Source organism: Stenotrophomonas sp. YJH_SMC_20, assembly GCF_059367845.1.
On the sequence record NZ_JCAFRG010000015.1, the window covers coordinates 1 to 94,979 of the forward strand.

The window sequence follows — 94,979 nt, forward strand, 5'->3', positions numbered from 1 at the left end:
GCTGTGGCGACGAGCAACGGCTTTGACTGATGTGGACGTCTTGCAGGCCTCTTTGGCGACCTGCAGTTTGAAACGAGCGTCGTATCTGTTCATGTATCCCTCGGGGTTGGATCTGGCGTCCAACTCCCGGGGGGCACTTCACCTTGGGGGCTTGGGCGCGCCATCCATGGCGCTTACACCCCCGCAAACCCACCTCGCCCGGCCTCTGACAGGCTATAGGCGTGCCAGCCGCGCGATGAAAGAATGAAAAAGCGAAGCCCGCGCTGCGCGCGTGAGTCGAGCGTGGCTCGACTCTGCAAGGGCTGCGTGCGGGTATGGGTCTACGCTGCGGCTGTCAGGTCCGCCTTGTAGCGAGCCGAGCACCGCAGGTCCGGCGAGGGCGAAGAGGCGCGGGTGTCTGAGCGCAGCGAGTTCCGCGCCGCCCCTCGGCGGACCGAGGAGCGCAGGGTACCGGCGCGCAGCGCCGGCTCGCGGATGGCGGCGTGTTTCTTTGGTTACTTTCTTTGCACGAGCAAAGAAAGTGACGAGCCCACTCATCGCAGGAAAGCGACGGCGCCGACCAAGCACCCGGCGCCGCCGAACCGCCGTCAGCGCAGGCGGTCCAGCGCCTCAACCAGCTCATCGGCCAGCGGCGCGTTCAGCACGTATGGGCTCTTGCCGTCATCCAGCGCGAACTCCAGCGAAGCCGCGTGCAGAAACAGGCGCTTCAGCCCGATCTGCTCACGAAGCCGCTTGTTCACCGCCGGATCGCCGTACTTGTCGTCACCGGCCACCGGGTGGCCCAGATGCTGGGCGTGCACGCGGATCTGATGGGTGCGGCCAGTCTCGATGCGCACCTCGCAGTACGAATGGCCGCCGCGGCGCTCCAGCACCCGGAAGTGGCTGATCGATTCCTTGCCGATCGCGTTGACCTGCACATGGCGCTCGCCGCCCTGGCGCAGGCCCACGTGCAGCGGCGCGTCCACCGTCATCACGCCATCGGGCATGCGCCCGGCCAGCAGGGTCAGGTAGCGCTTGCGGATGCCAGCGCCATGGTCTTCACGCAGCAGGGCCTGCAGTTCACTCAGCGCCGAGCGCTTCTTGGCCACGATCAGCAGGCCGGAGGTGTCGCGATCCAGCCGATGGACCAGCTCCAGGGTCTGCCCCGGGCGCAGCGCACGCAGGGTCTCGATCGCCCCGAAGCTGATGCCGCTGCCGCCATGACTGGCCACGCCAGAGGGCTTGTTCAGGGCCAGCAGGCGGGCATCCTCGAACACGATGGCCTGCTCCAGGCGGCGCATGAACGCCTCAGGTGGACCGGCCTTGTCTCCCTCCTCGCTGAGACGCACGGGTGGTACACGCACCTCATCGCCCGCCTCCAGCTTGCGCTCGGCCTTGGCGCGACCGCCGTTGACCCGCACCTGGCCACTGCGCACCAGCTTGTAGACCAGGCTGCGCGGGGCCCCCTTCAGCTGGCCGAGCAGGAAGTTGTCCAGGCGCTGGCCGGCGCGGTCGGCGGGAACGGTGATCATGCGCACGGAAGGCTTGTCGCCTGCGGGCTTGGTGGGGTCTTGGGCGGTCATCAGGCTGTTTATTCTGTTACACTCGGGGGGCGAGATAAGGGATTGATTTCGTTGGAAGTTACTCAGGGCCAGAAGCCCAGCTTCCGACGAATCCGGCACAGTGCGCGACCACCGCCCGCGGGGCGGCCATGTTAGCGGCTCACCGGCCTTCCCGGCCATCGCCGGATGCCTGACACGCAACCGTGCTGAACATGTCCCGCGTGGCGCTCCAGCCTGGCTGACAGCTGCCTGCGGCCCTGCAACACCCAAAACCCATAAGAGTGAAGCGCTCCCGCGGCCTGCCGTGGTGTCGTAGCGCTGGAAACCCAAGCCGCCCTCCCCGCGCTTGCGCGAATGGGCGGCGAGCCGTGTCCAGAGGCGAAACCCCATGGCGTTCCGCGCGGTAGCCGCTTGCGAGGAACGCAACAATGAAGCGAATGCTGATCAACGCAACGCAGGCTGAAGAGCTGCGTGTTGCCATCGTGGATGGCCAGTCGTTGTATGACATCGACATCGAGCAGCCGTCGAAGGAACAGAAGAAGTCCAACATCTACAAGGGCCGGATCTTCCGCATCGAGCCCTCGCTGGAAGCGGCCTTCGTCGAATACGGCGGTGGCCGCCATGGCTTCCTGCCGTTGAAGGAAATCTCCCGCGACTACTTCCAGGCCGGCGTCGACCACAACAAGGCCGGCATCCGCGAACTGCTGAAGGAAGGCCAGGAGATCGTCGTCCAGGTCGACAAGGAAGAGCGTGGCAACAAGGGCGCCGCCCTGACCACGTTCATCTCGCTGGCCGGCCGCTACATGGTGCTGATGCCGAACTCGCCCAGCGCCGGTGGTGTGTCCCGCCGCATCGAGGGCGAAGACCGGGCCGCGCTGAAGGACGCGCTGGACAAGCTGAACATTCCCGACGACATGGGCGTGATCATCCGTACCGCCGGCGTCGGCCGCGATGCGGAAGAACTGCAGTGGGACCTGGACTACCTGCTCAACGTCTGGCGCGCCATCGCCGAAGCCGCGCTGAGCAAGCCCGCTCCGTTCCTGATCTACCAGGAGTCGCGCCTGATCGTGCGCGCCCTGCGTGACTACCTGCGCGCCGACATCGGCGAGATCCTGGTGGACACCGAGGAGATGTACGAGCACGCCCGCGAGTTCATGCAGCAGGTGATGCCGCAGACCCTGCGCAAGCTCAAGCACTACAAGGACGACATCCCGCTGTTCAACCGCTTCCAGATCGAGTCGCAGATCGAAGGTGCATACGAGCGCAACGTGCGCCTGCCGTCGGGCGGCTCGATCGTGGTCGACCAGACCGAAGCACTGACCGCGGTCGACGTGAACTCCTCGCGCGCCACCAAGGGCAGCGACATCGAGGACACCGCGTTCCAGACGAACCTGGAAGCGGCTGAGGAAGTGGCCCGCCAGCTGCGCCTGCGCGACCTGGGTGGCCTGGTGGTCATCGATTTCATCGACATGGCCTCCAACAAGCACCAGCGCGAGGTCGAGAACCGCTTGGCCAACGCGCTGAAGTACGACCGGGCCCGCGTCCAGGTCGGCCGCATCTCGCGCTTCGGCCTGCTGGAAATGAGCCGCCAGCGCCTGCGCCCGAGCCTGGGCGAGTCCAGCCAGATCGTCTGCCCGCGCTGTGACGGCCACGGCCGCATGCGCAGCGTCGAGTCGCTGTCGCTGTCGATCATCCGCGTCGCCGAAGAGCATGCGATGAAGGAGAACACCGGGCAGGTGCTGGTGCAGGCCCCCGTGGAGATCGCCAATTACCTGCTGAACGAGAAGCGCAGCGCCCTGCGCGAGATCGAGCAGCGCCACGAGGCGCCGATCGTGATCGTGGCCGACGAGCAGCTGCATACCCCGCACTACACCGTCACCCGCCTGCGCGAGAACGAGTTGGGTGAAGAAAGCAGCAAGCCCAGCTACCAGCGGGGCACCCCGCGCAAGCTGCCGGTGCACGCGCTGACCAAGGGCCAGCTGAACATCCCGCCGCCGGCGGTGACCCAGGTCAAACACACCTCGCCCGCCCCGGTTCGCGAGGAAGTTGAGCCGGCCAAGGCAGCCCCGGCCCCGGTCGCGGTCGCACCGACGGCCCCGGCCCCCAGCGGCGGCGTGATCGGCTGGCTCAAGCGCGTGTTCGGTGGCGAGCCGGCCCCGGCGCCGGCGCCGGCCGCTCCGGCGGCGCGTCAGTCGCAGGACGGTGGCCGCAAGGACCGCAACAAGGATCGCAACAAGGACCGCAAGGACCGTCGCGACGACAGTCGTGGCAATGGCAACGCGCAGCAGCAGAAGGATGGCGGCAACCGCAAGGACCGCGGCGAGCAGCGCAAGGACGGCCGCAACGGCAACAACGGCAATGCGCAGCAGCAGCCGCAGCAGGGCAAGCAGAAGGAGCCGCAGCACAAGGATGGCCAGCAGCAGCCGCAGCAGCAGAACAAGCCGCGCAACGAGCAGCAGGGCCAGAACCAGAACCAGCAGCCGAAGCTGAAGCAGCCCAAGCAGCCGCGCCCGCAGCAGCAGGACGGTGACAAGCCGGCCGAGAAGCCGCAGCGCAATGCCGCCGAAGCAGCTGCCGAAGCCGTGACCGCAGCGGCAGCCGTAGCCGCTACGGCCGTCGCCGCCAACGGGGTGAACGCGCTGGAAGCCACCGCGCCGGTGACGCCGGTTGCTCCGGCACCCGCCGCTCCGGTGGAAGCCGCTGCGTCGGCCGACACCGCTGCCAACGCTGGCAGCGCGGCCGAGGTGACTGCGGTTGCCGGCGAGGAGGCTGCAACCGACACCAATGGCGAGCAGGCAGGCGAAGGCGCAACCCGCCGTCGTCGTGGCCGTCGTGGTGGCCGTCGCCGTCGTCGCGGTGGCACCGAGAATGCCGTCGGCAGCGACGCCCTGGGCGATGACCAGGACGATGGTGATGACGGTGAAGACACCGACGGCGCCGAGCCGAGCGTCAACAACACCGCCGGAACCGCTCCGGTTGCTGCGGTGCAGCCGGTCCGTTCGCAGCCGGAGTTCGACTTCGATGACGAAGTCGAGCCGATCGCCATCGAAGCCGGGAAGCCGGCCCGCGCTGCCGCCGCTGCGGTTTCCGCACCGGTTGCGGTGGTGAGCAGCGCCGTGGTCGAAGTCGCCGCCCCCGTCGCGGCTGAAGCGCAGGCGCCGGCCGAGGCTGCTGCGAAAACTGAAACGGTGTCCTCGCCGGTGCAGACCAGCATGCTCGATGCCATCGACGCTGCGACCCCGGTTCAGCCGGTCGCCGACGCCACTCCGGTGGTGGACGCTGCCGCGCCGGTGATCGAAGCAAAGCCGGTTGTGGCTGAAACGACCGCAGAGGCTGAAGCCGCTCCGGTGATCGAAACGAAGCCGGTCGCGGTCGAGGCCGCGCCGGTCGTGGAATCGAAGCCGCAGGTGGTTGAAGCAACCCCGGTGGTTGAAACCAAGCCGGTGGCCAGTGAGAGTGGCCCGGTGGTGGAGGCCGCCCCGGCCGTTGAAGCCACGCCGGTCGTCGAGACTGCGCCGATCGTGGAACAGCCGGTCGCGCCGGTGGCGGTGGAAGCCGCGCCGATCGAGGCCGCTGCCCCGGTCGCCGAAGCCGTGGTGACGCCGTCGATCGATCCGGTCGCCGATGGCCATGCCGACGCCGCAGCGCAGGCTGCAGAAGCCAGGGCCGATGAAGAAGACGAAGAGGCCGCCAAGCGCACGCCTCCGTCGAACTGATCGCGCCTTGATAGCGTGAAAACGAAACGGCGGGGATCAATGATCCCCGCCGTTTTTGTTTGTGCGTCGGGCCAAACCGTGCCCACCAAGGTTGGCACCTACCCAAGCGTGCCTGCGTCAGGGTTTCGGCGCGAACTGCAGGCGGGTCCACACGCCGTAGTGGTCCGAGGCCCAGCGACCGCTGTCATCGGGCTGGTCGAACAGGATCTTCGCCTCGCGTGCGACCATCTCGTCCTGCTGGAAGAAGATGTGGTCGATCCGCGACGGCGCCTGGTAATAGTGACGGTTGAGCGTACTGACCGCGGACAGATCGGTGTTGACATGCACGCTGCCGTAGCTGTCGCCGTAGTGGCTGCGCAGCTCGCTCAGGTCGCCGGCATCCACCAGTGCATTGAAGTCGCCGGCGATCACCACCGGTGCACCGGCCGAGGTTGCAGTGATGAAGCGCAGCAGGTCTTCGACCTGGGTGCGACGGATGCGCTGCCCGTTCTCGTCGCTGCGCTCGTTCAGATGCGTGGCGTAGATGTTTACCGGCGTGCCGTCGACGTCGATGCGCAGGTGGGCCACGGTGCGGTAGTCGTCCAGCGGCTGCAGCAGATGATCGCCCTGAGCGAGGATCGGCCGCCGGGTCAGCAGCGCATTGCCGTAGCGCTTGGGTGCCGCGACCGGATCGGTGGACACGAACACATACCTGTAGCCGAGTTGGCCGGCCAGCCATTGCGCCTGGTTTCGCACGTTGCGGCGCTGGATCACTTCCTGCAGGGCAACCGCATCCGGCTGCAGGCGCTTGAGCTCGGCCAGGATGGTGCGGCGCCGGCTCGGCCAGTCTTCGCGGTCGTGGTGCAGGTTGAAGGTGACCATGCTCATGCCCGGCGCGCTGGCAACGTCGGGCGCCACAGTCGTGCCAGCCGGTTCAGCCGCCATCATCACGCCCGGCAATGCCATTGCAATGGCCAGCCCCAGGGCGCGCACCGACGTGCGCACCTTCGCCCGCTGCTGCTTCATCGTTACTGCCCCTTGCGTTCGGCGCGGCGCACTGCGCTCGGCACGTCGATCTCGATCCGCGCCGGCAGCTGGTGCACGTGCAGTTCTCTGTTGATCCACTGGGCCGCTTCACCGTTGATGCTCGCCTCGCCCGGGTCGCCAGCATACGGCCACGGCAGCACCACACCACCGACCGGCGGCACCAGGCCCGGTTGCACCTCCAGCACCAGCTGCTTGTCGCTGCGCTGCAGGCGGTAGTTCAACTTCCCCTGCGGCGTGCGCAGGCCCTGCACGGCAATGCCCTCGCCCTGCAGCCACGCGGTCGGCACGCCGGCGGCCAGTACCAGCGCATCGTCCAGATCACGGTTGTAAGCGAACATGTCCAACGCAGAGCGCACGAAGTCCGAAGCCACCCAGGCGTGCGGCAGGTCACCGACGAAGAACGGCTTGCGCGGCGTGCGCGAGACCACTTCGGCCCACTGGTTCCAGGCCTGTGGCGCGCGGTCCCTGAAGAAGAACTCGGTGGCCTGCCAGGCGCGGTCGCGCCAGCCCAGGCGCACGAACGCTGCCACGTTGCGCCATTCGTACGGGGTGTAATCCTTCCACTCGCGCTTGCCATCGCGACGGGCAACGAACTCGTTCCAGTAGCGCTCGAAGGTCGCCTCCAGCGCCTGCTGCGGCAGCCGGCCCTGCTCGCCGCCGGGGGCAAGCGCGATCGTGGTGGAGGTCGCGTCGAAGTCGCCCAGCTCGGCCGAGCCCGGCAGGTAATCGATCTTGTGCTGCTGCATCGCCGACAGCAGCGAGGCCTGCAGGTCAGCACGGAACTGGTCGCGCGATTCGGCGATCTGCATCGCCTCGACCTTGCCCAGCTGGGTCGCCAGCAGCGCCGCGTCCTTGTAGCCGCGCAGTGCCCAGAAGTTGTCCCAGTAGGAATGCATCGGCTTGGCCGAATAGCCTTCATGGCTGATCGAGGCCGGCATCATCCCGTAGAACGCCGGGTTGCGCGCGCGGTTTTCCTCGGTGCGCTCGCTGGCGCGCAGCTGCTCCATGTAGTTGTAGGCGCCCTGCACGTGCGGCCACATCAGCTCGGTGAACGTGCTGTCGCCGGTGTAGCGCCCATACTCGGCGATGCTGTAGATCAACTCGCCATGGCTGTCGTTCTCCGGCACCGGGTCGCTGCCGCGCGCGTCGACGCAGCACGGCACCTTGCCGTTTTCGAACTGGTACGGCGCATACCAGTTGATGTAATCGCGCACCGCATCACTGCGCCCCATGCGCAGCAGGCCCTCGGAGATCATCGCGCCGTCGCGGATCCAGCTGCGCGCATACGACCGCGTGCCCGGCTGCAGGCGCGGTCCGACACGCGAGATCAGCATGTGCGCCACCGCCGTGCGCAGGGTGTCGACCAGTGGCTGGCCTGCAGCAGGCACCTGCAGCGAAACCACGCCCAGCTTCTTCCGCCATTGCTCGGCCACCTGCGCCTGCGCCTTGGCCACATCCAGCGCCTGCGGCGCCCAGCCACCGGTCTGTGGCAGCACCACCGCCACCTCACGGTTCTGCCCGGGCTCCAGCCTGATCGTGTACACCAGCGCACCCGACGCCATGCCGGTGCTGTCCTTCACCGCCGTGGTCGCCGGGTACGTGCCGCTTTCCAGATGCATCGCATCGAGCTTGCCATCGAACGTACTGGCAAAGCGCGCGTCCGGTACCTGCAGCGGATAGATCCGCGGCTCACCGTTAACCCGAACCAGCTGCTCACCTACATCCAGGGCATCAATCCGGCTGAAGCCTCCGACGGTATTAAGGAACTGGGTGGGCGGATTGACCTGCCACGGCCGTATCGCCAGTGCCAGGGTGTATTCGTGCGCGACCTTGTCCGGATTGCTCAGCCGGTAGCGGCCGATCAGCTGCGCACGCTCGGGCGTGCCCTGCACGAAACCGGTCACCGAGAGTCCGGCCTTCTCATGCACCCAGTCGACGGTGGCGATCGGCAGGTAGTGATCCTGCAGCGACTGGGTGATAGCCACTTTCGACCAGTCCAGCAGCTTGCCGTCCAAACGGATGAACGGCTCGATGCTGAAGCTGCCCTTGGCCGGCTCCAGCGCGCCATCTTCGCTGATCAGCGCCTGCTCCTGGCCACCATCGAGGCCGAGCAGGGTCCAGTAGGGCTGTTCGCCCACATACGCGCGCGGCAACGAACCGCGCGGCAGATCGGCGGCTACCGAGGACAGGAAGGCATTGGGCGTGGCGGCGAACGCCAGCGGCTTGAGTGCGATGTCACGGATGCCATAGCGCCAGTTCGGGCCATCGCGCAGATCGAAACGCACGTAGCGCGCGTCGGTATCCGGCAGGGCAAGCCAGTCGCGGCCACCGGCACCGCTGGTCACTTCGCGCACGATGCGCCAATCCCGGCCATCCTCGGACGTCCGCACGGTGTAGCGATTGGCTTCCAGGTTCGGCAGCCAATCGATCACGACACCGCCGATCTCGCGGCTCTTGTGCAGGTCCAGGCTGATGGTCTGCTGCTTGACGCCACCGCTGATCCAGAACGTGTCGCTCTTGCCGTCGATCATGCGGTCCTGCAGCGCGGTGGCGGTATCGGCAATCACCGACGGCACCAGCGCCGAATCATCCTGCGGTGGCAGCCCCTGCAGGGTCAGCCTGTCGAAGCATACGGTGCCGCGGCCGCCGACCTTGCTGTAAATCGTGAACTCGACGGCGGCGCTGCGCGCCATCTCCTTCTCGGGCGAGGGGCCCCACGCCTTGTCGATCTGGCGGCGGCGGTACTCGACCGGCGTCCAGCCCTTGGGGAAACTGTAGCCGGGACGATTGACCCACCAGACGTTGTCACCGCTGGCATCGATCAACTTGAACTGCAGGTCGTTGCCCGGTGAATCACCGCGCAACTGGAAGCCGAAACGGTAATTGACCGGGTATTCGATGTTCAGCGCGCGGCGGATGCCGACGTAGCCGGAGACATCGTGGAAGTCATAGTCCAGGCACAGCGCGCGGCCGCCGCCAGCGCCACTGACCGGGCGCAGCGAACCGCTGACCTGGTCGGACAACACCAGCTTCCAGGCCGCGACGTCGTCGAAGTCGTCCAGCACCTTCGGTGCCGGCAGCGCCGGTGGCGCGGCGATCGCCAGGGAGGTCCACAGCAGGCCCAGTCCAACGGCGATCGCTCGCTTCATCCCTTGACGCTCCCCAGCAACAGACCTTGGATGTAGTACCGCTGCAGCACCAGGAACAGCGCCAGCACCGGGACCACGGTGACCACCGCGCCGGCCATCATCATTTCCACGTCCATGATGTGCTCGCGCGAGAGGGTGGCCAGCGCCACCGGCAAAGTGTAGTGCTCCTGATCGGTCAACACGATCAGCGGCCACATGAAATCGTTCCATGCGCCCATGAAGGTGAAGATCGCCAGGGTCACCAGCACCGGCTTGAGCATCGGCAGCACGATCTGGAAGAAGATGCGCAGCTCCCCTGCCCCGTCGATACGGGCCGCTTCCAGCAATTCGTCCGGAATCGAACGCGCGTACTGGCGCACCAGGAAGATGCCGAACACGCTGGCCAGCGCCGGCACGATCACGCCGCCGAAGCTGTTGACCAGGCCCAGCTGCTTCATCAGCAGGAACAGCGGCAGCATCGCCACCTGCGCTGGAATCACCAGCGCCGCCATCAGCACCTGGAACAGGCGCTCGCGCCCGACGAAGTTGAGCTTGGCGAACGCATAGCCGGCCATGGTGTTGAGCAACAGCGAGCCAAAGGTGATCGCCAGCGAGACGAGCAGGCTGTTGGCGAAGTTGCCACCCATGCCGGTACGCGCGAACAACTCATGGTAGTTGTGCGTGGTGATGCTCGAAGGCAGCAGCGGCGGCGGGAAATGGCTGGCCTCGCCCTGCGGCATGAACGAGACCGAGAGCATCCACAGCAGCGGTGCCAGGCTGACCAGGGCCAGCACCAGCAACGCGCCATTGATCATCCACGGGTACCAGCGCGACTGACCGATTTCACGACTCATACCAACTGCCTCTTGCGGCCGAAACGCAGCATCACGGTGGTCACCGCCAGGATGATCAGGAACAGCAGGAACGCCACCGCGGAGGCGCGTCCCAGGTTCCACCACTTGAAGCCTTCCTCGAACATGAAATACAGCACGCTGACGGTGCTCTGCAGCGGGTCGCCGCGGGTCATGACATACGGCTCGGCGAACAGCTGGAAGTAGCCGGACACGGTAATCACGCCGACCACCAGCAGCACCGGGCCGAGCATCGGCAGGGTGATGTGCAGGAACTGCTTCCAGCGCGAGGCACCGTCGATGCGCGCAGCCTCGTACAGGTCATGCGGGATCGCCTGCAGGCCGGCCAGGAAGATCACCATGTTGTAGCCGAAGTTCTTCCACACCGCGAACAGCATGATGGTCGGCATCGCCCAGTTGGGATCGCCCAGCCAGTCGATCGGGCTGATGCCCAGGTGGCCCAGGCCGTAGTTCACCAGGCCGTAGCTGGTGTGGAACAGGTAACGCCAGATCACCGCCACCGCCACCAGCGTGGTCACCACCGGCGCGAACAGCGCGGTGCGGAACAGCGCCTTGAAGCGCGCGGCCGGCGCGTTGAGCAGCATCGCCGCGCCCAGCGACACGCCGATCGACAATGGCACCCCGATCAGCACGAAGTAGGTGGTGTTCCACAGCGACTTCCAGAACATCGGTGTCTGCAGCAGGTCGATGTAGTTGCCGAGGCCGACAAACCGCAGGTTGCTGCTGTCAGCCAGGGCATACAGGTCGAAGTCGGTCACGCTCAGCGCCAGCGCCGAAGCCACCGGCAGGCCGAAGAACACGCCCAGCACGATCAACGAGGGCCCGGCGAAGATCCAGCCGGCAAGCGAAGTACGTTTCATTGCGCGCTCCCGGCGGCTACGGCACTGCTGGACTGCGACGACGGTGCGCGCTGCTGCAGGCGTTGTTGTTCATGCATCCAGCGGCGCTTGGCCAGCACCTTGTCCACGCGCTGGTCCAGTTCTTCCACGGCCTTGTCCTGCGGCAGGCCACCGCGCACCACCTTCTCGGTGACGATGCGCATTTCCTGCACGATGCGCTCCCATTCGAGCACCTTCGGCGTCGGCTTGACCCGCTCCAGCTGGTCACGGAATGCCGCTGCCAGCGGATCGTTGGCCAGCGACGGTGCGTTCCAGGTACTGCGGCGCGGCGGCAGGTCGCCGATGATCGAATGGAAACGCGCCTGGATCTGCGGCCGCGACAGGAACTCGATCAGCTTCCACGACGCTTCCTTCTGCTGCGACTTGCGGAAGATCACCAGGCTGGTGCCACCGGCGATGCCGGCGCCGGGGCCGTCCGGACCCGGTAGCGCCGCGGTGCCCCACTGCCCTTCCAGTTCCTTTGGCTGCAGCTTCTTGAACTCGCGGATGTTCCAGGGGCCGGAGATGTAGAACACGTTGAAGCCGCGGAAGAACTCGTCCCAGACGTTGGAGATCTGCGTCTCGGACATCTTCGGCGCCCAGCCCTGCTCGAACATGTTGGCGTAGAAGGCCAGCGTGCGGCGGAACCCCGGGCTGGCGAAATTGCCGCGGGTGTCATCGTCGCGCAGCAGCGGATCGGGTTGCTGCAGTGCCAAGGACAACTGCTGCTCGAACTCATTGATCGGCATCAGCACCGCATAGCGGTTCGGCCCCTGCATGCGCTTGATCGCCGCCATCTGCTCGTCCCACTCGGCCCAGGTACGCGGCGGGTGGTCGTAGCCGGCCTTGGCCAGCAGGTCCTTGCGGTAGTAGATCAGGCGTGTATCGACGTACCACGGCACGCCCACCAGCTCGCCGTGGATCACGTTGGTATCCCAGATGCCCTGGAAGTAATCTTTCGGATCGACCACAGTGGAGCGCTGCACGAACGGCTGCAGCGGGGTCAATGCATCGAGTTCGGCGAACTCCGGCACCCAGGTATTGCCGAGCTGGCACACGTCCGGCAGGCCATCGGCGGCGAACGCGGTCAGCAGCTTTTCGTGCGCTGCCGTCCACGGGATGTTCTGCACATCCACCTTGATGCCGGGATTTTCGGCCTCGAACTCGTGGATCAGCTCGCTGACCACCTCGGCTTCGCGACCCATCGCCCAGAAGCGCACGGTGGTGGTTCCAGGCTCGGTGCGGGCGCAGCCGGCCACGGCCAAAGCGGCCAGGGCGGGCAGCGCCCAGCGGCGCAGGCGGTCGATCCAGTTCGGCACCGGGTTACTTCCCCTGCCCTGTGTTGCGGTTGGCATTGTTTTTCTGTTCCTGCGCGGCAGCCGCGCGTGATTCGGCGATACCCACCGCGCGTGCCGCCGCGGCCTTTTCGTCCTTCTGCAGCTCCAGCGGCTGGAACGCGCCTTCCGGCGCCAGCCAGCCACCGCTGAACCCTGCCCGCTCCAGTCCCTTGCGGATGTAGGGGTTCTTCTTCATCACCTCCCACACGAAATCGTTGCGGTAGTTGGCGATCATGGTCAGGATCGGTCCCTGGTCGATGGCGATGTAATCGCTGGCGACCCAGCCGCGATCCGGCACCAGGCGGCCGGTCTTGATCGGGATGTCGTAGTTGAAGCTGGGGTTGAATGAATCCAGGAAGCCGTAGCTGGAATAGATGTAGTCGCCGTAGCGCTTGTGCATTTCCAGCGTGGCCGGGATCACCTGCTCCGGCGCAAACACCACCGAGGCGATCGCAGCAGTCGGGGCAATGGTGCCGTCATCGAAATTCTCGCGCAGCCCAGCGCCGCGCGAGGAGTAATGGCGGAACTGGCGCTGCTCGCCGCGGTACTCCTGCGTGGTGTTCTGCGGGCCATCGCTGGCGGTCAGGCCCCACACATTCTCGCCATACTCCTTCCACTGCATCGGGTTGGCGATGGCGTATTCGCGCTGGGCCAGCGCAGCCGAGCGGCTGTTGAGGAAATAAGTGCTGCCGCGCTCGCGCATGTATGCGTCCTGGATATCGCGGAAGTCGATCCAGACGTGGCTGTACTGGTGGCCGAACAGCGGGCCGAAGGACAGGTATTCCTGGCCCTGGTAAACGCCCCAGTCGTTGTCGTAGGTGCGCGTCCACACCGTCCACGCATCCGGGCTGACCGGGTGCGTGGGCGACCCCAGGGCAAGGATGTAGACCATCATCGCCTCGTTGTAGCCCATCCAGTCGTGGTCGATGAAGCCGCTCTCGGGGAACCAGCCCATCGAGATCAGCGGCGCACGCTGCTGCAGCCACGGCCAGTCCACCTTCTTGTACAAGGTGTCGGCGATCTGGCGGATCTCCTTCTCGCGCGGATCATCGCCGTCGTAGTACGACTGCGCGAACAGCACGCCCATCATCAGCAGTGCGGTATCCACCGAGGACAGCTCGACCCAGCTGTCGTAGCGACGGCCTTCCTGCATGTCCAGGAAGTGGTAGTAGAAGCCCTTGTAGCCGGCCTTGCCGGTGCGCTGCGGGCCCATCGGCACATCGCGGAAGAACTTCAGCGTGGTCAGCGTGCGGTCGATGGCCTGGTTGCGGCTGACCCAGCCGTTTTCTATGCCGATCGGATAGGCAGTCAACGCGAAACCGACCGAGGCGATGCTGGCGAACGGCCGTGACGGGTAGCGGTCCGGGGTCAGGCCGTTCACTTCGTTGGTGGTGTCCCAGAAGAACTGGAAGGTGCGGCGTTCGATGTCATCGAACAGCGGCGGAAGCTCCGGCTTCATCGGCCGCGGCGGTGCGTCGGCCTCGATCAGGATCACCGGCGGGCGGGGCTTGGCAGGTTCCTGCTGGGCCGGCTGGCAGGCGGCCACGGCCAGGCTCAGCGCTGCGGCGGACAACAGATGGCGTGCCTGCATGGCGCGGTTCCTCCGGTGGTCTGATCGATGGGAAAGCATAACGTCCAATGATCTGAAATCGTTTACAAGGTGCGTTCTTAAAAAACCACGAAAAACGTGGCTTGACACCGCGATCATTGCCCACGCCGCTGCCCCCTGGCCGGCAGCGGCGTGGGCAATGGACCGGCACAGGGCCGGCCATTGCCGTTTTGAACGATGCCGCCAGCGAGCCGGCGGCATCGGGTCATGCATCACCGCCCGGGCTTAGAAGCGGAAGCCCACTTCGGCCTTGACCTGGCGCGGAGTACCGATGATGTCGCCGGTCTCGTTGTAGCTGGCCTGCAGCTTGCCGTTGGTCTTGACGTAGTTGTAGGTGGAGAAGTTGTCGAAGTTGAACACGTTGATGATGTCCAGGCGGGCGTACAGCTCGGTGTTGCCCGCCAGCTTGAACGTCTTCGTCGCCTGCAGGTCGACCGAACGGTAGCCGAAGATCTTGCCACCCACCAGGAACTTGCCGGTGGCGTTGGGCACGGCCGCCTGCGGGGTCGGCAGGGTGTAGCCGCTGGCCTGCATCACCGGGTACCAGTCGTTGACGGCGGTCGGGGTGGCCAGGGTGATCTTGCCGCCGAAAGTGATGCCCCAGAAGCCCGCGTAGGAACCGGTCACCACCAGGCGGTGGCGCGGCGCGCCGTTGGAGCGGATGGTCGGGTAGTCACCGATCAGGCCGCGATCGAACGCATACTTCTCGTTGATGTCGCGGTTATGGCGCGCAGTGGTCCAGGTATAGGCGATCGAGGTGCCCCAGCCGCTTTCCTTGGTGAACGGCTTCTGTGCCGACAACAGGACCTGGGTGGCGCGGGTCTTGATGCCCTGCTGGCCGATGATCAGGCTGCCGAAGCCCGGCACGTTGCAGCTCCAGGCCTGGCTCAGGCCTGCGGAGGTGCCGCCGCACAGGCGCGGATCGTCGAAGAACTGGCCGGTCGGGTAGCGGTTGCCCAGGGTGAAGGCGAAGCCGTCGTAGCTCAGGGTACGAGCGATGGTGGCATCGGTCAGCCAGTCGCCGATCTGGTTGCTCATGCCCAGGCTGAACTGATCGGAGTACGGCGCCTTCAGCTTGTTGTTCAGCAGGTCAACCTCCAGCCCGGCATTGCTGGTCGCGCCGACCAGTGCCTGCAGGTTGCCGATGCCGTTGAGCAGGTTCGGGTTCCAGTCATAGCAGGCGGCCTGGCCGTTGATGCAGGTGTTGGTGGCCGGGTTGCGGAAGTAGATGGTCGGCTGCGGCAGGGCCAGCTTGGTGGTTTCCAGCTGCAGGTTGTCGAACAGGTCACGGTCGTAGGAACGGCCGGCACCACCGTGGATCACGTGCTGCTCGTCGGCATTGATGTCATACGAGAAGCCCAGGCGCGGCTGCCAGGCATCCTTGAATGCCTTGCGGTTGTGGCCGTTGCTGATGTAGTCGCTGATGTCCAGGCCGCCCAGTGCCAGCGAATCGGCATAGGTCTGGCCGGCGGGGGCGCGCGGATCCTGCGAATAGATGGCGTCGACCACCTGCTGCGGGGTCACGAAGTCCAGGTAGGACGGGGTCTTTTCGTAGTCCCAGCGCAGGCCGATGTTCAGCTGCAGGTGGTCGTTGACCTGCCAGTCGTCCTGGATGAACACGCCGTACTGCTTGGACTTCGAACGCACTTCGCCGGACACGCCGGACACGCCGGTCACCGGCTTGACGAACTGCGCCTTGTACGGAATCGAATCGGGGAAGTCCGGATCGCCCAGCGAGTAGGTGAAGGTCGGGTTGATCTGCGCCGCATCGGATGCGTACAGATCGATCGCCTTGTACTTCACGCCCATCTTGATGGTGTGGTCACCGGCCCACTGGATGCCATCCAGGGTCAGGTTGTCTTCGATCGACCAGCCCTTCTGGCCCTTCACCTGCGAATCCAGTGCCGAGGCGCCACCGATCTTCACGATGGTGCGGTCTTCGGGGCCGTCCGGTGCGGTGTAGGTGATGCCGTTGGCCAGCGTCAGCGGGGTCGGGTTGTTGAACGAGTCTTCGTGGGTGACCATCAACTCGTTGTAGTAGCGCTCACCGCTGTGGTTCCAGCGCAGGGCGTAACGACGGTCGGTGTTGACCACTTCACGGCCGGCTTCCGGCGAGGTCTGGCCACTGAACTGCGACTGGGTTTCGTCGCGGTCCTGGAAGGTCAGCTCGATGCGATCGTTGTCGGTCGGCTCGAAGTCGATCTTGCCGAAGATCAGGTCCTGCTGGAACGGCTGGCTGGCCGGGCCAAGGCCGGCGGCGCCGGCCGGCGGCAGCAGGCCGGCAGCGCCGGTGACCGCGCCATCCGGCGCGATGGTGACCGGCAGGTCGAAGCGCTTGGCTTCGTAGGTCACGAAGAAGTGCGCCTTGTCCTGGATGATCGGGCCGCCCAGGGCGAAGCCGTATTCCTTCTCGGCCGAGACCATCTTCTCCTTGCCACCCTGGCGCTCGGCCGGGGTCTTGGCACGCATGTCTTCATCGGTGTAGCGGTAGAACGCCTCACCCTTGAACTCATTGGTGCCGGACTTGGTTGCAGCCGTCACCGCGGCGCTCGACACCTGGCCATACTCGGCCTTGTAGTTGCCGCTGATGACCTTGTATTCGCCGATGGCCAGCTGCGGGAACGGGTTGCCGGCGCTGCCGGACTGGCCGGCCACGCCGCCGCCCTTGACGTAGCTCTTCTGGCCCACGCCGTCGATGTACACGTTGGTGCCATCGGCATTGGTGGCGCCGCCGCGCAGCGAGGTGTTGCCCTTGGCGTCGCGGGTGAAGATCAGGCCCGGCACCGCGTCGGCGAACTCCAGGAAGTTGCGCGACACCTGCGGGGTGGTCTGGATCTGCTGCAGGCTGACGGTCTTGCCGACTTCGGAGGTGCGCACTTCCTGCAGCAGGGTCGGCGCAACAACGTTGACGGTGTCCAGGTTGGTGGCCGCGGTCGAACCCTGGGTGCTGCTGGCGGCACCGGCAAAGTTCAGCGTCGCGGTCGAGGCCACGGTGACGGTGACCTTCTGGGTCTGGCCGTTGGCGACCACGTTGTAGGTGCCCGGATCCAGGCCCATCAGCGAGTAGCTGCCGTCGGCGCGGATGGTGCCACGGCGGACGGTACCGGTGGCCACGTTGGTGGCGGTCACTTCGGTGCCTGCCTGGGCGCCGGCAACCTGGCCGCGCAGGCTGGCGTTGGCCGACTGCGCCATGACGTTGGGGGCGGCAGCCAGCATCAGGCAGCTGACCAGTGCGGTGCTCAGCAGCCGGCGCGCCGGCATGCGGAAGGTGGTATGCATCATCAACTCAATCTCCGGGTGGCGGTAACCGCTTGCGCGGTCCCTGCGATCAATCAAAAAAGAAGGAACGCCTCTGGCTTCAACGGCCGGATGGCGGAGTGGTGGAATCGCGAACAATCAAGCGGGGAACCAGGGTCTGCTTGTCCCCTGCCCCATCCGTGGAGGTGCCGTCCATCAACTGCATCAGACGCGTCATGGCCCGGTCGCCGAGCTCGGCGATGCTGACCTGCATGGTGGTCAGCGACGGGTGGACGAAACGCGCCAGTGGAATGTCATCGAAACCCGCCAGGGCAACATCGGCGGGCACACGGACGCCGGCCTGGGTGAATGCATACAGGCACCCCAGGGCCATCATGTCGTTGGCGGCGAATACGGCATCGGGCAGCGCTCCGGCTGCCAGCAACTCCTGACCGGCACGATGGCCGGAAGCTTCGTCGAAATCACCGGGCAACTCGATGCCTTCGGCGCCACCGCCAAAAGCCACCAGCGCGTCACGGAAGCCGCGCAGGCGCTCGCGCGCGTCGAAGTTGAGATCCGGGCCAGAAATGAAAGCGATACGGCGGTGACCGGCGTCCAGCAGGTGGCGGGTCATCGCCATCGCACCTGCGTGGTCATCGATGCTCAGCACCGGGTGGTCCTGCCCGGGCAGATAGGTATTGATCAACACCGTCGGCAGCGACTGCGGCAGGTTGTCGGTCAGGAAGCCCGGGCTCTCGGCGTAGGGCGAGAGCACAAGCAGGCCGTCGACGCGGCCGCGCATGGCACGCAGGGCCGCGCCCTGCTGTTCCTGGTCGCCGTGGTAGCTGGACACCAGCAGGTGCTGGCGGCGGTTGCGGGCCACGCCGTCGATGCCGCGCATCAACTCGGAGAAGAATTCGCCGTACAGGTCAGGCAGCACCACGCCCACCGTATTGGTGCGGCGGCTGCTCAGGCTGCGGGCGGCGGCGTGCGGGGTGTAACGCAACCGTGCGGCCACCTCCAGCACAAGCTGGCGGACCGGTTCGGCGACATTTTCATGCCCGTTGAGCGCGCGGGAAACCGTGGCCACGGAGACCCGGGCTTCGCGTGCGACGTCTTTGATTGTGATAGCTGCCTTGTTCACGAAGCCGCCCTCCACGGCTTGGACCTACCAGCATTGGCGCGGAATGTAAGCGTTTCCATCTGGGCTTGTAAACAGTCCGTTAGGCGAATGTCCCGAAATGGACATGAAAACCTGTCCGTGGCGAGGCCCATGAAGGACCCGCCAGGACAGCGTGGGACAAGGGCTCAGCCCTGTTCTGACGGGGTCTGCGCGCGGATGGACAACGCGTGGATATCGGTCTCCATCATCGACCCCAGCGCGGCATAGACCGCGCGGTGCCGGGCCAGCGGACCCAGCCCGGCGAAGCGCTCACTGACCACATGCACGTTGAAATGGCCGCGGCCATCGCGTGCACCGGCATGACCGGCGTGACGATGGCTGTCGTCTTCGATTTCCAGCACGCTGGGGGCCAGCGCCTGCTGCAGTGCGTCACGCATCCGCTCGATCCGCTCCGCGTTCACGGCAGGACCTTGCGGAACGGCCGCACCTGCACATGGGTGTATACGCCGGCGGCGACGTACGGGTCGGCATCGGCCCAGGCCTGGGCCTGCGGCAGCGACTCGAACTGTGCAATCACCACCGAACCACTGAAGCCGGCCGGGCCCGGGTCCTCGCTGTCCACCACCGGGCACGGCCCGGCCAGCAGCAGGCGCCCCTCGTCGCGCAGCGCATGCAGGCGCGCCAGGTGTTCCGGCCGCGCCTGCAGCCGCTGCGCCAGCACATCCTGGCCGTCATACCCTTCGATCACATACCACACCGGCATTTCCTCGCTTGCTTTGTCGGGTGCGCAGATTCTAGCCAATGCGCCCCCTGCCCCGGCCCGGCTGGACACTGGCGCGACAAAGGCTTACCCTAGACTCCATTGCACGTGGTGGATGCAGCAGCCCGTCGGTTTTGCGGCCAACGCAGCCCCCGACGACCGTCCCGCTGCTTCAAACCGGACCATCCGGCCGGGCCACGTAGACGACCTCCCCGTAGTTCTGTCGCTGCCGTCTCCTGCGGCGCGTCCTGCTGTTTGATATGTGTGGAATCGCGCCGATCCCGGCGTGTCTGGTGCCCTGGGGCGCCGTGGCGTTGGCCCGGCGAACCCGGTGCCGCGACTGGTCCGTTGCAATCCTGATGTCCATTAGATGACTTCCGAACTCGCGCTTGACGCGAACCCGCCAACCCGGCCGCCCGCCCCCCAGCAGCAGGAAATGCCGCTGGCCGTGGTGCATGGGCAACCGGTCCTGCAGATCCCGCAGGACCTGTACATCCCGCCGGACGCGCTGGAAGTCATCCTGGACGCCTTCGAAGGCCCGCTGGACCTGCTGTTGTACCTGATCCGCCGCCAGAACCTCGATGTGCTGGACATCCCCGTCGCCGAGATCACCCGGCAGTACGTGGAATACATCACCGTGATGCGCGAGCTGCGCTTCGAGCTGGCGGCCGAGTACCTGGTGATGGCCGCGATCCTGGCCGAGGTGAAGTCGCGGATGCTGTTGCCGCGCCCGGTCAGCGAGGAAGGCGATGAGGCCGACCCGCGCGCCGAGCTGGTGCGCCGGCTGCAGGAGTACGAACGTTTCAAGCAGGCCGCCGAGGACATCGACGCCCTGCCCCGTCAGGACCGCGACACCACGGTGGCGCATGCCTTCATGCCCGAACGCGCCACGGTGAAGCTGCCGCCGCCGGTGGACCTGAAGGAAATGCTGCTGGCTTTGCACGACGTGCTCAAGCGCGCCGAGCTGTTCAGCGGCCACGCCATCAAGCGCGAGGCACTGAGCGTGCGGCAACGCATGGGCGAGGTACTCGGCCGCCTGGAAGACGGCAGGTTCTATCGCTTCGAAGGGCTGTTCACGGCCGAAGAAGGCAAGCTGGGCGTGCTGGTCACGTTCCTGGCGGTGCTGGAGCTGGCCAAGGAACAGCTGCTGGACATCGTCCAGGAAGAACCGCTGGCGCCGATCTACGTCAAGTCGCTGGCGGCCGGCAACACCAACGCCCCGCTGCAGTTCAGCAGCGAGTTTGACGACAACGACGCCGCCAATGCCAATGAGTGAGCGCTGAGTGCCGATGGACCAATCGCTGATCGACCGCATTGTCGAGGGTGCCCTGCTGGCCTCCAGCCAGCCGCTCACCCTGGCCCAGCTGAAGGACCTGTTCCCGGAAGATGAGCCCGCACCGCCGGGCAGCATCGAACGTGCGCTGGAACGGCTGCGCGAGGCCTGCGAAGGACGCGGCGTGGAACTGGTCGAGGTCGCTTCGGGCTTCCGCTACCAGGTCACCAGCGAAGTGCATGGCTGGATCAGCCGGCTGTGGACCGAACGCAAGACCCGCTACACCCGTGCCACCCTGGAAACCCTGGCGCTGATCGCCTACCGGCAGCCGATCACCCGCGGCGAGATCGAACAGGTGCGCGGCGTGGCGGTCAGCAGCAACATCATCCAGGCACTGGAAGAACGCGAATGGATCCGCGTGGTCGGCCACCGCGACGTGCCCGGCAAGCCGGCACTGTTCGGCACCACCAAGGGCTTCCTGGACTACTTCGGGCTGAAGCGGCTGGACGAACTGCCGCCGCTGTCGGAACTGAAGGACCTGGGCGAGCTGGAACCGCAGCTGGCGCTGGACCGCGATGCTCCGGCCGTTGCCGGCGCCGACGGTCCGGACGTCTCGGCCGACGGCGCTGCCGCCAACGACGACGCCGGCCTGGCCGGCAGTGACACCCCCGATTCCGCCGATGCAGCGCCTGCGTCGGCCACCGATGAGCAAGCACCTTCGCCCCTCGATGATGGGCACCCCGATTCCGCGCCGGGCGAGCGCGCGGTGCCCCTGAACGAACGCGAAGACAACGCCGTCGCGATGACGACCGTGGCTGTTGACCAAGCCGATTCCGAACCAGAGGCCGACCTCGAAACCGTCGGCCGGAGCAAAACTGATGAGTGACACCCCCCGTAACAAGCTCTCGCTGAAGCGCGAAGCCACCTCCGAACAGTTCAAGCTGGAAGAGCGCCTGCACAAGGTGCTGGCCCAGGCCGGCCTCGGCTCGCGCCGTGCGCTGGAACAGCGCATCGCCGAGGGCCTGGTCAAGGTCAACGGTGAAGTCGCGCAGACCGGCATGTCGGTCAAGAGCGGCGACAGGATCGAACTGGACGGTCGCGGCTTCGTCGCCACCGCCCTGTCCGAACCGTCGCGCGTGCTGGTCTACAACAAGCCTGAAGGCGAAGTGACCACCCGCGAAGATCCCGAAGGCCGCCCGACCGTGTTCGAATCGCTGCCGCCGCTGAAGGGCGCGCGCTGGATCGCCATCGGCCGCCTGGACATCAACACCACCGGCCTGCTGCTGGCCACCACCGACGGTGAACTGGCCAACGCCATGATGCACCCGTCGTTCGAGGTCGAGCGCGAGTACGTGGTGCGCGTGCGTGCACCGGAAGGCGAGGAAAAGGTCTCCGACGCCATCGTCGACCGCCTCAGCCGTGGCGTCGCGCTGGAGGACGGTCCGGCCAAGTTCGATGAGATCGAACGCATCGGCGGCACCGATTCGCACGACTGGTTCCGCGTCGTGGTTAAGGAAGGCCGCAACCGCGAAGTGCGCCGCCTGTGGGAATCGCAGGGCTGCCAGGTCAGCCGCCTGAAGCGCACCCGCTACGGCAAGGTTAGCCTGCCGCGCGAACTGGCCCGTGGCCATTCGGTGGAACTGGGTACCGCCCAGGTGGAAGCGCTGCGTGCGCAGCTGAAGCTGGAAGAAGGCGCACCGTCGGCGCTGACGCTGCAGCCGGTGATTGGCCAGCGCCGCGCCGCCAAGACCACCGTGCGCGTGCGCGAAGGTGGCCGCGGCAATGCCTACGTCAATGGCCACAACACCGCTGACGAAGGTCGCGAGCTGCGCCGTTTCGACAACGTCCGCGAAGACCGCGGCCGTGGTCGCGGCGGCAAGGGTGGCGGCTTCAAGGGCGGCCTGACGGTCAGCGGTGAAGCGGCAGCCAAGCAGTCGCAGAAGCCGTTCAAGCAGCGCGCCCCGAAGAATGATCGCTCGCTGCCGGAAGGCAATCCGGCGGCATTCCGCACCTGGTACGTGCCGGATGGCGTGAGCACCGGCCCGAGCGGCCATCGCAACGCCGGTCCGGGCGCGCGCGGCCCCGGTGCCCGTGGTCCGGGTGCAGGCGGCCAGGGCCGTCCGTATGGCAAGCCGAAGGGTCCGGGTGCAGGCGCCGGTGGCGGGCAGGGCCGTGGCGGTTTCGGCGGCGAAGGCCGTGGCGGCGCAGGCGGCCAGAGTCGTCCGGCCGGTGCCGGCAACCGCTCGCAGGGCCAGGGCAACAGGCACCCGTACGGCCATCCGGGCAATGCCCCGAGCTTCCCGTCCGACCACGCCACGCCGGGCTTCAACCCCTACGGCAGCCCGAAGCCGGCGCACGGTGCGCGTCCGGGCGGTCGTGGTCCGGGCGGCGGCAACCGTGGCCCGGGCGGCAATCGCGGCCCTGGCGGCCCGGGTGGGAACCGTGGTCCGGGCGGCCCCGGTGGCAACCGCGGACCGGGCGGCCCGCGCCGCAGCGGCCCGCGCGGCGGCTGATTACCGGCACGACTGAAATGAAAACCCCGGCTCCGGCCGGGGTTTTTCTTTGAAAAGGGGACGGAGGGGATTAAGTCGTTTTTGCCACGGCCTGTATCAAAGGGGCGAAAGCGACTTAATCCCCTCCGTCCCCTTTTGCGTGGCGCTGGAACGCGGCGGGCGTGGTGCCGGTCATGCCGCGGAAGAAGGCGATGAACGGGCTCTCGGCGGAGAAGCCGGTGTCCTGGGCCACATGCGCGACGCGATGACCGAGCAACAGCAGCTCCATGGCCCGCATCAGGCGCCATTGCTGGCGCCAGGCCTGATAGCCCATGCCTGTATCGTGTTGCATCAACCGGCCAACCGTACGCGCGCTCAGGCCGGTACGCGTGGCCAGTTCGTGCAGTTCGGGCGGCAGCTGTTCGGCCAACGGCAGGCAACGTGCAATGCGCGGATCACGCGGCAAAGGCAGGTCCATCGGCGCCACCGGTGCAGCAGCGATTTCCAGCACGCACAACGCCAGTTGGTGGTGCGCGCGCGGCGACTGCCAGTCATGGTCGAACGGCGCCTGCGCAATCGGCTCCAGCAAGGCCTGCAGCAGCGGCCCCACGCCGATGATCGCTGGTTGCCGGGGCAGCTGGGCTGACAGGGTGGCGTCGAAGTACAACGAACGGTAGTCGACCGCCTGGCGCATCTGCGCGCGATGGCGTAGCCCACCGGGAATCCACGCGGCGCGCGCGGGCGGCAGCAGGCTGATGCGATCACCGTAGGTGAGGCGCGTGCAGCCCTGCCGGGTGTAGAGCAGTTGCGCGCGTGCATGCTGGTGCCAACCCGAGTCGTGATCCGCCAGTGAGGCTGCGATCCCCAGCACCGGAGCGCTCCAGGCATCGGCGTCGAAGTGCGTGTGCGGCTGCAACCAGGCCATGTCTGATTTCATACATTCGATGACAGGATAGACAGGGTGCGTCATTGCAGTCGCGACCACAATGCGCAGCCCCGTTTCTGGAGCGCCCGCATGTCGCGCCGCCTGTTGTTGCTCACCATTGCACTGCTGATGTTTCCGCAGTTGGCACAGACCCTGTACAGCCCGGCCCTGGCCGATCTGGCCAAACGCTTCGCCCTGCCGCCGGGTACCGCCAGCCAGGCCATGAGCCTGTATCTGTTCGGCTTCGCTGCAGGCGTGCTGCTGTGGGGGCGCCTGGCCGATCGTATCGGTCGTCGCCCGGCCCTTCTATGTGGCTTGAGCGTCTTTGCCGTGGCTGCACTGGGCGGCCTGCTCGCTGGTAGCTTCGGCCAGGTGTTGCTGGCCCAAGCGCTGGCCGCGGTTGGCGCCGCCGCCGCTTCGGTGGTCACCCAGACCGTGCTGCGCGACCACCTGCAGGGACCCGCGTTGGCGCAGGCATTCTCCTGGATCGGCATGGCCCTGGCCCTGAGCCCGGCCATCGGCCTTGCACTGGGCACGCTGCTGGTCGCCGTCCATGGCTATGTCGGCGTACAGTCCGGCCTGCTGCTGACCGCTGCCGTGCTGGCAGTCGCATGCCTGGCTGGCCTGCGCGAAAGCCGCCCTGCACATATCCCGCACACGCCCATGCTGCCGCTGCTGCGGCAACTGCTGTGCGATCGCTGGATCTGGTCACACGCATTGCTGGTGATGGCTTTCAACGTAGCGATGTACAGCTGGTACGCGCTCGGTCCTTTCGTATTTGCGCGCCTGCACTGGCCCGCCGCCTGGTTCGGCGCCAGCGGCGCGTTGCTGGCACTGGGCTCGGCACTGGGTGCATGGGGCAATGGACGCCTGTTGCGTGCCGGCGTCGCCGCGGCCACGCGCATCCGCACCGCCGCAGGCCTGGTCCTGACGGGAGGCCTGCTGGCTGCGCTGCTGCATGATCACCCTGCCGTGGTCGCGGCGATGGTGCCGGTGGTGACGGGCTTCGGCCTTGCCATTCCCAATGTGCTGGGCCAGGCCCTGCGCGGCTACCCACATTGTCTTGGCAGCGCAGGCGCACTGTTCGGCCTGCTCTACTACCTGTTGATGGGTGCGGCAATGGCGTTGGTCGGTGCAGTGCAGCTGCTGGCCCCGACGCTCATCGTGTGTGGCCTGCTGGCCTTCTGGCTGCAGCGGCGGCGTCCCGCTGCGACCTAGGAATTGCTGCAAAAACAGCGCACTGTGCGCGGCTTCCGGGAACGGCTTTGATTCGCTGGCTATCGTGCGCGCTGTCCCACACAAGACCGATGCCCATGATCACCATCACCGCCGAACAGGCCCGCGCCAACGCTGACGCCGCCAAGCGCCCGATCGAACTGTTCTACCGCGACCTCGACAACGCCATCCAGGCCGGCTCGGAAAATGGCCGTCGCTACATCGTGTTCGGCTTCAGCCAGGTAATGGCCAGTGAGCAGCTCGTCGAAGACGCGGTCGCACAATTGCTGAAAAATGGTTTCGATGTCGAACGGCTGTTGAGCGATTCCGAACAGCACTACATCCGCATCAGCTGGGGAACTGCCCAGCCGACGCGCCTCAGCGCCGGCTGATGGTGAAGGCGGCGCCGTCCACGCCCAGGTCCCAGCCCTTGCCGGTACCGGACAGGGCCAGCGAGATGTCGCCCTTGGTCATCACCTGCGCGTTGCTGGATTTCACCGCACCCGCATGCGCACCCACCGACGCGTAGGTACCCAGCAGTTCGTTGACGCTGACCGCACCGGTGAAGCTGCCACGCCCATTGGTGATCTTCGACTTGCCCACGGTCAGGCCCCCGCCCTTCACTTCGATACGCACCGGCATGCTGGCGCCATTGCTGCAGCTGACCGTGCCGGTGCCGGAAGCGGTCTTGTAGATCAGCGACCAACCGGACAGGTTGTAGCGCAGCTGGCAATCGAGATTGCCGGCGGCGTGTGCAGCTGGGGCCAGCGTTGCAGCAGACAGGGCCAGCAGCAGGGCGAGAGGCTTGTTCATGGCGGCACTTCCAGTTCGGTCGGACTGCCGGCGAATCTAGCAGCGCGCGCGTGCAGATTGGATGCAGGCGCGCGCGCTGGTGCGGCGGTGTTCAGGCCGTGGCTCAGGCCTGTTCGTCCAGGCGAAAGGCATCGGCATCGAGCATCGCCGGGAAGCGCGCACGATGTGCGGCCAGTGCTTCGGCCGAAATGGTGGTGGTCACCACCTGTTCGCGTTCGCGGATCTCCACCTGCGGCTGGCCGAGGAAGTCGATCACCGCGCTGTCGCCGGCGTAGTGCAGCTGGTTGCCGTCCACGCCGACGCGGTTTACCGCCGCCACGAAGCACAGGTTCTCGATCGCGCGCGCACGCAGCAGGGTCTTCCACGCATAGGCGCGCGCCGACGGCCAGTTGGCCACGAAGATCTGCAGGTCGAAATCCAGCTGCTGCGGGCGTTCGACGTTGTAGCGGTTGCGGCAGAACACCGGGAAGCGCAGGTCGTAGCAGACCTGCGGATTGATCCGCCAGCCCTTCCATTCCACGCTCAGGCGCTCACGGCCAGCGGCATAGCGCTCGTGCTCGCCGCCGTAACGGAACAGGTGGCGCTTGTCGTAGTACTGCAGGTTGCCATCGGGGGTGGCGAACAGCAGGCGGTTGTACACGCCCTCGCCGTCGCGCAGCTGCACGCTGCCGATCACCGCCGCACCCAGGGCCCGGGCCTGTTCGCGCGCCCAGGCCACGGTCGGGCCGTCCATGCCTTCGGCCTGGGCAATGGCGTCATTGGAGAAGCCACTGGTGAAGGTCTCCGGCAGGATCACCAGGTCGGTGGTGCCGGCCAGCGGTGCGAGCAGCGCGCCGTAGTAGGCGCGGTTGCCGGCCGGATCGTGCCAGCGGGTGTCACCCTGGACGAGGGAAATGCGCAGGTCCTGCATGTTCACGCCTCCGCTCAGAGCAGGCGCAGGCGTTCGATCGCCGCGTCCATCGTTGCTTCATTCTTCGCAAAGCACAGGCGCACCAGGCGCTGGCCGGCCGGCGGGGACTCGTAGAACGGCGACAGCGGGATGGCGGTCACGCCCTTCTCGATGGTCAGCCACTTCACGAACTCATGGTCCGGCAGGTCGCTGATGGCCGAGTAGTCGACCAGCTGGAAGTAGCCGCCCGGGACCGGCAGCGCCTTCAGGCGGGTGCTGGCCAGCTGCTCGCGGAAGCGGTCGCGCTTGGCCTGGTAGAACGCGCCCAGTTCCAAGTGGTGTTCCGGCTCATCGCGGATCATCGCGGCGAAACCGTACTGCGCCGGGCCGAAGCTGGTGAACGTGTTGTACTGGTGCACCTTGCGGAACTCGGCGGTCAGCAATGGCGGCGCCACGGCGTAGCCGATCTTCCAGCCAGTGCAGTGGTAGGTCTTGCCGAAGCTGGAAATGACGAAGGTGCGCTCGCGCAGTTCGGGATAGCGCAGCGCCGACTCATGGCGGCGACCGTCGTAGATGATGTGCTCGTACACCTCATCGGAGACCAGGTAGATCTGCGTGCCGCGCAGCAGCTCGGCCAGCGCCTGCATGTCAGCCTCGTCCAGCATCGCACCGGACGGATTGTGCGGGGTGTTGACCATCAGCATGCGGGTGCGCGGGGTGATTGCCGCGCGCACGCGGTCCCAGTCCACAGCGAAGGTCTGCGGGTCCAGCGGCACGTGCACGGCCTTGGCACCGGCAAGCTCGATCGCCGGCTCGTAGCAGTCATAGGCCGGGTCGAGCACGATGACTTCCTCGCCGGCGCGCACCACCGCGTGGATGGCATTGAAGATGGCCTCGGTGGCGCCACTGGTGACGGTGATTTCGGTGTCCGGATCAATGGTGGCGCCGTACAGGTCCAGCGACTTCTGTGCGATGGCCTGGCGCAGCGGCGCCACGCCGGTCATCGGCGGGTACTGGTTGAGGCCGGCAGCCATCGCCTTGGCCGTTTCATCAATCAGGCGCTGCGGCGCGGAAAAGTCCGGGAACCCCTGGCCCAGGTTGACCGCGCCATGTTCGGCAGCGAGCTGGGACATCACGGTGAAGATCGTGGTACCGACCTTGGGCAGCTTGGTGGTGGGTTGCATCGGCCTGGACTGTGGAGAACAAGGGCCCCCGAGTTTACGCAATCCGCGCGTCGGTAGTGCCGGCCGCTGACCGGCAACCTCGGCTGGCAGATGGCGAAATTGCCGGCCAGCGGCCGGCACTACCATGTGAATTCACCGCTACAATTGCCATCGCACTCCGGCATGAAGACCCCTGCCCCTTGAACACCCCTGCATTGCTGGCCGCCAGCGGCCTGAGCTTCTCCCGCAATGACGAGCCGGTGTTCGGCCCGCTGGACTTCCATGTGGACGCCGGCGAGGCACTGCTGGTGCAGGGTGGCAATGGCGCCGGCAAGACCACCCTGCTGCGCGTGCTGGCCGGCCTGGCCCGGCCCGGCGCCGGCCAGGTGCGGATCGACGGCAAGCCCGCCAGCAACGCCGAGCGTGCGCGCTATGTCGCCTATCTCAGCCACCTGCCGGCGCTGAAGCCGGACCTCGGCACGCTGGAGAACCTGCACTTCCTGTGCGGCCTGCATGGCCGGCGTGCCCGGCAGATGCCCGGCAACGCACTGGCGATCGTCGGCCTGGCCGGCTACGAGGACACCCTGGTGCGGCATCTGTCGGCCGGGCAGAAGCGGCGGCTGGCACTGGCGCGCATCTGGCTGTCGCCGGCGCCGCTGTGGCTGCTGGACGAGCCCTATGCCAACCTCGACCTGGAGGGCATCACCCTGGTCAACCGGATGATTTCGGCGCACCTGCGCGCCGGTGGCGCTGCGCTGGTCACCACCCACGGCGCCTATGCCGCACCGCCGGTGCGCACCCGCCAGCTCGACCTCGGCGGTGCCGCATGATCGCGCCGGGCACCGAACCGGGCCTGTGGCAGACCGCAGGCGCCCTGCTCAAGCGCGACCTGCGCCTGCTCTGGCGCCGCCGCGGCGACGCGCTGCAACCGCTGCTGTTCGCGGTGCTGGTGGTGGTGCTGTTCGCGCTGGCCCAGGGCCGCGAGCCACAGCTGTTGGCCGCCACCGCCGGCGCGGTGCTGTGGCTGGCCGTGCTGCTGGCGGGACAGCTGTCGCTGGATTCGCTGTTCCGTTCCGATGCCGAAGACGGCTCGTTGGAACAATGGCTGCTGGCGCCGGTGCCGCTGGCCTGGCTGGTGCTGGTACGCGTGCTGCTGCACTGGGCCACCACCGCCCTGCCGTTGATCGTGGTCAGCCCGCTGCTGGCCGAAATGCTGCATCTGCCGCATGACCGGCTGCCGATGTTGCTGGCATCGTTGCTGCTGGGAACGCCGCTGCTGAGCCTGATCGGTGGCGTGGTCGCTGCACTGACCGTCGGCATCCGGCGCTCTGGTATTCTCGTGGCGTTGCTGTCGTTGCCGCTGTACGTGCCCGTGCTGGTGTTCGGCGCAGGCAGCCTGGCGGCAGCCGGGCGCGGGCAGGATCCGGTCGGTGCGCTGCTGATGCTGGGCGCCGGCCTGCTGGTCGCGCTGGTGCTGGCTCCGCTGGCCACTGCTGCTGCAATACGTATTTCTCTGAGTTGACCGAGCTGAGAGCCAATCCACCCCTGCTGGATAGCCGCCACGCATGAATCCGATTGTCCGCTGGTTCCACCAACTCGGTTCGCCTCCCACGTTCGACCGTTTCGCCGCCCGCTGGTCGCGGGTGTTCTACCTCGCCGCAGTGCCGGTGCTGCTGGTCGGCATGTGGCAGGCGCTGCTGGTGGTTCCGCCGGAAGCCAAGCAGCTGGACAGTTTCCGCATCCTCTACATCCACGTCCCCAGTGCCTGGATGAGCCTGTTCGTGTTCGCACTGATGGCGCTGTACGCGGCCATCGCGCTGATCTGGCGGATCAAGGTCTGCGAGATCCTGGCCATGGCCTGCGCGCCGATGGGCGCCGGTTTCACCCTGATCACCCTGCTGACCGGCAGCATCTGGGGCAAGGGCACCTGGGGCACCTGGTGGGACTGGGACCCGCGCATGACCAGCGAGCTGGTGCTGCTGTTCCTGTACCTGGGCGTGATCGGCCTGTACCACGCCATCGAGGACCGCCGCAGCGCCGCACGCGCGGCCGGCCTGCTGGCCATCGTCGGTGTCAGCCTGCTGCCAGTGATCCGCTATTCGGTGGACTGGTGGGGCGGCCTGCACCAGCGCCAGTCCATCAACGTGTTCGGTGAATCGGCGATCAGCAGCGCGATGATCGCGCCGCTGTGGTGGATGGTGATCGGCACCAAGTTCTGGTTTGCCGGTTCGGTGCTGGCCAAGGCGCGCTCTGACAATCTCGACCGCGAGGCCGGCAAGGCCTGGGTCGGTGGACGTGTCGGTGCCGAACGCCCTGTCCCGGAGGCCCAGCCATGACCCACCTTCCCTATGTGATCGGCGCCTACGCCGTGTTCGTACTGGTGCTCGGCGCCGATGCCATCGGTTCGTGGCTGCGACTGCGCGTGGCACGCCGGCTGGCACTGGCCCGCCAGCAACGCCAGCAGACCCGGGCGGGCAGGCAGGACGCAGCGACGCCGCTGTCGACGGAGCTGGAACGATGACGCCGGTACAACGCCGCCGCCTGGCCTGGGTACTGCTGGCACTGCTCGCCTCCGGCGTGGCCACCGCGCTGGTGGCGATGGCACTGGAGCGCAACATCTCCTACCTGTACACCCCTTCGGAAGTGCTGCGCGGCGATGTCGATGCGCAGTCGCGCTTCCGCTTGGGCGGCATGGTGGTGAAGGGCTCCTTCAACCGCCCGGTCGGCTCGCTGGAGGCGCGCTTCGAAGTGACCGACGGCGATGCACAGCTGGCGGTGGCCACCTCGCGGATCCTGCCGGACATGTTCGCCGAAGGCACCGCGGTGGTCGCCAGTGGCCGCCTGCAGGACGGTGTCTTCGTCGCCGACGAAGTGCTGGCCAAGCACGATGAGAAGTACGTGCCGAAGGAAGTGGCCGACAAGATGGGCGATGCCCATCGCAAGCACGACGTGCCGGTGACGGCCCCCGAGGTGCGCTGAGTGCTGCCCGAACTGGGTCAGATCCTGCTGTTGTGTGCGTTGCTGGCCTCGCTGCTGCAGGCCGGCCTGCCGCTGGTCGGTGCGCATCGCAACAACGCGGCATGGATGGCAGTGGCGCGGCCTGCCGCCTTCGCGCAGCTGCTGCTGTTGGCCGGCGCGTTCGCGGCGCTGACCGCCGCGTTCGTGCAGCAGGATTTCTCGGTGCGCTACGTGGCCGAGAACTCCAATTCGCTGCTGCCGATGATCTACCGCTATTCGGCGGTGTGGGGTGCGCATGAGGGCTCGCTGCTGATGTGGGCGCTGGTGCTGGCATTGTGGACCGGCGCGGTGGCTCTGTTCTCGCGGCACCTGCCAGCACCGGTGCAGGCGCGCGTACTGGCGGTGATGGGCATTGTCAGCGTCGGCTTTCTCGCCTTCCTGATCTTCACCTCCAATCCGTTCCTGCGCCTGAACCCGGCACCACTGGAAGGCCGCGACCTCAACCCGCTGCTGCAGGACCCGGGGCTGATCATCCATCCGCCGATGCTGTACATCGGTTACGTGGGTTTCGCGGTGCCGTTCGCGTTCGCGGTGGCCGCGCTTCTGGAAGGCCGCGTCGACGCCCGCTGGCTGCGCTGGACGCGGCCGTGGACCAACGTCGCCTGGGGCTTCCTGACTCTTGGCATAGCGCTGGGCAGCTGGTGGGCCTACTACGAGCTGGGCTGGGGTGGCTGGTGGTTCTGGGACCCGGTGGAGAACGCCAGCTTCATGCCATGGCTGGTCGGTGCGGCACTGATCCATTCGCAGGCCGTCACTGAAAAGCGCGGCACGTTCGGCAGTTGGACCCTGCTGCTGGCGATCGCGGCCTTCGCGCTTTCGCTGCTGGGCACCTTCCTGGTGCGCTCCGGTGTGCTGACCAGCGTGCATTCGTTCGCCGCCGATCCGTCGCGTGGCCTGTTCATCCTGGTGTTCCTGTCGGTGCTGGTCGGCGGCAGCCTGCTGCTGTACGCGCTGCGCGCCAGCCAGCTGAGCGTGGACGCCGACGATCCGCGCCGTGGCTTCACCGCCGCCTCGCGCGAGACCCTGCTGCTGGCCAACAACCTGCTGCTGGCCACCGCCTGCGCGATGGTCCTGCTGGGCACGCTGTACCCGCTGCTGGCCGATGCGCTGTCGCTGGGCAAGATCTCGGTCGGCCCGCCCTACTTCGGCAGTCTGTTCCTGCTGCTGATGGCGCCGATGATCCTGCTGCTGCCGTTCGGCCCGCTGGTGAAGTGGCAGCGCGACCAAACTTCGCGTGCATTCGCGCTGCTGGCGCCATGGCTGGGGCTGGCCGTGCTGCTGGGCGCGCTGGCCTGGTGGCAGGCGCCGCAGAACGGCTGGAAGGCCGGCATCGGCGTCGCCGCTGCGGCCTGGGTCGCACTCGGCACCGCACGCTTCGTCTGGCAGCGCCTGCGTGGCAATGGCCGCTTCACCGCCGAGATGCTCGGCATGATCGTCGCCCACGCCGGCATCGCCGTGTTCCTGGCTGGCGCGCTGCTGGTCGAAGCGCTGAACGTGCAGCGTGAAGTGGCGCTGGCACCGGGCCAGCATCTGGTGGTCGGTCGCTACGAAGTGCGCTTCGAGGGCGTGGACCATCGCGAAGGCCCCAATTTCATCGCCGACCGCGGTCACCTGCGGGTGTTCCGCGACGGCCGCGAACTGGCCCTGCTGCACCCGGAGAAGCGCCAGTACGCCAGCGGCGGCCAGGTGATGACCGAGGCCGGCATCGATGCACGCTTCGACGGCGATGTCTACGTGGCATTGGGCGAGCCGCTGGGCAACAATGCATGGGCGGTACGGGCGCACATCAAGCCGTTCGTGCGCTGGATCTGGCTGGGCGCGCTGTTGATGGCCCTGGGCGGATTCATCGCCGCCGCCGACCGCCGTTTCCGTCGTCCGTAGGAGTTTCCATGTCCGAGTCCCCTGCCCCGCGCCCCTCCCGCCCGCTGCCGCCGGTAGCCATCGTGATCGGCGTGCTGTTCTTCTTCGGCCTGCTCGGGCTGATGATCTACGGGGTGATGAAATCGGGTGACCCGCAGCGCGACGTGCTGCCGTCTGCGCTGATCGACAAGCCGGCACCCGCGTTCGCGCTCCCGGTGCTGCACGATCCGGAGATGATCGTGCACAGCGACGACCTGCGCGGTGCGCCCTACCTGCTGAACGTATGGGGCAGCTGGTGCGCGGCCTGCCGCGAGGAACACCCGGTGCTGACCCGCTTCGCGGAAAGCAAGCGCGTGCGCGTGATCGGCTACAACTGGAAGGATGATCCGAAGGACGCGCTGCACTGGCTGGAGCAGCTGGGCAACCCGTTCATGGTGGTGCTCAGCGATGTTGAGGGCCGCACCGCGATCGACTGGGGCGTGACCGCTGCGCCAGAAACCTTCCTGGTTGATGGCAGTGGCATCGTACGCTGGAAGTACAGCGGAGCGATGACCCAGCGCGTGGTCGACGAGAAGCTGATCCCGGCACTGGAGAAGATCGAGAAGGCCCAGGGCAGTGCCGGCAACACCCTGCATACGGCGCCCTGAGCCGATGCGCTGGCTGCTGGCGCTGCTGCTCCTGATGCTGCCGCTGGCCGCGCTGGCCCAGCAGCCGCTGCACGATCCGCAGCCGCTGCAGTTCCGCGATGGTGCCGAGGAACGCCGCTTCCATGACCTGGCCGCGCAGCTGCGCTGCGTGCAGTGCCAGAACCAGTCGCTGGCCGACTCCAACGCGCAGATCGCCCAGGACCTGCGCCGGGAGGTGCTGCAGTTGATGCAGCAGGGCCACGACGACGCACAGATCAAGCAGTTCCTAGTCGCCCGCTACGGTGAGTTCGTGCTCTATCAACCACCGTTGCAGCCGGGCACCTGGCTGCTGTGGGGTGGCCCCCTGCTGGTGCTCGGCGCCGGTGCACTGGTGGTGCTGGGCATCGTCCGCCGACGTGGACGCACCGTCGGCGCGGCGCCGGCCGGCAAGGCCGATGAAGGAGACGAATGGTGAACCATTGGCTGCCGGTGCTGGCCGGCCTGGTTGCTGCGCTGATGGCAGCACTGGTGCTGTGGCCGTTGCGCCACCACGGTCGTCGCGGTTTCGTGGTCGGCGTGTTCGCACTGGGCGTGGCCGGTGCCTGCCTGTACCTGCTGGTCGGTGATCCGCGTGCAGCACAGCTGCAGCCGACGCCGTCGGTAGCCACCCTGCGCGATGGCGTGCAGGCCCTGCAGGATGCACTGAAGCGCGACCCTCAGCGTGCCGATGGCTGGGCATTGCTCGGGCGTTCGCAGGCAGAACTGGGCAATGCCTCAGCTGCGGCAGACGCCTTCGCGAAGGCCGCCGAATTGGCACCGGATGATCCTGGCGTGCTGGTGGAAGCCGCGCAGGCGCGCGCGCAGGCTGATGCCGGCAAGCAGTTCGATGACACCGCGATGGCCTGGTTGCAGCAGGCACGTACACAGGCCCCTGACGCCGAGCGCGCCAGCTGGCTGCTGGGCATCGCCCTGCGCCAACGCGGAAAGAATGCCGAGGCCGCGGATGTGTGGAGCGGCCTGCTGCCGCGACTGGAACCGGGTGCCGCGCAGGCGCTGCAGGCGCAGATCGCGATTGCCCGCGAGGCCGCAGGCCAGGCACCGGACGCGACGGCAGTCGCTGCACCGGCGCTGTTGCAGGTGCGTGTGCAGCTGCCTGCGTTGAAGCGCACCGAGTGGCCGGCCAGCACCCAGGTATTCGTGCTGGCCCGCGCCGTGGGTGGACCGCCGATGCCGGTGGCCGCACGCAAGCTGCCGCTGAGCGGATTCCCGGACACGGTCGGGCTGGGCGACGGTGACAGTCCGATGCCAACCGCACCGCTGTCGGCCCATCGCGAAGTGGAAGTGCTGGCACGCATCTCACGCACCGGCAGCGCCAACCGCAGCGAGGACGACCTGCAGAGCGTTCCGGTGAAGGTAAGCCTGCCGCATGAAGGCGTGGTGGAACTGCGGTTTCCCTGACTTGTAGAGCCGAGCCCACGCTCGGCTGCGATTGGCTTGCCGGCGCCCGCCAGCCGAGCATCGGCTCGGCTCTACAGCAGATCCACGCCATGCGTGGATACGACGGTCCGGTCCGCGTCCACCCGCTGCTGGAATCCAGCGTGTCGCCAGCTGCACATGCGGCCCCGCTAGAATGGCTGCATGACCGAATTCATCCCGCCCGGCACCCGCTTCCACGCCCTGCCTTCGCCCTTCCCGTTCAAGCGCGGTGGCGCCCTGTACGGCGCGCGCGTGGCCTACGAGACCTGGGGAACGCTGGCGACTGACGCCAGCAATGCGATCCTGATCGTGACCGGCCTGTCCCCAGACGCGCATGCAGCGGCCAACGAGGCCAACCCGGCACCGGGCTGGTGGGAAGCGATGGTTGGCCCCGACAAACCCATCGATACCAACCGCTGGTTCGTGGTGTGCGTGAATTCGCTGGGCAGCTGCAAGGGCTCGACCGGTCCTGCCTCGCTCAACCCGGCCACCGGCCAGCCGTATCGTCTCGACTTCCCCGAGCTGTCGATCGAAGACGGCGCGCGCGCCGCGATCGAAGTCGTGCGTGCGCTGGGCATCGAGCAGCTGGCCTGCGTGGTCGGCAACTCGATGGGCGGCATGACCGCGTTGGCCGTGCTGATGCTGCACCCGGGCATTGCGCGCAGCCACGTCAACATTTCCGGCAGCGCGCAGGCGCTGCCGTTCTCCATCGCGATCCGCTCGCTGCAGCGCGAGGCAATCCGCCTTGACCCGCGCTGGAATGGCGGCCACTACGACGACGACGCGTATCCCGAGTCCGGCATGCGCATGGCGCGCAAGCTGGGCGTGATCACCTACCGCTCGGCGCTGGAGTGGGATGGCCGCTTCGGCCGCGTGCGGCTGGATTCGGACCAGACCGACGACGATCCGTTCGGCCTCGAATTCCAGGTGGAAAGCTATCTGGAAGGCCATGCACGACGCTTCGTGCGTTTCTTCGATCCCAACTGCTACCTGTACCTGAGCCGCTCGATGGACTGGTTCGACCTGGCCGAGTATGCCAACGGCGACGTGCTGGCCGGGCTCGCGAAGATCCGTGTGGAGAAGGCGCTGGCGATCGGCGCCAACACCGATATCCTGTTCCCCGTGCAGCAGCAGCAACAGGTTGCCGATGGCCTGCGAGCCGGCGGCGCCGATGCGCACTTCATCGGCCTGGAATCGCCGCAGGGCCATGACGCCTTCCTCGTCGATTTCGAGCGTTTCGGCCCGGCCGTGCGCGGCTTCCTCGACGCGCTGTAGTGGCTTGGCAGCGCAACCTGGCGCTCGCCGCGTTCGGTGCGTTGATCGCGCTGATGGTCAGCGGTGTGCTGCCGCTGTGGCTGGGTGGCTGGTGCATGCTGGCCAGCGCGGTGTCGTTCGCGCTGTACGGCCAGGACAAGCGCGCGGCGCAGCGAAAGCAGTGGCGCATTCCCGAACGCACCCTGCAGCTGCTGGCCTTTGCCGGTGGCTGGCCGGGCGCGCTGCTGGGCCAGGCGCTGTTCCGCCACAAGCACCGCAAGGCCGCATTCCAGTGGGTGTTCTGGCTGTGCGTGCTGGCCAACGTGGCCTCGATCGCGGTGATGCTGCGCGAGTTCTCGCGGTAACCGTTCGAATGGGTAGTGCCGGCCGCTGGCCGGCAACGTCATGATGTTCGACGCGGATGCGTGGTTGCCGGCCAGCGGCCGGCACTACCGGGGTGTTCTCACGCTTCGCGCTCCAACACCCCATCACGCAACCGGTACTGCGCATCGACCACGCCTTGAGGCAGATCATCGTGGGTGATCATCAGCAGGCTGCGCCCGTCCAGCAACCCGGAAAGGTCCTGCAACAGCGCGCGTGCGGTATCCACGTCGAGGCCTTCGGTCGGTTCGTCCAGCAGCAGGATCGGCGCATTGCGCAGCAGCGCACGCGCCAGTGCCAACCGCCGCGCCTGGCCGGCTGACATCGTCGCGCCGTTCTCGCCCACCCAGGCCTGCAGACCGCCGTTGCGCTCGGCCCATTCGCCCAGACGCACGCGGCGCAGCACCGCCCACAACGCGGCGTCGCTGGCATCGGGATCACCAAGGCGCAGGTTTTCTGCCACGCTGCCGGCAAACACCGGCGCGTTCTGCGGCAGCCACGCAAGTTGCCGGTGCCAGTCAGCCTGGGCGAAATCACGCAGATCGCGGCCACCGTAGGTCAGCCGTCCCTGCTGCGGATCCCACAGCCGCAGCAGCAGGCTGGACAGCGTGGTCTTGCCGCTGCCGCTGTCGCCGCGAATCGCGATGCGTTCGCCTGGCGCCAGGGTCAGATGCAGGCCGGACAGCACCGGCCGCGCCGCACCGGGCCACTGGAAATGCACGTCATCCCACTGTACGCGCGCGGCCTGCGGTACCGGCTGCGGCGCCTGCGGATCGTCCACCGTCGGCGGTTGCTCGACGATGGCCTGCAACCGATCGGCGGCAATGCGCCCGGACTGCAGCGACTGCCAGGCCAGGCCCATGCCGGCCCACAGCTCGATCAACGCCACGGTCAGGAACACCAGGCCCGCGGCCATCTCCGGCGCGATGCGCTGCTGTTCGGCCGCATGCAGGGCCAATGCCAGCATCGCCACCAGCCCCAGCCCGGCGACCAGACCGTGCAGCGTCGAGGCCGCGATCAGGCGCCAGCGGCGGCGGCGATCACGCGAGGCCAGCTGCTTGGCAGCTACGCGTACCTTGAGCTGCCAGGCCGCATCGGCGTGCAGCGCGGCCAGGTCACCCGCACCTTCCAGCCCTTCGAATGCAGCGGTACGCAATGCGGCACGATGCGCGGCACGGTCGGCCTCCTCGTCGTCATGGCCACGCACGCCCAGCCAGGGCACGCCGAAGGCGATCAGCAGCGCCAGCACCGCCATCAGCACCGCAGCCGACGGCAGGATCAGTGCCGCCGAAACGATCGCGACCAGCGACAATCCGCCCAACGCCACCAGCGGCCCGATCGCACGCACCAGCAGGCCGTCCACTTCACCGATATCGCCGAGCAGGCGCGCCAGAAGGTCGCCGGTGCGCGTAGCCCCCAACCGTGCGGGTGCCAGCGGCGACGCGCGGCGGAAGAACCACACGCGCAGGTCGCGGGCGATGCGCAGCGTGGCGTCGTGGCCGACCAGCTTCTCGAAATAGCGCGACACGATGCGCGCCATCGTCAGCCCGCGTATGCCAGCGGACGGTGAAAAGAAGTTGAAGCCTTGGCCGAGGCCGGCCGCGCCAGCCAACGCGGCGGCGGTGAGGAAGCCACCGGACAGACCCAGCAGAGCGGTGCCGGCCAGCATGGTGGTCCACAGCAGCAGCACGGTGAGCAGCAGGCGCGGCCGATGGCGCAGGAACACCGCGCGCAGCGAATCAGGCGAACGGCTCATGCGCGCACCGCCTGTGCCGGCTCGACCAGGCGGCCTTCCGGCAACAGCAGGCAACGGTCGGCCCAGGCGATCACCGCCGGGCTGTGGGTGGCGACCACCACGCTGCGGCCACGTGCATAGGCGGCCAGGCTGCGCAAAAGCGCCGCTTCGGTATCGGCATCGAGGAACGCGGTGGGTTCGTCCAGCAGCAGCACCTGCGGATCGCGCAGCAACAACCGGGCCAGGCCGATACGACGGGCTTCGCCGCCGGACAGGCCGAAGCCACGTTCGCCGATCACCGTGTCCAGGCCCAGTGGCAGGCGCTGTGCGAACTGCAGCACCTGCGCGGCCTCGGCCACCGCACGAAGACGCGCATCGCTGGCACCCGGATCGGCCAGGCGCAGGTTGTCGGCAATGCTGCCGTGGAACAGGTAGGGGCGCTGGCTGGCATAGGCCACCTGCACACCGGGACGCAGCTGCAGCTTGCCGGCGCGCGGCGGCAGCCAGCCGGCCAGCGCTTCCAGCAGGGTGCTTTTACCGGAGCCGCTGGGACCAACCAGGGCCAGGCGCTGGCCCGGCTCCAGCCGCAGGTCCAGATCCTGCAGCACATCCTGCGGCGCGCCCAGCGGGCGCAGCACCAGCCCTTGTGCCTGCAGCGGCGGCAAGGCGGCCTCGGCCGGCTCCACCGCCAAAGGTGCAACCTCGTTCTCGATCAGGCCCTGCTCATCGGGCAGCGACTGCAGCAGGCGCTCCACTTCGGCGGCGGCGGCCAGTGCATTGGCGCGATCATGGTAATGCGCGGCCAGCCGTCGCAGCGGCGCATAGAATTCCGGTGCCAGCAGCAGGCAGAACAGCCCCGCACCCAGCGTCGGCACCGCTGCATGCAGCGACATCATGCCCAGATAGCTCAGGCCCAGGTACAGCGCCACCATCGCCACGCTCACCGAGGCGAAGAATTCCAGCACCGTGGACGAGAGGAAAGCGATGCGCAGAACCTTCAGGGTGCGCACGCGCACGCCTTCGGCAGCCGCCTCGATCCCCTCCAGCTCAGCTTCGCCGCGGCCATACAGGCGTAGCAGGCCCAGGCCCTTGATCCGGTCGGCGAAATGGCCGCTCATGCGTGCCAGCTCACCCAGCTGCGCACGGCCGGCCGCTTCGGCGCCCCAGCCCACCAGCATCATGAAAAATGGCACCAGCGGCGCAGTGAACAGCAGGATCAGCGCCACCACCCAGTCGACCCAGGCGACAGCGGCCAGGATCAGCAGCGGCACCACCACCACTTCAGTGCGCACCGGCAGGAAGCCGCTGTAATAGCTCTCGATCGCATCACCGTGATGCAGCATCAGTTCGCCCAGTTCGCCGGTGCGGCGCTGCCGCAGCCACAGTGGGCCGTGGCCCAGCAGGCGTGCGAACACGCGTTCGCGCAATGCCAGGCGTGCGGCGTCGGCCACGTCACCGGCAGCCGCCTGGGTGGCGCTGCCCAGCAGCGTGCGCAGCACCAGGATCACCGCCAGCCCACCCAGCGCTGGCAGTCCCGAGGCCAGCGGCACGCGCTCCACCAGCACCTGCTGCACCAGCCAGGCGATGGCGGCAGCCTGGCCGATCAACAGCGCGCCGGACAGGCTGATGCACAGCGCGGCCAAGCGCTGGCGGCCCCGGGCGGAGCGTGCCAGGTCGGCCAGCCAGGCCGTGCGCACACGCCGCTGGCGGGCGGTTTCAGCTTCCGGGGACAGGCCGTCAGGGGTCGTTTCGGCAGCGCTCAAGAGGTCTTCACGGGCAACGGGGGAGACACGGCATTGTAGGCGCAGGCAATAGCCCGCCCCTGCGGCCGGCGGTCGCAGTCTTCATCAGGTTGGCATACGATCAACCGGGGCACCTGTTCATACATTGATCTGGATCAAGGCTGTTTGAAGTAGTCGGTCACATCATTCACGTCGTAGACCACCCTTCCCGCCACCTGCAACGGCACTATCCAACGAGGTAGCCAGGCCATGATTGATCAGACAGTCGTAGAACTGTCGCGGCTGCAATTCGCGCTGACCGCGATGTACCACTTCCTATTCGTACCGCTCACCCTCGGCCTGTCCTTCATGGTGGCCATCATGGAGAGCGTGTACGTGATGACCGGCAAGGAGATCTGGCGCAGGATGACCCTGTTCTGGGGCGTCCTGTTCGGCATCAACTTCGCCATGGGCGTCGCCACTGGCATCGTCATGGAGTTCCAGTTCGGCATGAACTGGTCCTACTACAGCCACTACGTGGGTGACATCTTCGGTGCGCCGCTGGCCATCGAAGGCCTGATGGCCTTCTTCCTGGAAGCCACCTTCGTCGGCCTGTTCTTCTTCGGCTGGAATCGCCTGAGCAAGGTCAAGCACCTGATGGTGACCTGGCTGATGGCACTGGGCACCAACCTGTCGGCGATCTGGATCCTGGTCGCCAATGGCTGGATGCAGAACCCGACCGGTGCGGTGTTCAACCCGGAAACCATGCGCATGGAAGTGGTCGACTTCATGGCGGTGGTGTTCAACCCGGTGGCGCAGGCCAAGTTCGTGCACACCGTCAGCGCCGGCTACGTGACCGGTGCGGTGTTCGTGATGGCGATCAGTGCCCTGTTCCTGCTGCGCAACAAGCACAAGGACCTGGCCCGTCGTTCATTCGCGGTGGCCGCGGCGTTCGGCCTGCTGTCCTCGCTGTCGGTGGTGGTGCTGGGTGACGAAAGTGGCTACGCCGCCAGCGAACACCAGAAGATGAAGCTGGCCGCGATCGAAGCGATGTGGGAGACCGAGCGTGCGCCGGCCGACTTCACCGCCTTCGGCATCCCGAACCAGGACACCCACCAGAACGACTACGCGGTGAAGATCCCCTACCTGATGGGCCTGATCGCCACCCGTTCGTTGAACCAGCCGATTCCAGGCATCCTGGAACTGGTCGAGCGCGCCGAACACCGCGTGCGTGGCGGCCAGCTGGCCTACGGCGCGCTGGAACGCCTGCGTGCGAACAAGAACGACGTCGAAGCACGCGAGATGTTCGACCGCCACTGGCAGGACCTGGGCCACGGCCTGCTGCTCAAGCGCTATCGCGATGACATCCTCAACGCCACCCCGCAGGAGATCTCGCAGGCGGCGATGGACACGGTGCCGCGCGTGATGCCACTGTTCTGGACCTTCCGCGTGATGGCCGGCCTGGGCTTCTACCTCATCGCCTTCTTCGCACTGGCCTTCTACTACTCCTGCCGCAACAACTTCCAGGACAAGCGCTGGTTCCTCAAGCTGGCCCTGTGGACGCTGCCGGCACCGTGGATCGCGATCGAGTGCGGCTGGTTCGTGGCCGAGTATGGTCGCCAGCCGTGGGCGGTCGATGGCGTGCTGCCAACCTTCTATGCGGCATCGGGGCTGGCCCTGCATGAAATCGTGCTGACCCTGGCCGGCTTCACCGCCATCTACACCGCGCTGATCGTGGTCGAGATCAAGCTGATGCTCAAGGCGATCCGCAAGGGTCCGGACGAGCTGCTGCCATCGCTGCAGTCGCCCCAGCCGCATGCTTCCCACAATGCCTCGGCGCCGGTCGCCGGCCAGGCCTGAGGCAGGAGAACCAAGATGGATTTCATTCTTCTGGACTACACCACGCTGCGCGTGATCTGGTGGCTGCTGCTCGGCATCCTGCTGATCGGTTTTGCCGTGATGGATGGTTTCGACCTGGGCGTGGGCACCCTGCTGCCCTTCGTCGCCCGCACTGACGCCGAACGCCGCCGGGTGATCAACACCATCGGCCCGGTCTGGGAAGGCAACCAGGTGTGGCTGATCCTGGGTGGCGGCGCCATCTTCGCCGCCTGGCCGCCGCTGTACGCGGTCAGCTTCTCTGGCTTCTACCTGGCGATGTTCGTGATCCTGTTCGCCCTGATCCTGCGCCCGGTCGGCTTCAAGTTCCGCAGCAAGATGCCCAGCGAACGCTGGCGCAACACCTGGGACTGGGCGCTGTTCATCGGTGGCTTCATCCCGGCGCTGATCATGGGCGTGGCAGTGGGCAACGTGCTGCTGGGCGTGCCGTTCCATTTCGATGACAGCATGCGCATCTTCTACACCGGCTCGTTCTTCGGCCTGCTGATGCCCTTCGCGCTGCTGGCCGGCCTGCTGAGCGTCTCGATGCTGGTCGCCCACGGTGCCGCCATGCTGGTGATCAAGACCGACGGCGCGGTGGCCGAGCGTGCCGCCCGATTCGGCAGCATCGCGGCGATCATCGCCTTCGTGCTGTTCGCGGTGGGCGGCGCCTGGGTGGCCTTCGGCCTGCCGGGTTACCAGATCACCTCGCAGGTGGTTACCGATGGCGCCACCAATCCGCTGCTGAAGACCGCCGAACTCGGCGCCGCCGGTGGCTGGATGCGCAACTACAGCGCGATGCCGGCCACGATCCTGGCCCCCCTGCTCGGCCTGGCCGGCCTGCTGGCCAGTGCGGTGCTGCTGCGGGCCCGTCGTGGTGGCCTGGCCTTCATCGCCTCCGGTGCGGCCATCGCCGGCATCATCCTGACCGTCGGCTTCGCCATCTTCCCGTTCCTGCTGCCGTCCTCGAGCCAGCCCACCTCCAGCCTGACCGTGTGGGATGCCTCGTCCAGCCACCTGACCCTGTGGATCATGCTGCTGGCCACGGCGGTGTTCCTGCCGATCATCCTCGCCTACACCACCTGGGTGTACCGCGTGCTGAAGGGCAAGACCACCTCCGAAGAGATGGGCAACAACCCCAACGCGTATTGATTGCTTGCACGTGTGCCGACCAACGGTCGGCACCTACCCGGAATGAAGGAGACTGATCATGTGGTATTTCGCCTGGATTCTCGGTGCCGGCCTCGCCTCGACGGTGGCCATCCTCAACGGCATGTGGTTCGAAGCCCGCGAGCAGAACCGCATCGAGAACGAAAATCGTCGCTGAGATGTAAAAAGACCTTGCCGCCTTGGCCTTCACACGGTATCTTAGGCGGCTCCTTCGGGGTGTAGCTCAGTCTGGTAGAGCGCTACGTTCGGGACGTAGAGGTCGCAGGTTCGAATCCTGTCTCCCCGACCACTTCGGTGGTCGCATTGAAGCCTGGTGATGTCGCCCAGGCTTTTTTGTTCCCTGAAGTGGCACCGCTTTTGCGGTGTGAAGAAAACAGCGTTCACCCCTTGCCGCCATCGGGATGAATCGCTAGAATAGGCGGCTCCCTTCGGGGTGTAGCTCAGTCTGGTAGAGCGCTACGTTCGGGACGTAGAGGTCGCAGGTTCGAATCCTGTCTCCCCGACCACTTCGGTGGTCACCAAGAAGCCTGGAAGACATCACTGTCCTCCGGGTTTTTTTGTACCAGGCGCCAGGCCACCCGCATGACGGGACCTTGCCAGGCAGCGCACGTACAATGGCCGCGCTGCCGGCCCGCCAGCAGCCCCTCCCCCACCTGCCGCTTCGGCGTAGACCGATGCCGGCGCTGCATGCCATTTCTGCGGCATGCGACACCTGCAAGGACCACCGATGAGTTCCTCCACTTCCGATTCGCCGTCGCTGCTGCACGGTCGTGTCCTCGCGTTTGCCGCGATCCTGCTGGCAGCGGTCAACCTGCGCACTGCGGTCACCTCAATCACCCCGCTGCTGGACGTACTCGGCCAGCAGTTCGGCTTCGGTACCACCATGACCGGCGTGCTGGGCATGCTGCCGACCGCCTCGTTCGCGCTGTTCGGCGTGGCCACGCCGACGCTGGCGCGGCGCCTGGGCCTGGAGCGCACCACCCTGCTGGCGATGGTGATGGCGATGGCCGGCCTGCTGCTGCGCTCCAGCGCCGGCAACGTCGGCACGCTGCTGCTCGGTTCGGTGCTGGCACTGGCCGGCATGGGCATCGGCAACGTGGTGGTGCCGCCGCTGGTGAAGCGCTACTTCGCCAACAAGGTCGGCACCATGAGCACGCTCTACATCAGCGTGCTGCAGCTGGGCACCATGCTGCCCGCATTGCTGGCGGTGCCGGTGGCCAATGCCGCAGGCTGGCGCGTGTCGCTGGGCATGTGGGCACTGCTGGCGCTGGCCGCCGCATTGCCGTGGCTGCTGCTGGCCAGGCGCGCGCCGAAACCGCTGACCGGCGCCACCGATCCGACCGCACAGCCGCACGGAAAGGTCTGGCGCACGTCGCTGGGCTGGAGCATGACGCTGATGTTCGGCATGACCTCGCTGATGACCTACTCGATGTTCACCTGGCTGCCCCGCATCGTGGTCGAGGCCGGTGGCACGCCAGCGTTCGGTGGCGTGATGGTGGCAGTGTTCTCGGCGCTGGGCCTGCTGCCGTCGCTGGTCATCCCGTCGTTGGCGGTGCGCATGCAGAATCCGTTCCCACTGGTGCTGATCGGCTTCTTCTCGTTCGTGATCGCCTTCACCGGCCTGCTGCTGGCGCCGATGAAGGCCCCCCTGCTGTGGGCCTGCCTGCTCGGCGTCGGCCCGTCCACCTTCCCGCTGGCGCTGACCCTGATCAACCTGCGCACGCGCACCCCCACCGGCTCGGCGGCACTGTCCGGCTTCATGCAGGGCGTGGGTTACAGCTTCAGCTGCCTGGGGCCGTTCCTGGTCGGCTGGCTGCATACGGTCAGCAACGGCTGGACGCTCCCGTTCAGCTTCCTGTTCGGCTGCGCCACCCTGATGCTGTGCGCCTCGTGGGTGGCCTGCAAGCCGCGCAAGCTGGAAGACCTCTGGTAAGCACGGGGCCTTGTGACCGGCCCCACCTACCGCTCGTCAGTCCGCGTGCTGATTTTGACGCCGGGCTGACAATTCCGGGCGGATAGTGCCCACGAATGCCCATCCTTGCCGCGTGCCGGCATCGGGCATGGGGGCGGCAGCGCCGCCCAGGCCACCACTCGGTGTGCGGGGGACTCTCGTTTCAGACAAGACATTGCAGGTCGCTGTCCGGGTTGTATCCGTCCTTGCTGGACGGGAATGCACGAAGGGAGTGACGCGGGCCACGGCCACGCCAAAAACTGGCATGTGATATGCGTCACATTTTCACCGGTTGTCTGGTCAGGAAGCCAAGGGGGTCCCCAATGGTCGTCCACCGCCGGCTGGCGCTCTGCGTCGGCCTTGCCTGCACCGCCCTGGCCTGGGCCAGCGGCGCCGCCCCGCCTGACCGCGAGGCGGCCCTGGCCGAGATCGGCCGTTACCGCGACCAGGCCCGCTGGCTGGATGCCCTCGGCGCGATCGAGCGCGCCAGCCAAGAGCAACCCAACGACGACCTGCTGTTCAAGCTGCGCGTACTGACCCTGGGCGACATCGGCAACGCCTGGCGCGCCTGGGAGCTGTACCAGCAGCGCCCGCAGCTGTTCGACGCTGCACAGAAGCAGCGCATCGAAGGCGACTACCTGGCCAAGCGGGTGGTGTGGAGCCTGGCCTACAGCAGCAGCGAAGACAGCCGCCTGGAAGAAGCCGAATCGACCCTGGCGCGCATGCAGCGCTACCTGGGCAGCGAAGGCACCCCGCCCGCGCAGGCGCCGCTTCGCGTCCGCATGGACCGGCTGATCCTGCTCAACCGGCTGGGCCGCCATGCGCAGGTGCGCGATGAAGCCCGCGCACTGCAGGCCGAAGGCCATGCCCTGCCCGACTATGTGCTGCCTGCGGTCGGCGATTCGCTGATGGGCACCCTGCATCCGGAAGAAGCCATCCCGGTGCTGCAGGCGGCCGTCGCTGGCGATCCGGCGCGCGACGCCTCGCATTCGGAACTGGCCTACGCCTACCTGGAAAGCGAGCAGCAGGAAAAGGCGATCGACCTGCTGCAGGCATGGCGTGACAAGGAACCAGCGTGGCGCTGGAGCAATGGCAAATCCCCATACGCGAACTGGTCGCGCTACGAAGCTGACCTCAACCTGGCGATGGTACGCGCCTACAGCGGTGACCTGCCCACCGCGCAGCGCGACCTGGAATCAATGGTGGAGATCGCACCGGGCAACGGTGGACTGCAGAGCGCGCTGGGCAGCGTGTACATGATGCGCGGATGGCCACGCATGGCACTGCAGCGCCAGCAGATGGCACATGCGCTGGACCCTCGCGACATCGAGCCGCGGCTGGGCATGGAGGAGGCCTACGTCGCCCTGCAGCGCGATGACCTGGCAAGGCCACTGCACGACGATCTTGTCGCACGCTACCCGACCCAACCCGCCGTCGAACGCATGGACCAGGCCTGGCGGGCGCATCGCGGTTGGCAGCTGAAGGCATGGACCGACATTGGTCGCAGCTCCGGCGGTGGCGGCACCTCGCCGCTGGGCAACAACGACCGTCACTACGGGGTCGAAGTGCAGACACCGGTACTCGACGACCGCTGGCGGTTGTTCGCCTTGGCCGACAGGCGCTCGGTCGACTTCCAGGACCAGCGCATCGACCCGCTGTGGCTGGGCGCGGGCGTACGCTACCGCTTCGGCCAGCTGGATGCGGAAGCGGCGGTACTGCGCGCCAACGACCACATTGGCGATACCGGCCTGCGCATCGGCGTGGGTTGGCAGTTCAACGATTACTGGCATGCCGGGCTGGTGGCCGCACGCAATGACCCGGAAGCCTCGATGCAGGCGCGCGTGGCGGGCATCACCGCTGACAGCGTGAGCGCGCAGGTCGACTACCGGCGCAGCGAGCTGACCCACTGGATGTTCGGCGCCAGCCGCTTCCGCTACGACGACGGCAACCACCGCGAGCTGTTCAGCACCAGCATCGAACAGCGCCTGCTGACCCGCCCGCGCTGGTTGATCGACGGCCTGGCCAGTGCCTACACCAGCCGGGGCAGCCGCGACGACGCGCCCTACTTCAACCCGAAGCGCGACCGCATGGTCGAGATCGGGCTGCGCATCGACCAGCAGCTGTGGCGGCACTACGAGCGCCACTTCCGGCACCGCCTGACGGTCTCGCTGGGTGACTACTGGCAGGACGGCTTCGGCAGCGCTCTGGTCCCTTCGGTGTCCTACATGCACGAATGGCAGCTGGGCCAGGGCCGCGTGTTCGAGTACGGCGTGCGCTGGTCGCGGCCGGTCTACGACGGCCACCGCGAGCGTCATATCGGCTTCGAAGCCGCACTGCGCTGGGGAGAGTGACATGGCCCGCATCCTGCGACTGATCGTGCTCCTGCTGCTGGCCGCCACGCCGCCGGCGTTCGCGCAGCAGGCCCTGCATCTCGATGCCACTGACAACGGCCTGCTGATCCTCAGCTACCACGACATCCGCGACCGGGTCGCGGCCAAGGGCGATGCCGATACCTATGCGGTGAGCACGCAGAACTTCGCCGCACACCTGGACTGGCTCGGCGCGCATGGTTATCACCCGGTCTCGCTGTCGCAGGTGATCGACGCCTCCCAGGGACGCGCCACGCTGCCACCGAAACCCGTACTGCTGACCTTCGATGATGGCCTGCGCAGCGTCTACGACAAGGCGTTCCCGCTGCTGCAGGCGTACCGCTACCCGGCGCTGGTGGCAGTGATCACCGATTACGTGGACATGGCACCCGGGCGCACGATCGACTATGGCTACCGGCCGTTCGGCCACGATGACTTCGTTACCTGGGCGCAGCTGAAGCAGATGCACGACAGCGGCCTGATCGAAGTGGCCAGCCATACCGACGACCTGCACCACGGAGTGCTTGCCAATCCGCAGGGCAATTCGACGCCAGCGGTGGTCACCCGCATCTACCGGCCGGCCACGCGCAGCTACGAGAGCGAGGCGCAGTACGAGCAGCGCCTGCGCGCCGATCTCGGCCGCAGCGTGCAGCGCATCCAGCAGCATCTGGGCGTGCGCCCGCGCGCCATTGTCTGGCCGTACGCGGCCTACAACCAGTTGAGCAACGACATCGCCGAACAGCTGGGCATGCCGGTGTCCTTCGATCTGGAAGGCCGCAGCACGCCAGTGGCCAGCGACCTGCATGGGCTGGCGCGCTTCCTGGTCAGCGACAACCCGACCGTGGAGGGCCTCGCCTACGAGCTGCGGCGCGACGTTGCGCTCGACGGCATCCGCGCGTTGCAGGTCGACCTGGATGATGTGTACGACCCGGACCCGGCGCAGCAGGGGCGCAACCTCGATGCGCTGATCGAGCGGGTCAAGCGCATCTCGCCCACCCACGTCTACCTGCAGGCGTTCGCCGATCCGGACGGCAACAACACCGCCGATGCACTGTACTTCCCCAACCGGCACATGCCGATGCGCGCGGACCTGTTCAGCCGGGTCGCCTGGCAGCTGAAGTCGCGCGCGGGGGTGAAGGTTTACGCATGGCTGCCGGTGCTCGGCTTCGAGCTGCCCGACCCCGTGCAGCGCAAGGCACTGGCGATCCACAACGGTGATGCCGACGGCATGTACCGGCTGGACTTCACCAATCCGAAGGCACGCCAGATCATGCTCGACATCTACGAGGATCTGGCCGTCAATTCGTATTTCGAAGGCCTGCTCTTCCATGATGATGGCTACCTGCGCGACACCGAGCTGCCCACCTTGTCGGCCGGTACGGACGGCAGCGCACGCACACAGGCGCTGATCGACTTCACCCTGGCCCTGCGCGACAGTGCGCAGCGTTGGCGGCCGAAGCTGGCCACGGTGCGCAACCTGTACGCGGAGCCGGTGCTGCGTCCGCAGAGCGAGGCCTGGTTCGCGCAGCGCCTGGACCTGTTCAACAAGGCCTACGACCAGACCGCACTGATGGCGATGCCGTGGATGGAAGGCAGCAGGCATCCGGAACGCTGGCTCGACCAGCTGCTGGCCGCGGTGCGCGCGCACGATCCCCAGTTGCAGCACACCCTGTTCGAACTGCAGACCGTCGATTGGCGCAGCGGGCAACCGATCCCCGCCGAGCGGCTGCGCGCGCAGATCCGCCAACTGCAGGCGCAGGGCGTGCACCACTACGCCTGGTACCCGGATGACTTCATCGCCGGCCAGCCTTCCACCCATGATGCCCGCGCGGCGATGTCCGCCGGCAACTTCCCGTACCCGGAGAAGTGACATGGACATGCATCCGCTGCTGCAGGTCCTGTTCCAGTTCGCCTTCTACTACCCGATGGTGATGGCGTTCTTCTGGATGTCGGGCGGCCTGTATTACTACTTCCGGCGCGAACGCCATTCGCGCCCACGCAACGACCCGCCGCTGATGGTCGATCCACCGTTCGCGAGCCTGTTGATTCCCTGCCACAACGAGTCCGCGAACCTCGACGACACGCTCGGCGCGGCGCTGGCACAGCGCTATCCGGCCGACTACGAGGTGATCGCCATCGACGATGGCAGCAGTGATGACACCGGCGCCCGGCTCGACGTGCTGGCGGCGAAGCATCCGCGGCTGCGCGTGCTGCACCTTGACCGCAACCTCGGCAAGGCCAACGCGCTGCGCATGGGTGCGCTAGCGGCCCGCTCGGAGTACCTGGTGTGCATCGATGGCGACGCGATGCTGGAGGAGCACGCGCTGCACTGGATGATCTGGCACCTGGTGAGCGGCAACCGGGTCGGCGCGGTGACCGGCAATCCGCGCATCCGCAACCGCTCCACCCTGCTCGGACGCCTGCAGGTGGCCGAGTTCTCGTCGATCATCGGCATGATCAAGCGCGCGCAGCGCGTGTACGGGCGCATCTTCACCATCTCCGGAGTGATCGCAGGCTTTCGCCGCACCGCCCTGCACCAGGTCGGCTGGTGGTCGGACGACATGGTGACCGAGGACATCGACATCAGCTGGCGCCTGCAGCGGGCGCATTGGGACATCCGCTACGAACCCAACGCGCTGTGCTTCATCCTGATGCCGGAAACGCTGAAGGGCCTGTGGCGGCAACGGCTGCGCTGGGCGCAGGGTGGCGTGGAAGTGATGCTGCGGCATGCGCGTTCACTGCTGCACTGGAAGGAGCGGCGCATGTGGGGCGTACTGCTGGAGTACGTGCTGAGCGTGATCTGGGCCTACACCATGTTGTTCATCGTTGTGCTGTGGGTGCTGGGCAAGCTCATCGACATGCCGCCGCAGCTGTACATCGCCAGCCTGCTGCCGCAATGGCATGGCGTGATCCTGGCCCTGGTCTGCCTGATGCAGTTCGCCAGCAGCCTGATCATCGACCGTCGTTACGAAACACAGATTGGACGCAACTACTTCTGGGTCATCTGGTACCCGATGGCGTACTGGCTGATCAGTCTTTCCACCACCCTGGTGGCGTTGCCGAAGACCCTGCTGCGCCGTCGCAGCAAGCGCGCCACCTGGACCAGTCCCGATCGGGGGATCCGATGAACGCACAACGCCCGTCCAACCGCTTCGACTCGCGGATGATCCGCAAGCCGCATCGCCAACCACGCTTCCAGCGCACCGCCTGGGGCTTCGTCACCCTCGCGTTCTGGGGGTTCTACTTCTACCTGTGGGCACCGTTGGTGACCCTGTTCTCGTGGCTGATCGGCGGCCAGCTGGCCTGGCAGCAGCTGTACGAACGGCAAAGCCACTTCGACCCCTATGTGGTGGTGGCACTGCCGCTGATGCTGCTGTGTGCCAGCGTGCTGCTGATCGGCTGGGCCGAGTACAACCGCGCGCGCTTCCGTGGCCACGAGCGACGCCTGCCGCGGCCACTGGCCAGCCTCAATGAAGTCGCGGCCGATCTGGGTGCCAGCACCGGCCTTGCCGAGCGCCTGCTGGGCTGCAAGGCCGCCACGCTGCACATGGACGATCACGCGCGGCCGATCGGTATCCGCCGCGAGGTGGTGTAACCCGACAACCCGGTGGGTGCCGACCCTGGTCGGCACTTGCTTTGGTAGATGCCGACCTTGGTCGGCACCGGGGTCTACCGCGAAGAGCATCCACGCACGGCGTGGATCTACTTGCGCGTCTGCCCTTCACCGCGCACGACAAATCGTTCGACGGTGAGTGCTTCCAGGCCCATCGGGCCGTAGGCGTGCAGGCGCGTGGTGGAAATACCGATCTCGCTGCCCAGGCCCAACTGCCCACCATCGGAAAAGCGCGATGAGGCATTCACCATCACCACCGCCGAACGCAGCGCGTTGACGAAGCGCTCGGCGTGGACCGCGTCTTCGGTGGCGATCACTTCGGTATGGTCGGAGGTATAGGCACGGATGTGCGCGATGGCCGCCTCGAGGTCATCAACCACGCGCACGGCCAGCACCAGGTCGAGGAACTCGGCAGCGTAGTCGTCTTCGCTGGCGGCGGTGCTGCCTGGCAGCAGCGGCTGCGCGTTCGTGTCGGCGCGCAGCTCCACGCCACGCTCACCGAGCGCCTGCGCCACGCGCGGCAGGAAGGCTTCGGCCACATCACGATGCACCAGCAGGGTTTCCAGCGAGTTGCAGGCCGACGGACGGCTGCATTTGCCGTCCACCAGAAGGTCGATGGCTTTGCCGAGGTCGGCGCTGGCATCCACGAACAGGTGGCAGACACCCTTGTAGTGCTTGATCACCGGCACCCGCGCATGCTCGGCAACGAAGCGGATCAGGCCTTCGCCGCCGCGCGGAATCGCCAGATCGATCAGTTCATGCAGCTGCAGCAGTTGCAGCATTGCTTCGCGGCGCAGGTCGGTCAGCACGGTCACTGCCGCCGCCGGTACGCCATTGGCCTGCAGGGCGCCGGCCAGCGCCTGGGCGATGGCGGTGTTGGAGTGGATCGCTTCGGAACCACCGCGCAGGATCACACCATTGCCGGCCTTCAGGCACAGCGCGGCCGCTTCGGCGGTCACGTTCGGGCGCGCCTCGTAGATCATCGCGATCACGCCCAGCGGCACGCGCACCTTCTGCACGCGGATGCCGTTTGGACGCACATCGTCGCGGGTGATCTGGCCGACGGGATCGGGCAGCGCGGCGACCTCTCGCACGGCTTCGGCCATCGCGAACAGGCGTGCCGGGTCCAGCGCCAGGCGGTCGAGCATGGCACTGCCAATGCCTTTCTCGCGCGCAGCGGCAAGGTCGCGCGCATTACCGGCCAGGATCAGCCCGGCATTCACTTCCAGTGCCTGGGCCATCGCCAGCAGCAGCGTGCGGCGCGTCGCACTGTCGAGGCCGGCAACGGTCTGGGCCGCGTCACGGCAGGCACGCGCCTGCGCTTCGATTTCGCTCATCGGCGAGTCCTTCAATCCGGTCATGGCAGCACCAGGTCGTCGCGATGGACGACGCTACCGCCGTAGTTGTAGCCCAGCACGGCCTCGATGTCGCGCGAATGGCGGCCGGCGATCCGGCGCACATCATCGGCCGCGTACTGGCTGACTCCGCGCGCCACGCAGACGCGGCCCTGTGGCGCGTTCCAGCACACCTGCACCATGTCGCCACGGCGGAACATGCCCTCCGCGCCGGTGATGCCGCCGGGCAGCAGCGAGGCGCCCTTCTCGCGCATCGCCTGCGCCGCGCCGGCATCGATCACGATAGCACCCTCGACCAGCGGCGCGTGCCGCAGCCAGTGCTTGCGGGCCGCCTCACGGCTGCGCGCGGCGTGGATACGGGTACCGAACAGGCGGTCCTGGGCCAGCGCGCGTACCACGTCACCGCTGCGGCCATTGAACAGATAGGTTTCGATGCCGAGACGCCCCGCCTTCGCTGCCGCTTCCAGCTTGGTCCGCATGCCGCCGGTACCGGCGCGCGAGCCGGCGCCGCCGGCCATCGCCAGCACCTCGTCACTCAGTTCCGGCACGTCGTGCAACGGCCGCGCATCGGCCACGGTGCGCGGGTCGGCGCTGTACAGTCCGTCGATGTCGGTGGCAATGAACAGCGCATCGGCATCAACCAGCGCGGCCACGGTGGCGGCCAGGTTGTCGTTGTCGCCGAGCTTGAGTTCGTCCACCGACACAGTGTCGTTCTCGTTGACCACCGGCAACGCGCCCAGCCGCAGCAGTTCGTTGAGCGTGGCGCGTGCGTTGAGGTAGCGGCGGCGGTTGCGCAGGTCGTCATGGGTCAGCAGCACCTGCGCCACCGGGCGCTCGAAGAAGCGCTGCCAGAGCCCGATCAGCTGGGCCTGGCCAAGCGCGGCCAGCGCCTGCCGCGCCGCCATCGCCGCGCCGGGCTCATCGGCCCGCGGCAGGATCGCCCGCCCGGCCGCAACCGCACCGGACGACACGATCACCACCTCACGTCCGGCCAGTACATTGGCAGAAACGAACTGTGCCAGGCCCAGCGCGTGGCGGGGCGACAGGCCGCCGCCATCGGCGGCGAGCAGGCTGCTGCCCACTTTCAGCACCGCACGCCGCCACGGCGGCAGCGCCTGTTCCGGGAACGGCGAAGCGACGTGGCTGGCATGCAGAGTCATCAGTCAGGGCCTCAGCGGGTGTTCCATTCGTGCACGGTCAGGTCGGAGGCATGCATCGTCACCAGCGGATCGGTGGCGACGATGGCCTGCGCCTGCGCCAGGCTGTCCACGTTGCACAGCACATAGGCGCCACCACTGCCGTCGGCGAAACCACCAGTCAGCTGCAGCTTGCCCTGCGCCTGCAACGCATCGAGGAAATCGCGGTGCGGCTGCACCGCTGCATCGTTGAAGTCCGGCCGGCGCATCGCCATCACCAGGTAGACAGTGCCCGCCATCAGGACAGCGCCTGCCAGCGCGCGCGCAGTTCGTCCAGGCGCAGGTCGGCGGCCGAACCCGGCGACACGCGCGCGGCGAGGCTGCCTTCCGGGGTACGCCCCTGCCCTGCACTGTCGGCACCGGCAGCTGCGGCCTTGTAGGCCTCGCGGAACGGCACGCCAGCCACCGCCGCTTCCACCGCAACGTCGGTGGCATACATGCCCGAATCAATCGCCGCGCGCAGCTTGTCGTCACGCCATTCCAGATTGGCCAGCAGCGCCGGCAGCAGTTCCAGCGCGGCCAGGCCACGGCCGAAGCCGTGGAAGATGGCCCCCTTGGACGACTGCAGGTCGCGATGGTAGCCGGACGGCAGCGACAGCAGCTGCTCGATCTCGGTGCGCGCAGCGGCGACGCTGGCGTGGGTGGCACGCATCAGCTCGATCACATCCGGATTGCGTTTGTTGGGCATGATCGAACTGCCGGTGGTGTACTGCGCCGGCAGCGCGACGAAGCCGAACTCGGCGCTGGTGAACAGTGACAGGTCCCAGGCAATGCGACGCAGGTCCAGCGTGGCGCCACCGAGCGCTTCCAGTGCAGCCAGCTCGAACTTGCCACGCGACAGCTGCGCATAGATCGGCGAGATCTGCATGCGCGCGAAGCCGAGCGCCGCCGTGGTGTGCTCGCGGTCCAGCGGCAGGTTCACGCCGTAGCCGGCAGCGGTACCCAACGGATTGGCGTCGACCAGCGCATGGGTATCGCGGGCGCGGATGGAGTTGTCGATGAAGGCCTCGGCCCAGCCCGCCCACCACATGCCGGCCGAGGACACTACGGCGCGCTGGATGTGGGTGTAGCCGGGAATCGGCAGGTCCTTCTCGGCCTGTGCGCGGTCCAGCGCAACCTTGGCCGCTTCGGCGCTGAGCTGTGCCACGCGCTGCAGCTTCTCCTTCAGCCAGAGGCGGGTGGCGACCAGGATCTGGTCGTTGCGGCTGCGGCCGGTGTGGATCTTGCGGCCGGCATCGCCGAGGCGTTCGGTCAGGCGCGCTTCGATCGCCGAGTGACCATCCTCGTACTGGGTATCGAGCACGAAGCGGCCTTCGCGGAAGTCCTGCGCCAGGATCTCCAGTTCGCGCAGCAGTTCTGCCAGTTCATCGGCGCTGAGGATGCCGATGTGCTGCAGGCCCTGCGCATGCGCGGCGCTGGCAGTGATGTCATGCAGGAAGAACTCGCGGTCGAGGATCACGTCGTCGCCGGCGAGGAAGGTCTGGATCTGGGCGTCGACGGCGACGCCGGGCTTCTGCCAAAGAAGGTCTGCCATGGGGGCTCCGGAATGCGTATTCAGTGCGGGATCGACGTCAGTTCGTCGATGCCAAGCGCGAGGTTGAGGTTCTGCATGGCCTGGGTGGCCGCGCCCTTCAGCAGGTTGTCCAGGGTCGCCACCACGACGACCCGCTTGCCGCCCGGCGCGAGCGTGAAGCCACCGACCTGGGCACCGTGTCGGCCGGCGATACGGCTGACCCACGGCGCTTCATCCACCACGTCGATCAGGGGTTCGCCGGCATAGGCCTGCTGGAAGCGCTCGACGATCTGTTCGCGGGTCTGCACGCGGTTCAGCCACAGGTTGGCGGTAAGCGTGATGCCCCGGAAATGCGGCGCGACATGTGGCATGAATTCAACAGCCACACCCAGCTGCACCGACACCTCCCGCTCATGCACGTGGTTGGTCAGCGCGTAGGGCATCAGGTTGTCGGCCAGCAGTTCGACGTTGTTCTTGTCCGACGGCGTGGTACCGGCGCCGGAGTAGCCGGAGACACCGAAGCACTGCGGCGGACCGGCCAGCAGGTCCAGCAGCGGATGCACCGCCAGCTGCATCGCCGTGGCATAGCAGCCCGGGTTGCTGATGTGCTTCTGGCCGTTGTAGCGGCCGCGGGTCAGCTCCGGCAGGCCGTAATACCAGCTGTTGTCGAAGCGGTAGTCGGCCGAGAGGTCGACGATGACGGTGTCCGCCTTCGCCGCCTCCAGCGCGGCCACGAACGGCGCGGCCAAGCCGTTGGGCAGGGCCAGGATCACCGCATCCACGCCCTTGGCCGCCACTGCGTCGGCGTCCAGGTTTTCGTACTGCAGCTCGCCCTGGAATTCCGGGTGGTGGTCGGACAGGCGCTGCCCGGCGCGCTCGCGCGAGGAGACGAAAGCCAGTTCCAGCCGCGGATGGGCGGCCACCAGCTTGATCAGCTCGGCGCCGGTATGGCCGCGGGCACCGACGATGCCCAGGGTAAAGGTCGAATCGTTCATGCGTGACTGTCCAGGCGGTACTGCAGGTGGCGCTTCACGCCCTGCCATTCCGCATCGATGATGGAGAAGATGACGGTATCGCGCGGCGTGCCATCGGCATGCCGCTTGTGGTTGCGCAGCACGCCATCCTGCTTGGCGCCCAAGCGCGCGATGGCGGTGCGCGAGGTGACGTTGAACCAGCTGGTTTCCAGTACCACGCTGATGCAGCCCATGGCCTCGAAGGCGTGCTGCAGCAGCAACAGCTTGGCTTCGGTGTTGGCGCCGGTGCGCTGCACGCGCGGCGTGTACCAGGTGTAGCCGAGGCTGAGCCTGGGCACGCTGGCATCCATGTCGTAGAAGCGCGTGCTGCCGATGATGTCACCCGCCGCATCACGGATCACGAACGGCAGCACCTTGCCTTCGCTCTGCGCCTGCAACGCGGCCCGCACATAGGCCTCGGCCTGTTCCGGCGATGGCACCTGGGTGTACCAGAGCTGGTCCAGGCCGCTGCCTTCAAGCGCATCGCGCAGGCCGGGCACGTGCTCCATCTGCAGCGGCTGCAGGGTTACGTGCTGGCCGCGCAGGGTAGGAACCGTGTTCCAGGCATCGAGGTTGCTCATTGCTCAGCCCTGCAGGCTCGGGGTGCGCTGCGCGCAATGATCGACATAGGTCTTGATCCGGTCGATGCCATCGGCACCGAACCAGAATACCTTCCACTGATCCTGCTTGTAGCAGCCATCGGACTCGGCGTAGTAGAAGTGATTGATCGGGTTGCCATGGCGCGAGCGCCAGAACAGCTGCGGCGTTTCTTCCAGCATCACGTTCCAGACCGCACGGCCGAGGCCTTCGCCCTGTGCGTCGTCGAGCACGGCGAACTTGTCCAGGTACACGCCTTCGGCCTCGTCGGTGAGGATGACCGCGGTGCGGTAGTTCTCGCTGACGTAGGCGCGCAGCAGCCTGGTCTTCTGGAAATAGTCCGGCACCAGGGTGCGGCCGAAGCTGGATTCGATCAGGCCCTTCAGGCGCGGCAGGTCCAGTTCGTCCCAGGCGGTGGCGCGCAGCACTTTTTCGCCCTTGCGCACCAGCGTGCCCGAGCCCTTGTGGGTGAACAGTTCCTTGGCCAGGTCGGCCGGGCGGGTGATCGACACCGACGATTCCAGCGGCAGGCGATCGAGCAGATCCTTGATCTGTTCGATCTTCACCTTCATGCCGCCGTGGATCCACGGCTGCGCGATCAAGTGGTCGTACTCGGTGGACAGGTTGATCGAATCGATCACGTTGCCCGCCTCGTCCAGCAGGCCGCCGGTGCCGGTCAGGAAGATGATCTTGTACGGCTGCAGTTCCTGCACCAGCTCGTTGGCGGCGAAGTCGGCGTTGACGTTGAGGATCTGGCCACCGGCGGTTTCACCCAGGCTGGTGATGACCGGGATCGAGCCCGCACGCAGGCTGGCCTCGATCGGCGCCAGGTTGACCTTCTTCACCTCGCCGACCAGGCCGTAGGTATCCACGTCCAGGTACTCGGCCTCGAACACGCCACCGGTGATGGAGGTGGCGCGCGCGCCGTTCTGCTGCAGCGCCTCGACCAGGCGCAGGTTGGACTGCTGGAACACCCGGCGCACGATCGCCAGTGCTTCCGGCGAAGTCACGCGCAGGCCGTTCACGGTCTGCTTGTCGATGCCGGCCGCCGACAGCTCGGCATCCAGCTGCGGGCCGGCGCCGTGCAGCACGATCGGGGTCAGCCCGACTTCCTGCAGGAACGACAGCGAAGAGGTCAGCGCGTCGAGATCGTCGCGCAGCACCGCGCCGCCGACCTTGACCACGGCGAAGCGCTTGGCATCCAGCTGCGAAAAGCGCTTGAGGTACTGGCTGATCTCCTTCGCGCTGGCCATGCTGGAAAGCAGGCGCACGATGGTCTGGCGGGTCTGGCGGTGGGGCTGGAGGGCAGGAGACATTTCGGTTTCGTCGGAAAGGGAAGAATCAGGCGCCGGCGGCGATGATGCGGTGCACGGCGTCGGTGTAGCGCTGCAGCTGGTCCAGCGTCACGAACTCATCGGCGGTGTGGGCCTGGGCAATATCGCCCGGGCCAAACACCAGGGTGGTGTAACCGGCGGCGGAGAACAGCGAGGCCTCGGTCCAGAAGTCCACGGCGTTGCCGATCGGCAGCTCAAGCGCGTCGGCCACGTCACGTGCCAGCAGGCGGCGGTTCTCGGCTTCGGCGATGTCGCCGGCCGGCAGGCTGGGGCCACGGAAGGTCTCGGTGAATACCGCCGCTTCCGGCTCGGCGAACCCGGCGAAGGTGGCCAGCAACGCGTCGATGTTCATCGACGGCAGCGGCCGGAAACCGAAGCGCACTTCGGCAGCGGGCGCGATCATGTTGGCCTTGATCCCGCCTTCGACGCGACCGATGTTGAAGCGCAGGCCCGTCAGCCCACCGAAGCGCGCCGAAGCCAGCGATTCCACATGGTCCAGCGCGCGGTTGCCCCAGCGCATCGCCTGGTGCAGCGCGCTGGCAGCCGCATCCTGCTTGCCCGAGGCGTGCCCGGCACGACCGGCGAACTGCATCAGCACCGAGCTGATGCCGCGATGCGCCAGCACCGCTTCGCTCATGGTCGGCTCGGCCACCAGCACCGCTTCATACGGCAGGCCACGGGCCAGGAACGCGGCGATGCAGCGCGGATCGTTGGCTTCTTCATCGCTGGAGAACAGGAAGGCCGCGTCACCGTCGCTGGCATTGGCTGCGGCCACCAGTGCGGCGGCCGCGCCCTTGATGTCACACACGCCCAGACCGACCACGCGGTCGTCCAGGCGGCGCATCACGTGCGGGTCGGCGCTCCAGTGCGGCGAATCGGGCACGGTATCAAGATGTACGTTGAACAGGTACTTCGGCGTCCCGCGCACGGCGTACAGGCTGACCGCACCGGCGCCGTGGTCGATCACCTCGACGTTGAAGCCGGGCAGGTTCGCGCGCAGGTAATCGAAGATGCCACCGGTGGTGATCGCGCGCGGAGGGTTGCGGGTGTCGAAGGACACCAGGACCTGCAGGTGATCGAGCGTCTGTTCAAGCATGAAACAAAGATCCTGTGGAATTCCGCCGGGCATGGCCCGGCGCTACCGTGATGCGTCTGGTGGAGAGCCCCCTTCTTGTTGAAGGGGGCGCGCCAACGGCGCAGGGTTAAGGTGGAATGCGCGGGAGACGCGCGCGCAATTCAATCGCTCAGCGATTGACTTGCGCGTAAAGCGTCGAGCTCATACCGAACAGCTTGATGAAGCCTTCAGCCTCCTCCACGCCCCAGTCGGCCGACTGCGCGTAGGTGGCACCCTTGGTGTTGAGCAGGTGCGGCGACTTCACGGCCACCGCATCGACGCGGCCACCACGGGTTTCCAGCACCACTTCACCGTTGACCTTGGCCTGCGAGGACTTCAGGAAGGCTTCGATGTCGGTCTTCAGCGGGTCGTGGTAGAAGCCTTCGTACACCAGCTCCACCCACTTGCGTGCCACGTCCGGCTTGAAGCGGTTCTGCTGCTTGGTCAGCACCGCATCTTCCAGCGCGCGGTGTGCGGCCAGCAGCGAGACCAGGCCCGGGGCCTCGAACACGATGCGGCCCTTCAGGCCGATCACGGTGTCGCCGGTGTAGACGCCGCGACCCACGCCATACGGGGCGAACAGCTTGTTGAGCTGGGCCAGGATCTGGTCGCCCGGCAGCGCCTTGCCGTTCAGTTCAACCGCTTCGCCTTCAATGAACTTCAGGGTGACGGTCAGCGCTTGTTCCGGCCATTCGCTGCGCGGCGAGCACCAGCCACGCGCACCTTCGCCCGGGGTTTCCCAACGGTCGATCTCGCCACCGGACATGGTCACGCCCAGCAGGTTCTCGTTGATGGTGTAGGCCTGCTGCTTGGCGCGCACGCCGAAGCCGCGCTCTTCCAGGTATTTCTGCTCGTAGGCACGGGTCTGGGTGTGTTCCTTCTGGATCTCGCGGATCGGCGCGATGATCTGGTAGTCACCCAGCGCCTTCACGGCCAGGTCGAAGCGGACCTGGTCATTGCCCATGCCGGTGCAGCCGTGGGCGATGATGTTGGTGCCCAGTTCGGCGGCACGCTTCAGCGCGGCATCCACGATCAGGTAGCGGTCCGACACCAGCAGCGGGTACTGGCCCTGGTAGCCTTCGCCGGCCCACACGAACGGCTTGACGAAGCCTTCCCAGATCGCCGGGCCACCGTTCACAGTGGCATGGCTGGTCACGCCCAGCTCGGCGGCACGCTTCTCGATGAAATCGCGCTCTTCATCATCCACGCCGCCGGTGTCGGCGAACACGGTGTGCACGTTGTAGCCACGCTCCTGCAGGTAGGGCACGCAGAAGCTGGTATCCAGGCCGCCGGAGAAGGCGAGAACGACGTCTTTATTGCTCATGGGGAGGGTATGTCCTGGTAGCGCCGGGCCGTGCCCGGCGGAAATGATTGAATCGGAAAAAATCAGCGCCCGGCAACCGCGGCCATGATCGCCTTCTGCACGTGCAGGCGGTTCTCGGCTTCGTTGATGGCGATGCACTGCGGCGAATCCATCACCGCATCGGTGGCCTTCACGTTGCGACGCAGCGGCAGGCAGTGGCTGAACACACCGTTGTTGGTCAGCGCCATCTTGCGTTCGTCGACGATGAAGTGCTTGAACTGGTCGCGGATCGGCTTTTCCGGTTCCCAGTTGCCGAAGAACGGCAGCGCTCCCCAGCTCTTGGCGTAAACCACGTCGGCGCCGGCGTAGGCGCTGTCGACATCATGGCTGATCTTCAGCGAACCACCGCTCTCGGCCACGTTCTGCTCGGCCCAGCCCATGTAGCGCTCGTCGAGGATGTAGTCGGCGGTCGGGCAAAGCAGTGTCACGTCCATGCCCATGCGGGTGGCGATGGTCAGCGCCGAGTTGGCCACGGCGGTGTTGAGCGGCTTGGGGTGGTAGGTCCAGGTCAGCACGTACTTCTTGCCACGCAGGTCCTGGGTGCCGAAGTGCTCCTGCAGCGCCATGATGTGGGCCAGCTCCTGGCACGGGTGGGTGATGGTCTCCATGTTGATGACCGGCACCGGCGAATACCTGGCGAAGCTGTTGAGGACGATGTCCTGGCGGTCGTACGCCCAGTCCTGGAACTTCGGGAACGCACGCACGGCGATGATGTCGCAGTAACGGCCCAGCACCTTGGCCACTTCCGCGATGTGTTCCTCGGTATCGCCGTCCATCACCGTGCCGAGGTTGAACTCGATCGGCCACGCATCCTTGCCCGGCTGCAGCACCACCGCATGTGCGCCGAGCTGGAACGCGCCCAGTTCGAAGCTGGTGCGGGTGCGCATGGACGGGTTGAAGAACACCAGCGCGATCGACTTGCCCTTGAGCTGGTCGCCGAGCTTGTTGCGCTTGAACAGCGCGGCCTGGGTCAGCAATGCGTCGAGATCGCTGCGGCTCCAGTCCTGGGTGTTCAGGAAGTGCTTGGGGGACATCTTCTTTCCTTGCGTGGCGGCGCCGGGTTCGACGCGGTGGAAGGGAAAACAGGAAGCAAAGGTGAAACGAAAAGGTTGCAGTTGCAGCTTTCAGAACGCGGAAACGAAAAAACCCAGCCGGCGGGCTGGGTTTTTTTTCGGACGAACAGCAAAAAGCTCCGGTTACCCAGCGAGAATGTGGGGTTCCGGTCGACGCGCACGCGAGGTCATGCCCGACGCCTGTCGGGCTGCGCTGCTGTCGTGCTGGAAGTCGGTGAGCTTCATGGCCGAATATCTTTGCATGCGGCCGTGACCGGCGCAAGGGGCAGGGGTCGCAGAATCAGGGATTGCCGGCGGCGCCCTGCTCAGGACCGACCCAGGGGGTGATCGACACCCGGATCTTGAGCCGGTTGCCCGGGTCTTCCGGCAGCCGCGACCGATACTTGGTGCCCTTGTAGACGTAGTCCACGTCGTAGGCGATGGGCCGGCGGAATTCACGCCCCACCGGCACGATGCGGCAGTCACGGGTCAGCATCGGGCCATTGTTGGCAGGCGCCGGGGCCGGCGTTTCGGGGCCGGCCTCTTCGGAGGGCTCCTCGTCGCTGCGCTTGAATATCGAGCGCACCGAGTCCCAGAAACGGCTGATCCGGCCCTTGTCCTCGACCGGCTCCTCGCCGGTCACGTTGACCGGGGCCAGGGTGCGGGTCGACACCGGCTCGCAATGCTCCTCGGTACGGGTCGCGCGCAGGGTCTGGAATACCGGCTCGACGTTAAGTACCTGGGCGTAGTCGAACTTCACGTTCTCCACGATCACCACCCGGTTGCGGGGCTCGGCCTCCTGCGCCAGCACCACGACGGGCAGCGCCGACAGGCAGGCCAGGGTCAGCAATGCGGTGGATTTCAGTGGCGACGGGAGCAAGGACACGGCGATAGTGTAGGCAGTGGCGAGCGCAAGGGGCTGAACATTACCCGTCCACGCCGCTCCTGCCCACCCCACCCTGGCTCCCTCCGGCGTCCACCGGTGGCAACCAGCGCCCCCAAAGGGAGCGACACGTTCTAAAATCACAGACTTGTCCCCCAGCCACAGCCCCATGACCCTGCGCCTGCACAACAACCTGACTCGCCAGCTCGAACCGTTCACCCCGCTCGACCCGGCCTGTCCGACCCTGTATGTGTGCGGCCCCACGGTCTACAACTACGTGCACATCGGCAACGCCCGTGGCCCGGTGGTGTTCGGGGTGCTGGCCGACCTGCTGCGGCGGCGTTTCGGCGCACTGCGCTACGCCCGCAACATCACCGACGTGGACGACAAGATCAACACCGCCGCGCGAGAGCAGGGGGTGCCGATCAGCACCATCACCGACAGGTTCGCCGCCGCCTACCGTGAAGACATGGCCGCGCTGGGCGTGGTGCCGCCTGACATCGAACCGGAAGTGACCGCGCACATGCCGCAGATCATCACCATGATCGAGCAGTTGATCGCCAGTGGTCATGCCTATGCCGCCGAAGGCCACGTGCTGTTTGCGGTGGCCAGCTTTGAAGGCTACGGCAAGCTCTCGCGCCGTGATCCGGAAGAGATGCTGGCTGGCGCACGCGTCGATGTCGCCCCCTACAAGCGTGATCCGGGCGATTTCGTGCTGTGGAAGCCATCCAGCGACGACCTGCCCGGCTGGGAATCGCCCTGGGGCCGTGGCCGCCCGGGCTGGCACATCGAATGCTCGGCGATGGCCGCCGCCCACCTGGGCGAGACCATCGACATCCATGCCGGCGGCGTCGACCTGCAGTTCCCGCACCATGAAAACGAGATCGCGCAGAGCGAATGCGCGCATGGCGGCAGGATCTTCGCCCGCTACTGGCTGCACAACGGCATGCTCAACTTCGGCGGCGCCAAGATGAGCAAGTCACTGGGCAACATCGAGCGCGTGCATGACCTGGTTCGCCAGCATCCGCCGGAGGCACTGCGCCTGGCCCTGCTGTCGGCCCACTACCGTCAACCGCTGGACTGGTCCGATGCGCTGATCGAACAGTCGGTGCGTACGCTGGACCGCCTGTACGGCACCCTGCGCGAACTGGCCTCGGTCGAGGCCAGCGCGGTGATTCCGGCCACGGTCGAAGCGACCCTCGACGACGACCTCAACACCCCGCAGGCGCTGGCCGAAGTGGCCCGCATCGCGGCCGAGGCGCGTCGTGCCACGGACCCCGCCGAACAGTCGCGCCTGAAGGCCGAGCTGCTCGGTGCCGGCCTGGCCCTGGGCCTGCTGCAGGCCGACCCGGCGCAATGGTTCGGTACCGCTGCGGGCGATGACGGCGACGATGCCCGTATCCAGAGCCTGATCGACGAGCGCGCTGCGGCCAAGAAGGCCCGCGACTTCGCCCGTTCCGACGCCATCCGCGACCAGCTGGCCGCCGAAGGCATCGTGCTGGAAGACACCCCGCAGGGCGTGCGCTGGTCGCGCAAGCGCGGCTGACCTGCCCTGCCCCGTGGCCGGTACGCCGGCCACGCCCCACCGTAGAGACTGTTGTGACCGACTCCCCGTTCCCGCTTGAACCCACCGCCGCCGAGGCCCAGACCGCCATCGCCGAGGAATTCGGCTTCTTCGGCGACTGGTCCGAGCGCTACCAGTACCTGATCGACCTCGGCCGCAAGCTGCCGGCCTTCCCGGAAGAATGGAAGACCGAAGAGCATCGCCTGCTCGGCTGCCAGTCGATGGTCTGGATCGTGCCGGAAGGCAATGCGCAGTCGCTGCGCTTCCATGCCATCAGTGATTCGGCCATCGTCTCCGGCCTGATCTTCCTGGCCCTGCGCGTGTACTCCGGGCGCTCGGCGCAGGAGATCCTGGCCACCGAACCGAGCTATATCCAGGACATCGGCCTGGCCCGCCACCTGTCTCCGACCCGCAGCAATGGTGTGGCAGCGATGCTGGCCTTCATCCGCGAGACCGCGCAGGCCCAGCTGCAGCGCGATCCGTCGTGAGCGAGCCTGCCACAGCCGAGGACACCGCGCTGGGCCTGCTGTCCCGACCCGGCTTCGCCAAGCTGCTGGCCTACCGCATCTTCGCGATGCTGTCCTACCAGGTGGTGGCAGTCACCGTCGGCTGGCACATCTACGAAGTCACCCGCAATCCGTTCTCGCTGGGCCTGATCGGCCTGGCCGAGGTGCTGCCGTTCTTCTGCGTGGCGCCATTCGCCGGCTACCTGGTCGACCATCTGCCGCGGCGCCGGTTGGGCATGGCGGCCTGTTCCGGGCTGATCGCCACCGCGCTGGTACTGACCAGCGTGGCCAAGGGCTGGCTGCCGTTTGAAGGCGTGTGGCCCATCTATGCAGCCATCGCCCTGACCGGCATGGTCCGCGCCTTCCTGTCGCCGATCTACAACGCGCTGTTCGCCCGCGTGCTGGCCCGCGATCAGTTCGCGCGCGGCGCAGGCCTCGGCGCGGTGGTGTTCCAGGCCGGCATGGTGGCTGGTCCGGCACTGGGTGGCGTGCTGGTCGGCTTCGGCGGCAAGGGCCTCTCCTACGCGGTGGCTACGGCCTTTGCGCTGGTGGCGATGGCCTGCCTGGCTACATTGAAGGTGGAAGAACCGGTGCACACCGGTCCCGCCGCGCCGATCTTCAAGAGCATCGCCGAAGGCGCGCGCTTCGTGGTCGGCAACCGGATCATGGTCGGGGCGATGGCGCTGGACATGTTCTCGGTGCTGCTGGGCGGCGTGGTGGCGATGCTGCCGGCCTTCCTGCACGAGATCCTGCACCACGGCCCGGAAGGCCTGGGCATCCTGCGCGCGATGCCGGCGCTCGGCTCGGTGTGCGTGGGCCTGTGGCTGGCCCGCCACCCGCTGCACCGCAATGCCGGCCGCGTGTTGCTGTTCGCGGTGGCCGGTTTCGGCCTGTGCGTGATCGGCTTCGGCCTGTCGCAGCACTTCTGGCTGTCGGCGCTGATCCTGCTGTTCTACGGGGCCTTCGATGGCATCTCGGTGGTGATCCGATCGACCATCCTGCAGTTGGCCACGCCGGAAGAGATGCGCGGCCGGGTGTCGTCGATCAACGGCATCTTCATCAGTTCGTCCAACGAGCTGGGCGCGTTCTATGCAGGCACGATGGCGAAGCTGCTCGGCCTGGTGCCGGCCGTGGTACTGGGTGGGTTTGCGGTGCTGAGCGTGGCCGGGATCACCGCGTGGAAGAACCCGACGCTGCGGAAACTGAATTTGCGTGATCTGCAGTGACCCTGCGGAGAGCGCGTTCGGCGGCGCCGGGCGTTTGACTGGCCACGTCACTTTCCCTCGATGAATGGGTTTGTCACTTTCTTTGCGCGCGCAAAGAAAGTAACCAAAGAAACGCGCCGCCATCCGCGAGCCGGTGCTGCGCACCGGTGCCCTGCGCTCCTCGGTGAATCAGGGGACGGCGCCGAACTCGCTGCGCTCAAACAGCGGCGCCTCTTCGCCCCCGATTCCCCTGCGGTGCTCGGCTCGCTACAAGGCGGACCCAAGTCAACGGCCACAACTGCCCGTGCCAGCCACGGTCGCTTACCAACGATCCCCAACAAAAAACCCGGCCAAGGCCGGGTTTTCTGCATGACCAGACAACGATCAGGAATCAGTCGCCCTGCTGCTTCTGCAGGTGCTCCCAACGCTCCTGGGCGTCGATGGTGCGTTCAGCCGTGAGGCGCGCTTCGAGGCGCTCCAGGCCGATTTCTTCACCGGTGTCGACGCAGTAACCGTAGTCGCCCGCTTCCAGGCGCTTCAGGGTGCTGTCGATCTTGCCGATCAGCTTGCGGTAGCGGTCGCGGGTACGCAGTTCCAGCGAGTTCTCGGTCTCGCGGGTCGCGCGCTCGGCTTCATCGCCGATGTCACGCACTTCCTCACGAAGATTCTCGATGGTCTGCTTGGACTCTTCCACCAGGTCCGCGCGCCAGTTCTGCAGACGCTGACGGAAGTACTCCTGCTGCAGCGGGCTCATGTATTCCTCTTCCGAGGACGGCTTGTAGCCAGCCGGCAGGATCGGGCGGCCGGTGGCCTCGTCGGTCTTGTACTCGACCACCTTGTACTTGCTGCGCGGGGCCGGTGCAGCCGAGCGGGCGGCGACGGCCACGGCAACCTTGCCGACAGGGCGCGACACGGTCTTCGGGGCGGAATCGGATTTCACGGCGGTTTTGGCAGGCGATTTCGAAACGGGCACGGGATTCTTGGATTGCGGGGCCTTCGAAGCGGCAGGAGCGGCGGCCGGGGCCGGCTTGGAAGCCGGCTGGGCTGCTGCCACTGCCACGGTCTTGGCCGGGACAGGCTTGGCCGGAGCCGGCTTGGCAGCAGGCTTCGGTGCGGACTTCACTACTGGGGCCGGGGCCGGCTTTACGGCCGGTGCGGCAACATTCTTGGCACCCTTCTTTACAGCGGCAGGCGTGGCGACCGGCTTGGCCGCAGCGACCTTCTTTGCTACGGGCTTGGCGACCGGCTTGGCTGCAGCCTTCTTCACCACCGCCTTCGGCGCCGGCTTGGCGGCGGCCTTCTTGGCCACCGGCTTGGCGGCAGCTTTCTTCACCGGCGCAGCCTTGCTGACGGTCTTCTTCACCGGCGCCTTCTTGCTGGCAGCGGCTGGCTTGGCCTTGGCGGGCGCAGCGGCTTTCTTCGCCACCGGCTTGGTTGCCTTGACCGGCGTTTTCTTTGCGGTGGCCTTCCTGGCCGCCGGTTGCGAGGACGCTGCCTTGGTCGCCGGCTTGCTGGCCGGCTTCTTGGCAACGGGCTTTGCCGCCAACTTCTTCACAACAGGCTTGGCGGTTTTCTTGGCGGCCGTTGCGGCCTTCTTTGCAGTTTTTTTAGCAGCCACGAAACGCTCTTCCTTGGATTCCCCGGGGCCCGGGAAAGCGGGCCTTTATAGCCTACCCGACCCGCAGCAGCAACCTCGGCACCCTGCCCCATTCAGTCCTGGAGCCAAGGCGCCCAATGGGCAGTCCGACGAACACGGACCGCCTTGCGCGGTACGGAACCTGGCCAGCACCCGACGGTGCTGGTACCGGTCGCAGGCCATCGGCGACATGCGACCAACGGCCCATCCTGCACAAATGCGGCCTTCATGCCAACTGGCATAAGATGACTGGGTGATCTCGCGCCTGCTCATCGCCCTGCTGCGCTTCTACAAGCGCTTCATCAGCCCCCTGCTGGGGCCACGCTGCCGTTTCGTGCCGAGCTGTTCTGAATACGCGATGGAAGCCATCTCGCGGCACGGCCCGCTGCGCGGCAGCTGGCTGGCTGCGCGCCGGCTGGGCCGCTGCCACCCGTTCCACCCCGGCGGCTTCGACCCGGTGCCCGAATCCAACCACGCCCCCTCTTGCCGTTGCACAGGAAAACATTGACATGTCCTCCACCCTCATCACCAATGCCCGCATGGTCAACGAAGGCCGCACCTTCGACGGCGACCTGCGCATCGAGAACGGCCGCATCGCGCAGATCGGCAACGGGCTGGCGCCGCGCGACGGCGAGCAGGTGGTGGACGCGGCCGGGCGCTGGCTGCTGCCCGGCATGATCGATGACCAGGTGCACTTCCGCGAACCGGGCCTGACCCACAAGGGCGACATCGCCAGCGAATCGGCGGCGGCCGTGGCCGGTGGCCTGACCAGCTTCATGGACATGCCCAACACCAACCCGCCGACGCTGGATTCGACCATCCTGGAAGCCAAGTACGAACTCGCGCGCGGCCGCGCCTGGGCCAACTACGGCTTCTACCATGGCGCCAGCAATGACAACCTGGACGCGATCCGTGCGCTGGACCCGAAGAAGGCCCCGGGCGTGAAGGTGTTCATGGGCGCCTCTACCGGCAACATGCTGGTGGACAACCCGGAAACGCTGGATGCGATCTTCCGCGAATGCCCCACCCCGATCATCACGCACTGCGAAGACACGCCGATGATCGATGCCAACCTGAAGGCCTTCCAGGAAAAGTACGGCGACGCGCTGACCCCGGACATGCATCCGGATATCCGTTCGCGCGAGGCCTGCATCAAGTCGACCCGCCTGGCGATGTCGCTGGCACGCAAGCACGGCACCCGCCTGCATGTGCTGCACATCTCCACCGCCGACGAACTGGCGCTGTTCGAGAAGGGCCCGCTGATCCGCGCCGATGGCAGCCGCAAGCAGATCACCGCTGAAACCTGCGTGCACTTCCTGCACTTCGCGCGCCCGGATTACGCGACCAAGGGCAACCTGATCAAGTGCAACCCGGCGATCAAGGAAGTGTCCGACCGCGAGGCGATCACCGCTGCGCTGGCCGACGACGTGCTGGACGTGCTGGCCACCGACCATGCGCCGCACACCTGGGAAGAGAAGCAGAAGCCCTACGCGCAGGCGCCGTCGGGCCTGCCGCTGGTGCAGTACGCACTGGTGGCCGCGCTGGAGCGCGTGCACGAAGGCAAGCTGACCCGCGAGCAGGTGGTGCAGAAGTTCGCACACGCACCGGCACAACTGTTCGACGTGGAAGAGCGCGGCTTCCTGCGCGAAGGCTACTTCGCCGACCTGGTGCTGGTCGAAGACGTGCCGTTCACGGTCAAGCGCGAGGACGTGCTGTCCAAGTGCGGCTGGTCGCCATTCGAAGGCACCACCTTCCGTTCGCGCGTGGCCTCGACCTGGGTCAACGGCCAGCTGGTGTGGGACGGCAGCAACCTGGTGGGTGAACCGGCCGGCCAGCGCATGACCTACGACCGCTGATGCGCAAGGTATTTCTGTTCGGGGCGCTGCTGCTGGCCGCGCCCCTGTTCACCGCACCGTCGGCGCAGGCACAGGACGGCATCGGCAGCCTGATCGACAGCCGCGTGGTGTTGCCGGCCAGTGCGTCGCAGGGCGCGCTGGTGATCGGCAAGGTGCCCGCTGGCAGCCGCGTGCAGTACGCCGGCCGCCAGCTGCGGGTGAGCGGCTATGGCAGCGTCGTGTTCGGCATCGGCCGCGACGAGAAGGGTCCGCTGCACGTGCAGGTGCAACGCCCCGATGGTGGCACCGAGACCGCAACCATCGCGGTGACGCCGCGCGACTGGCCCACCGAGCGGGTCAATGGGGTGCCACCGAAGACGGTGAATCCGCCGGCGGCGATCGCCGAGCGGATCAAGCGCGAACAGGCGCAGGTAACCGCTGCACGTTCGCGCGACGACGACCGTACCGACTTCACCCAGACCTTCATCTGGCCGGTCCAGGGCCGCATCAGCGGCCGCTTCGGCAATGCGAGGGTGTACAACGGCCAGCCCGGTGCCGGTCATTCCGGCATGGACATCGCGGTGCCGACCGGCACGCCGGTAAAGGCACCGGCCGCCGGCATCGTCACCTTCGCCGGCCCCGACCTGTACCTGACCGGTGGCACGCTGCTGCTCGACCACGGTTTCGGGGTCAGCTCCAACTTCCTGCACCTGTCGCGCATCGACGTAAAAGTCGGCGACCGTGTGGAGCAGGGCCAGGTGATCGCTGCCGTCGGCGCCACCGGCCGTGCCACCGGCCCGCACCTGCACTGGGGCATGAACTGGTTCGAGACCCGTATCGACCCGCTGCTGGTGCTGGAGCGCAAATAACGCCCATCGCCCGGTGCAGCGGTGAGCCACTGTTGTAGAGCCGAGCCCACGCTCGGCTGCTGTCGCGCAGAGATGAGCCGAGCATGGGCTCGGCTCTGCAGACAGCATTCAATCAACCGCGCGAGGTAGCGCCGGGCCATGCCCGGCGGAGCGCGGGATCAACCGCGCGCCGCCCACCACACGCGCAGCAACGTGCGCACCGGGGTGGCTTCGATTGGCTTGCCTGCGGCCTGCGCGGCCACACGGGCACGTGCCAGGCTGGACCACACGCGGCGCGGGCGCGGTCCGGGCACGCGGGTGCCCCACCCCTTCAACAGATGCTGCGCCCAGCGCTGCGCAGCGGTGCTGGCATCACCGTCCAGCAGGCTGCGCGGCACACCGGCCACGCCGGCATCCTGCAGGCGCTGGGCCAGGGTCTGCAGCTGCACCGCACGACCGGCGCCGGTGCGCGGCTTGTCCGCGAACAAGGTTGCCTCCACTGCGGCTACGGCCTCGGCGTAGTTGGCCAGCGCGCGCTCGGCGCCGGCTGCATCGGGCGCGACGGTGCGTGCTTCAACCAGATCCGGCAGCGCTTCGGCCAACTGCGCCCACGGCGCACGCACCGGCTCCAGCAGCCGGCCCAGCGGATGGCGCGAACGATGCCCGGCCCAACTGCGCAGCTCCTCGCCCCACCACGCCAGCTTGGCGTCGGCGGGCAGCGGATCGCCGCTGGTGTTGAGCATGTCGTCGAACTCCTGCAGCAGCGCAAACCACGCCACTGCGAGCTCGCGTTGCGGTTCGGCCACGAACGGGGCGGCCACCGACCATTCCGGCCAACGGCTGCGCCACTTGTCGAGGAAACTGTCCAGCGCGGTACTGCTCACTACGGGATTCCTTACGGCTGGGCCGGGGCTGCCGGCCGGGTCGGCCAGAGACTGGCCAGTTGCAGAAGTTCAGCGTTCTCGACCAGCACGTCGGCCTGCCAGGCCAGCGGATCGTCGCTGTGCAGGCGGTAGCCCCACAGCGCCGCCACCGACGGCATGGCCGCGGCCCGCGCGGCGATGATGTCGCGCTCGTCGTCACCCACGTACACGCAGTCTTCGGCAGCAACGCCAATGGCCTGCGCAGCGTGCAGCAGTGGAAGCGGGTGCGGCTTGCGCTCGGCCAGGCTGTCACCGCCGACCAGCACCGCGCAGCGCTGCTGCCAACCATGCTGCGGCAGGATCAGGCGCGCCAGGTACTCCGGCTTGTTGGTGACGATGCCCCATACCGTACCGGCCTCATCCAGCGCGGCGAGCATGCCGGCCACGCCGTCGAACAGCACTGCGTGCTGGCCGATCAGCGCTTCGTAGCGCTGCAGGAATTCCGGGATCAGCGCGTCACGTGCGGCGACGTCCAGTTCCGGGAAGGCAGCCGAGACCATCGCCCGCGAGCCCTTCGACACCACCGGGCGCAGTGCGGCCGGATCGATGGGTGCACGACCACGTTCGGCCAGCATCGCGTTGCAGGTAGCGACGAAGTCCGGCGCGCTGTCCAGCAAGGTGCCATCCAGATCGAACAGCACCGCGCGCGGGAAGCGTGCAGCGGTCATGCCGGCTTGACCGCGTAGGCCAGATAGTTGATGTCGGTGCGGCTGCTCAGGCGGGCATGGTTGCGCCACGGCTCGTAGGCCATGCCACTGACATCCACCAGCTGCACATCAGCCTCGCGCAGCCAGCGCGCCAGCTCGGCCGGCTTGATGAATTCCTGGTAGTGGTGGGTGCCCCTGGGCAGCAGGCGCGCCACGTACTCGGCGCCGACAATCGCCACCGCGAAGGCGGCCGCGGTGCGGTTGATGGTCGACAGGAACAGGTGGCCGCCCGGCTTCAGCAGGCGCTTGCAGGCGTCGATGATCGCGCCCGGGTCTGGCACGTGCTCGAGCATTTCCATGCAGGTGACCACATCGAAACTGCCCGGTTGCTCGGCGGCCAGATCCTCGGCGGCCTGCACGCGGTAGTCGACCTTGGCGCCGCTTTCCAGCGCATGCAGGCGCGCGACCTTCACCAGTTCCGGGGCCAGGTCGATGGCGGTGACGTCGGCGCCGGCCTGCGCCAGTGCTTCGCTCAGCAGCCCGCCACCGCAGCCGATGTCGAGCACGCGCGCGCCACGCAACGGCACGCGGTCGGCGACGTACTTCAGGCGCACCGGGTTCAGCGCATGCAGCGGCTTCTGCGGGCCGTCAGCATCCCACCAGCGGTTGGCCAGCGCGGCGAACTTGTCCAGCTCGGCCTGATCGAAATTGGAGGAAGCGTGGGGGGCAGTCATGAGGGGTCCTTGCGGCGCCAGGGATCAGGCGCGGATATGACGGATACGCTCGCGCCACTGGCGCGCGTTGGCGATGATGCCCGGCAGGTCCATGCCGACCAGCTCGCGCTGCACCAGCTTCGGCTTGCCGGCGATCCAGACGTCGCTGACCTGCTGGCGGCCGGTGGCATACACCAGCTGCGACAGCACGTTGTGCAGCGGCTGGGTTTCCAGCGCCGACAGGTCGACACAGACCAGGTCGGCCTGCTTGCCGACTTCGATCGAACCGATGCGGTCAGCGAAGCCCAGCGCGCGTGCGCCACCCAGCGTGGACGCGCGCAGCGTGGTTGCCGCATCCAGTGCAGTGGCGTCGTCGGCCACGGCCTTGGCCAGGATCGCCGCGGTGCGGTTCTCGCTGAACATGTCCAGGTCGTTGTTGCTGGCGCAGCCGTCGGTGCCGATCGCCAGGTTCACACCGGCGCGCTGCAGGGCGCAGGCCGGGCAGAAGCCGGAGGCCAGCTTCAGGTTCGATTCGGGGCAATGCACGACGCTGACGCCGCGTTCGGCGCACAGGTGGATTTCCGCATCGGTCAGCTGGGTCATGTGCACCGCGATCAGGCGGTCGTTGACCAGGCCAAGGCGATCCAGCCGCGCCAGCGGGCGCTGGCCGTGCAGCTTGATCGAATCGTTGATCTCCTGCGCGGTCTCGTGGGTGTGCAGGTGCACCTGCATGTCGAGCTGGTCGGACAGCATACGCACCCGCTCGAAGTTGGCATCGTTGACCGTGTAAGGCGCATGCGGCGCGAACGCGGTGGCGATCAGCGGATCGGTGCGCCACTGGTCGTGCAGTTCACCGGCCTTGGCGAAGTACTCGTCGTCGGTCTTGGCCCAGGCGGTGGGGAAATCGATGATGACCGCGCCCACCAGCGCGCGGAAACCGTGTTTCTTGTAGACCGCGGCCTGCACGTCGCCGAAGAAGTAGTTCTCGTTGGCGCAGGTGGTGCCGCCGCGCAGCATCTCGGCGATGGCCAGGGTGGTGCCGTCGGCAACGAATTCGGGGCCGATCACCGCCGCTTCCACCGGCCAGATGTGCTGCTGCAGCCAGGTCATCAGCGGCAGGTCGTCGGCGACGCCGCGCAGCAGGGTCATCGGGTTGTGCGTGTGGGCGTTGACCAGGCCCGGCATCAGCGCGGCCTCGGGGCGACTGACTACCTGGGCGGCACGGAAGCGCGCGCGCGCCTCGGCACGCGGCAGGATGGCCACGATCTCGCTGCCACGCACGGCGACGGCATGGTCTTCCAGCACCACCGCATGCGGCTCGATCGGAACGACGTAACCGGCTTCGATGAGCAGGTCGCAGGCTTCGGGGAGGTGCGGGCTATCGCTCATGCGGGCTCACTGGCTATTGGAGAAGGGCCTGGCGGGAGGCGGTAGCGCCGGGCCATGCCCGGCGGCTGTCCGCTGCGGCGCCATGGGCGCCAGCAACGGGTTCCGGGTTATGCCCGGAAAGCCGAGCATGGCTCGGCTCTACAGGTAATCCGGCTGCGCCGGATTACTTGACGCGTGCGGAGTACTCGCCCGAACGGGTGTCGACGCGGATCACTTCGTCCTGGTTGACAAACAGCGGCACGCGGACCACGGCGCCGGTTTCCAGGGTGGCCGGCTTGCCGCCGCCGCCCGAGGTGTCGCCACGGACGCCCGGATCGGTCTCGGTGATCTTCAGCTCGACGAAGTTCGGCGGCTGCACGAAGATCGGCTCACCGTTCCACAGGGTGACCACGCAGGACTCTTCGCCCTTCAGCCACTTCTCGGCGCCGCCCATGCCGGCCTTGGTGGCCTGGACCTGCTCGAAGGATTCCGGATCCATGAAGTGCCAGTACTCGCCATCGCTGTACATGAAGTTCATGTCGGTATCGACGACGTCGGCTGCATCCAGCGAGTCAGTCGACTTCATGGTGACTTCCTGGGTACGGCCGTCCTTGATCAGGCGGTACTTCACGCGGGTGAAGGCCTGGCCCTTGCCCGGCTTGACGTATTCGGTGTCGATGATGACGGCCGGTTGGTTGTTGACCAGGATCTTCATCCCGTTCTTGACGTCGTTCATGCCGTAGCTGGCCATGCGTAAACTCCTGAGTGGCAGAAACGCCGCGGGTGCGGCGAGCCGTTAGAATGGAAAGCCCACCGGATGCCGGTGGGCGACTGTTTTTCTGCCCCCATGATAACCGCAGGCCCCCTCTCCATGCAGCTTTCCGCCTTCCCCCGGCCCCAGTCGCCAGGCGCGCCCGCGCGCTGGCAGCAGCTCTGGCGCCAGGCACTGCGCGACCCACAGGCCCTGCTGGCCCGGCTGCAGCTGGACCCGGCCGCGCTGGGCGTCTCGGAAGCGGCAATGGCCCAGTTCGCGCTGCGCGTACCGGAGGGGTTCGTGGCCCGCATGCGCAAGGGTGATCCGGCCGATCCGCTGCTGCGCCAGGTGCTGCCGATCGACGAGGAAATGCGTCCCGCGCCCGGGTTCAGCTTCGATGCGGTGGGCGATGGCGCGGCCAAGAAGGCCACCGGCGTCATCCAGAAGTACCGTGGCCGCGCCCTGCTGGTCGCCACCGGCAGCTGCGCGATCAACTGCCGCTACTGCTTCCGCCGCCACTTCGACTATGGCGCGGAGAACGCCGCCAAGGGTGGCTGGCAGGAGGCCGTAGCCGCCATCGCCGCCGACCCGGACATCGACGAGGTGATCCTGTCCGGCGGTGACCCACTGTCGCTGGCCACGCACAAGCTGGTCGAACTGACCGATGCCCTGCGCGCCATCCCGCATATCCACCGCCTGCGCATCCACACCCGGCTGCCGATCGTGCTGCCCGAGCGCGTGGACGATGAGCTGGTCTCCTGGCTGGGCAGTCTGCCCTGGCCGCTGGCGATCGTGGTCCACGCCAACCATGCCAATGAATTCGACGCCAGCGTGGACGCGGCGATGGCCCGCCTGCGCGCTACCGGCGCCCAACTGCTGAACCAGGCGGTGTTGCTGCGCGGGGTCAATGACAGCGTGCAGGCCCTGCAGGACCTGAGCGAGCGCAGCTTCGACGCCGGCGTGCTTCCCTACTACCTGCATCAGTTGGACCGGGTCGAGGGCGTGGCCCACTTCGAAGTGGATGACGCCCAGGCCAAGGCGCTGATTGCCGGCCTGACCGCGCGCCTGTCCGGTTATCTGATCCCGAAACTGGTGCGCGAACTGCCCGGCGACCCGAGCAAGCGTCCGCTGTAGCCCCAAAAAAGGGGACGGAGGGGATTAAGTCGCAAATGCATAAGCGACTTAATCCCCTCCGTCCCTTTTTTTGTGTCGGTCAGAGGCCCGATTCGATCATCCGCACCACTTCGGTGGCGGTCACCGGATGACTCAGCCAGTAGCCCTGGCCAAGATCGCAGCCGCGCTGCACCAGCAGGTCGAACTGCGCCTGCTGCTCGATGCCCTCGGCCACCACGGTGATGCCCAGTGCGTGGGCCATGGCGATGATCGCCGTGGTCAGCGCCAGATCGTCGGGATCGCGCTGCATGTCGGCCACGAAGCTCTTGTCGATCTTCACCCCGTCCACCGGTACCTGGCGAAGATGGCTGAGACCGGAGAAGCCGGTGCCGAAATCGTCCAGCCAGACCTTCACGCCGGTGCGGTGCAGCTTGTCCAGCAGCTGTGCGGCCACCATCTCGTCGCCGATCACGGCGGTTTCGGTCAGCTCCAGATGCAGCCGCGAGGCCGGTAGCCCGGACTCATGCAGGCACTGCGCCACCAGTGCCGGCAGTTCGCCGCCGCGCAACTGCCGTGGCGACACGTTGACCGACACGAACAGGTCGTCCCCGGCCGTCCCGCGCGGCCATTGCGCGGCCTCCATGCAGGCCGCACGCAGCACCTTCGGGCCGATGACTTCGATAAGGCCACTCTGCTCGGCCACCTCGATGAACACCGAAGGCGGGATCGTGCCCAGGGTCGGGTGCTGCCAGCGCAGCAGCACTTCAACGCCGACCATGCGGCGGTCGCGCATGCGGAAGATCGGCTGGTAGGCCAGGCGCAGTTCGCCGCGCTCCCAGGCGCCGCGCAGCTCCTGTTCCATATGCACGCGACGCTCGACTGCATGGTCCATCGCCCGGCTGTAATAGCGATAGCAGTTCTTGCCCGCCATCTTTGCCTGGTACATGGCAATGTCGCCGTTCTTCAGCAGGGTGGTGGCATCGGCCGCATCGTCAGGGAACAGGGTCACGCCGATCGAGGTACCCAGGAACAGTTCCCGGCCCTGCACCACCAGCGGCTTGCCCAGCTCCCGCACCAGCACTTCAGCCAGCAGCCGCGCATTTGCGGCCACATCACCATCGCCCACCAGTATCACGAACTCATCTCCGCCGAAGCGCGCCAACAGGGCTTCATCGCCCCCGGCTTCGGTGACCGCGCGATCGATACGCTGTGCAAACTGCAGCAGTGCTTCATCGCCAGCTTCGTGGCCAAGGGTGTCATTGACTCGCTTGAAGTCGTCGATATCGGCGAACAACAGGCCCAGCCGGTGATTGGCGGCACGGGCAGCCATCAACCGATGATCAAGCGCCTCGCGGAATGCCAGCCGGTTGGTCAGCCCGGTCAACGCGTCGGTATAGGCCATGCGCCGCACTTCGCGGTCATGGCGGGCGATCGCATCACGCATGCGGGCAAAACCGCGCACCAGTTCACCCACCTCGTCGTCGCGGGTGTTCTCGGCCAGCGGCGTCTGGTAGTCGCCCGCCTCGATGCGACGGGCAGCGACGGCGAGATCACGGATCGGCGCAACCAGAGTACGCTGCACGTACAGGATCACGACCACGCCGATCACCACCAGTAGGCCCAGCATCAACAGCAGCCAGCCCAGGTGACGGCTGCCGACCTGCTGCAGGCGTTCGCCCAAGGTGGCGTTGGCTGCCTGCTCGCGCTGCTGCACCTCATCCAGCGCCATGCCGACGCGGACGCCGCCAATGCGCTGGTTGCCGACCATGATCGGCATGGTGTTGTCGAGCACCTTCGGCGACTCCTGCACGACCAGCGCCTGCGCAGCCGCGGCCCTGGGTGCAAGAGGATCAGCCATCGGCTGGCCGAAACCGGATACTTCGACCGAGCCGTCGTGAACCAGCCGGCCGCGTTCGTCGAACACCAGCACGTAGCGCACCACGGGCTGGCGCGCAGTACTGCGCACCAGTACGCCAACCTGGTCCAGGTCACGGTAGTACAACGGGTTGGCCAGGGCGTCGGACAGTTCACGCGCCATCGCCTCGCCGCGGCTGCGCACGCTGCGGTCGAACAATTCATGGATGACGCCACCACTGAGGTTGCGCACCTCGCCCTGCATCGCCGCTTGCCGCCCCAACAACACTGCCAGGATCGCGATCACCACGACCATTGCCCCGCCCATCGCGAGCAGGAACCGGGCCTGCATCCCCGAGCCAAGCCACTTCATTCCACTTCCATCCGCACGCGCGTCAATCCTTGTTTCAATTCATCCAGCCGCTGCTGCGCATGCGCATCGACACGGTGGAACCCGGAAGTGCCAAAAAACCGATGCAGCGCTCCCCGTGCCCGCGGGTCGCCGGCCGCCTGCAGCAGCACTTCCTGCAGGCGATCGCGCACGCGTGGATCAAGGTCGGCGCGGACCATCTCCACCGCACGCGGGTAGGGTTCGGTGCGCAACAGCTCGCGGAAGTCGCGCCGGAACGCTGCTGGTATCCGCCGTTCGTCATTCCAGTCCACGCTGCTCACCGCTCCCACGTCAACCACCCCCTTGTGCACGAACGTCGCGATGTTCAGCTCGCTGCGTGCAAATACGTAGCCCACGCTATCTGGACCCGGCATATCCCATGCACCGGCCAGGATCTGCGGCGACAGGCCTTCCTGCAGCAACGTCATCACCGGCACCAGGTAGGCACTGGTGGACGACGTGTTCTGCAGGGCCAGGCGATGGCCCCGCAGATCCTGCATGCGCTGGATCGGGCTGTCGCGGCGCACGAAGAAAACCGTCTGGTACTCCCGCACACCGTTGCGCTCGGTCAGCAGCAGCGGACGGGCGCCACTGCGCTGGCCCAGCGCCACCGCCGTACCCGAGGTTTCCGTGACCCAGTCGACACGACCGCGCCGCAGATAGCTGGCCATCTGCTGTGGATCGCGTGCCATCAGGATCCTCCCCTCCTTGATGCCAACGTCGTGCATGCGCGCCACCACGTAATCCAGCAAGGGCTGAAGCTGCTCGTAGTGGGCCTTGGGATCATCGCTGATCCGGCCCAGCACCAGCACGTGGTCCGGTGCTGCACGCACCGTCCCGGCCAGCAGGACCATGGCCAGGCTCAGCAGTCCCCCCTGCATTGCCTTTCGCAGACCCGACACAGGCTTCATCCCCCCCTGGGTATCCAGACAGACTACCCGAAAAAATGAGAACGTCGTCAGCTGTCCTTGTTGCCTGCTTGTGCCAGTCGCGCCATGCGCTGGGTGTCGGCGAGGATGCCGCGCAACAGGCGCACTTCCTGCTCGCTTGGCTCGCTACGCAGGAACAGGCGGCGCAGCTTGCGCATCGCCGATTCCGGCGCGCGGCCCTTGTGGAAATCGATCTCGTCCAGCGTGTCGCCGAGCTGGGCGAAGAAGCTCTCCATCTGCTCATGGCTGGCGGCCTGTTCGCGGAAGCCGGGCTCGGGATTGGGGGCCGGCTGCGCGCCCAGCAGCTGCATGCGCGTTTCATAGGCCAGCACCTGTACGGCGGCCGCCAGGTTGAGCGAGCTGAACTCAGGATCGGACGGGATGTGCACCGCCGCATGGCAGAGCTGCAGTTCCTCGTTGGTCAGGCCGGTGCGCTCACGACCGAACACCAGCGCCACCTCGGCGCCCTCGCCCGCCTTGGCCACCGCGCGGGCGGCGGCATCGGCCGGCAGGTACTCCTCCAGCTGCACGCGGCGGGCACGCGCGGTGCAGCCCAGCACCAGGCGGCAATCGGCCACGGCCTCGGCCAGGGTGGCGACCACCGGGGCGTCCCCCAGCACATCTTCGGCCCCGGCCGAGCGGCGGAAGGCCTCCTCGTCCAGAGGCTTTTCGGGAGCGACCAGCACCAGGCGGGCCAGGCCCATGGTCTTCAGGGCACGGGCGGCGGCCCCCATGTTGCCGGGATGCTGGGTACCGACCAGGACGAATCGGAGGCGGGTGGCGGCGGGAAACTGGGACATGAACAGGGAAAAGGTCGAGCTGGACGATGACCAATGGTAAACTGTGCGGCCGGCCACTGCGCCGGACCCGCTCTTTTCCCCCGCCAGTCCATCTCTTCTGCCTTTCCGGGAGCCCACGCCATGCAGAAACCCGCCGTCACCGTCATGGTCAAGGCCGCCCGCCTCGCCGGCAACGTCCTGTTGCGCAACATCAACAAGCTCGAGGCACTGAACGTGGTGCAGAAGGGCCGGATGGACTACGCCAGCGAAGTGGATGCGGACGCGGAAAAGGTCATCGTCAAGGAACTCAAGCGCGCTTACCCGGACTACGGCATCTTCGGTGAAGAAGGTGGCGTGCAGGGCGAGCGTCGCCAGATGTGGGTCATCGACCCGCTGGACGGCACCAGCAACTACCTGCGTGGCGTGCCGCACTACTGCGTGTCGATCGCGCTGGTCGAGAACGGCGAGCCGACCGACGCGGTCATCTTCGACCCGCTGCGCAATGAACTGTTCACCGCCAGCCGTGGTGCCGGCGCCGTGCTGAACGACCGCCGCATCCGCGTGGCCGACCGCAAGGATCTGGAAGGCACGATGATCCACACCGGTTTCGCCCCGCGCGAGCGCAGCCGCGCCAGCGCCCAGCTGAAGGCGGTCGACGCCCTGCTGGTGCACGGCGAGGACATCCGCCGCACCGGTTCGGCCGCATTGGACCTGGCCTACGTGGCCTGCGGCCGCGCCGACGCCTACTTCGAAGCCGGTGTGAAGGCGTGGGACATCGCCGCCGGCCTGCTGCTGGTCCGCGAGGCGGGCGGCAAGGTCTGTGACTTCAAGGGCGCGACCCTGGGCCGCATGGACAACCGTGGCCCGGAGACCCACCAGATCGTGGCCGGCAACCTGAAGGTGGCCGAGTCGCTGCAGAAGGTGCTGGTGAACACCGGCTACGCCGCCGAGTTCGACGCGAAGTTCTGAGGTTTCGCGTAAAGCGGTTCATGGGGACGGCATCTGCGAAGGTGCCGTTTTCGTTTGTGCGCACGGAGAGTCGTTTCCGCGACCGCGGAGGGGTGTCACTTTCTTTGCTCGTGCAAAGAAAGTAACCAAAGAAACACGCCGCCGGGGCGCGAGCCGACGTGCTGCGCACGCCGGTACCCTGCGCTCCTCGGACCGTCGAGGGACGGTGCGGGAACTCGCTGCGCTCAGACACCCGCACCTCTTCGCCCTCGCCGGACCTGCGGTGCTCGGCTCGCTCAAGGCGGACCCAACGTCAAATGCCACAGCTGCACCCAGTAGATCCGCGCCACGTGTGGATGCTGTCGATCTTGATCTTGATCTTCCAGTCCGCCTTGAGCGAGCCGAGCATCGCAGGGGAATCAGGGGCGAAGAGGCGCCGGTGTCTGAGCGCAGCGAGTTCGGCGCCGTCCCCTGATTCACCGAGAAGCGCAGGGTACCGGCGCGTAGCGACGGCTCGCGGCTGGCGGAGCGTTTCTTTGGTTACTTTCTTTGCGCGCAAAGAAAGTGACACCCCTCCGCGGTCGCGGAAATGATCCTAGGCATCGCCTGGTGCCACCAATGCGTGCGCGCGCAAAACAAAAACGCCCGGCGCGGGGCCAGGCGTTCCTGCACTAACAAGGAGCAGAGAGTTACGCCACCGTCGACGCCCGCAGCGCGGCGATGCGCTCTTCCAGCGGCGGGTGGCTCATGAACAGCTTCTTGGCCGTCGAACCGGAAATGCCGAAGGCGGCAATCTGGGTCGGCAGCGTGCTCTGGCCATGGTTGAGCTGCAGGCGCTCCAGCGCGGCGATCATCTTCTGGCGACCGGCCAGCGAGGCACCGCCGGCATCGGCGCGGAACTCGCGGTGGCGCGAGAACCACATGGCGATCATCGTCGCGAACAGGCCGAACACCATCTCCAGCACGAACACGATGATGTAGTAGGCGAAGCCGCGGCCGCCGCCTTCGCGGTTGCCCGACAGCGCGCTGTCGATGATGCCGCCGACCACGCGGGCCAGCACGATCACGAAGGTGTTCAACACGCCCTGCAGCAGTGCCATGGTGATCATGTCACCGTTGGCGACGTGGGCGATCTCGTGGCCCAGCACCGCTTCGGCCTCGTCTTCACTCATGTTGTGCAGCAGGCCGGTGGACACCGCCACCAGCGCGTTGTTGCGGTTGGCACCGGTGGCGAAGGCATTGATCTCCGGGCCGTCATAGACCGCCACCTCGGGCATGCCGATACCGGCCGCCTTGGCCTGGCGCTCGACGGTGGCCAGCAGCCAGCGTTCGGTCGGGTTGCGCGGCTCGGTGATCACCACCGCACCGGTGGAGCGCTTGGCCATCCACTTTGACAGCAGCAGCGAGATGAAGGAGCCACCAAAACCGAAGATGCCGGCCATGATCAGCAGACCGCTCATCTTGCTCGGGTCGGTTCCCGCCAGCGACATCACGATGCTGGCGAGGATCAGGACCGCGAAGTTGGTCGCCAGGAACAGGGCAATGCGGGTAAACATGGGAAAATCCGGCTCGGAAGGGGTCGATACCGGTCAATTTGCGGCGTGGTCAGCTTGAATTCAAGCGCCAACCTGACCGACGATTCAGCCAGCATGACCTCCCCCATTCCCTGCGGCCGCTTCGCGCCCTCGCCGACCGGCCTGCTCCATCCCGGATCCCTGCTCGCCGCCTTCGGCAGTTGGCTGCTGGCCCGCCACCATGGCGGCCTGTGGCGGCTGCGCATCGAAGACGTTGACCCGCCGCGTACCGTGCCCGGCGCCGCGCAGTCACAGCTGCAGGCACTGGCTGCGTTCGGACTGGTCCACGACGGCCCGGTCCTGTGGCAGAGCGCGCGAGGCGAGGCCTACCAGGCCGCGCTGGATGTGTTGCTGGCCAGCGACCAGGCCTTCATCTGCCACTGTAGCCGCAGCGAGTTGGCCGCCAACGGCGGCATCCATCACCGCTGCGTTGCGCGGCAACCGCGACCGGACCCTGCCGTCCGCTTCCGCGTGCCGCCGGGCAGCATCGTGCACTTCGACGATGGCCTGCGCGGCCCGCAGCAGCAGGACGTGCATGCCGAAGTCGGCGACTTCGTGCTGCGCCGTGCCGACGGCTGCTGGGCCTACCAGTTGGCCGTGGTGGTCGATGACGCCGAGCAGGGCGTGACCGAAGTGGTGCGCGGCGCCGACCTGCTCGACTCCACCGCGCGGCAGATCCTGCTGCAGCAGGCGTTGGGGCTGGCGGTGCCGCGGTATTGGCACCTGCCGCTGCTGCTCGATGCCCCAGGCCACAAGCTGTCCAAGTCGCTGGCGGCGCTGCCGGTGGACAGTTCGCGCCCGCTGCCAGTGCTGCGCCGGCTCTGGGAGTTGCTTGGCCAATCACCTCAAGCGCTGGAACCTGCCTGCGATCTGGATACGCTGCTGGCGGCCGCCCGGCAGGCCTTCGACCCGGCACGGCTGCCACGTGGCGACATCCTGTTGCCGGCCGGCGCACTTTCCGCGCCGATGTTGCAGAATCCCCCTTCCCCCACCTGATTCCCGGACAGCATTCCATGACATCTCGCGTCGCACTGGTCACCGGCGGAACCGGCGGCATCGGTACCGCCATCTGCCAACGCCTGGCCGACCAGGGCCACCGGGTCGCCACCAACTACCGCGACGAGGCCAAGGCCCGCGTCTGGCAGCAGGCGATGACCGAGCGCGGCTACCACGTGGCGATCTTCCCGGGCGATGTCTCCGATCCAGACAGCGCCGAAGCGCTGGTGCGCGCCGTCGAGGCCGAGCTGGGCCCGGTCGAGATCCTGGTCAACAACGCCGGCATCACCCGTGACACCACCTTCCACCGCATGCGCGCGGACCAGTGGCACGATGTGATCAACACCAATCTCAACTCGGTGTTCAACGTCACCCGGCCGGTCATCGAAGGCATGCGCCGCCGCGGCTGGGGCCGGGTCATCCAGATCAGCTCGATCAACGGCCTGAAGGGCCAGTACGGCCAGGCCAACTATGCTGCGGCCAAGGCCGGCATGCACGGCTTCACCATCTCGCTGGCCCGCGAGAACGCCGGCTTCGGCATCACGGTCAACACCATTTCGCCCGGCTACGTCGCCACCGACATGGTGATGGCGGTTCCGGAGGACGTGCGCGCCAAGATCATCGCCGACATTCCCACCGGGCGCCTCGGCAAGCCGGAAGAAATCGCCTATGGCGTGTCTTTCCTGGTGGCCGAGGAAGCCTCGTGGATCACCGGCAGCAACCTGGACATCAACGGCGGCCACCACATGGGCTGGTGAGCCGCGCAGGGGGCGCCGCGGCATGCACCGGCGGCCCCTGCCGATGGTCATGCTGCGCAGCACGCAAACCCTTGTTGCGCAACATGATCGCCCCTGAAAGCCAAGCCTGGCGGGGGCTGGGGCGGTTGCAACCGCTGCTGCACTGCGCCATGCTGCGCGTCTACTGTGACGAGTACCGCTTCATGGCTGCGACCCGCATCATCAAGAAGTATCCGAACCGCCGTCTCTACGACACCGAGATCTCCAGCTACATCACCATCGAGGACGTGCGCCAGCTGATCCTGGACGGTGAAGACTTCGAAGTCCGCGACGCCAAGAGCGGCGACGACCTCACGCGATCGGTCCTGCTGCAGATCATCGCCGACCAGGAACAGGACGGCGAACCGATGCTGTCCACGCAGCTGCTGAGCCAGCTGATCCGCTTCTACGGCGATTCCCTGCAGGGCTTCATGGGCAACTACCTGGAGCGCAGCATGCAGGTCTTCCTCGACCAGCAGCAACAGTTCCGCCAGCAGATGGGCAACCTGCTGGGCCAGACCCCGTGGGCGATGATGAACCAGCTGACCGAGCGCAACCTGGAGCTGTGGCAGGAATTCCAGCGCAGCATGGGCAGCGGCTTCGGTGGCCCGCGCCCGGGCGGCACCGGCACGGGCACGGGCACCGGCAACAAGCCGAACGAACCGGGCACCGGCACCGGCAGCAAGACCCGCCGCTGAGCCGCTTCACAGGCTGACACGAAAACGGCGCGCCCCTGGCGCGCCGTTTCTGTCTGGATCGCGCCAACGATACGTCAGCGTTTCGCCTTGCACGCCGAGCACACGCGCTCGACCTTGTACCCTTTCGCCTTCAGTTTCTCGACCACGCCATCACTGCCCAGCAGGTGCAGCGTGCCGACCACCACCAGCGTACCGCCCTGCCCGGCCTGCAGGTACGGCTGCAGCTTCGGCACCCAGGCATCGTTGCGCCCGGTGTTGATGCGCTGGTACAGCTGCGGGTACTGCTGGCGCATCTCTGCCGCCATCTTGGTCCACAGCAGGCGATCATCACCGCGGCGCCACGCATCATGCAGCAGCCGCGCCTGCTCATCGGCCTTGCCGGCCTGGTCCAGTGCTTCGGCCAGCATCTGCCGCTGTTCCTGCAGCGTCATTCCGTCAAGCATGCCGATCTGGGTATCAATGTCCTCCAGTCCCGCCGTCTTGCGGCCGGTCTTCTGCGCGCGCTCCATGAAGTGGCGGTCCAGGCCCAGCGCCGGGTCCAGGCCGAGCTTCTGCATCTGCCCGATCGAAATGCTCAGGCCGACGAACCAGGGCTTCATGCCCTGCATCTGCGCCAGCGGCAACTGGTTCTGGGCAGCAAAAGCCTGCAGCTTCTGCCAGGTGGCCGCATCCAGATCACGCTTCAGCTCGCTGCCATCGGTGCGGATCGCCGCCTGCACCATGCGGCTGGCCAGCTGGGGCGACTGCATGTCTTCCGGCGACAGTTCGAACACTACCCGCTGTGAGGCCTCGAACGCCTGTTCGACATCGGGCGACAGCGGGTAGTCCTGCGGCTTCAGCAGGTGGAAGGAACCGAGCAGGTAGAGGCGTGAGTCGCCTGGGCCGGTCACTTTCCACAGCAACGGCACCGGCGGCCTGGCCGCCGCTGCGCCAGCGGTGTCGGCTTGCAGGGTACGTGCTGCAACCAGCGGTGCCAGCGCACAGGCCGCCAACAGAACGGCGGCACGCAACAGTGATCTGATCGGCATCTCAGCCTTCTCCTTCAGGCAGGTGGTAGACCTTCTCGCCCGCTTCCACGCGCAGGTCCAGCCGGTTTTCAGGCGGCGCCAACGGGCAGGTTGCATAGGCGGTGAACGCACACGGTGGGTTGTAGGCATGGTTGAAATCGATGCGCACCGTACCATCGGCGCCTGGCGCATCGGTGTCCAGGTAACGCCCAGCCGGATAGCTGCCGCGACCGCTGGTGCGGTCGGCGAAGATCAGGAACAGCGGCTGCCCGGGTGCACCTATCGCCTCCAGCCGCCAGTTGCGGCCATCACGCTGGAACTCGACCGCGCCCGCGTTCGGCATCTCGGTGGTCAAGCCAGTGATATCGACGATCGGCAGGGTCTTGCCTGGCGGGTGCGCGATGAAGCGCGCCTGCACCTGCCAGTCAGGACCGCCCGGCCAGTACTCCAGGCCGGCGAACCCACGGCGTGCAGGCGCATCGGCGTGCTTGACCCGCAGCGCATCGCGCGGACCGCGACGGATGATGCTGAGCTGGCCTTTGCCACCATCGAAGGCCAGCAGCGTCGGCTGCGGATCCTTGTCGGTGTCGATGCGGATGCGGCCGCGCACCGGTTTGCCCCCATGGCTGACGTCCGTACCGGCTTCGGGAGTGAACCACCATTGGCTGCCCTCGCGGCGCAGCAGGCCCAGCTTGTCCGGCCCCACCGCCAGGCGGATGCCATTGGTCGCGCCACTGCCGACAAAGTGCGATTTGTTCTGCAGCCAGTGCAGGCCGACCAGCGCTGTCCAACCGTCCGGGCGGGTCAGGTCCTGATAGCGTGCCACCCGCCACTGCTGCTGCCCGGCGGCATAGGACGGATCCTCCGCGGCCGAAGCCGGTGCCGGCGGCGGCGCGGGGCTGCAGGCGGCCAACACCATGGCGACCAGCAGGCCGCCCATTCCCCGATAACGCATCGATGCTCCCCTCAACGTCCGCGCAGGAACCAGCGGTCGATCTCCGCCAGCGAAAAACGGGCCCAGGTCGGCCGGCCGTGGTTGCATTGGCCGGACCGCTCGGTGATCTCCATGTCGCGCAGCAGCGCGTTCATTTCCGGCACGGTCAGGCGACGGTTGGCACGCACCGCGCCGTGGCAGGCCATGGTCGACAGCAGCTCGTCGCGCGCGCTGGCCACGCGGCGGCTCTGGCCGTGCTCGCGCAGGTCGGTCAGCACGTCGCGCAGCAGGCCTTCCGGTTCGGCATGCGCCAGCAGTGCCGGTATGCTGCGCACGTGCAGTGAACCGGGGCCGGCACGGGTCACTTCGAAGCCGAGTGCGGCCAGCGTGTCGGCTTCGCTTTCGGCGGTATCGGCCTCGCGCTCGCCCACCGCCAGCGTGATCGGCACCAGCAACGGCTGCGACTGCAGGCCGATGCCATCGTGCGCGTTCTTCAGCCGCTCGTAGCCGATGCGTTCGTGTGCGGCATGCATGTCGACCACGATCAGGCCTTCGGCGTTCTCGGCCAGGATGTAGATGCCGTGCAGCTGCGCGATCGCATAGCCCAGCGGCGGCACTCCGGCATCGGCACTGGTGACCGGCAGTCCGTTCTCGGTCGGCATCGGCGGCAGCGCCGCCCCGGGCTCGGCACCGGCCGGCGTGGCATACAGCGCGGCGTAGGCCGCCGGTGCATCAGCAACCTGCAGCCCCAGGGGCTGCTGCGGGCGCCAGCCGGAAAAGCCACCGCCGCCTGCGCCCGAGCCGGCACCGGGCGCAGGCCCACGCACCAGCCCGAAACCCGATGCGCCCGCGCTCGATGCCATCGATGCAGCAGCGGCGTCCACCGGATGCACCGGACCCGCACCGATCTCCTGCGCCGACATGCCCGCGCGGGTATCAGCCAACGCGTCCTTCAGCGTGCGATAGACGAAGTCATGCACCAGCCGCGAATCACGAAAGCGCACCTCGTGCTTGGCCGGGTGCACGTTGACATCAACACGGGTCGGGTCCAGTTCGAGGAACAGCACATAGGCCGGCTGCCGACCGTGGTACAGCACATCGCCGTACGCCATCTTCACCGCGTGGGCGACGCTGCGATCACGCACCGAACGGCCGTTGACGTACAGGTACTGCTGGTCGGCGCTGGCACGCGAGTAATGCGGCTGCGCGATCCAGCCATGCAGGCGCAGGCCGGCGCCACTGTGATCCACGCGCACGGCCTGGTTGGCGAAATCCTCGCCCAGCGTTTCTGCCAATCGCGTATCGGAATACAGATCGCCCGGCTTGTAACGGCGCGAGGCCTTGCCGTTGTGGGACACGCGCAGTTCGACGTCCGGCCGCGCCAGGGCCAGCGAGCGCAGCCATTCTTCGATATGGCCCAGCTCGGTGCGCTCGGCGCGCAGGAACTTGCGCCGCGCCGGTACGTTGTAGAACAGCTCGCGCACTTCCACCGTGGTACCCGGCGCATGCGCGCGCGGCGTCACCTCACCGATCTTTCCGCCTTCGATCTGCAGCGCGGAACCATGCTCGTCATGTGCGCGACGCGAGGCCAGGGTGAAGCGACTGACCGAGGCGATCGACGGCAGCGCTTCGCCACGGAAACCGAGCGTGGCCACCGATTCAAGATCGTCCAGATCGGCGATCTTGCTGGTCGCGTGGCGCGATACCGCCAGCGGCAGCTGCTCCGGCGCGATGCCACTGCCGTTGTCGCGGATGCGGATCAGGCGTACACCGCCCTCTTCAAGATCGATATCTACGCGGCTGGCACCGGCGTCGATCGCGTTCTCGACCAGCTCCTTGACCACCGAAGCGGGACGCTCGACCACTTCGCCAGCGGCGATCTGGTTGATCAGGATCTCCGGCAAGGGCCGGATCGGGCGCGGACCGGGCGCGCTCATGGGAGATGATGGGCAGCAGACTTCATGGGTCGATGATAGCGGAGCGCCCGTGGATAGAGTCGACTGTCAGTCGACTGCTCTCCGCCCGGGCGCCGAAAAGCCCCGCTGCGCACGTAGTCGACTAACAGTCGACTCTACCGCGCTCTACAGGAAGCGGATTACTTGCTGCCGCCGGCCATGGTGGCTGCGGCGTCGATCTCGGCCTGGGCACGGGCCGCGTACAGCGTGCCCGGCGGTGGCTGGCGGCTGAAGAAGGTGTGCACGCCATCGAGCACGGCACCGGCGATCTTGCGCTGGTAGGCCGGGTCGGTCAGGCGACGCTCTTCATCCGGGTTGGAGATGAACGCGGTTTCCACCAGCATCGCCGGCATGTCCGACGTACGCAGCACCGCGAAGTTGGCGCGCTCGATGTTCGGCTTGTGGTTGTTGCCGATCCGCTTAAGGCCGCCCAGCACGTGGCCGGCGGCGTCTTCGGACGCCTTCATGTAGCCGCTCTGCGCCAGGTCCAGCAGCACATTGGCAAGCGTGCCCTCGGTCTGCTGCAGGCGAACGCCACCGACCAGATCGGCCGCGTTTTCCTTGTCTGCCAGCCAACGGGCGCGCTGCGAAGAGGCACCCTTGGTCGACAGCACGTACACCGACGAACCGGTGGCCGAACGGTTCTCGGCCGCGTCGGCATGGATGGAAATGAAGATGTCGGCCTTGTTCGCACGCGCCTTCTGCGCGCGCATCGGCAGCGGAATGAACACGTCACTGTCGCGGGTCAGGTAGGCCTTCAGGCCCGGCGTCGCATTGACCTGACGGGCCAGTTCCCGCGCCACCGCCAAAGTGACATCCTTCTCACGCTTGCCGGTCGGGCCGATCGCGCCCGGATCCTGGCCTCCGTGACCGGGATCGATGGCCACCACCAGATGGCGCATGCCGGCCTGCATGCGGATGCGGGAGGCATCACTGGGCATGGCCGGGCGCGGCGGTTCCACCGGCGTCGGTGCCGGCGCAGGCACCGTGGCCGGCGGCGTGGTCACCACCGCTGCGGTGCGCTGCCCAGCGAGGATCGCGGCCGGCGAGGAAGAAGGCGAACTGCTGGCCACGGTACCCGCCGCCGCGACCTGGGCCGGCGCGGTGGATGGCGCCGGGGTAGGCGTGGCCGGCGCGGCGGCGGTGGCACTGGCCTGCTGCCGCACCTGGGCAGTCAGCAGCGCCGTGGCACGCGCGGCATCGGTACGCGCCTGCGCGCTCTCCGCCGGCGTCGGCGTCGGTGCGGGCGTGTTGGCCGGCGCCTGCGGCGGCACCGCCGGCGTCGCTGCCGGACGGCTGGCGGCCACGGCCGGGCCATCGCCCGGCCATTCGATCACCAGCTTGGATTCATTGCCCTCGCGCTGCATCTGTGGGCGGAACGGCGCCACCGATTCAGCAAGGTCGAAAACGACACGGAAGGTACCCGGCACCGGCTGTCCGGTGCGCACCGCGGTGACCACGCCCTGCGCCGCCGGCATTTTCAGGTTGCGTACGGCGCTGGAGTCCGGGAAATCGACCACCAGGCGGTTCGGTCCGGCCAGCGACAGCGTCTTGTAACCGCCACTGCCCACCAGCGAGATCTCGGCACGGGTGCCGGTGGCACCGGTATTCAGCAGGACCTGGCGAATTTCACCGGCCCACGCGCTGACGCTCGCCAGACCCAGTCCGACGGCGGCACAGATGGCGATGAGACGGTTCCCCGGGCGCATGGCTCAGGATTCAATCACCGCGCTGAACGGAATGCAACACCTTTTTCCTTAATAATCCGTAACCTGCCGGTGTTTGTTCTCGTCAGCCGACAGATATGGCCTGCAAGTCGCCTCCTTGGGGAAGCCGTTTCAGCCATTCATGCCCTGCGTCGCTGGCGCCAGTGAGACGAACGCGACGCCCTTGTCCCTCGATCTCCAGCGCCACCACCAGGTCGGTTGGCGGCAGCGCACCGGCACCGCGTTCCGGCCATTCAACCAGCCACAGTACCGCGCTGCCCTCGTCCAGCCCGAGGAAATCGAGTTCGCCGGCCTGCCCGATCCGGTACAGATCCAGATGCCAGGCCTCGCCACCGCCGGCCAGCGGATAGCGCTCGACCAGGGTGTAGGTCGGGCTGCGGATGGCGCCTTGGACACCCAGCGCGCGCAGCAGTGCGCGGGCCGTGGTGGATTTGCCGGCCCCCAGGTCGCCGCGCAGTTCGACCAGCGCCTGCGGCGGCCGCGTGGCCGCCAGCCATTGCCCGAGCAGTTCAGTGGCATCGCTGTCGGCAAGGAAGAAATCGATCATCGGGAAAGTTCCGGGTTGGCCAGTCGCCGCAACGGCGACAGCAGATCAGTAGGAAGCAGGCCGCGCGCGCCATCGGCGGCCGCGGCGTCGCCCGCGAGCCCATGCAGCAGCGCACCGGCCGCGGCGGCGTCGAAGGCGGCCAGGCCCTGCGCGCGCAGGCTGGCGATGATTCCGGTGAGCAGATCGCCCATGCCTCCTACGGCCATGCCGGGATTGCCTGCAGCGATCAGCCGTGGCGCCTGCCCGGGCGCCGTCACGATGCTGCCTGCGCCCTTCAACACCACCACGGCGTGGAAGCGTTCGGCCAACGCCTGCGCACAACGGTAGCGATCGGCCTGGATGTCAGCGGTACTGCAGCCGAGCAGGCGCGCGGCCTCGCCCGGATGTGGCGTAAGGATGGCGTCCGGCAGCGCGCGCGGATCCTGCGCCAGCAGATTCAGTGCATCGGCATCAACCACCAGCGGCTTGTCGCTGTCCAGCACCTGCGCAAACATTGCGCGTGCCCATTCGTCCTGGCCCAGGCCGGGGCCGATCGCCACCACCCTGGCCTTGTCCAGCAGCGCCGGCAGCACATCGCCGTCTTCCAGTGCATGGGTCATCGCCTCGGGCAGCCGAGCCAGCAGTGGACCGACGTGGTCGCGGCGGGTGCCCAGGCTCAACAGCCCCGCCCCTGCGCGCAAGGCGGCCTCGGCTGCCATGGCGATGGCACCGCCGCTGCCGTGGTTGCCGCCGACGCACAGCACGTGGCCGGATTCGCCCTTGTGGCTGTTGGCGCGGCGCGGCGGCAGCAGTGCCGGCAAGCGCGCCTGGGTCCAGTGCTCCACGGCGGGTGACACGCCCTGCCATGCGGCCGCGGGCAGCTGCAGCGGCGCCAGCGCCTTCTGGCCACAGTGATCCAGCGCATCGCCGGTATACAGCCCGCGATGCGGCACGATGAACTGCAGGGTCAAAGCAGCCTTCACCGCTTCGCCCGGTACGGCGCCCCGATCGGCATCGACGCCACTGGGGACGTCCAGCGCCAGAACCGGTGCCGCCTGCGCGTTGAGGGCGGCGATCAGCGCCTGCGCCACACCTTCCGGCACGCGATCGAAGCCCAGACCGAACAGGGCATCGACCCAGATATCGGCCTCGGGCAGCACGCCGTCGAAATCGGTGAGGGTGCCGCCACCGGACTTAAATTCCGATGCGGCACGCTGCGCCAGCGACGTCGCCGGTGGCTTGCCCGGCAAGGCGATCACCATCACCGTACGCCCGGCCTTCCGTGCATGGCGGGCCAACACCAGGCCATCGCCGCCGTTGTTTCCTGCGCCAACCACCACGCCGATCCGCTGCGCTTGTGGCCAATGCTGCAGCAGGCACTGCCAGGCGGCGTGGCCGGCCTGCGCCATCAGGCTCCAGCCGCCCTCGGCAGCCAGTGCCGAGGCCTGCGCATCAAGCGCACGCGCGGCAGCGGAATCGAACAGAGCGGCAAGGTTGGCCATGCGGGGATTTTATACTGGTGCATATGTCTCCCGCCCCCGCCCCTGTCGATCCGGCCCAGGCCGTACAGCGCATCCGCGAACTGGCGCGTGCGCATGGCTTCCAGCGCTGCGGCATCGCCGGCATCGAGCTGGGCGAGGACGAGGCGCACCTGGCCGACTGGCTGGGCCAAGGCCTGTACGGCACGATGGACTGGATGGCGCGCCACGGCACCCTGCGCGCGCGCCCGGCCGAGCTGCTGCCCGGCACGGTGCGGGTGATCTCGGTAGGCATGGACTACAGCCACAAGGACGACACCGAAGCCTGGGCAACCCTGGCCGACCCGGGCCGCGCCTACGTGGCCCGTTACGCCTTGGGCCGCGACTACCACAAGCTGATGCGCAACCGCCTGCAGAAGCTGGCCACGCAGATCAACGATGAAGTGGCACCGCTGGGCTACCGGGTATTCGTCGATTCGGCGCCGGTGCTGGAGCGCGCACTGGCGCGCAACGCGGGGCTAGGCTGGATCGGCAAGCACACCTGCCTGATCGACCGCAACGGCGGTTCCTGGTTCTTCATCGGCGAGATCTACATCGATATCCCGCTGCCGATCGATGCGCCGGCTACGGCACACTGCGGCACCTGCACGCGCTGCATCGATGTCTGCCCTACCCGCGCGATCACCGGCCCGCAGCGGCTGGACGCGCGGCGCTGTATTTCCTACCTGACCATCGAGCACGACGGTGCCATCCCCGAAGACATGCGGCCGTTGATCGGCAACCGCATCTACGGCTGTGACGACTGCCAGCTGGTCTGCCCCTGGAACAAGTTCGCCAAGCGTACCGACGAAGCCGATTTCCGCGCGCGCAACAACCTCGATACCGCGCGCCTGGACCAGCTGTTCGCCTGGGACGAAGCCGAGTTCCTGCGCCGCACCGAAGGCAGCCCGATCCGGCGCAGCGGCCATGAGCGCTGGCTGCGCAACATCGCCGTGGCGCTGGGCAATGCGCCGTCCTCGGCCGAAGCGCTGGCTGCCCTGCAGACCCGCATCGACGATCCCTCGCCGCTGGTGCGTGAACACGTGCAGTGGGCACTGGGCCAGCACACGGTGCGCTGACGTGCGATCCTGAGCCCCCGTTCCGCCCGCAGCACGCCGTTCCCATGCAGCCACGCAACAACGACATCCTCACCCCCAGCCAGCTCAACACCCTGGCCCGCGACCTGCTGGAAGGCAGCTTCCCGGCGATCTGGGTCGAGGCCGAACTGGGCAGCGTGGCGCGTCCCGCCTCCGGGCATCTGTATTTCACCCTGAAGGACGCACGTGCGCAGCTGCGCGCGGCGATGTTCCGGATGAAGGCGCAGTACCTGAAGTTCGTGCCGCGCGAAGGCATGCGCGTGCTGGTGCGCGGCAAGGTGACCCTGTACGACGCCCGTGGCGAGTACCAGATGGTGCTGGACCACATGGAGGAAGCCGGCGAAGGCGCACTGCGCCGCGCCTTCGAGGAGCTGAAGGCACGGCTGGAAGCCGAAGGCCTGTTCGACCCGGCACGCAAGCGGCCGCTGCCGGCGCACGTGCAGCGCCTTGCGGTGATCACCTCCCCCACCGGCGCCGCTGTGCGCGACGTGCTGAGCGTGCTCGGCCGCCGCTTCCCGCTGCTGGAAGTGGACCTGCTGCCGACCCTGGTGCAGGGCAGCAGCGCCGCTGCACAGATCACCCGCCTGCTGCAGGCCGCCGATGCCAGTGGCCGCTACGACGTGATCCTGCTGACCCGTGGCGGCGGTTCACTGGAAGACCTGTGGGCCTTCAACGATGAAGCACTGGCCCGTGCGATCGCCGCCAGCCGCACCCCGGTAGTGTCGGCGGTGGGCCATGAAACCGACTTCAGCCTGAGCGACTTCGCCGCCGACCTGCGTGCACCGACGCCATCGGTGGCAGCCGAGCTGCTGGTACCGGACCAGCGCGAACTGGCCCTGCGCCTGCGGCGCACCGCGGCACGCATGGCGCAGCTGCAGCGGCACACGATGCAGCAGGCGATGCAACGTGCTGACCGTGCCCTGCTGCGCCTGAACGCGCAGAGCCCGCAGGCGCGACTGGACCTGTTGCGCCGCCGCCAGCTCGATCTGGGCCGGCGCCTGCATGCCGCGTTCAACCAGCAGCAGGAGCGCCGTGCTGCGCGCCTTCGACATGCAGCGGCGGTCCTGCGCGGGCACCACCCACAGCGCAAGCTCGACACGATGCAACGCCGCCTGGCCGCCCTGCGCGGACGACCGCAGGCAGCGATGCAGCGTCTGCTGGAACGCGATGCGCTGCGCCTGCGCGGGCTGGCGCGTTCGCTGGAAGCGGTCAGCCCGCTGGCGACTGTAGCGCGCGGCTACAGCATCCTGACCCGCAGTGACGATGGCACGCTGGTGCGCCAGGTCGATCAGGTACAGCCCGGCGACGCATTGCAGGCGCGCGTGGGCGACGGCGTGATCGACGTGCAGGTCAAGTAAAGGGGTTCGGCAGGGCTGCGCCCTGCACCTGCAGAGGCAAATGCAACAGCCGAAGCAACAGCGAAAGCGGCTCTGGACTGCTGATAGCTTGGCGGGGTGGTGTGGCTGTGCAGGACACGCCGTAAACCCATCCCTGAAGTGACCCCCGGGAGTTGGACGCCAGATCCAACCCCGAGGGATACATGAACAGATACGACGCTCGTTTCAAACTGCAGGTTGCCAAAGAGGCCTGCAAGACCTCCACATCAGTCAAAGCCGTTGCTCGTCGCCACAGCCTGGAGGCCTCCACGGTCAGGCGCTGGGTGGCGACCTATCGGCTGCATGGTTGGCGCGGA

General features: G+C 67.1%; 84 protein-coding genes and 2 tRNA genes. 41 read left to right on the forward strand and 45 right to left on the reverse strand.

Translation table 11 applies throughout. From position 1 onward, the window contains the following. On the reverse strand, nt 1-93 hold a 93-nt coding region (locus AC5P6A_RS19640), incomplete at its 3' end, for a transposase (protein WP_332328542.1). Between the two features lie 494 nt (nt 94-587). Beyond that, complete coding sequence (locus tag AC5P6A_RS19645; RefSeq protein WP_031269982.1) at nt 588-1,562, reverse strand: RluA family pseudouridine synthase; 975 nt, start codon at nt 1,560-1,562, stop codon at nt 588-590. 407 nt (nt 1,563-1,969) lie between these two features. On the opposite strand from AC5P6A_RS19645, the gene AC5P6A_RS19650 reads away from it, so the two are divergent. Beyond that, nucleotides 1,970-5,257, forward strand: a complete 3,288-nt coding sequence (locus AC5P6A_RS19650; RefSeq protein WP_180876609.1) for an Rne/Rng family ribonuclease — start codon at nt 1,970-1,972, stop codon at nt 5,255-5,257. A 117-nt stretch (nt 5,258-5,374) separates the two neighbouring features. On the opposite strand, the gene AC5P6A_RS19655 is transcribed toward AC5P6A_RS19650, so the two are convergent. The 10 genes from AC5P6A_RS19655 to AC5P6A_RS19700 all read right to left on the reverse strand — a co-directional run bounded on the left by AC5P6A_RS19655 (nt 5,375) and on the right by AC5P6A_RS19700 (nt 19,224). Further along, on the reverse strand, nt 5,375-6,262 hold the full coding sequence (locus AC5P6A_RS19655; RefSeq protein ID WP_019660456.1) for an endonuclease/exonuclease/phosphatase family protein: 888 nt from the start codon (nt 6,260-6,262) through the stop codon (nt 5,375-5,377). Nucleotides 6,263-6,264: 2 nt separating this feature from the next. Continuing rightward, the gene (locus AC5P6A_RS19660) at nt 6,265-9,432 is read right to left on the reverse strand and encodes a discoidin domain-containing protein (protein WP_180876608.1); all 3,168 of its coding nucleotides are present in this window, start codon (nt 9,430-9,432) and stop codon (nt 6,265-6,267) included. Beyond that, nucleotides 9,429-10,265 carry a carbohydrate ABC transporter permease gene (locus tag AC5P6A_RS19665; RefSeq protein WP_019660458.1) on the reverse strand — a complete coding sequence of 279 codons (837 nt, stop codon included), beginning with the start codon at nt 10,263-10,265 and terminating at the stop codon, nt 9,429-9,431. Before AC5P6A_RS19665 ends, AC5P6A_RS19660 begins: the two co-directional genes overlap by 4 nt. Beyond that, nucleotides 10,262-11,143 (reverse strand): carbohydrate ABC transporter permease, encoded by an 882-nt coding sequence (locus AC5P6A_RS19670; protein WP_005410323.1) that lies wholly within the window; start codon nt 11,141-11,143, stop codon nt 10,262-10,264. Before AC5P6A_RS19670 ends, AC5P6A_RS19665 begins: the two co-directional genes overlap by 4 nt. After that, nucleotides 11,140-12,516, reverse strand: coding sequence for a sugar ABC transporter substrate-binding protein (locus AC5P6A_RS19675; protein ID WP_194445550.1), 1,377 nt, complete (start codon nt 12,514-12,516; stop codon nt 11,140-11,142). The genes AC5P6A_RS19670 and AC5P6A_RS19675 overlap by 4 nt, the downstream gene beginning before the upstream one ends. Continuing rightward, entirely contained in the window at nt 12,485-14,089 is a 1,605-nt protein-coding gene (locus AC5P6A_RS19680) for a glucoamylase family protein (protein WP_019660460.1), read from the reverse strand. The genes AC5P6A_RS19675 and AC5P6A_RS19680 overlap by 32 nt, the downstream gene beginning before the upstream one ends. Nucleotides 14,090-14,332: 243 nt before the next feature. Continuing rightward, nucleotides 14,333-17,389, reverse strand: coding sequence for a TonB-dependent receptor (locus AC5P6A_RS19685; RefSeq protein ID WP_111102862.1), 3,057 nt, complete (start codon nt 17,387-17,389; stop codon nt 14,333-14,335). Nucleotides 17,390-17,465: 76 nt separating this feature from the next. Further along, on the reverse strand, nt 17,466-18,503 hold the full coding sequence (locus tag AC5P6A_RS19690) for a LacI family DNA-binding transcriptional regulator (protein WP_019660462.1): 1,038 nt from the start codon (nt 18,501-18,503) through the stop codon (nt 17,466-17,468). A 149-nt stretch (nt 18,504-18,652) separates the two neighbouring features. Continuing rightward, complete coding sequence (locus tag AC5P6A_RS19695) at nt 18,653-18,904, reverse strand: BolA family protein (RefSeq protein WP_032953611.1); 252 nt, start codon at nt 18,902-18,904, stop codon at nt 18,653-18,655. A 20-nt stretch (nt 18,905-18,924) separates the two neighbouring features. Further along, nucleotides 18,925-19,224, reverse strand: a complete 300-nt coding sequence (locus AC5P6A_RS19700; protein WP_026347072.1) for a YciI family protein — start codon at nt 19,222-19,224, stop codon at nt 18,925-18,927. A 373-nt stretch (nt 19,225-19,597) separates the two neighbouring features. Here AC5P6A_RS19700 and AC5P6A_RS19705 point away from each other — a divergent pair, with 373 nt between their 5' ends. The 3 genes from AC5P6A_RS19705 to AC5P6A_RS19715 are packed head-to-tail and all read left to right on the forward strand — an operon-like array spanning nt 19,598 to nt 23,013. After that, complete coding sequence (locus AC5P6A_RS19705) at nt 19,598-20,503, forward strand: segregation and condensation protein A (RefSeq protein ID WP_019660465.1); 906 nt, start codon at nt 19,598-19,600, stop codon at nt 20,501-20,503. Between the two features lie 13 nt (nt 20,504-20,516). Then, complete coding sequence (gene scpB / locus AC5P6A_RS19710) at nt 20,517-21,386, forward strand: SMC-Scp complex subunit ScpB (protein ID WP_019660466.1); 870 nt, start codon at nt 20,517-20,519, stop codon at nt 21,384-21,386. Next, nucleotides 21,379-23,013 (forward strand): pseudouridine synthase, encoded by a 1,635-nt coding sequence (locus AC5P6A_RS19715; RefSeq protein WP_180876606.1) that lies wholly within the window; start codon nt 21,379-21,381, stop codon nt 23,011-23,013. Before scpB ends, AC5P6A_RS19715 begins: the two co-directional genes overlap by 8 nt. A 115-nt stretch (nt 23,014-23,128) precedes the next feature. Here the strand turns inward: AC5P6A_RS19715 and AC5P6A_RS19720 are convergent, their stop codons facing one another. Next, nucleotides 23,129-23,917, reverse strand: coding sequence for an AraC family transcriptional regulator (locus AC5P6A_RS19720; RefSeq protein ID WP_021203002.1), 789 nt, complete (start codon nt 23,915-23,917; stop codon nt 23,129-23,131). A gap of 90 nt (nt 23,918-24,007) precedes the next feature. Here AC5P6A_RS19720 and AC5P6A_RS19725 point away from each other — a divergent pair, with 90 nt between their 5' ends. Further along, on the forward strand, nt 24,008-25,135 hold the full coding sequence (locus AC5P6A_RS19725) for an MFS transporter (RefSeq protein WP_180876604.1): 1,128 nt from the start codon (nt 24,008-24,010) through the stop codon (nt 25,133-25,135). Between the two features lie 95 nt (nt 25,136-25,230). Next, nucleotides 25,231-25,524 (forward strand): hypothetical protein, encoded by a 294-nt coding sequence (locus AC5P6A_RS19730; RefSeq protein ID WP_019660470.1) that lies wholly within the window; start codon nt 25,231-25,233, stop codon nt 25,522-25,524. Here the strand turns inward: AC5P6A_RS19730 and AC5P6A_RS19735 are convergent. The 3 genes from AC5P6A_RS19735 to AC5P6A_RS19745 form a co-directional block, all read right to left on the reverse strand. Next, nucleotides 25,511-25,945, reverse strand: coding sequence for a hypothetical protein (locus tag AC5P6A_RS19735; protein ID WP_180876602.1), 435 nt, complete (start codon nt 25,943-25,945; stop codon nt 25,511-25,513). The genes AC5P6A_RS19730 and AC5P6A_RS19735 overlap by 14 nt on opposite strands. A gap of 103 nt (nt 25,946-26,048) precedes the next feature. Further along, on the reverse strand, nt 26,049-26,855 hold the full coding sequence (locus AC5P6A_RS19740; RefSeq protein WP_171952837.1) for an amidohydrolase: 807 nt from the start codon (nt 26,853-26,855) through the stop codon (nt 26,049-26,051). Nucleotides 26,856-26,869: 14 nt separating this feature from the next. Continuing rightward, complete coding sequence (locus AC5P6A_RS19745) at nt 26,870-28,018, reverse strand: pyridoxal phosphate-dependent aminotransferase (protein ID WP_332329582.1); 1,149 nt, start codon at nt 28,016-28,018, stop codon at nt 26,870-26,872. 179 nt (nt 28,019-28,197) lie between these two features. Here AC5P6A_RS19745 and ccmA point away from each other — a divergent pair, with 179 nt between their 5' ends. From ccmA to AC5P6A_RS19800, 11 genes are all read left to right on the forward strand, one after another. Next, nucleotides 28,198-28,827, forward strand: coding sequence for a heme ABC exporter ATP-binding protein CcmA (gene ccmA / locus AC5P6A_RS19750; protein ID WP_014037834.1), 630 nt, complete (start codon nt 28,198-28,200; stop codon nt 28,825-28,827). Then, nucleotides 28,824-29,519 (forward strand): heme exporter protein CcmB, encoded by a 696-nt coding sequence (gene ccmB, locus AC5P6A_RS19755; protein WP_346715086.1) that lies wholly within the window; start codon nt 28,824-28,826, stop codon nt 29,517-29,519. The genes ccmA and ccmB overlap by 4 nt, the downstream gene beginning before the upstream one ends. A 43-nt stretch (nt 29,520-29,562) precedes the next feature. Further along, nucleotides 29,563-30,333 (forward strand): heme ABC transporter permease CcmC, encoded by a 771-nt coding sequence (ccmC, locus tag AC5P6A_RS19760; RefSeq protein ID WP_019660475.1) that lies wholly within the window; start codon nt 29,563-29,565, stop codon nt 30,331-30,333. Further along, nucleotides 30,330-30,518 (forward strand): heme exporter protein CcmD, encoded by a 189-nt coding sequence (gene ccmD, locus AC5P6A_RS19765; RefSeq protein ID WP_019660476.1) that lies wholly within the window; start codon nt 30,330-30,332, stop codon nt 30,516-30,518. The genes ccmC and ccmD overlap by 4 nt, the downstream gene beginning before the upstream one ends. Further along, a complete protein-coding gene (gene ccmE / locus AC5P6A_RS19770; protein WP_495222368.1) occupies nt 30,515-30,976 on the forward strand; it encodes a cytochrome c maturation protein CcmE in 462 nt (153 codons plus the stop codon). Before ccmD ends, ccmE begins: the two co-directional genes overlap by 4 nt. Beyond that, nucleotides 30,977-32,896 (forward strand): heme lyase CcmF/NrfE family subunit, encoded by a 1,920-nt coding sequence (locus AC5P6A_RS19775; RefSeq protein ID WP_329842236.1) that lies wholly within the window; start codon nt 30,977-30,979, stop codon nt 32,894-32,896. It begins immediately after the preceding gene. An 8-nt stretch (nt 32,897-32,904) separates the two neighbouring features. Continuing rightward, nucleotides 32,905-33,522 carry a DsbE family thiol:disulfide interchange protein gene (locus tag AC5P6A_RS19780; protein ID WP_180832187.1) on the forward strand — a complete coding sequence of 206 codons (618 nt, stop codon included), beginning with the start codon at nt 32,905-32,907 and terminating at the stop codon, nt 33,520-33,522. A gap of 4 nt (nt 33,523-33,526) precedes the next feature. Beyond that, nucleotides 33,527-33,976, forward strand: a complete 450-nt coding sequence (locus AC5P6A_RS19785) for a cytochrome c-type biogenesis protein (RefSeq protein WP_180832186.1) — start codon at nt 33,527-33,529, stop codon at nt 33,974-33,976. Then, entirely contained in the window at nt 33,970-34,959 is a 990-nt protein-coding gene (locus AC5P6A_RS19790; RefSeq protein ID WP_227853546.1) for a tetratricopeptide repeat protein, read from the forward strand. Before AC5P6A_RS19785 ends, AC5P6A_RS19790 begins: the two co-directional genes overlap by 7 nt. Nucleotides 34,960-35,139: 180 nt before the next feature. Beyond that, a complete protein-coding gene (gene metX / locus AC5P6A_RS19795) occupies nt 35,140-36,252 on the forward strand; it encodes a homoserine O-acetyltransferase MetX (protein ID WP_346715087.1) in 1,113 nt (370 codons plus the stop codon). Next, nucleotides 36,252-36,596: a DUF1294 domain-containing protein gene (locus tag AC5P6A_RS19800; RefSeq protein WP_021204644.1), complete on the forward strand. Its 345-nt coding sequence runs from the start codon at nt 36,252-36,254 to the stop codon at nt 36,594-36,596. The genes metX and AC5P6A_RS19800 overlap by 1 nt, the downstream gene beginning before the upstream one ends. A 98-nt stretch (nt 36,597-36,694) precedes the next feature. On the opposite strand, the gene cydC is transcribed toward AC5P6A_RS19800, so the two are convergent. Next, a complete protein-coding gene (cydC, locus tag AC5P6A_RS19805; protein WP_180876595.1) occupies nt 36,695-38,368 on the reverse strand; it encodes a thiol reductant ABC exporter subunit CydC in 1,674 nt (557 codons plus the stop codon). After that, entirely contained in the window at nt 38,365-40,110 is a 1,746-nt protein-coding gene (cydD, locus tag AC5P6A_RS19810; protein WP_134735486.1) for a thiol reductant ABC exporter subunit CydD, read from the reverse strand. The genes cydC and cydD overlap by 4 nt, the downstream gene beginning before the upstream one ends. 228 nt (nt 40,111-40,338) lie before the next feature. On the opposite strand from cydD, the gene AC5P6A_RS19815 reads away from it, so the two are divergent. From AC5P6A_RS19815 to pgaD, 10 genes are all read left to right on the forward strand, one after another. Then, the gene (locus AC5P6A_RS19815) at nt 40,339-41,928 is read left to right on the forward strand and encodes a cytochrome ubiquinol oxidase subunit I (protein WP_019660486.1); all 1,590 of its coding nucleotides are present in this window, start codon (nt 40,339-40,341) and stop codon (nt 41,926-41,928) included. Nucleotides 41,929-41,943: 15 nt separating this feature from the next. Further along, the gene (gene cydB, locus AC5P6A_RS19820; RefSeq protein WP_058982786.1) at nt 41,944-43,095 is read left to right on the forward strand and encodes a cytochrome d ubiquinol oxidase subunit II; all 1,152 of its coding nucleotides are present in this window, start codon (nt 41,944-41,946) and stop codon (nt 43,093-43,095) included. Between the two features lie 58 nt (nt 43,096-43,153). Next, complete coding sequence (cydX, locus tag AC5P6A_RS19825) at nt 43,154-43,270, forward strand: cytochrome bd-I oxidase subunit CydX (RefSeq protein WP_021204639.1); 117 nt, start codon at nt 43,154-43,156, stop codon at nt 43,268-43,270. A 55-nt stretch (nt 43,271-43,325) separates the two neighbouring features. Then, nucleotides 43,326-43,402: transfer RNA gene (locus AC5P6A_RS19830), tRNA-Pro, on the forward strand. A 140-nt stretch (nt 43,403-43,542) separates the two neighbouring features. Then, nucleotides 43,543-43,619: transfer RNA gene (locus AC5P6A_RS19835), tRNA-Pro, on the forward strand. Between the two features lie 221 nt (nt 43,620-43,840). After that, nucleotides 43,841-45,046 (forward strand): CynX/NimT family MFS transporter, encoded by a 1,206-nt coding sequence (locus AC5P6A_RS19840; RefSeq protein ID WP_058979709.1) that lies wholly within the window; start codon nt 43,841-43,843, stop codon nt 45,044-45,046. A 341-nt stretch (nt 45,047-45,387) separates the two neighbouring features. Next, nucleotides 45,388-47,415, forward strand: a complete 2,028-nt coding sequence (gene pgaA, locus AC5P6A_RS19845) for a poly-beta-1,6 N-acetyl-D-glucosamine export porin PgaA (protein ID WP_180876594.1) — start codon at nt 45,388-45,390, stop codon at nt 47,413-47,415. A 1-nt stretch (nt 47,416) separates the two neighbouring features. Then, nucleotides 47,417-49,303, forward strand: a complete 1,887-nt coding sequence (gene pgaB / locus AC5P6A_RS19850) for a poly-beta-1,6-N-acetyl-D-glucosamine N-deacetylase PgaB (protein WP_180876593.1) — start codon at nt 47,417-47,419, stop codon at nt 49,301-49,303. Nucleotide 49,304: 1 nt separating this feature from the next. Then, on the forward strand, nt 49,305-50,561 hold the full coding sequence (pgaC, locus tag AC5P6A_RS19855) for a poly-beta-1,6-N-acetyl-D-glucosamine synthase (protein ID WP_021204194.1): 1,257 nt from the start codon (nt 49,305-49,307) through the stop codon (nt 50,559-50,561). Further along, nucleotides 50,558-51,028 carry a poly-beta-1,6-N-acetyl-D-glucosamine biosynthesis protein PgaD gene (gene pgaD, locus AC5P6A_RS19860; protein ID WP_332328594.1) on the forward strand — a complete coding sequence of 157 codons (471 nt, stop codon included), beginning with the start codon at nt 50,558-50,560 and terminating at the stop codon, nt 51,026-51,028. The genes pgaC and pgaD overlap by 4 nt, the downstream gene beginning before the upstream one ends. A gap of 107 nt (nt 51,029-51,135) precedes the next feature. Here the strand turns inward: pgaD and AC5P6A_RS19865 are convergent, their stop codons facing one another. From AC5P6A_RS19865 to AC5P6A_RS19915, 11 genes are all read right to left on the reverse strand, one after another. Then, nucleotides 51,136-52,407 (reverse strand): glutamate-5-semialdehyde dehydrogenase, encoded by a 1,272-nt coding sequence (locus AC5P6A_RS19865; RefSeq protein ID WP_346715088.1) that lies wholly within the window; start codon nt 52,405-52,407, stop codon nt 51,136-51,138. Further along, nucleotides 52,404-53,561 carry a glutamate 5-kinase gene (gene proB / locus AC5P6A_RS19870; RefSeq protein ID WP_019660494.1) on the reverse strand — a complete coding sequence of 386 codons (1,158 nt, stop codon included), beginning with the start codon at nt 53,559-53,561 and terminating at the stop codon, nt 52,404-52,406. Before proB ends, AC5P6A_RS19865 begins: the two co-directional genes overlap by 4 nt. Before the next feature lie 11 nt (nt 53,562-53,572). Further along, nucleotides 53,573-53,836: a YciI family protein gene (locus AC5P6A_RS19875; RefSeq protein WP_019660495.1), complete on the reverse strand. Its 264-nt coding sequence runs from the start codon at nt 53,834-53,836 to the stop codon at nt 53,573-53,575. Further along, the gene (gene argH, locus AC5P6A_RS19880) at nt 53,836-55,131 is read right to left on the reverse strand and encodes an argininosuccinate lyase (RefSeq protein ID WP_495222369.1); all 1,296 of its coding nucleotides are present in this window, start codon (nt 55,129-55,131) and stop codon (nt 53,836-53,838) included. The genes AC5P6A_RS19875 and argH overlap by 1 nt, the downstream gene beginning before the upstream one ends. Before the next feature lie 20 nt (nt 55,132-55,151). After that, a complete protein-coding gene (gene argC / locus AC5P6A_RS19885; protein ID WP_111102828.1) occupies nt 55,152-56,105 on the reverse strand; it encodes an N-acetyl-gamma-glutamyl-phosphate reductase in 954 nt (317 codons plus the stop codon). Next, the gene (locus AC5P6A_RS19890; protein ID WP_019660498.1) at nt 56,102-56,704 is read right to left on the reverse strand and encodes a GNAT family N-acetyltransferase; all 603 of its coding nucleotides are present in this window, start codon (nt 56,702-56,704) and stop codon (nt 56,102-56,104) included. The genes argC and AC5P6A_RS19890 overlap by 4 nt, the downstream gene beginning before the upstream one ends. Nucleotides 56,705-56,707: 3 nt before the next feature. Then, entirely contained in the window at nt 56,708-58,036 is a 1,329-nt protein-coding gene (locus tag AC5P6A_RS19895; RefSeq protein WP_021204188.1) for an acetylglutamate kinase, read from the reverse strand. Nucleotides 58,037-58,061: 25 nt separating this feature from the next. Next, a complete protein-coding gene (locus AC5P6A_RS19900; protein ID WP_111097865.1) occupies nt 58,062-59,150 on the reverse strand; it encodes an acetylornithine deacetylase in 1,089 nt (362 codons plus the stop codon). 148 nt (nt 59,151-59,298) lie between these two features. After that, the gene (locus tag AC5P6A_RS19905; protein ID WP_227844594.1) at nt 59,299-60,492 is read right to left on the reverse strand and encodes an argininosuccinate synthase; all 1,194 of its coding nucleotides are present in this window, start codon (nt 60,490-60,492) and stop codon (nt 59,299-59,301) included. Between the two features lie 62 nt (nt 60,493-60,554). Further along, on the reverse strand, nt 60,555-61,565 hold the full coding sequence (locus tag AC5P6A_RS19910; RefSeq protein ID WP_019660502.1) for an N-acetylornithine carbamoyltransferase: 1,011 nt from the start codon (nt 61,563-61,565) through the stop codon (nt 60,555-60,557). A 319-nt stretch (nt 61,566-61,884) separates the two neighbouring features. Next, nucleotides 61,885-62,448, reverse strand: coding sequence for a glycine zipper 2TM domain-containing protein (locus AC5P6A_RS19915; protein WP_227844604.1), 564 nt, complete (start codon nt 62,446-62,448; stop codon nt 61,885-61,887). Nucleotides 62,449-62,635: 187 nt separating this feature from the next. Here AC5P6A_RS19915 and cysS point away from each other — a divergent pair, with 187 nt between their 5' ends. From cysS to AC5P6A_RS19930, 3 genes are read left to right on the forward strand one after another with little or no spacing between them, the layout of a single operon-like run. Next, entirely contained in the window at nt 62,636-64,012 is a 1,377-nt protein-coding gene (gene cysS / locus AC5P6A_RS19920; RefSeq protein ID WP_227844595.1) for a cysteine--tRNA ligase, read from the forward strand. A gap of 53 nt (nt 64,013-64,065) precedes the next feature. Continuing rightward, nucleotides 64,066-64,518, forward strand: coding sequence for a SufE family protein (locus tag AC5P6A_RS19925; RefSeq protein ID WP_010486631.1), 453 nt, complete (start codon nt 64,066-64,068; stop codon nt 64,516-64,518). Then, entirely contained in the window at nt 64,515-65,762 is a 1,248-nt protein-coding gene (locus AC5P6A_RS19930; RefSeq protein WP_227844596.1) for an MFS transporter, read from the forward strand. Before AC5P6A_RS19925 ends, AC5P6A_RS19930 begins: the two co-directional genes overlap by 4 nt. A 370-nt stretch (nt 65,763-66,132) precedes the next feature. Here AC5P6A_RS19930 and dksA read toward each other — a convergent pair whose 3' ends face one another. Continuing rightward, on the reverse strand, nt 66,133-67,359 hold the full coding sequence (gene dksA, locus AC5P6A_RS19935; protein WP_111097866.1) for an RNA polymerase-binding protein DksA: 1,227 nt from the start codon (nt 67,357-67,359) through the stop codon (nt 66,133-66,135). Between the two features lie 271 nt (nt 67,360-67,630). Between dksA and yidD the strand changes: the two genes are divergently transcribed. The 3 genes from yidD to AC5P6A_RS19950 are packed head-to-tail and all read left to right on the forward strand — an operon-like array spanning nt 67,631 to nt 70,081. After that, entirely contained in the window at nt 67,631-67,885 is a 255-nt protein-coding gene (gene yidD / locus AC5P6A_RS19940; RefSeq protein WP_010486626.1) for a membrane protein insertion efficiency factor YidD, read from the forward strand. Between the two features lies 1 nt (nt 67,886). Beyond that, a complete protein-coding gene (locus AC5P6A_RS19945) occupies nt 67,887-69,233 on the forward strand; it encodes a dihydroorotase (protein WP_014647796.1) in 1,347 nt (448 codons plus the stop codon). Then, nucleotides 69,233-70,081: a M23 family metallopeptidase gene (locus AC5P6A_RS19950; protein ID WP_227844597.1), complete on the forward strand. Its 849-nt coding sequence runs from the start codon at nt 69,233-69,235 to the stop codon at nt 70,079-70,081. The genes AC5P6A_RS19945 and AC5P6A_RS19950 overlap by 1 nt, the downstream gene beginning before the upstream one ends. A gap of 158 nt (nt 70,082-70,239) precedes the next feature. Here the strand turns inward: AC5P6A_RS19950 and AC5P6A_RS19955 are convergent, their stop codons facing one another. The 5 genes from AC5P6A_RS19955 to efp all read right to left on the reverse strand — a co-directional run bounded on the left by AC5P6A_RS19955 (nt 70,240) and on the right by efp (nt 74,462). Continuing rightward, entirely contained in the window at nt 70,240-70,944 is a 705-nt protein-coding gene (locus AC5P6A_RS19955) for a squalene/phytoene synthase family protein (RefSeq protein ID WP_227844598.1), read from the reverse strand. An 11-nt stretch (nt 70,945-70,955) separates the two neighbouring features. Further along, nucleotides 70,956-71,651: a phosphoglycolate phosphatase gene (locus AC5P6A_RS19960; RefSeq protein WP_058979670.1), complete on the reverse strand. Its 696-nt coding sequence runs from the start codon at nt 71,649-71,651 to the stop codon at nt 70,956-70,958. Further along, nucleotides 71,648-72,364 (reverse strand): bifunctional 2-polyprenyl-6-hydroxyphenol methylase/3-demethylubiquinol 3-O-methyltransferase UbiG, encoded by a 717-nt coding sequence (ubiG, locus tag AC5P6A_RS19965; protein ID WP_111097868.1) that lies wholly within the window; start codon nt 72,362-72,364, stop codon nt 71,648-71,650. The genes AC5P6A_RS19960 and ubiG overlap by 4 nt, the downstream gene beginning before the upstream one ends. 24 nt (nt 72,365-72,388) lie before the next feature. After that, nucleotides 72,389-73,732, reverse strand: coding sequence for a TRZ/ATZ family hydrolase (locus AC5P6A_RS19970; RefSeq protein WP_111102820.1), 1,344 nt, complete (start codon nt 73,730-73,732; stop codon nt 72,389-72,391). Nucleotides 73,733-73,895: 163 nt separating this feature from the next. After that, nucleotides 73,896-74,462, reverse strand: coding sequence for an elongation factor P (efp, locus tag AC5P6A_RS19975; RefSeq protein ID WP_005410381.1), 567 nt, complete (start codon nt 74,460-74,462; stop codon nt 73,896-73,898). Nucleotides 74,463-74,558: 96 nt separating this feature from the next. Between efp and epmB the strand changes: the two genes are divergently transcribed. Then, nucleotides 74,559-75,599 carry an EF-P beta-lysylation protein EpmB gene (gene epmB / locus AC5P6A_RS19980; protein WP_111097878.1) on the forward strand — a complete coding sequence of 347 codons (1,041 nt, stop codon included), beginning with the start codon at nt 74,559-74,561 and terminating at the stop codon, nt 75,597-75,599. A 79-nt stretch (nt 75,600-75,678) separates the two neighbouring features. Here epmB and AC5P6A_RS19985 read toward each other — a convergent pair whose 3' ends face one another. The 3 genes from AC5P6A_RS19985 to AC5P6A_RS19995 form a co-directional block, all read right to left on the reverse strand. Continuing rightward, nucleotides 75,679-77,805, reverse strand: coding sequence for a putative bifunctional diguanylate cyclase/phosphodiesterase (locus tag AC5P6A_RS19985; RefSeq protein WP_021204177.1), 2,127 nt, complete (start codon nt 77,803-77,805; stop codon nt 75,679-75,681). Then, nucleotides 77,802-78,704: a phosphate/phosphite/phosphonate ABC transporter substrate-binding protein gene (locus AC5P6A_RS19990; protein ID WP_425507697.1), complete on the reverse strand. Its 903-nt coding sequence runs from the start codon at nt 78,702-78,704 to the stop codon at nt 77,802-77,804. Before AC5P6A_RS19990 ends, AC5P6A_RS19985 begins: the two co-directional genes overlap by 4 nt. A gap of 77 nt (nt 78,705-78,781) precedes the next feature. Continuing rightward, the gene (locus AC5P6A_RS19995) at nt 78,782-79,552 is read right to left on the reverse strand and encodes an RNA methyltransferase (protein ID WP_019660517.1); all 771 of its coding nucleotides are present in this window, start codon (nt 79,550-79,552) and stop codon (nt 78,782-78,784) included. Between the two features lie 120 nt (nt 79,553-79,672). On the opposite strand from AC5P6A_RS19995, the gene AC5P6A_RS20000 reads away from it, so the two are divergent. Further along, a complete protein-coding gene (locus tag AC5P6A_RS20000) occupies nt 79,673-80,500 on the forward strand; it encodes an inositol monophosphatase family protein (protein WP_005417749.1) in 828 nt (275 codons plus the stop codon). A gap of 668 nt (nt 80,501-81,168) precedes the next feature. On the opposite strand, the gene htpX is transcribed toward AC5P6A_RS20000, so the two are convergent. Continuing rightward, nucleotides 81,169-82,035: a protease HtpX gene (gene htpX, locus AC5P6A_RS20005; protein WP_171952856.1), complete on the reverse strand. Its 867-nt coding sequence runs from the start codon at nt 82,033-82,035 to the stop codon at nt 81,169-81,171. 93 nt (nt 82,036-82,128) lie between these two features. On the opposite strand from htpX, the gene gluQRS reads away from it, so the two are divergent. The 3 genes from gluQRS to phaR all read left to right on the forward strand — a co-directional run bounded on the left by gluQRS (nt 82,129) and on the right by phaR (nt 84,523). After that, nucleotides 82,129-83,049: a tRNA glutamyl-Q(34) synthetase GluQRS gene (gluQRS, locus tag AC5P6A_RS20010; RefSeq protein WP_171952857.1), complete on the forward strand. Its 921-nt coding sequence runs from the start codon at nt 82,129-82,131 to the stop codon at nt 83,047-83,049. A 17-nt stretch (nt 83,050-83,066) separates the two neighbouring features. Then, nucleotides 83,067-83,807: an acetoacetyl-CoA reductase gene (gene phbB / locus AC5P6A_RS20015; RefSeq protein ID WP_019660520.1), complete on the forward strand. Its 741-nt coding sequence runs from the start codon at nt 83,067-83,069 to the stop codon at nt 83,805-83,807. Between the two features lie 182 nt (nt 83,808-83,989). Next, complete coding sequence (gene phaR, locus AC5P6A_RS20020; RefSeq protein ID WP_031270734.1) at nt 83,990-84,523, forward strand: polyhydroxyalkanoate synthesis repressor PhaR; 534 nt, start codon at nt 83,990-83,992, stop codon at nt 84,521-84,523. A 74-nt stretch (nt 84,524-84,597) separates the two neighbouring features. On the opposite strand, the gene AC5P6A_RS20025 is transcribed toward phaR, so the two are convergent. From AC5P6A_RS20025 to AC5P6A_RS20050, 6 genes are all read right to left on the reverse strand, one after another. Beyond that, complete coding sequence (locus AC5P6A_RS20025; protein ID WP_134729896.1) at nt 84,598-85,551, reverse strand: TraB/GumN family protein; 954 nt, start codon at nt 85,549-85,551, stop codon at nt 84,598-84,600. Between the two features lies 1 nt (nt 85,552). Then, nucleotides 85,553-86,485, reverse strand: coding sequence for a DUF1684 domain-containing protein (locus AC5P6A_RS20030; protein ID WP_180876589.1), 933 nt, complete (start codon nt 86,483-86,485; stop codon nt 85,553-85,555). 11 nt (nt 86,486-86,496) lie between these two features. Next, nucleotides 86,497-88,401, reverse strand: coding sequence for a DNA mismatch repair endonuclease MutL (gene mutL / locus AC5P6A_RS20035; protein ID WP_021204166.1), 1,905 nt, complete (start codon nt 88,399-88,401; stop codon nt 86,497-86,499). Nucleotides 88,402-88,559: 158 nt separating this feature from the next. Further along, nucleotides 88,560-90,128: an N-acetylmuramoyl-L-alanine amidase gene (locus AC5P6A_RS20040; RefSeq protein WP_019660525.1), complete on the reverse strand. Its 1,569-nt coding sequence runs from the start codon at nt 90,126-90,128 to the stop codon at nt 88,560-88,562. An 82-nt stretch (nt 90,129-90,210) separates the two neighbouring features. Beyond that, nucleotides 90,211-90,693 carry a tRNA (adenosine(37)-N6)-threonylcarbamoyltransferase complex ATPase subunit type 1 TsaE gene (gene tsaE, locus AC5P6A_RS20045; RefSeq protein ID WP_019660526.1) on the reverse strand — a complete coding sequence of 161 codons (483 nt, stop codon included), beginning with the start codon at nt 90,691-90,693 and terminating at the stop codon, nt 90,211-90,213. Beyond that, a complete protein-coding gene (locus AC5P6A_RS20050) occupies nt 90,690-92,174 on the reverse strand; it encodes an NAD(P)H-hydrate dehydratase (RefSeq protein ID WP_171952862.1) in 1,485 nt (494 codons plus the stop codon). The genes tsaE and AC5P6A_RS20050 overlap by 4 nt, the downstream gene beginning before the upstream one ends. Nucleotides 92,175-92,197: 23 nt before the next feature. Here AC5P6A_RS20050 and queG point away from each other — a divergent pair, with 23 nt between their 5' ends. The 3 genes from queG to AC5P6A_RS20065 form a co-directional block, all read left to right on the forward strand. Continuing rightward, nucleotides 92,198-93,268: a tRNA epoxyqueuosine(34) reductase QueG gene (gene queG, locus AC5P6A_RS20055; protein ID WP_019660528.1), complete on the forward strand. Its 1,071-nt coding sequence runs from the start codon at nt 92,198-92,200 to the stop codon at nt 93,266-93,268. Nucleotides 93,269-93,312: 44 nt separating this feature from the next. After that, nucleotides 93,313-94,644 (forward strand): exodeoxyribonuclease VII large subunit, encoded by a 1,332-nt coding sequence (xseA, locus tag AC5P6A_RS20060; RefSeq protein WP_346715091.1) that lies wholly within the window; start codon nt 93,313-93,315, stop codon nt 94,642-94,644. 182 nt (nt 94,645-94,826) lie between these two features. Beyond that, nucleotides 94,827-94,979: transposase (locus AC5P6A_RS20065; protein ID WP_495222370.1), on the forward strand; the 153-nt coding region annotated here is incomplete at its 3' end.

Bases quoted from the DNA above. Each gene is read 5' to 3' on its own strand.
- AC5P6A_RS19645 (WP_031269982.1), bottom strand. From the start codon at position 1,562: ATGACCGCCCAAGACCCCACCAAGCCCGCAGGCGACAAGCCTTCCGTG.
- AC5P6A_RS19650 (WP_180876609.1), top strand. From the start codon at position 1,970: ATGAAGCGAATGCTGATCAACGCAACGCAGGCTGAAGAGCTGCGTGTT.
- AC5P6A_RS19655 (WP_019660456.1), bottom strand. From the start codon at position 6,262: ATGAAGCAGCAGCGGGCGAAGGTGCGCACGTCGGTGCGCGCCCTGGGG.
- AC5P6A_RS19660 (WP_180876608.1), bottom strand. From the start codon at position 9,432: ATGAAGCGAGCGATCGCCGTTGGACTGGGCCTGCTGTGGACCTCCCTG.
- AC5P6A_RS19665 (WP_019660458.1), bottom strand. From the start codon at position 10,265: ATGAGTCGTGAAATCGGTCAGTCGCGCTGGTACCCGTGGATGATCAAT.
- AC5P6A_RS19670 (WP_005410323.1), bottom strand. From the start codon at position 11,143: ATGAAACGTACTTCGCTTGCCGGCTGGATCTTCGCCGGGCCCTCGTTG.
- AC5P6A_RS19675 (WP_194445550.1), bottom strand. From the start codon at position 12,516: ATGCCAACCGCAACACAGGGCAGGGGAAGTAACCCGGTGCCGAACTGG.
- AC5P6A_RS19680 (WP_019660460.1), bottom strand. From the start codon at position 14,089: ATGCAGGCACGCCATCTGTTGTCCGCCGCAGCGCTGAGCCTGGCCGTG.
- AC5P6A_RS19685 (WP_111102862.1), bottom strand. From the start codon at position 17,389: ATGATGCATACCACCTTCCGCATGCCGGCGCGCCGGCTGCTGAGCACC.
- AC5P6A_RS19695 (WP_032953611.1), bottom strand. From the start codon at position 18,904: ATGCGTGACGCACTGCAGCAGGCGCTGGCCCCCAGCGTGCTGGAAATC.
- AC5P6A_RS19705 (WP_019660465.1), top strand. From the start codon at position 19,598: ATGACTTCCGAACTCGCGCTTGACGCGAACCCGCCAACCCGGCCGCCC.
- scpB (WP_019660466.1), top strand. From the start codon at position 20,517: ATGGACCAATCGCTGATCGACCGCATTGTCGAGGGTGCCCTGCTGGCC.
- AC5P6A_RS19715 (WP_180876606.1), top strand. From the start codon at position 21,379: ATGAGTGACACCCCCCGTAACAAGCTCTCGCTGAAGCGCGAAGCCACC.
- AC5P6A_RS19720 (WP_021203002.1), bottom strand. From the start codon at position 23,917: ATGGCCTGGTTGCAGCCGCACACGCACTTCGACGCCGATGCCTGGAGC.
- AC5P6A_RS19725 (WP_180876604.1), top strand. From the start codon at position 24,008: ATGTCGCGCCGCCTGTTGTTGCTCACCATTGCACTGCTGATGTTTCCG.
- AC5P6A_RS19730 (WP_019660470.1), top strand. From the start codon at position 25,231: ATGATCACCATCACCGCCGAACAGGCCCGCGCCAACGCTGACGCCGCC.
- AC5P6A_RS19735 (WP_180876602.1), bottom strand. From the start codon at position 25,945: ATGAACAAGCCTCTCGCCCTGCTGCTGGCCCTGTCTGCTGCAACGCTG.
- AC5P6A_RS19740 (WP_171952837.1), bottom strand. From the start codon at position 26,855: ATGCAGGACCTGCGCATTTCCCTCGTCCAGGGTGACACCCGCTGGCAC.
- AC5P6A_RS19745 (WP_332329582.1), bottom strand. From the start codon at position 28,018: ATGCAACCCACCACCAAGCTGCCCAAGGTCGGTACCACGATCTTCACC.
- ccmB (WP_346715086.1), top strand. From the start codon at position 28,824: ATGATCGCGCCGGGCACCGAACCGGGCCTGTGGCAGACCGCAGGCGCC.
- ccmC (WP_019660475.1), top strand. From the start codon at position 29,563: ATGAATCCGATTGTCCGCTGGTTCCACCAACTCGGTTCGCCTCCCACG.
- ccmD (WP_019660476.1), top strand. From the start codon at position 30,330: ATGACCCACCTTCCCTATGTGATCGGCGCCTACGCCGTGTTCGTACTG.
- ccmE (WP_495222368.1), top strand. From the start codon at position 30,515: ATGACGCCGGTACAACGCCGCCGCCTGGCCTGGGTACTGCTGGCACTG.
- AC5P6A_RS19780 (WP_180832187.1), top strand. From the start codon at position 32,905: ATGTCCGAGTCCCCTGCCCCGCGCCCCTCCCGCCCGCTGCCGCCGGTA.
- AC5P6A_RS19785 (WP_180832186.1), top strand. From the start codon at position 33,527: ATGCGCTGGCTGCTGGCGCTGCTGCTCCTGATGCTGCCGCTGGCCGCG.
- AC5P6A_RS19790 (WP_227853546.1), top strand. From the start codon at position 33,970: ATGGTGAACCATTGGCTGCCGGTGCTGGCCGGCCTGGTTGCTGCGCTG.
- metX (WP_346715087.1), top strand. From the start codon at position 35,140: ATGACCGAATTCATCCCGCCCGGCACCCGCTTCCACGCCCTGCCTTCG.
- cydC (WP_180876595.1), bottom strand. From the start codon at position 38,368: ATGAGCCGTTCGCCTGATTCGCTGCGCGCGGTGTTCCTGCGCCATCGG.
- AC5P6A_RS19815 (WP_019660486.1), top strand. From the start codon at position 40,339: ATGATTGATCAGACAGTCGTAGAACTGTCGCGGCTGCAATTCGCGCTG.
- cydB (WP_058982786.1), top strand. From the start codon at position 41,944: ATGGATTTCATTCTTCTGGACTACACCACGCTGCGCGTGATCTGGTGG.
- cydX (WP_021204639.1), top strand. From the start codon at position 43,154: ATGTGGTATTTCGCCTGGATTCTCGGTGCCGGCCTCGCCTCGACGGTG.
- AC5P6A_RS19840 (WP_058979709.1), top strand. From the start codon at position 43,841: ATGAGTTCCTCCACTTCCGATTCGCCGTCGCTGCTGCACGGTCGTGTC.
- pgaA (WP_180876594.1), top strand. From the start codon at position 45,388: ATGGTCGTCCACCGCCGGCTGGCGCTCTGCGTCGGCCTTGCCTGCACC.
- pgaB (WP_180876593.1), top strand. From the start codon at position 47,417: ATGGCCCGCATCCTGCGACTGATCGTGCTCCTGCTGCTGGCCGCCACG.
- pgaC (WP_021204194.1), top strand. From the start codon at position 49,305: ATGGACATGCATCCGCTGCTGCAGGTCCTGTTCCAGTTCGCCTTCTAC.
- pgaD (WP_332328594.1), top strand. From the start codon at position 50,558: ATGAACGCACAACGCCCGTCCAACCGCTTCGACTCGCGGATGATCCGC.
- AC5P6A_RS19865 (WP_346715088.1), bottom strand. From the start codon at position 52,407: ATGACCGGATTGAAGGACTCGCCGATGAGCGAAATCGAAGCGCAGGCG.
- proB (WP_019660494.1), bottom strand. From the start codon at position 53,561: ATGACTCTGCATGCCAGCCACGTCGCTTCGCCGTTCCCGGAACAGGCG.
- AC5P6A_RS19875 (WP_019660495.1), bottom strand. From the start codon at position 53,836: ATGGCGGGCACTGTCTACCTGGTGATGGCGATGCGCCGGCCGGACTTC.
- argH (WP_495222369.1), bottom strand. From the start codon at position 55,131: ATGGCAGACCTTCTTTGGCAGAAGCCCGGCGTCGCCGTCGACGCCCAG.
- argC (WP_111102828.1), bottom strand. From the start codon at position 56,105: ATGAACGATTCGACCTTTACCCTGGGCATCGTCGGTGCCCGCGGCCAT.
- AC5P6A_RS19890 (WP_019660498.1), bottom strand. From the start codon at position 56,704: ATGAGCAACCTCGATGCCTGGAACACGGTTCCTACCCTGCGCGGCCAG.
- AC5P6A_RS19895 (WP_021204188.1), bottom strand. From the start codon at position 58,036: ATGTCTCCTGCCCTCCAGCCCCACCGCCAGACCCGCCAGACCATCGTG.
- AC5P6A_RS19900 (WP_111097865.1), bottom strand. From the start codon at position 59,150: ATGCTTGAACAGACGCTCGATCACCTGCAGGTCCTGGTGTCCTTCGAC.
- AC5P6A_RS19905 (WP_227844594.1), bottom strand. From the start codon at position 60,492: ATGAGCAATAAAGACGTCGTTCTCGCCTTCTCCGGCGGCCTGGATACC.
- AC5P6A_RS19910 (WP_019660502.1), bottom strand. From the start codon at position 61,565: ATGTCCCCCAAGCACTTCCTGAACACCCAGGACTGGAGCCGCAGCGAT.
- cysS (WP_227844595.1), top strand. From the start codon at position 62,636: ATGACCCTGCGCCTGCACAACAACCTGACTCGCCAGCTCGAACCGTTC.
- AC5P6A_RS19945 (WP_014647796.1), top strand. From the start codon at position 67,887: ATGTCCTCCACCCTCATCACCAATGCCCGCATGGTCAACGAAGGCCGC.
- AC5P6A_RS19950 (WP_227844597.1), top strand. From the start codon at position 69,233: ATGCGCAAGGTATTTCTGTTCGGGGCGCTGCTGCTGGCCGCGCCCCTG.
- AC5P6A_RS19960 (WP_058979670.1), bottom strand. From the start codon at position 71,651: ATGACCGCTGCACGCTTCCCGCGCGCGGTGCTGTTCGATCTGGATGGC.
- ubiG (WP_111097868.1), bottom strand. From the start codon at position 72,364: ATGACTGCCCCCCACGCTTCCTCCAATTTCGATCAGGCCGAGCTGGAC.
- AC5P6A_RS19970 (WP_111102820.1), bottom strand. From the start codon at position 73,732: ATGAGCGATAGCCCGCACCTCCCCGAAGCCTGCGACCTGCTCATCGAA.
- efp (WP_005410381.1), bottom strand. From the start codon at position 74,462: ATGGCCAGCTACGGCATGAACGACGTCAAGAACGGGATGAAGATCCTG.
- epmB (WP_111097878.1), top strand. From the start codon at position 74,559: ATGATAACCGCAGGCCCCCTCTCCATGCAGCTTTCCGCCTTCCCCCGG.
- AC5P6A_RS19985 (WP_021204177.1), bottom strand. From the start codon at position 77,805: ATGAAGTGGCTTGGCTCGGGGATGCAGGCCCGGTTCCTGCTCGCGATG.
- AC5P6A_RS19990 (WP_425507697.1), bottom strand. From the start codon at position 78,704: ATGCAGGGGGGACTGCTGAGCCTGGCCATGGTCCTGCTGGCCGGGACG.
- AC5P6A_RS19995 (WP_019660517.1), bottom strand. From the start codon at position 79,552: ATGTCCCAGTTTCCCGCCGCCACCCGCCTCCGATTCGTCCTGGTCGGT.
- AC5P6A_RS20000 (WP_005417749.1), top strand. From the start codon at position 79,673: ATGCAGAAACCCGCCGTCACCGTCATGGTCAAGGCCGCCCGCCTCGCC.
- htpX (WP_171952856.1), bottom strand. From the start codon at position 82,035: ATGTTTACCCGCATTGCCCTGTTCCTGGCGACCAACTTCGCGGTCCTG.
- gluQRS (WP_171952857.1), top strand. From the start codon at position 82,129: ATGACCTCCCCCATTCCCTGCGGCCGCTTCGCGCCCTCGCCGACCGGC.
- phbB (WP_019660520.1), top strand. From the start codon at position 83,067: ATGACATCTCGCGTCGCACTGGTCACCGGCGGAACCGGCGGCATCGGT.
- phaR (WP_031270734.1), top strand. From the start codon at position 83,990: ATGGCTGCGACCCGCATCATCAAGAAGTATCCGAACCGCCGTCTCTAC.
- AC5P6A_RS20025 (WP_134729896.1), bottom strand. From the start codon at position 85,551: ATGCCGATCAGATCACTGTTGCGTGCCGCCGTTCTGTTGGCGGCCTGT.
- AC5P6A_RS20030 (WP_180876589.1), bottom strand. From the start codon at position 86,485: ATGCGTTATCGGGGAATGGGCGGCCTGCTGGTCGCCATGGTGTTGGCC.
- mutL (WP_021204166.1), bottom strand. From the start codon at position 88,401: ATGAGCGCGCCCGGTCCGCGCCCGATCCGGCCCTTGCCGGAGATCCTG.
- AC5P6A_RS20040 (WP_019660525.1), bottom strand. From the start codon at position 90,128: ATGCGCCCGGGGAACCGTCTCATCGCCATCTGTGCCGCCGTCGGACTG.
- tsaE (WP_019660526.1), bottom strand. From the start codon at position 90,693: ATGATCGATTTCTTCCTTGCCGACAGCGATGCCACTGAACTGCTCGGG.
- AC5P6A_RS20050 (WP_171952862.1), bottom strand. From the start codon at position 92,174: ATGGCCAACCTTGCCGCTCTGTTCGATTCCGCTGCCGCGCGTGCGCTT.
- queG (WP_019660528.1), top strand. From the start codon at position 92,198: ATGTCTCCCGCCCCCGCCCCTGTCGATCCGGCCCAGGCCGTACAGCGC.
- xseA (WP_346715091.1), top strand. From the start codon at position 93,313: ATGCAGCCACGCAACAACGACATCCTCACCCCCAGCCAGCTCAACACC.